This window comes from Candidatus Thermodiscus eudorianus (assembly GCA_015521085.1).
GTDB classification, from domain to species: Archaea; Thermoproteota; Thermoprotei_A; order Sulfolobales; family Acidilobaceae; genus Thermodiscus; species Thermodiscus eudorianus.
This window is the reverse complement of sequence record WAOW01000004.1, coordinates 173,015-272,099: the sequence shown is the minus strand read 5'-3', so window position 1 is coordinate 272,099 and position 99,085 is coordinate 173,015. Positions and strand designations below refer to the sequence as shown.

Sequence of the window (99,085 nt, the reverse complement as noted above, 5' to 3'; positions counted from 1 at the left end):
GGGAGATACACTGAGATGCTCCACGAATTCGACATAACGGTCTTGAGAGATCATGCAGAACCCAAGGAGCTACTAGAAGCCATGAGAATATACAGGCTAACCCCAAGCGACGCTATTATAGCCTTAACCTGCAAGCATAGAGGCATAGATACCATCCTTACTTTTGATGAGGATTTTAAAAGAATACCTTGGCTGAAGGTTATACCCTAGGAGCCCTTTCTGGGTCAAGTAGACTCGATACCATAAGCATCCTATAATACATCGTGATTATCGGGGCTGAGCGAGTCTTGATTGATTTTGTGGTTCTAGTTGCCGTTGATATTCCACACCAGTTTTATAACTACTAGGAGGTGTTTGTAGCGGGCCCGACGCGAGTTTGAACCCGGGACCCCTCCGGCTCCGAATGACGGATGCCCCGCACGCGCTCCTAGGGACCAGAAACAACGGCCCTATGAGATCCTCCCCACGTCTATGACTCTAGTATTCTTTGTAGGATTAGTGTGGGTTGGTTTTGTGTATTCTTTGCATTGTGTTTGTGGGCTTGTTTACAGTTGGTGTTTTACTGGCCGTGATTTAAGCTCTGCTGGCGGCATGGTTCTCTACTCGGTGTCTGGGGTTTGGGGTTGGCTCTTGAGGCTGTTGGGTTGACTAAGGTTTATGGTGGTGTGAGGGCTCTGGACGGTATTGATTCTAGTGTCCCGCTGGGTAGCTTGTATTGTCTTGCTGGACCTAATGGCGCTGGTAAGACTACTTTCGTGAGGATTTCGTCTACAGTGTCTAGGCCTACGTCTGGTAGGGTGTATGTGCTTGGCATGGATGTTGTCGGGGAGGCGTGGAGGGTTAGGGGGCGCATCGCCGTTATGCCCCAGGAGGGGAGGCCGTATAACTCTACGTTGACGGTATTCGAGGCCGTATACTACTACCTGGCCTCTAGGGGTTTCTCCCTGGGAGAGGCAAGGGTTGAAGCGCGGAGGGCGTTGGAGGAGCTCGACCTGGTGGAGTATAGAGATAGGCTTGTATTGACGCTCTCCGGGGGTTTGAGGAGGCGCACCCTCCTGGCCATGACCCTTGCATCAAACGCCGATGTCGTGTTCCTAGACGAGCCCACGGTGGGCCTCGACCCAGTCGCGAGGAGGGCGACTTGGGGGTACATAAAGAGGCTCTCTGCAGAGGGGCAGACTATAGTGTTCACAACCCACATGCTCTCGGAGGCCGAGTCGGTCGCCGATAGGATTATGCTGATCAATAGGGGTAGGAGGCTCTTCGAGGGACCCCCGAGAGAGGCCCTCGCGAGGCTGAAGTACAGGTATAAGGTGATAACCAGCCTGGGGCTCGACCCTAGCGTATCCGGTGCCAGGGTTAGGCGTTACGGCGACCTCACCTACATCTGTGTGGAGGACTTGGAGGGGGCCTTGAGGCTGGCCGAGGAGATCCTCTATGAGGGTGGTCAGGCCCAGATAAAGCCGGTTGACCTTGAGGACTTCTTCGCCGAGGTGACCTGGAGTGGGTAGGGAGTTCCTCTACCAGTTCTACGGGCAGGTCGCTTCAATCATCGTCTCGCAACTCCGCTTTAAGGCTGCCCTGATCTCGCTGGCGATGGTAGCGGTACTCCCCGCGTATTTCGCTCTTGTATTTGGACTGTCTGGGGAGGAGCTCGGCGTGGTCCTCACGGGTGCGATCGTGTCGCCTGCTGTATGGATCAACTCTGCTATGGTCCAGGATATCCTGTATGAACGCGAGAATTATAGGTACTTGGAGATGCTCATAGCCTCGCCCCTGAGGCCGGTCATATACGTGCTCTCCAGGATAACGGCAAGCATAATATTATCGGTGTCAACAGTCATACCCTTTACAATAATCTACGTATACGTTACAGGCGCCTACATGGCAGTCCCACTAGCCCTAGCGCTAACGCTCCTAGTCTCGATATTCCTGGCACCAATCTCAATACTATCCGGGCTCAAGCTGAAGAGCATAAAAGAGGCGAGCAGCATGCCCACCCTACTAGGCGCCCTCCTAGTATTCCTACCACCAGTATACTACACCCCATGGCTCCTGCCCGAGTGGCTGAGACTACCGGCAACCGCCATCCCCTCCGCGACCGCGGCAGAGATAGTGAGAGCAACAAGCATAAACGGCTACCACCCGGTAATCGACCCCAGGGCCATGATCACATACCTACTAGCATTGTCCACGGCATCACTACTGCTACTCTACTACAGGTTCAACTGGAGCCTAGAATAGCCCTGAGCCTACCCGCCAGGGAACCATAACCCCTTCCCTCAAGATCCTCCACAATCCCACGAGGCCTATCCAGGGGCACGGGAGGCTTACCCCTATAGGGTATGATAGCCCCCACATCAGAGATCCTAGATTCAACAACCTCAAGGAGGCCTCGGGGAACATACACTGCTATAACCCTCCTCATGGCTTTGACGGTCTTCGAGAACAGGCTCCTGGAAGAGTCAAGAACCACAACCACCCCGACATCCTCGACCTCAAGGCCGCCCCTCTTATACGCCTCCAACAATACATCGTCACCTACAGCGAAGACCGCGACGCCGGAAACCCGTAAACCGCCGCTCCAAATCCCTCCCTGCACACAGGCCAAGACCTTCGCAGCCCGCTGGCCGAGCCCCGTCAACCTGTACAAGCCATCGCTACCCCTCTCGACAAGCCCCCTAAGCTTCTTCAAGTGGAAGCTGAGCATGCTAGACTCGACACCGGTACCGCGTAGGAGATCGCTATAGCTCAAACCCCTGGAACCGGCGAGTAAAGCGATAACCCTCCTACGCAAGCTATGGGAGAGAGCGGAGAAGATCGCGTCTAACTCCTCCTGCAATACAGCCCCCACCAGGAAGATTATGCCTCCAGCCGGTTAATTCGCGTTTTACCTGCAGGTTCTCCCGGAACGGCCTCTCCGGACAATATTTGCCTGGCCGGGTCTAGAGGATTTTTCTTGATGCATAAACCCCTCTTACCCCAGATACTAATAATGTGATGATTCTAGTCTTGACCACGCTTGAGGTCACCCGCATACTCCGCGGAATTGTCTAGCAACGCCTCCGTATGGAGGCTGAGAAAAATGGGCATGGGATTGGAGGAGTATATCGTGGAGCTGGCTATGCAAGACCTCGACCCGCCGGACAGGGCCAGGAGTATATCCTGGCGGCCTAGGTTTCTTTTCTTGGCTGGAATATGTGGTATGTGTTTCCCTCGGGGTCCTTGAATAGTGCTTCCATGCCTGCCCCTATGTCCTGGGGGCTGGTTACCTCTATGCCTTTCTCGTGTAGGAGCCTGACCGTCTCCTCTATGTCTTCGACTCTGAATACTATCCCGGTGTCTCTTGGAGTGGCTTCTGTGCTCTTGTGTAGTGCTAGGATCGTGTTTTCGAGCTGTAGCTCGCTCCACTCGTTGCTACTGTATCTGGCTTGGAGGCCTATGCGGTTCCTCCAGAAGTCGAGCATGGGGTCCATGTCTCGGACAAATATTATTATGTAGTCGATGAGTTTGAACACGATTAACAGCCTCGTGCCGAGTCCTGTATCCTCATAGATATATAAACTAGAGTATTAACATTTATATAAATCGATATAATTGGGTTTAGGTCCCGGGAGCTGGCCAGTGGAGCTCAAAGGGAAACCAGCCGAGAGACACATTGCCGCCGAGCACCACTTATTACCACAGGCTCGCAATCACGGGTATAACGGAGGTTTCTATCGAGGTGTCGGGGGACCTGGTTAGACTGCCTCGGGCGGTTGCTGAGAGGCTGGAGCGGGAGGCTAGGAAGCTGGGGGTCAGCCTCGAAGAGTACGTGTTAGAACTCATCCTACGGGACCTGGATCCACCCGAGAGGGCTAGGGAATACGTGGAGGCCTCGAAGGATCTTTTGGAGCGTGCTCGGGAGGAGCTTGGGAGGGGTGATGTGAGGCAGGCTGCTGAGAAGGCTTGGAGCGCCGCTGCACTTGCAGTGAAGGCCTACGCAGCCTGGAAGGAGGGGAAAAGGCTCACAAGCCATCGAGAGCTATGGGAGTGGAAGAGGAGGCTTGAGGAGGAGTTGGGAGGGTGGGTTAGCGATGCCTGGGCCCAGGCTACCGCCATGCATGTCTGTTTCTATGAGGGTTGGTGTGGCGGGGAGGATGTGGAGGAGGCTCTTGAGAGGGTGGAGAGGCTAGTCCGCGGGGTGGAGGGGGAGGATTCTAGCGTAGAGTGTGCCGTGCGGCCCTGGTATCTCTGGGTTGCAACGGATCCTCATCTCTATTAGTGTCACTGTGTGGCTAGTGCTTCTGCTAGCTCCTCTTCTGTGAGTGGTAGTACTATTACCCTCTCCTTTGGTATTGATAGGTGTATGGTGTGGCCTTGCTCGACCCGCGTGTCGGGTGGTAGGTAGGCTACTAGCCTGTCATCGCCGACGCGCACCCTGACCTCCCTCTTGTCTCCCAGGAACATGGAGGTGTCTACCTTGGCTTGGAAGGTGTTCGGCTTTCCCATGTCGTCCTTGCCTGCTAGCTTGAAGCTCTCGGGCCTCATCACCACCACGACCTCGCCGCTCACGTTGTCTCCGACTGCTAGTATGCTCTCCCTGAGGGATGGTATGTAGACTTCTACGAACCCGTTTCTTGATGCTACAACCTTGCCCCTCACTAGGTTGCTCCTCCCGAGGAAGCCTGCGACGAAGAGGCTCCTGGGCCTCATGTAGAGTTCCTCGGGCGTGCCCACCTGGAGTATCCTCCCCTTGTTCATAACCGCTATCCTGTCGCTCATGCTCAGCGCTTCGAGCTGGTCGTGGGTCACGTAGACGGTGGTTATCCCTAGGCGTTTCTGAAGGTTCCTCAGCTCCTCCCTCATCTCAAGCCTCAGCTTGGCGTCTAGGTTGCTTAGGGGCTCGTCTAGGAGGAGCACGCTGGGCTCTACCACTAGGGCTCTCGCCAGGGCGACCCTCTGCTGCTGCCCGCCGCTGAGTTGGAGTGGGTACCTGTTTTCCAGGCCGTGTAGGTCTACTAGGTCTAGGGCCTTCTCCACCCTCTTCCTTATCTCGTCTTCTGGGACCTTCCTCAGCCTCAGCCCGTAGGCTATGTTGTCGTAGACTGTCATGTGGGGCCATAGGGCGTAGTTCTGGAATACCATCGCCGTGTTCCTCTCGTAGGGCTTGACGTACGTGACGTCCCTGTCGTCGAAGTATACCTTGCCCTCCTCGGGCACCTCGAACCCGGCTATTATCCTTAGCGTTGTGGTCTTCCCGCAGCCGCTCGGCCCTATTATCGTGAAGAACTCGCCGTGCTCTATGTCTATATTAGCGTGGTCCACGGCCACGACGCCGCCGTATATCTTGGTGACGTCCTCCAGCCTTATCCTAGTCAAAGGCTGCACCCACAGGCCGGTTCAAAGGTGTTCCCCCATAGGGTTTATAGGGGTTGGGCTAGGCCCCTATGAAGGCGTAGCTCTGCTTCAACCCCACTATGATCACCAGTATAGCCAGTAGCTGGAAGAGTATCAGGAGGACTCCCATGGCGGCGACATACTGTATCCCGGCCAGCTGCCCCCCGATGTAGATGTTCTTCATATAGTAGGTCATGGGCGCCTGGTCCGGCCTGAGGCTGCCTATGGTGACGCTCGTCGACACCTCAGTGCTTATATAGATGAATCCTATGATCGCGCCGCTTATTATATAGGTGAATATCAGGGGGAGCACTATGCCGAAGATGGTCTTCCTCCTGGAGGCGCCCAGGTTGAGCGCCGCCTCCTCCAGGCCCTCGTGGACCTGCTGGAACCCTGCGAACACGCTCCTGACCACGAAGGGCAGCTTCCTTATACTATAGGCTATGATGAGCACTATCCAGGCCTGGAAGAGCGTGGGGCCTATGGTCGGGTCTACGGGCGTGTTCTTGAAGAAGTCAGAGAAGAAGTAGAAGTAGCCGAGGGCCACTACCAGGCCCGGTATCGCTATGGGTATCGTTGCCAGGGAGTCTAGGGTTGGGGTGATGACCCGTATCTTGGCCCTGCTGACCGCGTAGCCGACTATTATCGAGAGGGTCACGGCTATGGCCACCGCCGTCAGGGCGTAGGCTAGGGTGTTGCGTATGTAGATGAATATGTTGGGGTTTGTGAAGAGCTCCAGGAAGTACTTGGCGCTAGCTTCTCCGGGGTTGAGGGAGAACTGGGTGGGGGGCATGACGTTGAAGGCTAGTAGTATGACTCCTATCTGGGGCATCGCAGTCCATATGATTAGGGGTAGGAGTAGGAGGTAGACGGCGGCCAGGCCCTTGGCGCCGAGCCTCCTCTCCCTCCTCTGCCACCTGCCGCCCCTGCTAATCATGGCGTAGCTACGCATGCTGATGTAGTTCCTTATGGCCAGGAAGCTGGCGACGGCTAGGAACAGCATCACGAAGCCGAGGGCCGCTATCTCCGGGGATACAATGCCCGTCTGGCTCGTGAAGCTACTATAGATCTGGTAGCTCATTAGCCTCCTCTCCTGGAACACTATCGGGGCCCCCAGGTCCTCTAGGCTGAAGATGAACACTATGATCGAGCCAGCCGCTATCCCTGGGAGGGCCAGGGGCAGGGTGACGCTGGTGAAGAGCCTGAGCCCCCGCGACCCTAGATTCTCGGCTTGCTCCTCCATGCTGGGGTCAATGCTTAGGAACGCGGAGTAGGCGTTGAGGTAGACGATGGGGTAGAAGGCCATTATCTGGGCTATGGTCACGCCGGCCAGGTCCCTGATCTCTATCGCGAAGCCGAAGAGGTGGAGGGTGGCCCAGGATATGGGGCCTGTTGTTCCGAAGAGTAGTTTTATCACGTAGCTGTTTATGAAGGGTGTGACGAAGAGGGGCACTATTGCTAGGAGCCTTACCAGGGTCCTGCCCGGGAAGCTGTACCTGGCCAGTACGAAGGCTACTATTATGCCGAGTAGGGTGGCGACGCTCGTGACTATGGTGGAGTTTATGAGGCTGTTCAACAGGATCCCATAGTTGACCCCGTCTACCACGAGCACACGGGTCCCTCCCCTAACCTGCCACGACCACACCGTGTCGCCCAGGGACTCCAGCTTGACGTAGGCGCGGCCAGTGAATATCCTCACGAAGTTCTCGTAGAATGGCGTTCCGGGCGGGGTGACGAAGGCGTTCAACAGCATGAGGAGGACCGGTACCACGAGGAAGACCACTAGGATCAGCGAGCCAATGACCAGGAAGGCTATTATGATCGTGTCGAGCTTGAAGAGGGTGCTCCTAACCCTCTTCCTGAAAGGCACCCTAACCCCGGCCCTGGCACCCCTAACCCCACGCAACCCAGCCAAATACGAGGTGGCGTGGGCGACGACCAGGGGGAAGAGGAGCAGGGCCACCGCCCTCGGGATACCGGGTATCCTGAGGAGGAGTACTAGGATAGTGTAGATGTACCCGATCATCAGGAGGAAGCTCAGGCCGAAGCTATGCTTCATCCTGTCAACATTCAAGCCCCTATAGTACATGAGCACCGGCAGTAGTACCGCGAGGAGCCACGCGATATACTCTCCCTCGCCGACACCGGCTACCTCGACGAACAGGTAGTAGAGTACGGCCGCGATTAGACCCGTTAGTAGGAGGTGTCGTGGAGAGTAGCGTGGCCATGACCCGCTGCCGTCGCCAGCCATAACCCTTTGCCTCCCATAGGCCAGCGAGTGGCTCCTTGGGGTTAAATAAAAGGGAGGGGTGTGGATGTAGCCTGGGGGCTACTTCTTCACCACGAGGTATGCTGCTACGACTATTATGAGCAGCCCGACCACGATGGCTGCTATCTTACCGCTGGACAACGCCTTGCCCTGGCCGGTCGTGGTCGTCGCGGCTGGAGCCGTGGTTGTAGCGTGTGTGGTTGTAGCCGCGGTTGTCTGGCCCGGTGTAGTCTGCGCGCTGGTCGTGGTTGCCGCTGTGGTTGTCGTCTGCGTGGTTGGCGGTGGCTGGCTCAAAAACTGCTGCAGCAGCTGGTATGCCTCCTGGTACCTCTGCCTGGCCCCGTCTTCCCACTCAGACATGAGGGCCTGGTATATCGACTGCTCTCCTATCTTCTTGCTTATCTTTATAGCGTAGTCTAGGGTGAAGGTTGTCTCCTGCCCGGTTAACGGGTCTTTGAACTTGAATGGCTTCGTCAGGGCATCTACCAGCTGGTTGAACTGGTCCTTGGTTATCTTGCCGTCTAGGTATGCCTTTGCGATCTCGGCCCAGACTGATTGGAGGTCGTCGTGGGCGTTGACCAGGGTCGCCTTGAAGTAGAACTGCATGGGCCTCTCGGTCAGCCCGGCTATGGTCTCGTTGAACTCTATGCCGGGGGAGCTGGTCGCTATGTTATAGGCCTGGTGTAGGTCCTGCCTCTCCTGGCCTAGCTCGGTGTCGAACACCTTGGGGTTTATGGGTAGCCTGTTTATGTCGGGGTCGAGCCAAACCTGCTGCCCGCCGTACTCGCTGAGCACCCATGCCACGAAGGCGGCTGCCTGTACAGGGTGTTTAGTGCCCTTGATTATCGCTATTGGGTCGGCGTTCACGATCGTGAGGCCCTTGGGGAGCACGTACTCGCAGTCGGGGTTCTGGTGCATCGCTGTATAGCCGTAGAAGTCTATGGTTATCCCAGCTGCTATATCGCCCAGTATGACGGCGTCCCTCACGCCGCTGCTTGAGTCGAAGATCTTCGAGTTAGCCGCCATCAGCGTGAGGATCCTCCAGCCTTCGTCCCACCCGTATCCCTGGAGTATGATCTCGTACATCCTAGTGTTGCTGGTGCTCATGGTCGGGTCAGCGACGCCCACGAGCGGAGTAGATGGGAGCTCCTTGGCGAACTCTGGTTTGGTCAGGTCGTCCCACTTCTCCGGGACCGGTAGGTTGTATTGGTTGAGGACTGCGTGGTTCACTGTTATCCCGAAGCTGCTTATGGCTGCTCCGACCCAGTGTATGAGGCCGTCGCTCCCCTCAAGATATGTTGGCACGCCGGCAATCTCCTGGGGTATCTTGGTCATCTCGTATAGGATCGCCTGGTACTCGGGGTGCGCGTTAACATCTAGGGGTTCCAGGTAGCCCTTGCTGTCTATGTAGTTGAAGAGGGTTGGCCCGCCGCCCCATGCAACGTCTATCGGGTGTCCCTTCTCGATGCTTCTCTTGATATAGGTCTCCCAGAGCTCTGGGCCGGCCGGGACGAATATGATGTTCTTTATCCCGAGCTCCTTCGCGACCGGCGATTTGAGGAACACTTCACGCGTCTTCTCCTGGATCGTCTGCTCGTGCCTCGTAATCACAATCAGGGTGACGCCGTCCTCGTGGGGCAGGCTCTTGAGGTAGCTGAGCCAGGGGTAGGGCTCGCTCGAACTACCCCAGGGCCAGTTGGAGTTGGATTGCGCGTGGAGCACTAGTGCTAGGGGCAGGGTCGATACCGCCACGAGGAAGGCTAGGAGCAGGGAGGCTGATACCCTGTACTTGTCCACGGCCATCATCCTCCACGTAGTCAGTTGCGGGTATAGTGTGGAAATAAGGCTTACCAGGCCTCTTCAGAGACGGCTGGGGGGCTATACAGTAATACCCTATACCTGGGGTATACGCTCCGCTAATACCCGGGGTATTCCTAAGCCCGTCTAGGAGGTCGCCGGGGGCCCGGGGCTAAACCCTTTATAGCTTCTGTGGGAGACCCTCCAGAACCGAAGAATACTAGCTGGGTGGAAGGTCTATGAATTGGAAGCTAGCCTCAAGCCTGGTCCTGCTGGCAGTACTCTTCGCCGCCCCTCTGGCCTTCAACAACATGTCCCCTGCCGCCGCGCAGTCCAATACTATCACGGTAGCGGTCGACCTATCGCACGGTGAGAGCGACAAGTACCTCGGCTACATCCAGGGTAACATAACGTTCGTCAACTGGGTGAACATAACGGAGGGACCCATAACCACGGACATGCTGCAGGGCGTCGACGTCTTGATCCTAGGCCAGCCCACGATAGCCTTCTCGCCCGACGAGATGGACGCTATAGCCCAGTGGCTCGCGAGCGGGAAGAAGGTACTGTGGGTCGCGGGCGACAGCGACTATGGGAGTGGGAATGCCACGCAGGTGTATGTGAACGACCTCCTAGAGTATATTGGCGCGAAGCTGAGGGTCGAGTACGCCAGCTTCTACGATGACATACACAACGCCCAGAGGTTCTACAGAGTTCTAGTCCACGTACAGGTAGACAACAACCCAGACCTGGAGACCAGCATGATAGCTGAGGGTATAACCAAGCCCATACTAGCCCACGGCCCGGCCCCCCTGATCTGGGTCGACGACGAGGGCAACCCACACGACCCCGTGACAGAAACCTTCGACGGCCTGATAAGGATACTATGGAGCTATGACACCGCCTACATAGGCGACAACAACCCGCCGCTACCACTAGTCTACGACCCGATACTCTACGGCCACGGAGCCGGGAACTTCACATTCGTCTTCCTAGCAGCAGAGTACCATCCCGACACCAACGACGTTATAGTTGTAAGCGGAGAGTCCCCCTACGGAGACTACGAGCCGACGTGGAGCTGGGAATACTATGGCGTAGCCCTCGACGGCCCCAAGTTCGTGACCAACATGATCAGCTGGTTCAAGACCCTGATAACAGAGGTATTCGCCGCTACCGCCCCCTCACAGACTGTGACTGTGACTAAGACGGTCACCAAGACGAGCACTGTAACCGTGACTGAGACCACGACTAAGACAGAGACTAGCGTCAAGACCACCACCGCTACAGTCACCGAGACCACGACGGCGACCGAGACTGTGACTGAGACCACAACGTCGCCTACCACTGTCACCGTGGAGAAGACTAATACTGGCTTGGTGATCGGCGCCGTTATACTGGTGTTGATAATAGTGGCGGCGGCCGTTTACTTCCTAAGGAAATAATATTTTTTCCTTTAATTATTAATTCCTGTATAAACCCTTATATCCTAGCCGGGCAAACCCACTAGGCCCCGGGGAACAAGAAAATGACCAAGAGACCCCGCGTAAAACCCCTACTCCTAGCAGCCCTACTCCTCATCCCAATAATAATACAAGCACCAATAACACACACCCAACAAGGAAACGCCACACTACCAAACATAAACAAGGAAGCATACCCCAACCCACTCTACAACATAGGGCCAGGAGCACCAGCCATCGCAGGACCAGGAGAGACCGTAACCATAACCCTGAAACCAGAATACTCCCAAAGGCAAGTAACAGGCATAACACTCATCCAGGTAAAACTCGGCGAAACAGGGCTAGCCCTAGTAAAGGTGCAACCACAAGTCCAACAGATAAACGAGACATCCTACAAGATAACGCTGCCGAGCGACATAGAACCGGGACTCTACGACATGCTTATCAGCCTAGACGATGGATCCACCCTGGTATCGGCTAGGAGCCTCTGGGTCCTCACACCAGACAGTATCGGGGACGTCATAAGATTCGTGCACATGTCAGACCTACACTACGGCGCCGGCACCCCCAGCCCCGAGATAGGGCAGATGAGGAGGTTCACAGGCCTGCTACTAAGCCAGCTAGTGGGTGCGAACGCCATACTCGATACGGGCGACGAGGCCGACACGCAGGCGCCGCAGCAGTACATGAACTCTCTGGCATTCAGGTATGACTTCGCCTACCCGGTGCCCTTCATACTCAACCCCGGCAACCACGACTACCCCAACGGCAACTTCTTCAAGTACTATGAGAAGACGATGGCGTACTTCACGATAGGAGGCAAGATACTGATAGTGTACATAAACACCGACGGCGAGAACGGGTACGCCGACTGGAGGAACCTGCAATTCCTCAAGCACGTACTCGAAGAGTACAAGGACCTGCCCTACAAGTTCGTCATGATGCACCACCCAGTCTTCTACTACCAGGGACAACTCTACACGAGGAGCGATACCAACTCCACCATACTGGCGAACCCGAGGGAGGCGAGCAACAGCGCCATAAGCTACTACTGGGGGAGCAACGTTACTGCAGCGAGATACTTCCTGAGGCTCTGCGAGGACTACAATATAACGCTCGTGCTGGCAGGCCACATACACAGGGACCAGTACGTCGAGTTCCACTCGACCAGGACCGGCACTGTAACTCGGTTCCAGACAACCACCACGCTAGCCCACGGAACAGGCATATACCAGGGCCTACAGGTGTTCGACTTCAACACGACCTCCGGCGAGATCACCTACCCCCTAGCCCCGCCGTGGTTCATAGGGTACAAGAACTATTCGAGGACCAAGGTGTACAACTCGATACCCATAACTAGGCCCGAGTACTCTGAGAACTGGAAGCCCGACAAGTTCGGCGACACCTTCTTCTACGGGACTATAAGCCAGGGCAGCAAGGCCCTGGTGATAACTCTGGAGAACATGCTACCATACCTCGACGTCGACAAGACCGTGCTAATATCACTGCCGTGGCCTGCCGACTACCCGGTAAACCTGGAAGTCCTAAACACGACTGGCGGGTCCGCAGAGATAGTGGACCAGCTAAGGGTTGACGAGCTGAACAGGACCTTCATCGCACTACACGTCAAGCTACCGCCGAAGACGACTGTGAAGTTCGCCCTTTACACGGTAGAAGACAGCGAGCCGCCAACCATAGAGTTGAAGACGACCATACCGAAGACGCCCAAGGTCAACAAGACCATAAAAGCCTACATCAAGATAAGCGACGAGGGCTGGGGAGTAAGCAACGCCGAGGCAACGATAAACACGTCCACTGGCAAGGTAAAGGTGTTCAAGTTCGAGAAATACTCTGGGACAACCTACCTGGCCAAGTTCATAGTAGAGTCAAAGTACAAGGCCACGGTAACCATAACAGTCGAGGCAGAAGACTACGCCGGGCACAAGACGGCGAAGACACTAACAATAAACCTAGCGGGGCCAGAACCCCCGCCACCACCGACGACGACAACCACCCCACCGACAACAACCACAACTACAACCCCGCCACCGACAACCACGACGACCCAAACAACCACGACAACATCACTCACATGCACCACTACAAGCCAGCCACCTCAAGAAACCACATCCACAACGCCACCAGCCACGACGACATCCACAACAGCCCAGCCACCAACCCCAACCACAACAACCAAAACCGAGGAGAAGAGCACCGCCGGGCTCGCAGCAGTAGCCGTAATAATACTAATAGTGATAGCAGCAATAGCACTATACATGCGTAGATAGAGAGGGGGACCCTCCAGGCAACCACCCCTTCTTTTTAAATCCCCGAGCCAATCAACTCTAAACAACGGATGGGGCCGTCGTCTAGCCTGGCTAGGATGCGGGGCTTGGGCCCCCGTGGTCCGGGGTTCAAATCCCCGCGGCCCCACCACCAAAATACGGACCTCTCTAACTGTATTCTTTCCGAATAGGTGCCGAGACCCACCACGCTACCATTTTCGGACCAGCGTATTGGCGTGTCTGCTATGGAGTTAGTCCAGCATTATGCTGTCCCTATCCTCTCAGCACATTCTAGCACATCTACAAGGATGGAGACATCTATGCTCTATGAACTTTACAGGGATTGATGACTATCTCTACAGGGCTAGAGCATCCCTTGGTGTGAAAACTTTTATTTTCAACCTTTCAAGGTTCTCTCTTTCGTAGTCGTTTATGTTCCATGTAAGGATTATTACGTCCTCGTACATTCTCTGAAGGTAGAGGGCTAGTGCTACGAAGGGCGCATCGTCCGGGTCTTGAACATACTTTAGTGCTACTTTTATAAGGGGTTTAATGGTATTGCTCTCTATTGTCCGGACGCTCGATAGAAGTAAGGTGAGCAGATGCCTCTGCTTTGCGGGGGAAATTCCTTTTTCCGGGCCAGGTACTCGGTTTTCTTGGTTAACTCTTCGAGAAGCACCTTAGGGGCGTAGAGATCTGCCTGGTCTTCCAGAAGCATTATAACCCTCCTAGTGAAGCCGCCTGGCCTTATTAGCGATGATATTATAACGTTGGTATCCAGCACTATTGCTGGTTTTCTAGTAGTTCTTTCCTTAGCTTCTTCTTCACCTCCTCTTCTAGCCATTTAGCTTCTTCCTCCGTAATTCCCAGCCTAGCTGCTAGTATCTCGATGAGGGCTAGTCTGATAGCCTTGGATAGGGTTTTCTTATCCACTTCCAGCTCACTCGGTAGCTCTACCTCCACTAGGATCCTCCTACTCTCAGCCATTACTCCACCCACGTTACTGGTTCTGTTGCCAGCCTTATATTCACCATATTCATAAACACGACGGGAAGGATCAGCTCTAGCATCGAGCATGAAACTATCCGTGATACATCATCTATGGTGTTATACGCGTGTTAGATTGTTAGGTCTAGTATCTGTTTCGCCTTGTTTATGTCCTCCTTGCTTGGCTTCTTTACCTTGGGGTCTACTAGCTTGATTATCCTTCCGAGTAGGAGTAGCATTGTAGCTGTTAGGTCTTGGAGGTTTTCCCTCACGGTGTCGCCGATGACTAGACCGGCTATCTTCGCCTCTAGGTAGTCTATTATGGGTTTGAGGTCGAGGCGTGGGTCGTTTAGCCTCTCCCTCTCCCTTCTATACCAGTTTATAGTCTCCTTGAGGGCCAGCGTTAATGGCAGGTCTATCCATTCTACTATGTCGCTTCCCCGGGCGTATGCCCTCTCCAGGCCTGCCCTGAAGAGGTCCACTAGTTTGCTTGAGGCGACGTCGATTATCTCCTCCGATCTCCCCTTGTCGAGGTCCATGCCTAGGAAGACCCTGTATAGGGCTTCTAGCCTCGTGTATCCTACTATCCTTGTCACCGCGTGCTTCCCTCTAACGGGCTATGTGTTATACATGGGAATTTAATGATTTGGTTCTGTATCTCCTATCCATTATTAAACCAATAGGTTATAAGAACCATAGTATACCAGGAACCCGGTGCGGGACAATGGTCATGAGGGTATCACAACGCCTACTCAAGGCACTGGAGGCCTCCATAGACAAGGGCTACTTCAACTACAAGGAATACGAGGAACTCCTCGGCGGCAGGGAGGAGGCACTCTACACCCTCCTAGAAGGCTACGCCCTGGGACTATACAGGATAAGGGGAGAGGAGGAGTTCGAGATACGAGCCGAAGGCCTAGAACTACTAGAGGCATGGACAACCGCGGGGAAGCCCCAGGTAGACCCATGGATAGACTCCAGGATATACACCATGCTATACACGATACACTACAGCGGCACGACGCCAGACGAGTGGAAGCCCATACTAGAAGACAGGGGTCTGATAGGGGGAGACGGGCTCACGCCGGCAGGCGAGAAAGTATACCAGCTAGCCCCCAGGCTAGACAGGGGCCTAGTCATAACAAAGTCAATGGCGAGGGCACTGGCAAAGGCTCCCGACGGCCCAGCGCCAGGAAAAGACTACGGCAGATACCTGCCAGTATACGAGGCAATGGGCCTCGTAGTGGGGACCGTCCCCCTAAACCCCTACTACAGCCTCACACTACCAGGCAGGCTCCTATCCAGGGCCATGCGGAGGCTAAACCTCGACGCCCCACTACCCAGCATCCTCAACCCAGCAGTCCTAAAGGCACTGCAAAGGCTGGAAGATGGAGGAGAACTCACGCCGGAAGAGAAGACCCTGCTAGGCACGCTAGGCTACCTGAAGCCCACGGGCACACTCGACTATCCCGGGAAACTAGTGCTAGAAGCCTACAAGAGCCTGAGAAAGACGCGCCTCAGGCCCCCAATGGCACTCGCCTCCCAGGAGGAGAAGCTAGTAAAGGCGGTAAGGGATGCCGTGAGGGAGGCGCAGGAGAAGCCAAACCTGGTGCCAGACAAGGACTTGATAGCAAAGAAGTACCGGGAGCTCACGGGCGAGGACCCGGGAGCCAGCCTAGGACTAGACCTGATGCACCTAGAAAGTATGGGCCTTATAGAAGAGTATAGTATAGACGAGAAGCCGGCCTACAGGCTAACACGACAAGGCGAGAGGCTAGCCGAGGCCCCCGGGCTCGGCAACGGCAGCCCCGCTCCGGCGGTGAAGGCGATAACATACCCCTACGCCCTCCTAAGCCCCCACCTCTCATGGGTCGAATCAGCTAGAGAGGCCGGCTTGGTAGGAGCCGGAGGACCTACCCGCAAGGGAGAGGAGCTGGCAAGGCTAAGCAACACGCCGAGAATACCCCTCCTGACGAGGCCAGAGGCAAGGGCGCTGCAGAGCATACCGGATGAGAAGAGCGTGAGGAGGCAGACGCTATCCTCGCTACTTGAAAGCATGGGTACAGACCCGGAGAGGAGCCTGGAGAGGCTTGAGGCGCGGGGCCTAATAGAGACGCTGCCCGACAATACGGTAAGGCTAACGGGGCCTGGCCGCCTGGTTAAGCTTGCACTACTGGGGGTCCCCGATGGGATAGCCACGCCGATATACCCGGCCCTCATAAGGGTACTCATGGCGGTAAACCAGCTAGGCACAGAAGACCTGGCTAGGATCGTCAACTACACGGGCCTCACCCTGGGGACCGTGAAGGACGCGCTAGTGATTGCGAGGACCGCCAAATACCTGGGCAAGAAAGGAGGATTGACTAGCGCGGGCCAGGCGCTGCTGGAGGCGGTAAGGCAGTTAGCCATGGAGGAGGCGACCCTCTAGCAGGGAAGAACGGGTACCCCCAGTCATTATTTTCCTTCCCGGCTTTAACCTGGGGTTTAGATAGGGTTGGAAAGAGGGAGGGGGTTCTAGTTGATCCTGGCTCTATCTCTGTCCGGGCCATGTGTTGAGCGTGGTTATCCGTGCTACTATCGAGTCCCCGATCCTGAATACAACGGTATCATGCTCTGGGTGGGTGAACTTCATGGAGCCGCTGGCGACGAGCATTACCTCCCCGCGCTTCTGGCCGAATAGTCTTGAGAGGGTCCTAACTCTCTCGCGAGTGCATTCTGCACTGGATCCGTTCTCGGCGATGTATCCGAGCACCTCCACGGCGTCGGTCAGTTCCCTGATATAGATGCTCGCCGGGTAGAGTGTCTCCGTCAACAAGTACGCGCTCCCAGTGAAGCTCACCTTGTGCCTCTCCACGCTCAGCCTGCTCACCCTTGACCCTCTAGCGTATCTTCTAGCCATGTTATAGACTAGTTTATAGAGTAGCGAGCTGTAAGGAGATCCAAAATGAGTTACTAGAGAGTTCTGGGGGAGGGGCTCTCCGCAGAGTATATGCGATACGAGGTCCTCGACCCTCTCTACGCTAATGGAGGTAAATAGCATCTTGATAATCTTCACTAGACCTGACACGTCTATTCTCAGCATCAGGCCCAGCTTCTCCAGGGACACGACTATTTCATCTAGCCTCAACTTCCCGCCTGCCAGTTTCCAATGGGAGCCTATAACGACTGGTTCGAGATCGTAGTTCCGGGAGGGGATAACCCACTGCCTGGTATTGGGCTCACCGTATCCCCTGTTTAGGAATCGCTGGAAATTCCGGTAATCTGACCATACTATGAAGAAGATTCTATACTCGTTTGGGTCTAATATGCGTAGACCTGCTGTGTATGATTTGATTACCTTCGAGCTCTCATACTGTTCCTCGTTTAAGGCGATATCAAACATTTCCCGGCCTGACATATACACCCCGAGGTCTTCTAAAGTCGAGTAGAATGCCCTCCGCAACGCATCCGAGACCGCCTCGTTGATAGACGAGATTACCCCTGCTGGGGTGTTTGACAGAATAGACCTGGTGTGGTATTCGAGTAGACCCTTCACTAGCTGGGCAGTATTCCTCTCTAGGATGCTCTTTATCTCGTTGGCTACTAGCTTGCTATAGACTCTACAGGAGCCCACTAGTGGAGCGGCCAGTATGTCCACCACAATATCGCCCTGAACCCTGACAGATCCAGTGTCTCCGGGGTATTCCCAGTAGTGGTAGTCGAACCCCATGAGACTGCGGATTACCTCTGAGTCGAGGCTGTCCCTGCACCAGTGAATGAGGGCTTCATGGGTTGGCGGTAGCTGGTGTACGAACATCTTCCCAAGCCCCCAGTCTTCGCCTATTATGGAGGCGCTCGGCTGGTCGAGGTCGACCCTAGAGGCCTGGCGGATTATCGGTTCTATCCCGTTGATCGCCGTCTCGCTTGAGATGCTGGCTTTGCTTTGGGCGAGGGCTTTCAGCTTGTCGGTGTAGCCGCTTAAGACTTCTAGGAGCCTGGACCAATGGCCCTCGACCCGGCTGGGGTGGTATACTAGTATGTATTCGCCTAGGTCGACTATTCTCAGCGAGCCAGGCTTGTAGCTCTCGGCGAGTTGCTTAAGCCTATCGGCGTGTCCCTCTAGAAACATCTCCCTTATAGAGGGGGAGACGTCTGGGTCCCTCGCTAGCTCGCCTAGTATACCAGCTATATCCTGGGCTTCTAGCATCGAGGGGCACCTCCAGGGTGCGGGTTCTTGATAAATGGGGTGTTAGGGTGTGGGCTAGTCGAGGTCGCTTCTCCTTTCGAGGAACTTGTATTCTATACGGGTCTCGATCTCCTTGTGCTTGCGTTCTTCCTCGACTTCCCGGGTGGTCTTGGCTTCTGATAGTAGGGGGTTAGGGTGTGTCAAGGGTGGTCGACCCGGTTTACACTGGGGTAGCGCTGTATATATAGGTTCGGCCGTCACAGTATTTGTTATAAATATGAGGATATATTTGGATTAATAGTGTATTCTGTTTGGACCCTATACAATAATTACAGCTGGCGTCCCCCGGGATCCCTACACTGGCGCCTTCTCGTGGAGGAGCCTCTCCAGCCTCTCAGCCAGCTCCTCTATCCTCCTCCTAGCCGATAGGATCTCCTCCCTCAACTCGTCGCTCGCCGCGATCCTACCCGCCTCCTTAAGCCTCACAATAGCGTAAGTGAGCACCTCGTTGGCGTCCATCAACGCCATGACGTCGCGCTCGGCGTTAGAGGCCTTTACACGCTCATAGTAGCACTCTATATGGACATACCCTTTGCCCGGCACGAAGAGGAACCTCTGGCCCTCGATTATATCCTGCCCACAGAGGTGGCATTTCCACTTCCTCAAACCCTTCAACTAAAACCACCACGCCTATATCAATGCAGGCCCCCAGCTTAATATCTCGGTATATGCCTCCAGGCCCCCAGAGAGAAGCGTCATCCCCTGGGTTGCATGATGGAGAGGAACTCAGCCAGGCTAAGGCTAGTAGCGCTCTACACGGGGCTCGTCGTTGCGAGTGTAGCCGTGGGTATCGCGAGGCCCTCTATAGCCTTCTACCTCCGATACAACCTGGGCGCGTCGATGCTGGCCGCGGCTGGGCTGACGAGCGGGTTCATGACGGGTAGATCGCTTGCAAGCCTCCTGGCGGGCCTGATAGGAGAGTACATCCCGGGCTACAGGTGGCTCATTGTCCTGGTGGGCCTACTCGCCTCCGGGTCGATACTGGCAGTACTCATCCCCGGGTCCAGCGATCCGGGTAGTGTCGTGGCCCTGATGGTCGTGTGGGGTCTTGTCTCGGGCCTCATATGGCCCTCGCTGCAGGTCGTGACTAGCGAGCTCGCCGGGCCCAGGAGCGGCTTGGCTATGAGCGTATACTTCGCGGCTGGGACCCTGGGTATAAGCCTGGGCAACTGGCTCTTCGGCGTCCTGGACAGGCCAGTGGTGGAGCTGGTAAGGGCCGGTGGCTTAGCCCTGGCCTCCTCCGGCGTGCTGCTGGCCTTCTCGTCATATGGAGTAGGGTATAGGAAGGGGTATGGTCTTGGCAGGGCTATAGGAAGGGTCCTGGACCCTGTTATACTATGGGTCATACTCTCTGCATTCACGCTCGGCTTCCTCGGGGGCATCCTCAAGGAATACTTCTACCTCTACACCCACGAGGTCTACGGGATATCCAGGAGGGCTCTGGGAGGCCTGCTCTTGCTAGGCGGGGTTTCCGCCGTCATAGCCGGGCTTGCAGCCGGCTTCCTATCGGACCGGTTCGGCGTCGCCAGGGTGCTCTCGGCCATAGTCCTGGCCGCCGGTGCCTCAGCCATAGTACTGGGGCTATCGCCCGGCACAACCATACTGGCCCTGGCCTATGTAGGGGCAGTGGTAGGGGCTAGGGCTAGCATGCCATTGACTAGGAACGCCGCTATAGCCGGGGGAGTCGGTGGTTCCATGGTCGTGGGCGTGTCTAACATGGTGTCGGGGCTTGGAATGGTTGCCGGCCCTCTCCTAGCGGGGTACCTGTATGAGGTGTCCAGGGGCTACTCTGGGCTACCCTTCATAGTCTCGGGCGTACTCTTGTTTATGGTGCTGGGCCTGTATATTGGCGTGGTTAGGAAAGGGTATGCGGGCTCCTAGCCCTGGGACTTCCTAGTGGAGACCTCAGTTATGACCCTGCATATAGCCACATAGTACGCTATTATTAGCAATCGCACTATGTCGTGGAGCTTCCCAGCCAGCACGGCCGCCTCCCTGGAGTCGGCGTTTACCATGAGATCCTCGGCGAGCTTCCTGGTCTCGGCTACGATGGATTGCAGGTCTACTAGCCTCTTCACGCTCGGGTTGGCTAGGACCCGGAAGAGGAGGTCCCCGGAATTCTCTATCCCCTCGATTATCTTCATCAGTTTATCCATGTCCTCCCCGCTTAGGCCCTCCTTGACTAGCTTGGGGGCTATCTGAATGAGTTCCTGTAGCAGGTCTAGCGCGAAGCCGGCGTAGCTTGTTGAGAGGGCCGTTTGGTAGGTCTTAACACCGCCCTTCTCGGAGTAGGTCGCGGCCAGGTACCTCAGTATGATGTAGTGTGTCCTAAGGAAGTTGGTCCGCGCTATGTTGAGCTTCTCCGCCACATCCCCGCGGTCTCCTGTGAGGGCTTTCCTGAGCAGCTCTGACGTCTCCCTCACGTTGACTGAGAGGGTTCTGAGCAGCTTGGGTATGTCTATCTTGGAGGGGTCCAGTAGTACCTCGATGCGGACGTTATTAGAGTCGACGCTGTCATATATCTGGAGCCCCATGAGGTTCAACACGAGGTACTTCGCCTCGTTTATCGCTTCGCGGGAGGGGAAGACTACCTCCGCCTCGGATATAGAGGATAGGTATATGCATAGCGGCGTCGAGGCCGCCAAGTTATCGGGTATCCGAGAGAGGTCCAGGCGTACCGCCCTCGTACCCTTCCTATCGACGGGCTTGATCTTGATCCCATCATCCTCGTCTATAAGCATGACCTGGGCTCCGGGCTCCAGCCCGAGCTTCCTAGCCCACTCCTTAGGTAGGGTCACGACCAGGCTACTGGTCCCGACGCGCTGTATACGCCTTATCTCTATCTCCACATTCTTTCACCGGCACGCTATAGGGGCCCGGTTAAAGCGTATCCCGCCAATAACACCCCCACTAGAGGGTTTTGTTAAAAAGCTTTTAATATTTCGTCCGTAGTAACGTGTAGCCTCGCCATACTTAAGATGAGAGGCGGGACGTCCAGGGGAGAGGGGTATTATCCGGGGAGCATCCCCCCACTCCGTCTAGCATCCACGTGCATAGAGTAACGATTATAACCCGGGTCCACGGGATAAACCGGTTATTATAGAGTAGAGTCCCAACGGTGGGACCTATGACGGAGAGGGTCATCGAGGAGATAGAATACAGGCTCTTCTCCAAGCCAAGCCAGGTGGCGGCACTAGTGTTCTACCTAATAGCGTCGATCCTAATGTACCTAGTCTACCTAGACCCCATAAACAAGCCCGACCCCTCGATAGGTGGGCTGAGCACGGCGTTCGCCTACAGCATACTGGTATGGGTCCTTCTGATGGCCAGCGTCTTCTACGCGGCGCTAGTCGCATGGGCGGACTAGCCTGGGGGTGGCTAGTGGATGGAGGCGTGGCAGTGGGTTACGACGATAATCATACTCTACTCGCTCATAGTAGTCGGCCTGGGCTACGTCGCCTGGCGGAGGTTCAAGAGGACTGTAGAGGACTTCTTCCTGCTCAGCAGGAGGGTCGGCTTCCTAGTCCTATTCCTCACGCTAGCCGCAACCTACCACTCCGCCTTCGCGTTCCTAACCAGCGTGGCAGTATTCTCGTCCTCGGGTATAAGCTTCTGGGTGGCGGCCAGCCTCTGGACCACTCTAGCAGCGGTAGCCGGGTACGTGCTGGGCGTTAGGTTCCACAAGATAGGCAAGGCCAGGGGCCACATAACCCCGGCCGACCTGCTCTCCGACTACTATGAGAGCGAGGCCGTCAGGCTGATAACGGCGATAACCCAGGCCACCTTCGTGATCGCCTACATGGTGGTGCAGGCTATCGGGCTCGGCATCATACTGAGCGTGGGTAGCGCCGGTAAGATACCATTCGAGTGGGCCAGCCTCTTCTTCATGGGCGTGACCATCTTCTACCTGGTCGTCGGCGGCAACAGGGCCGCCTTCTGGACCGACGCCCTACAGGGCGTTTGGATGTACATCGGAGTCTGGGGCGCAGGCCTATACATACTCTACAAGTTCTTCCCAGGGCTAGGCGGGCTAATGGACCAGGTCAGGCAGGTCAACCCCAAGCTCCTAACCATGAACTGGCCGGTGGACCTGGCTACAAGCTTCATCATAGTATTCAGCGTGGGAGTCATACTCCTACCCCACATGTGGCTCAGGTACTACTCGGCGAGGGACAAGACTACACTTAGGCTGAGCAGCGCTGGTATGGCGCTATACGTCTCAAGCTACTACATACCAGCCGCCCTAGTAGGCCTAGCCGCCGCCGTGTTCAACGCGACCGGCCTAGTGATAGCCGGCAAGACGGTGCTTGAGCCGGGATTCATACAGGCACTCGTCAAGACCTACGGCAGTAGGGACGCCGTGATGGCCTACATGGTATACACCCTAACACCACCAGTCTTCGCGGGCTTCCTACTGGCCGGGGCCGCCAGCGCCGCTATGAGCACGCTAGACAGCCTCCTGGGCGCGACGAGCATGGTGTTGACGAGGGACCTATACCAGAGGTACTTTAGGCCGAAGGCAAGCGAGCAAGAGCTGGTGCTGGTGGGCAGGCTCTGGATAATAATCTGGGGCCTGATAGCCTGGTACTTCACAATAAAGAAGCCGGGACTCATATTCGATATCGTAGCCCTGAGCGCCAGCGGCGCCCTCCAGTTCCTGCCGGCAGTCATAGGAGCGGTGTTCCCCTCCAAGAGGGCGTGGTTCACGAAGGCTGGAGTCATAGCGGGCACCCTTGTAGGGCTGGCCGTCAACATAGCCCTCTGCAACAGGTTCCCCATCGCGGGCGCGCTGGGCATAACCGGGTACCACCCGGCGGTGGCAGGAACCTACGGGCTCATAGTGAACTTCATAGTAGCCCTACTAGTATCCGCTGTTACGAAGCCGGTGAGTAGGGAGAAGAGGCTGGAGTACTACAGGATACTATCGAGCTAGGGGGCCCTGTAACAGTATTTTTGGAGGGCCCTATCCAGGCTGACTTTTTCTCCCCTCACATCCCTCTCGACCAGGCTCCTATCCCTGGAGCAGGGGTCTCCGTAGCCGCCGCCGCCCGGGGTGTTTATGTAGACCGTGTCGCCCTCCCCGAGTGTCACGGAGGCCTTGCACCCCAGCTCCACTATCCCGCCGTCGCTCCTCACGACATAGTGGTTGGCTGGCTCACCACTACTCCCGCCCGCTAGGCCCCAGGGCCTGTGCCTGCACCTCTCCGCCATCACGGTTAGCGTCGCCCTTCCACGGGTCAGCTTGAATGCCCTGGTCACCCCGAGGCCTCCCCTATAGCGGCCTGGACCCTCGCTGTCGCCCCTCAGCTCGTATCTAACGAAGAGTACCGGGTACTCTTTTTCGAGCCTCTCGATCGGCGTGTTCAGCGTGTTAGTCATGTTGGTCTGCACGCCGTCAACCCCGTCCTTCACCGGCCTGGCGCCCTGGCCGCAAGCTATGGTCTCGTAGAAGGCCCACGCCCTGCCACCGACGCGGCCCCCAATCATCACGTTAGTCATAGTGCCGCAGCTAGCGGCGGGAACCCTGCCTGGGAGGGCCATGGACAACGCCCTGAAGACCACGTCGGCGATCCTCTGGCTCGTCTCCGTGTTCCCACCACTCACGGGAGCGCCGGGGTAGGGGTTCACCAGGCTGCCCTTAGGGGCGTTGATCGACGCGACCCTGAAGAAGCCGTGGTTAACAGGCATCTCCGGGTCGATGGTGGATTTGAGGGCGAATATCGTCGCGGCCACGGTGACGCCGTATACAGCGTTTATGGGTTCCTCCACCTGGGGGCTCGTGCCCGTGAAGTCCACTCCTATCCTGTCGCCCTTGATGGATAGGGTTGCCTTGATCACCGCGTCCCCGTCTCGCAGCTCCATGTAGTCCTCGGCGCTCCACTCGCCCTCCACGCCCAGGCCCTCCACCTTGCTCCTGGTATACCTCTCGGTGTAGGATAGTATCTCCTCCCAAGCCTCCAGCAGGGCGTCGACCCCGTACCTCTCGGCCAGCTCGACTATACGCCTCTCGCCGACGTTCAACGCGGCGATCTGCGCCTTCAAGTCGCCCTCGAAGTATGCCGGGGTCCTGACGTTGGCCTTCACGAGCTCTATTATATCATCCCGTAGCCTACCCCCCTCGACGATCTTAACCGGGGGTATCACGATGCCCTCCTGCAGGAGCTCCCTGGCACCACCCCCAATGCTCCCCGGTATCATACCGCCTACATCCACGTGGTGGGCCTTATCGGCGACGATCGCCACCATGGTTCCTTTGATGTATACTGGCTTCATGAGGGTCACGTCGTTCAAGTGGGTGCCGGCTAGAAAGGGGTCGTTAGCCATCACAATGTCGCCCTCGCCCAGCTCGACGCCCTTCTCCGATAGCCACCTCATAATGTTCTCGACCCCCACAGCCATGCTACCGATATGCACTGGTATGTGCTCGGCCTGGGCCACCAGCTCCCCCCTAGGCGAGAGTATAGCGCACGTGTGGTCCAGCCTATCCTTTATATTCGGACTGTAAGCGGTGTTCCGGAGGACAACACCCATCTCCTCGCTGGCATAGATCGCGGCGTTCTTTATGACCTCAACCGTCAACCGATCCACCACGAATCACCCCACTATGACTAGATCCCCCAGCTCATCCACGACCCCGCGATACCCGGGCGGGACCACGATAGTGGTATCACTAGCCTCGACGATAGAAGGTCCCTCCACCACAGATCCAACGCCTAGCCCCTCCCTACGATAAACCGGGGCCCTATACCATCCCCCCTCAAAGAACACGTCCCTCTCACCAACAGCCCCGCCGCGGCCCTCGGAGACGGCCTTGATAACGGGCTTCTCGGTTACACCGATGGCATCTACCCTGGCTACGACCAGCTCAACCTCCTCCCCGGGGCTGCTGAAACCGTACCTAGCCTCGTGGAGCCTCTCGAAATCCTCCACTAGCCGGCGGATGCTGTCCCTGTAGGGGACCCTCAGCGTATAGGCTTGTCCCCAGTACTTCACGTCTACATACCTGAGCATCTTACGCCTCTCCACCGGGACGCCCTCCGCCTCCAGTATCCTGTTGGCCTCGGCCTCAAGCCCCCTGAACACCTCCTCCAACACGTCCTCTGTGACCTCGCCTGCCTTCTTGACGATGGCCCTGTGGAGGCTGTGCTTGTAATCGGCCACGAGGAGGCCTAGGGCGCTGAAGACGCCGGCGTAGGGTGGAATGATTATCTTAGAGACGCCGATGTCCCTCCCTATCTCGACCGCGTGGAGCGGGCCGGCGCCGCCGAAGGCGAATAGAGCGAACTCCCTCGGATCGTGGCCCCTCTCAACGCTAACCAGTCTAAGGGCCCTCGCCATGACCGTGTTGGCCAAGCCTATGATCGACCAGGCCGCCTCTACCAGGTCGATTCCGAGAGGCCTAGCTATCTTCTCCCGGATAGCCCTCTCCGCGAGGTCGACCCTAAGCCTCAGGCCCCCGGCCAGCTGTGTGGGCAGCCTGCCTAGGACTAGGTTTGCATCCGTTATAGTCGGCTCCATGCTCCCCTTACCGTAGCAGGCCGGGCCGGGATCGGCTCCCGCGCTTATGGGTCCTACCCTCAGGCCCCCGCCAGGGTCTATCCACGCTATCGTCCCCCCGCCGGCGCTCACCTCGGCCAGGTCTATGTGGGGGAATCGCACCGGGTAGCCGCTCCCCCTGACTAGCCGGCCCATGTGCACCTTACCGCCGACCTCGTATTCCTCGACGACCTCTGGCTCGCCGCCTATGATGCTTGACGCCTTGGCGGTGGTCCCGCCCATGTCGAAGCCCAGGGCCTTGTCGATTCCCAGGATCCTTGAGAGGTGTGCCACGGCGACGGCCCCGGCGCTTGGGCCGCTCTCTATGAATGCCGCTGGCCTCTCCAGGGCCTCTCTTATGCTTGAGACGCCGCCGCTGCTCTGCATTATCAGTAGTAGGCCTTTGAAGCCCCTCCTCCTTAGCTCCTCGTCGAGCTCCTCCAGGTACTTGGAGAGCACTGGCTTTAGCAGCCCGTTTACTACTGCTGTGCTTGTCCTCTCGAACTCCATGGGTTCTGGGTCTATCTCGGACCCGGTTACTACTATTGAGCCGGGGCATTCCCTGGCTATCACCTCCTTGGCGGTGGATTCGTGGGTGTTGTTGGCGTAGCTGTGTAGGAAGGATACTATGAAGACCTTGACTCCTTCCTCCCTGCAGAAGCGCCTGGCCCTCTCGGCTAGGTCTTTGACGTCTAGCTCCTCTATGATGTTCCCCTCAGCGTCTATCCTACCCGCGACCCCCACCCTGTATTCCCGTGGTATGAGGGGCTTGGGCTTCTCGTAGTTCAGGTCGTATAGGCTGGGCCTGTTCTGCCTCCCGATCTCTATGATGTCTCGGAAGCCCTTGTTGGTGAATAACACGGCCTTGGGCGGCTCTATGCCCATCTGGCCCAGGAACATGTTCGTGCCTATGGTAGTCGCGTGGATAAGGGTGTCTATGGTGTTGAACTCGTCTATGTTGGATGAGAGCCCCGATATGATCCCCACGACCGGTCTCCGGGGGGTGGTGGACTCCTTGTGAGTCCACAGCCTACCGCTCTCCTCGTCGAAGAAGACGAAGTCCGTGAAGGTGCCTCCCACGTCGACCCCTACCCTAACCAACCCGGGGAACACCAGGTGTGCATCTAGCTCCACGTCCCACCATGATGGGCTGGAGGCACTAAATAACGGTTAGCCCTTACACGGTTCCCTCTACCGCCGTAGGACCCAGGCAGACCTCCCGAGAGGGTCCCTCTCCAGGGAGGCCTCCTCATAGTAATACCGTCTCCTGCACGTGGAGCCCTGCTCCTAACCGGTAGCCGGCTATGTGGAGGTAATTACCTGCGTGTGTATAAGCCTTGCGTGTCTTTGCGAATCGTTTAGCAATTCTTAAAACCTATACAGCGGGGATCCTTAACATTGACGGTAGTCAACCCTCCTGGGGGCCGTGGATAAGGGTGTCGGCGCCGTGGCTAGAGAGGCGAGGAGCGAGGAGTCATGGATAAGGATAGCCGTGTACTCCGCGGTGTTCGCGGCCCTAGTATTCGCCGCCACATTGATAGCTGTTTCAACGCCGGTGACAGAGGGCTACTTCAACCTGGGCGAGAGCATGGTCTATACAGCAGCAATACTGGGCGGGCCGGTCATAGGCGGTATCGCGGGCGGAGTCGGGAGCGCCATGGCCGACCTCTACCTGGGCTACAGCCATTACGCCCCGGGGACCCTGGTGATCAAGGGCGTCGAGGGCTTCCTGGTCGGCTGGATATACTATAGGCTTTCGAGGCTCGACAAGAGGGTGCTCAGGAGGCTGGCCCTGCCCCTGGCCCTGCTGGTGGGCGGCGCGATAATAGTGGCGGGGGCAGTACTCTACGGGGCAATCTACGGCGGGGACACGGTGCTTGAGTTCTGGGGGAGGAGTATAGAGTTCTCCATACCCCTCTGGGCCTGGGCACTCGCGGGGCTAGCGGTAGGGCTACTGATACTCTACATCGTACTGGCCAGGGACCCCGCCTACTCCTCGGCGATAATAGCAATGCTACTAGGAGGGACCTGGATGGTCACCGGGTACTTCCTATACGAGGCCATAGTATTGGGCTTCGGCATAACGGCGGCGGCAGAGCTACCGGTCAACTTCGGGCAGGCGCTCGTAGGGTCTAGCATAGCGATAGCGATAGTCTCGGCGGTGGCGAGGGCAGGCTATGATAAAGGTGGATGACCTCACCGTAGAGTACGAGGGCGGCGTAGTAGCCCTCCGAAACGTCTCCCTGGAGGCGGGGCCCGGAGAGATAACAGTGCTATCGGGCCCCAACGGCGGGGGTAAATCCACACTCCTCAGGGTCATCTCGGGCGTGATACCCCACTACATAAAGGCCAGGGTAGAGGGCCGGGTAAGGGTAGACTCTGTAGACCCCCTGAGGGACCCCCACGGTCTGAAGAGGATCCTCCAAGCAACACAACAAGACCCCACAGCCCAGGTCGTCGGCCCCACAGTCTACTCCGAGGCCGCCCTAACCCCCAGCCTATGGGGGCTCCCCCCGGGAGAGGTCAGGGAAAGGGCGTTAGAGGCCCTGGAGACGCACGGGATACTACACCTCCGGGAGAGGCCCGTCCACAGGCTATCGAGCGGGGAGCTCATGAGGACGGCGCTAGCCGGAGTAACGAGCGTGAAGCCCAGGTACCTGCTCCTAGACGAGCCGACCAGCCACCTAGACGAGAAGGGCGTGGACTCCTTCCTGGAATCCATAACCAGGCTAAGGGAAGAGGGCATGGGCATAGTGATAGCGAGCCACAACCCCCGGATCCACAGGATAGCCGACAAGTGCTACACTATCAAGGTGGAGCTGAGGGAGGGGTGCATCGAGGGACCCCCGCTCCCGGAGAGGAAGAGGGTCCCCCAAGGCGTTACACGGGGAGAACCGGTAATCACGCTGGAGAGTGTCTCGGCCTCATACCCCGGAGCCGAGGAGCCAGCTCTAAGGGATGCGAGCCTGAGGATCCACAGGGGCGAGATGGTAAGCCTGGTAGGCCCCAACGGCTCTGGTAAGACGACGCTCCTCTACACCATAGCCGGGATCCTGAAGCCCAGCCGGGGAACGGTTAGGGTGGCGGAGAAGCCGGCCCTCCTACCCCCAGACCCCCTCCTAGTATTCTCCCGGGGGACCCTGCGGGACGAGCTGAAAGCCCTAAACACCGAGTGGGTCCCGGACTGGGCTTCAGGCCTGGTCGATAAGCCCCTGCTACGTATGAGTGGGGGCGAGTTGAAGCTGGCCAGTCTAGCCCTGGTAGCGGCGTCGGGCAGGAGGCTGTTATTGCTTGATGAGCCGACTGAGGGGTTGGATCCATGGAATAGGGCTAGGCTGGCCGAGGCTCTAATGGACTTGGCCGAGAAGGGCTACACAGTGGTCTACGCGACCCATGACCGAGGGCTAGCGGGGCTCGCCGATAGGGTATTCAGGGTGTCGGGCGGGGTGGTCTATGCTTGATACCATGGCTCCTCCAGAGGATTGAGGCCGCCTTGAACTACGAGGCTGGGAGGGGCCTCGTGTATAGGGCGCACGCTGGGCTCAAGCTTGTGGGGCTCGCCTTCTCCTGGGCCTCGGTCCTAGTAGCCCAGGGGCTGCCCATGCACCTGGCCAGCCTCTCGTATCCATTACTGCTCCACGCCCTGGCTGGCAGGGTTAAGGCTAGGTACGCCTTCATATCCAGCGCTGTGCCAGCGTTGTTGATCGGCGCGGCGGCCCTAGTCTTGAGCCCTTATAGGCCCTTGACCTTGGAGTGGCTTGAGAGGAGTATCGTGCTCACCCTGAGGGTCTACGCGCTCGCCTCGGCCGGCCTATTGACCTTCTCCACGACACCGCCCACCAGGCTGGCGGGCCTCGTCTCCAGGAGGTTCCCGCTCCTCCATGATACCCTTATACTGGCCTATAGGCTGGCCCCCCTCGCCACTATAGACCTTGCTAGGGCCTACGTGTCCCAGAGACTCCTGGGCAAGGGCGTGAGGGACCCTCTAGTCGGCGCGGTCCTTGAGGAGCTGTATAGGGCTAGGATGATCGAGGTCTCACTATACACTCGGGGCGTCGAGCCCGGGAAGCCTAGGTCGCCGTTGGATGACCCGGGCGATCCCGTGCTCGGCATGCTACTGGCTGGGGCTGGCCTCCTGGCCCTAGCAGTAGTCATCGCCTGGAGGCTGCTTGCCTAGAGTATTTTACGCTGGCCAGCCCCTCATTCCCGTGTGGTGCGTGTGTATTGTCTAGCGACGAGTGTAGGAGGGGTTTGGAGGAGGCGAAGAGGACTCTTGAGGCGGCCGGCTTCCCGGTCATGGTTGAGGATGAGACGCTGACCAGTTTCTTCGCTATTGACAAGGAGGGCGCCGCCTTCGCCTACACGGTGGAGTGCTCGGAGGATGGGAGGCCCGAGGCCTACGCCGGCGTGCGGGGGCTTGTCGAGAGGCTTAAAGGATTGGATTGTAGCGCTAGGGAGAGGTTCTGGCTCAAGCTCCTGGAGCTGCCCTCTAGGTATAGGGTTAGCGTTGGCCTGGACAAGGACCTGCTACTCATATACTTCCCGCCGGGGGACCCGGCTACCGTCTACACCTACGTAGGCTCGACCTATGCCCTCGGAGCCTCTATAGCTGGCTGGATAATGGATGCGTTGGAGGCCTTGGGGAAGGGAGGGGAGATACCGGAGTTTAGGCCCGAGGAGGCTGAGGGCTAGAGGGGGATTACCTCGTATATCCTCCCCTCGCTCTCGGCGTCTAGCCTCGGCCCCTCCCTCTTGTGGGCCGCTTTGAACTCTTGGCTGTCAAGCCAGGCCTTGAGGCTCTCCATGGAGTCCCACTTAGTCACGACTAGGACCTCTAGGCCCTCCCTGTCCACGAGTAGTTCTATGCCCTGGAACCCCTTCATCCCGTCTACAAGCCTGCTCCTGTTCATGAACCTCTCTATTATGGAGTCGAAGGTTGCCTTGTCCCGGGCTCTTATCCTGTTCACGATCGCGACACTCAACACGTCACACCAGGCTAGATATATATCTAAAGTAATAGTTATACACTAATATATACCGTCTACCCCGAGGCCACGGGATACCCGTCGCCCCTATAGTCGGTGGCCACAGCAAGACCCCCAGGCCAAGAGTAGAGCCCGTTGGCCACGCCAGTCCTCCCAGCCACGACCTCATAGCCAGGAGGGACCCCCCAGGCCCCGACCCCGGGGTCCACGGTGAGCCTACAGGTCCAGGGGGTCCAGAGTAGCCTGGGGAGTGCTATAGCCTCTCCTATACTATACCCGTGGTCGACCACGCTAGTAACTAGGAACGCGTGTTGCTGGGGCCGGAAGTGGCCTCCCGAGACTCCTAGGGACAACACTTTGTCTCCAGCCACGGCTATCACTGCCGAGAGGGTGTGGAGGGGCTTCTTGCCGGGCTCCAGCGTGTTGGGCAGGCCCGGCTGGAGCGTGAACCCGCTGGCCCTCCCGTGGAGCGTCACCTGGTATATGGGCTCGGTTACCATGGATCCGAAGGGCTGGAAGAGGCTCTGTATGCCGGAGACTATCATCCCGTCCTCATCCATGACTGTGTAGTGGGTCGTGTCCCCGTCCCCGCCAGAGGCTCCGGCCAGCCTCGCACACTCCAGGGGGCCTCTGGCGGCTATGCTCCTCATCATGCCTATGTAGTCCTCCGACAATAGCTCTTCGACGCTCATCTTCATGTAGCGTGGATCACCCAGCTCCCTATCCCTGGCCTCGTAAACCACCCCGGCAGCCGAGAGTATGTAGTAGAGCCTAGACCGGGGGTCCCTCGGCAGGCGCCACTGCTCCAGCACCTTCAACATGTGGAGCGTCGTTATGCCCTGCGTGTTGGGGGGCATCTCCCACACGGTCCAGCCGCGGTACGAGGCGCTCACCGGGTCTTCGAAGACGGCCTCGTAGACCCTCATATCGTCTAGTGCCAGCACCCCGCCCCTCTCGGCCAGGTACTCCTCTATCCTCTCCGCTGGGCTTCCCTCATAGAAGCTCCTCGGATCCCCTGCTATCTCCTCTAGCAGGCGTGCGAGCCCCTCGAACTTGACCATGGTGCCGGGCTCTATGGGCGTGTCTTCTAGGTAGGTTCTACGGGAGCCCGGGTCCTTGGCTAGCTCGACCGCGTGGGCTTTGAGGGCTTTGGCTAGTGATGGAGGGGCCGGGAAGCCTTCCCTGGCTAGCCTTATAGCGGGCTCCACCAGGTCCCTCCACTCCATGCTCCCATGCCTCCTCCACATCCTGTACAACGCGTCTATCATGCCTGGCACCGTGGGCGAGAGCGGGCCTCGCGGCGGCACGCTCCTCAACCCCCTATCGAGGAACAGCTCCCTCTTCAGCCTGCGGGGCGCGTGTCCAGACCCGTTCACATAGTCTACCCTGCCGTCGGGGGCCCTGATCAGGGCGAAGTAGTCGCCTCCAAGCCCTCCCAGGTGGGGCGCCACGACGCCTAGGACTAGGCTAGCCGCTACCGAGGCGTCGACCGCGTTCCCGCCTAGGAAGAGCACCCTGGCGGCGGCCGCCGACGCGAGGGGCTCCTCTGTTGCCACTCCAAGCTTCCTGCCGTAAGCCTGCCTGACCCTGTGGTTTAGCTCGTCCACGCCAGACCACGTCCCGGGGCCTGTACGGGGAATATACTTACCTATTAATATCCAAGACCGCGACCTATAGGCTGGACCAGTGCGGGGTGTATTCCTGGTTGTCCGAGCCTAGACCCATGACCAAGGACGCGTTAATGTCCTCCTTCGGCGGGGAATCCATGGCCCACATGAGATACCTCATATTCGCCGAGATAGCTGAGAGGGAGGGCTTCCCCAACGTAGCCAGGCTCTTCAAGGCAGTCGCCTTCGCCGAACAAGTCCACGCTAGGAACCACTACAAGAGGCTGGGCGCCCTGAAGGAGGACGCGAAGGTCGTGGCGGGCGCCCCATTCGGCCCCGGCAACACTTCGAAGAACCTGGAGCTAGCCATAATGGGGGAGGAGTTCGAGGTAGAGGAGATGTACCCCGTCTACATAGAGATAGCCAGGGCCCAGGGCAACAAGGCCGCCGAGATAAGCTTCAGGTACGCCCTTGAGGCCGAGAAGATACACGCCCAGCTATTCAGGGAGGCCAAGAAGTACGTGGACCAGGGCAAGGACTGGCCCCTAGACGGCTACATATGGGTCTGCCCGGTATGCGGCCACACATACGTGGGCAAGGAGCCGCCGCCTAAGTGCCCTGTCTGCGGGGTCCTGGGCAAGGACTACGTCAGGTTCTAGGGCTCCCAGGCCTCAAAGCATAAAACACTCAAAAACCAGGGGAAGGGTCCTTCGACCTAGCATGGCCTATGGAGGCTGGGTGGAGATGTATAGGAGGGTCCTCGAAGGCGTCTACATGAAGCTAGTCCAGTGCAGTAGCGAGATACTGGTTGTCGAGACGCTCCTTGAACCCGGAGCCCAGGTGCCAGAGCACTCCCACGAGTCGAGCCAGGCGAGTATCGTGTTGAAGGGGAGCCTCGTATTCGGCGTGGAGGGACAGGGGGAGAAGGTGTTGAGGGCAGGCGACTATACTATAGTGCCTAGTGGAGTCAAGCACTGGGCCAGGGCCCTAGAATACTCGGTGGTCCTCGATGTTAACTGGCCGTTGACGAGGGACAGGATGCTTCTCGTGGAGAGGCTTGGCGGCTGTAGAGGCATATCCGGTTAAAAACAAGGGCTATAGCACCGGGAGGGGCCAGGGGACGAATGACTGGTACACTTCATGGACCCGCGGTAGTCGCTGCTATGGCCGTGGTGGGCGGGCTGATAGGGTACGTGACTAACGTTGTCGCCGTCAAGATGCTCTTCAGGCCCAGGAAGCCCATATGCCTACTACACGGTAAGGTATGCATACAGGGAGTCATACCGGCTAGGAAAGACGAGATCGCCTCCAGGCTAGCCGATATAGCCTCAAACCACCTCCTATCTGAAGACGCGAAGAAGCGATTCTCGGGGCTCTTCAGGGAGAGGCTGAGGGAGGCCATAACCGGTATTGTGCTAGACAACCTACTACGCCACGCCCCGAGGAATCCCTTCACCGGGAAGCTCGCATCCATAATAGCCGAGGCAATCGTGGATGCCGTGACCCCGAGGATCTTCAGGCTCTACGAGGAGGCTATGTCACGGATTGATCTCCGGGAGGTGGTTGAGGGGGAGTTGCGTAGGCTGTCAACGGAGGATATAGAGGAGGTGTTCTACAAGCTGGCCGGGAGAGAGCTCAAGTTCATAGAACTGGCCGGGCTAGCACTGGGCTCAATAATAGGCCTGGTAGAGGGGGTACTGGTACTAGCGCTGGCCTAGGAGGCCTCCGCCACGCGCCTCTTATAGAACACATACACCAGGAGTAGCACAATCAGCATGAACACGCCCACGTAATAGGGCTCCGGCACCGGCGGAGGCGGATCAGGCGTGAAATACATCAGGTCACTCTTCTCGGACTCGCTACCAACAACAAGGTAGTCACCCGTGGGGTTTAGGGCCAGGGACGTGATGCCAGCGCCATCGACAGTGTCATACTCCCATAAATCCTTGCCATTATTGTCGAAGAGGAATATCCTGCCATTCGATAGGCCCACTACAATATACCTGTCGTCATCGGACACGTCGAGAGCCCTAATAAAGGCGTCTTTAAATGGGATGGCCCACATAGTGTTTCCCGTCGAGTCGGTTGCTCTAAGCTCGCTTTGACCACTATAGTAATCGTTGCCGCCGGCATACGTTATCTCAGTGCCCAGCGCGACAGACTCGACAAGGCCGTGGACCCCGTTATCCCAGATCACGGCTCCATGCACTGGATCCAACAAATACACTCCTTCCGGTACGCCAGCTGCTAAGAACTTGCCGTCAGAGTTGAAGTCTATGCTGAAGACTGGTCTGCCTAGGTCAGTCTTCCAGACTACATCTCTACGTGTCACATCTACCAGGGCAACTGTACCGTCTCTTGAGCATGTAGCCAGCATTGCTACACGCGGCTCGAATTCTACGTCAAGCACCGCGTCGTTATGGATACGTTCATACCATAAGATGTCTGTAGTGTCTGTTATAACCACCGATCCATCAAGTAGACCAACTCCAATGAAATACGCTTCTCCCTCCACTAGTGTTACATCGACAGCCGTGCCCGGAGAGTCGAGGATCCACGTCGCAATCTCTCCCCCGTCAGAGCTATATAGGGATAGACGGCCTCTGTTCTCGGTTTCATTCATTAATGCTGCTATGATCCTCCCGTCGGGGCTAATGGCTACATCCACGACTGGGATGTCTAGCTCTTTTCTCCATATCTCTTTTCCCTCGCTATCGAATAGGAAGAGGAAGCCGTGCCTGGTCCCGACTATAACGAATTTGCCGTCGTCGCTCATATCAACGCTGGTCACATAGTCTCCGAGGTCATGGATCCAGGTTGGGGGTGGTTCTGGCGGGGCCGCTGTCGCCACAGGGAGTATCGTGCCTGCTAGTATTAACAGGAGGATTAGGAGTGGAGCTGTAGGCCGCTCCACTGGTGCCCCACTATTAAATTTTATGATTGGTTTAGTATTAACGGTTTATGGGTTGTCTTCTCATATCACGCCTTAAAATAGGACTATTTTATCGCCGCCGATATCGATATTTTTAGGAGTGGTTCCTCCCTGTCTTCGGGCTGGCTCCATTGGACTATTAGTAGCGTGTAGAGGCCTGGCTGGTTTGGAGACCATTCTAGTGTTGGGTTGTGGGTTCCCATTACTGGTAGCTGTGGGTTCCTGGCTATGATCTGGTGTTTCTCCCACCACTTGGTCATCTCGTCTATGCCTATCAGGCCCTGGAATACCTCTACGCTTATGTTCATGTTTGACTCCGCCTCCACTATTATCTTGTCGCCCATGGTGAGGGGTGGGAGGTACACTACTATCGCCGGCGGGCTCATGCCGTAGTTGAACCTGTTCGACACGTTGTATAGACAGTAGCGGTCCCACTCGGTGACTGGCTCGGCCGTTATATTGGATATGTATATGTAGCTGTAGGCGTGGAGTCCGAGCACCACGTATCCAGCCGGGTCTGGCGGCGTTATGAAGGATATGGTCTTCCACTCGCTCGTGTTGCGGGTGAATATGTTGGCTAGGCCCAGGTACCATCTATCCTTGCTAGGGGAGTAGAGGTTGATGTCCAAAGCCCCCTCTCCCCTGTCGAGGTAGGTGACGTTCACGACGTATGCACAGTCGGCCGAGACGTATATCCTGGGGGCCAGGGTCTCTATGGGGCCAACGTACATGGCCCTTCTACCGGCTATATCGACTGGGCCGAGCCACTGGTCGGTGTTTATGTATACCTCCTCCTGGCTGGTTATAGGGGTCCTCACCGGGCCCACATGATACACCCTCGACCCCGGATTCGAGGCCCAGTGCACCACGGGGAAGAGGGGTGAGCCGAGCATCTTGACTAATGGTATCTCCTGTAGGTGGGCTGGCAGGGGGTAGCCTGAGAGGAATATGTATTCCACGTTCCTCTCCCGGAGCCAGTCTAGGACCGCCTTGGGGTCGTTCATTGTTATGAGGGGGATTGCCTCGTCCGAGTCCAGGAATATGAATGCTAGGGGGTCCCCGCCGGCCACATAGTATATCCTGTGGTCCATTGTCAGTATCTTCTGACCCGGCTTGAGGTGCTCGTTAAGCCATATCCACGCATAGGCGTCTTCACCGTACTCGTGCTTCATAAGCTCCGTCCAGTCCATGCCCGGGTGTGCTATGTAGTATGTGAAGTCGCCTCCCGGCTTTATCTGGGGACTGTGATATATGAAGCTACGCCCTCCTATGAGGACTGGGAGGCCCGGGAAGAGGAGGCCAGGCAACACGATCACGAGCAGTACCGTGGCAACAGCAATCTTAGCTCGTAGACCATCCCCGCCTCCACGTGGAAACGCGTCTTTCACGAGGTATAGGGTGTATGCGGCTGCGACCGGCATTACCGGGAGCAGGTATCTTAGGAAGAATCCGTTGACCGCGAACACCGTTATGACCGCTAGGACTGCTAGGATTAGACCCGTGTCCCGGCTCCTCCTCTTTGAGGCTAGGAGGAGCGTTATGCTGGCCCAGAGTGCTAGGGCTATCGAGGGGTATAGGCCCCTGTGGCTCGTCAGTAGGTAGAGGTAGTCCAGCGGGCCTGGGTTGGGCTTGCCGAAGGCCACCCACATGCTGACGCTCTTTATACCCTCCATTGTCCTGCGGAGCAGGTAGAGGGTTGTCGTGTGTAGTCCTATCATGTTCGTTAGGAATGGATAGAGGGGGTCCCCCACCCTGACTATATTCCGGACATACCATGGCACGGCTACCGCGGCTAGCAGGAGTGAGGGGTAGAGGAGGCGCCTCCACTCGCCCCTGCCAGGCTTCATCCAGTACAGTGTTAGGGCTAGGGCTATCGCGGCTAGGAGTATTCCCTCGTAGTTGGTCGACGCCATGAACCCCATTGTGAGCCCGAGGAGCATCAGGATCCTATAGTCCCTGGAGCCCCTGTACCGTAGCGTGTGGTATAGCGTCATCGTGAAGAACGCTGTTAGCAGCATGTAGTTGTTGGATTGGAACGCGTGGTTGACGAACTCTGGAGTTATCGCTAGTATGAATGGGGCTAGCAGGGGGTACTTCATCCATTCCATATGCGACGCGATCCTATAGGTGTAGTATAGTGTTATGGCCGCCGCCAGGGGGGATACGAGTCTCAGGTAGAAGTCGTCGACCATGCCCGTGGTTATGTAGAAGTAGCCCGCTATAGACGGGTAGAGTGCTGGGTAGTTGGAGCTCATCTCTATACCTACAGAGGGACCCACCAGGGTTGGAAACCCGTGGTATAGGTAGAGTACCTTGGCCATCGTGGCGTGGTAGATTAGCTCGTCCCACCCGTCAACCGGGTATAACAGGGAGTGCCAGAAGTACATCGCCACCGCAAGCAGTATTACGGGGAGGATTAACCGCTCCGCCAGCGAAAACCTCCTCCCCATACTGGAGCCATCCCCACTACTACCCCTGCACTTGAACTTTGTGAATAGGACTAGGGCGGCCGCCAGTTCCAGGGCCATGGCCGCGTCAATCACCATCCTGTCGGCGTGTCCCAGTATCCCGAGGACCATTGTGGTCCAGCCGGTTATCCCCATGAATACTAGCGTGGCGGATGCCAGGAACTCGGTTAACGGCCTAGCGCCTACCAACATACATGCGACGAGTAGGGCTATGGCTACTGGTATCGCTGCATCGACTGGGACCGGGGGAGGGTGTAGGCTTCCGCCGTAGGTTATGTGGGGGGATTCGAGCCATTCTATGGTTGCTGTGAGCGTGGGTAGCCATGCGCGATTATTGTTAACGTACCATAGCCAGGAGGTTATGTAGATGAAGAGTCCCAGAGTTGCCAGCTCTATCCTCCGCGTCGTTGGCTCATCGTTTATACCCATAGGTGGGTCCACCTAGCTGGTTGTAGGCTGGAGAAAGATGAGGGGTTTATTTTCTTCCCTTCAAGTAGACTGCTACCACTAGGATAACTATTATCGCTACGGCGACGGCCGCCGTTATCTTGAGCGCGTTGCTGGGCTTCGCGGGCTTCCCGGTTGTCGTGGTGGTAGTGGTCGCTGCTGCGGTGGTAGTGGTTGCAGTTCCGGTGGTTGTAGTTGTCGTGGTGGTTACTGGAGCTGTCTTCACGCCGACTACTAGGTAGTTGGCTATGCCCGGCACCCCGACCTCCACTATAGTCTTGCCGGCCTCGGCCCTGACGACGTCTGGCCTGACTTCAACCCACTCGTGGCCGTTCCACACGTATACGACTAGCGACTGGGGCGATAGCTTCTGTTTGACCTCTATGACTAGCTTTGACTGTGTGGCTAGGTTGATTACCTCCTCCTTGGCCACTATAGCTACTATGGATACGGGCTTGACTCCTTCTATGGTTGGTAGTGCTGGTGGTAGGCTTTTGAGCACGTAGAGGTCGAGTTGCACGGTCTTGACCGGCTTCTTGAACCCCATCTCTATCTTCTTGACCGGCTGCTCTGGGTCGAACTTCGAGACGTTTATCTCCACCTTCTCCTCGGCTTCAGCGCTGGAGTATGATACGGTTGTGTGGTGTTCTACTATTGACTCCGGCGGTATTGGCGGGGCGTATTGTGATGTGGCTGTTAGGGCGTGTTGGATCGAGAGGATTGCGAGTAGGATTATCACCGTCGTCTTTAGTGTTTTCGTGTTCATCTCGTGCACCCGGGTAGTGTGATGCCCATGTATCATTATTAAAACCTGAATTATAGGTTTAACTGTTCCCTAAGTATGTAAAAAAGAATAGGTGTTGTGTTAAATAAAGTTATATTGGGTTTGGCGCTTGTGGAGGCGAGGCCAGCCACGGGGTGAAGTCCACGTTCCCGGTCACCAGGTCACCGCTTCCCGGGTTGACTCCAGGCGCGTTCGGGCCTGACGGGTCTCCCCACCAGCTCTCGGTAGCGTTTATGTAAGAGGACTCCTCGGCGTGTGCACCTATGTAGACGTTACCGTAGATGGAGTCGTAGTGGGCAACTACCGTAGCGTTGCCATAAGCTGATATGCCGTAGGCGTTCCATACTATGGTGCTGTTGGTTATGGTTACACTGGCTCGCTCGAAGACGGCTAGCCCGTCCCACGTGTTGTTCTCTATGAGCGTGTAGTGTATCGTGGCGGTGCTCGTGCCCCAGACCATTATGCCCCAGGAGTTGCCTGCCAGGGTGGAGTTGGTTATCGTGGCACTGGCATTGTCTAGCAGGATTATACCGTTCGCCAGGCTACTGAGTACTGCAACGTTCTGTATGGTGCCCTGTGAGTTGTGGAATAGTCCTATGCCAGCCCATCCTGGGTTGGCTATAGTCACGTTCCTGGCCGTCACGGTGCTCGTGTCGAATGAGAGTATGCCTAGCGTGCCAGACCCGTCTATCAGGGAGTCGTAGATCACCAGCCTGCCGTTACCAGATGTTATTATGCCCTCGTAGAGTGTGTTCATTATCTTAGTAGCCTCTACCGAGAGCAGCGCGTTGCCGAGGACTCCGCCTCCTCTCCCGGTGTTGTGGATCTCCGAGCTGCTGACTTCTACAGCCGAGTTGTCGAAGGCTAGTAGCGCCTCCCACGCGGTCCCTGTTATATACGAGTCCTCCACTATTATGGAGGCGTTCCCGTAGGCTGCCGCGCCGGCCCAGTCGCTACCGTTTATCACGCTGTTGGCTGCTAGCACGCTTGAGGATTCTATTGCTAGTATCGCTAGCGTCGTGGAGTTCTGTATGGTGACGTTGTCGAGCATTGCCTGCGACTGCCTGGTTGTGACTACGCCGAAGATGCAGTTGGATATTGTCGAGTTGTGTAGGAGTAGTGAGAACGATGTGGAGCTTGGCCCGTTGTAGAGTATGGCTCCATTCAGAGTGTCGGACACGAATACTTCTACTCCGTTTAGCGTTGCTTCCTCGCTTGTAGCTATCCCGGCGAAGGCGTTTCCGGTGATGCTGGTATCCTCTACCAGCATGTTGGACTGGTCTCTCGCGAACACGCCTATGTTGTTGCCCGTGGCCGTGGAGTCGTAGACCTCTACCTGGGAGTCCTCCAGGGCCACTAGTCCCTCATTGGTGTTGCCAGCCAGTAGTACGCCTTTGAGCATCGCATTCGATGCCTGGAGCATTACACCCCACATTCCGCTGGTGAAGCTTGAGTCCATGACGTCTACGGTGCTCTTGTATGCGTATAGCCCTGCTCCACCTGCACCCGTGACTAGGGCGTTCTTGATGGTTGCATTAGACTGGTATAGGCCTATCGCGTCGCTCGCGGTCCCTGTTATGCCGAGGTTGTTGGCTTCTATGCTTGACTTGGAGGCTAATAGGCCGACTGATCCCGAGTTTATGGTGACGTTCTCTAGGTCTACCATGCCCTCGTAGGATAGTACTCCTATAGAGTTGGCGTTGATTATCATGTTGTAGAGGCCTACCTTGCCGGTCTTAGATACTAGGAATGGCACCACGCCGTTCACTACCGGTGGGTTGCTCGGGTCCATGGCCTTGATGGTCAAGGGCTTGGTTATGCCTATCACTGGCTCATAATATGTTCCAGGGTAGACCATTATTATGGATCCTGGAGGCACCGCCTCGACTGCGTCTGCTATACTGGTGAAGTCTGCCCCGCTACCCTCCGGCCCGACAGTATATATGGGGATTCCTTTTACGGCGAAGGCGTCTAGTGTGCCGAACCATCTGGTCTCTGTGAAGTTGGCCGTGGTCACGTTTAGATAGATGCTTACCGGGCCGAGGATGAAGCCGGACGGTATAGCTACGGTGAACCTGTATACTCCAGGCTCTACTTCGGTTAGGTTCGCGTTTGCTGTGTTGAGGTCGGAGTCAGCTATGCTCATGGATAATCCTGTTATGTTACTGTATGTGCCAGGCACGTATAGCCTGCCAGTTACCTGGTTGTACTCGTCAGCCTCTATGGTGCCATTTAGCATGTATCGGTCAAATAGTATGTGGAACCCGTTGAATCCTTCGAGCGAGGAGCCGGTTGCCGTGTATCGCGCCAGGCCGTAGGTATAGTATGACAGGTATGGGTATATGAAGGCGTCTTCGACGTAGATTGTTAATGTCCCGGGCGTCGCTGGGATGGCCATGTAGATGAAGTCGCCAGCTGCTCCCATGTAGAGTGGCGTCATGTTGAAGTAGATCTCTACGTATCCATAGTCGAACCAGATCTGGTTTCCTAGAGAGTCCATGCCAAGCTCGGTATAGATGTAGTCGAAGCCGGCATAGCCTGGAATCAACTTGACGTGTGGAGCCTGTAGTGGTAGCAGGCCATAGCCCCAGAACGCGTTTTCACCAGCCGCGTAGAACTTCATGTCGTCGTCGACGAACCATAGACCTATATCGTCGATGTCATACATCCCTATATAATATGCGTTTCCTGTCAACACCTCAAGCCTCTCTAACGGAGAGGTGATGGGTAGTAGGAATGCCATTGAGAAGCCCCACATCAGTGTTCCACGCTTGAATCCGTGTTGGCTGGTGTAGGTTTCATTGTATGCTCCACCGTCTGTTCCATAGGCGGTTATTCTTGAGGCGGTCGTGTTATAGTCTGGCTGTATTGTTATTGGGGTGAGGGTCTGGTCTAGCGGCGTTATTATATCGTAGAACGTGCTCGCAGACGCAGCATCTTCGTTGCCGGGTACGTACTTGACCCTCCACACGCTCTCAAGCTGGGTTGGCGTCACGTAGACTACGGGCGGGCTGGTCGTCTCGTCTAGATAGCCTAGGTGGCCTATGCTGATGGAGCCCGTATAGTTTCCGATAGTTATGTCGCTCTTCCCTATGAGGTAGAAGTCCTCCAGGTACTTGGCCGTGAAGCCGGCGTCGAAGGTTAACGGCATCGTGGAGTTCTCATACATGTCCACTACAGTATCGTTGCTCACGCTAACATCAGCCACGACGTATGTTGGCTCGTATGTATCCCAGGGTATCCATATGAGGTGGAACAAGCCGTCTGGCAGGTATAGCACTAGGGTGCCGTTCTCGTTTGAGAGCCTTAGCCCGAGGAATAGCGACGCTTCAACCGGGCTGGTATAGCTGTCTTTGAAGAGGATTACCTCCTCGTAGCTGCCAGGAGACCCGTCATCGTAGTACAGGTTGACTACCACCTTGTTCAATAGCGCTATGGAGGCTAGAGCCCGGTACGTCTTGTTTTCTGTATCATCGTGTACAGTTAGGTATAGGATGTAGAGGCCCTTGCTGAATCCAGTAGTGTTCAATAACACGTTGTACGGGGTCGAGTTCAGCGGACCGAGCATTAACTGGCTGCTGGTTGAAGCCACTACTGTAGAGGCCAAGAAGTCCTCTACGAGCACTGTTACGGTGAGGTTCTTGCTGGCCGATGCCAGGTTTGTTATCGTGAAGGTCATGTTGACAAGGTCTCCGGGCGTTCCAATGTAGTTGCTCGTCACGGGGTCTACTATGAGTGACGCGTTTATAGCGTCTGGGACCTGCACGAGCCCCAGGCCCTGGTGGAATACATCATATCCTAGATCCATGGCAGTCAATGCTAGTAGGTCTTTGACTTGTTGTGGCGTTGGCGTCATGTTGTATTTCTGTTTGTAGGCTTGTATTAGTAGTGCCGCGCTCCCTGAGACGTGCGGAGTAGCCATACTAGTACCGGATAGTGCAGCGCAGCTGTTACCGGGTAGTGCAGCGAGTATATTGACGCCAGGGGCTACCACGGTGGGCTTAATCCTCATATCGAGGGTCGGGCCCTGGCTACTGAACCAGGCTAGCGTTAGGCTTTTGTCTACCGCTCCCACAGTTATGGCTGATCTGGCAGATGCTGGTATTCCGACTGTCCCGTATCCTGGCCCGGCGTTGCCAGCGGCTACTACAACGGTTACTCCTAGGCTTGATGCGTAGTCTACTGCTAAGCTTAGCGGGTCTGTGCCGTCGCTTGGTATATCGGCGCCGAGGCTCATGCTGATTATATCGGCCTCGTCGCCGGTGTTTGGAGTGCCGTCTGGTCCTAGGGCGGCGAATTCTATGCCGTTTATGATCCATGAGGTATAGCCCCAGCCGTATTTGTTGAGGACCTTTACGGCCCATATGTATGCCCCTGGGGCCACGCCTGGGCCGAGGTGATCATAGCCCACTAGGACGTCGTTCTTGCCTGTGTTCGTGTTAAACCCTGTTAGCAGTGCCGCTAGCGTGTCGTCATCGCTTGAGAACGCCCATATGTAGATGTGCTTGAAGAGGTCTGTCTGGTTGTCTCCGTCGGCATCGTATGCGAAGGTGCTGTTTAGGGCGGATCCGATCACGTGGTTTGACTCTCCAGTGTAGTTGTATAGTCGCCCGTCGCTGCTTCCAACGACTACGAACTCATAAACATAGTATATCTCGTCGTTCTCCTCTAGATCCTCTAAGTATAGTGTTAGATTTGAGTATACAGGGGTGTCGTAGGTTGCGTTGATCAGAGTCCTTATCCCGCCAGAGTCGGGTACCGTCGCGTTCCATATAGTGCCAGCCGCTGTCGACGCCACGTGGGTTCCGTGGCCGATGTAGTCCATTGGGTCGTTGGCCTCGGAGCTTGGGTACTCGACGAAGCTCTTCTTGACTATGACCTTCGTGTCATTCGTCGTGGGGTCGTTGTCGAAGTCGTCTAGCATAGGGTGGGTCCAGTCGACCCCGGTGTCTAGTATCGCTATGTTTACCCCGGAGCCATTGAAGCCTAGGTTCCACGCCTCTGGGGCTCCGATTAGTGGCACGCTATCGTTGAGGTTTACCTTTACCTTGGCGTCTAGGTAGATTTTCTCTACGCTGGGATTACTCTCGGCCCATTTTAGGAAGTCTGCTGCGTTGTCCTTGTTTAGGGTTAGGCTTATTGCTGGGATGAGCTTGTAGACGTGTCTCACCTCTATTCCCATCGATCTTAGGGTGTTGGCTATCGCGTCGCCCATCGCCTTTATAGTGTCTGGGTCGTTGCCTGGGGCCTTGTACTTTAGTATCACTGGGATCTCTTGGCCGTAGTCGTTCTCGGCTAGGTACTTTATGTCGAATAAGTTAATGTCGAGTTTCTTCATGTCGATCCCGGCTGGGATCAGGTATACGTGGTTTGGCAGCGAGGCTAGGTAGTATTCCCTGGCTATCCTGTGGTCTCCCTTGATGTTGACGGTAAACCCGTCCTTCTCGTTGTAGTTTACAATTGCAGTGTCTCCTGTCGGCAGGAGTATTTTCGCCCTATAGGTCTCTGGAGCCCTAGCGGTTAGATCAGGCGTGCGGATTGGCTGTAGCTCTTTGTCCTGTCCTATGTAGTGCCTGTTAAGGTATACTCCTCTATTGTTGATTTTCACGCTGTCGCCTCCCGATAGGACCTTTACAGCCTCGTCGGGTAGGTTGATTCCGTATTTTGATAGAATGCCTTTTAGGTCTTCTGGCAGGCTTGCTGTGGCTTTGACTTGTCCTCCTGTGCTTGTGTTGGCTAATGCGGATCCTGCTGGTATTATGAACATGCCTATTAGTAGGAGTGCGAGGATTGCCTTGAGGGGTTTTTTATTCAAGATTTACACCCATAACTTATGATTTGTATTCGGTTATATCACAGAGTGCTATCGACATATATAAGTTTATAGAGGCGTTAACCGTATATGCTGAATATATATCCCTTAAATATAGTCTAATAATTAATATTATAAATATAACAGGCAGCCGATTAAAACAAATAACCCGAAGGCGATAGAAAGGCTCGCCACGCTCGTGTCACTCCATCCCCTCGGGGGGAAGGCCCTCCCGGGGTCGAGGGGGCTGGTCCGCTCATCGCCACCCAGCCAGGACGAGCCGCAGCAGGTTATATCGCTACCCGGATCCCACCAGGTCCCGGACCACTTCTATCAGGGTTAGGGGGTCCCTCGACACGATATATATGACGGGCTCGACCCCTTCGCCCAGCTCGACCTCGAAGGCCACGTCCCCCCGGGCCTCAGCGATCCTGGCCGCCCTAGGCGTGTACCTAAGCACAGTGGCCCACGCGTCGCTCCCCCAATACCTGGAGTACTTCAACGCGACCCTACCCGTATGCTTGGAGCCTCCCTTGATCGGCGAGCCGGCTACTATGACTCCCGTGGCTGCCTTTACTATCCTCCCATCCAGCCCAACCACATCTTCTACCGACTCGGAGCCTCTGGGTGCGTAGGCCAGGTTAGACCCGACCTCGGGGATCGAGTCCCTAATGGGGAGGTCTAGGAGCCTCTCAAGGACCTCGTAGTAGAGGCGTATCTCCGGTGGCTCGCCCGTCTTGAGGGTCGCCTCGCACAGCCTATTCCCCCTGCAGTAGTTCGACTGCAGGGCCAGCATGTTGGCGGTTAACGCGATCTCCCCGCTATCGCCCCTTGTAACCCTGTTGCATAGTATGTCTAGGTGTAGCTTGAGGGTCCCCCTCGCGATCCCCTCGCCAGCGAGCATGTCGAGGTAACGGTCGAGCCCGTGCTTCAGGTACTTGTGGATCATGGGCTGGCTCACGCCCAGGAGCCTCGATATCCTATGCTGGCTCACGCCCCTAGCGTAGAGGCATGATGCAACGGCTCCCCTTAACAGGGGCAGTATCCTCCTAGCCACATACTCCTGGGGCAGTAGCGGGCCCCTCATTCAATCCCCCTAGACAGGCTCCCACGCCGGCCCCCTTATTCTTTAACAACTACAAGCCCACAGGCTACCCCTGGAGGGAGGAGGTCGACGTCAATGGCGGGCAAGAAGGACCTCTACCGTGACAGGGACGTGGTAAAGAAGATGGCCCAGCTGATGATGCAGGGCGCCGTCATGCTATCGGAGACCTGCCCCATATGCGGCCTCCCATTGTTCAGGCTGCGTAGCGGGGAGGTAGTATGCCCTGTCCACGGGCGCATTATCATGGTTCGGAGCGACGAGGAGGCCAGGGAGGTCGAGGTAGACAGTATAGTTAGAGAGGTCGAGCACTACGCCGCCCGGAAGGTGCAGACGCTCATGGAGGATGGGAGCCCAGGCGAGATACTGGAGTGGATGAGGATAATCGAGGCCGGGGAGAGGATCAGGGAGATAAGGGATAGGAGGAGGCTCATGCAAGCGCAAACAGAGCAGGGCAGAGCCAAGGGGGAGAAGGAGAAGGGCGGTTCCAGAGGTTAATTAGGTACTACCCTGCACATAGCATATACTAGCCAGACCCCTCAGGAGGGCCACATAACTTGATAGACCGCTACACCGCCGGCAGGATACGCATGGCCAGGAACCTCATAGCCGGTATACTCGACGAGAAGCGGGAGTACGCTAGCCTAAAGGACCTCTGCCCGAAGGGCCAGGAGCTACGCCCCCTACCCCCTCCAAAGCCCGTCGAGGGGCACGCGGCCGTCGATGGGGGGAACTATGTGGGGGTCCACAACGACTACACCTTCTACGTTGTCAAAGCCTGGGCCTACATACACGAGGCCGGCTACGGGCAGGGGGACGCGTGGATGGGGATCCTCATACCACCCCACCACCCCGACTACAGGGTCACCATATACCGAGAGGTGCTGGAGGCGGCCAGCCTCGTGGGAGACGGCATACCGGGGGGACGGGACCTCGCCCGGGAGGCGGGCATAGTATACTTCGACGGCAGTATTAGGAACGCGATCAGGTGGTGGAGCCCGGGCGCCGTCTCCTTCGGGGACGAGGAGAAGCCCGATATAGGGAGGGACCTGCCCCTGGCCAGGGACATCCTCTGGAACTACTATAACAGTGGCTACGGGCTCGACTCCCTATCCCACCTGCAGTGTAATGGGAGAGACGACTGCGTGCGCGAGTTCATAGCCAGGGCTCCCGCTAGGCCCATGGTCCCGGGGCTGGTGATGGAGCTCGCCGCCAAGAGGCTCGCCGAGGGTGACTTGAGGAGGAGTAAGTGGATAACCACGCTTGAGGTCGTCGAGAAGCTATACCTCTACATGAGGGCCATAGAATCGGCCTGGGCCGGGGGCGGGATGCCGCTATTCCTCTCGAAGACCAGCACCAGCACCAGGCTCTGCGGCGAGAAGCACAGCGACCTATACTACCTGAGGATCCTGCACCGGGGCAACCCGGATCCAGGATACATAGCCTGGGAGGGCGGCGTGTTATGCGGGGCCTATGAGATAACCAGGCTCAAGAGGGGGGGCCGGCTTGAGGGGGCGAGGCCCATATGCCCCGTGGAGGCCGGCGACGGTGAGCCCAGGTTCTATCCCAGGGAGCTGGGCCTCTACGACTTCTACGTCAAGAGGCTTGGGGCCGTGGAGTTCTATGTCAGGCTGGCCCGGGGGAGGCCCTTCATGCTGGCCAACCTGCTCTTCGACATGAGGGACCCCCCAGAGACGATGGACGACGTTTACAGGCTCGTGGAGGAGGCCCTGGCTAGGGCCGTCTCGACGCCCCTAGTAGACGGCTACCCCCTATCCCTCATAATGGCCCATTACCACGCGCGCATACTCCCGGAGGAGGCCCTGGCCGTGGCCCGGGGGGTCGGCTTGGAGCTTGAACCGATGGCTCGGAGCAAGCTTAGATACTAGGAGGGTATGGGTTATGGCTGGAGAGTGCCTCGGCGAGAGTATTGGTTGGATCGTGGGCGAGTCGTCGCCTGTCAAGAGCCTGGTCATATTCGATAGGGCGGGAGGCCTCGTTAGGGCTGGAGAGTATGTCGTGGGGCGCGGGCCCGAGGGCTGTGTGCTCGGCATAGTCGAGAACGTCTGGAGCGGACACAGGATGCTTCCTCCAACCGTCACGGACCCCGTGGCTGTACACCACATATCGGAGTGGACTGTGAACGCCAACTGGGAGGACGTCTATAGTAGGGGTAGTATCAGGTGGCTCGCCCTCCTGGAGCCCCTGGTGGCGAGGAAGAGGGTTGTATCGCCAAAGACCCCTATAGCTCCGGGCTCCCTGGTGGCTAGGGCCGACCCGGGGGACCTGTCGGAGATATTCTCTCCCAGTGGGGAGGGCTGGATTAGGCTGGGGCACCTGGTCAATAATAGCGGGGTCGCGTACCATATCGACGCCAACGCCCTGAGCAGGCACCTGGCTATACTGGCCGTGACGGGGGGCGGTAAGAGCAACACTGTGTGTATACTGGCTAAGAGGATTGTCGGCGGGCTCTGCGGCTCCATGGTGGTCTTCGACATGCACGGGGAGTATACCGACTTGAACCTGAGGGATGCGCGGGTCGTGGTCCACAAGCCCAGGCTCAACCCGACCATGATAAGCATAGAGGAGCTCTACAAGCTCGCCGACGTGGCCGAGTCGGCCACGAACCAGAGGAGGTACCTGAAGTGGGCTTGGAAGCTCGCCATAGCCACTTACTATAAGGTGATGGCTAAGACCACCCAGCCCTATGACAGGATAACGGAGCTCGCCAGGATGCTCTTGGAGGCCCTACGCGACAAGGGCATGAGGGAGAGGGCCCTGAAGTCTATGGGCCAGCAGGGGCTGGTATCCTCTGAGCACAACTTGAAGACCCAATATACCGGCTGGTTCTCCAGGTACATGCCCCAGACCCTGGCCTCGATTGCCGCGGAGGTGGTTGTGGAGAAGCAGCTCCACCCGCCGCGCCACGTCAAGGAGGACGGGCTGGAGGGGGCTATAGCGAGGCTGGAGGACCTGGAGGACAGGTATTCTGAGGTGCTTGACGCCACGATGTACACTAGCCTGGCCCGCGTGATGCCTCCCTGCGCGTTGACCGTGTTCGACTTGTCTAGCCTCGACGAGGAGGCTGCTGACGCGGTCGTGAGCCACTACCTCAGGAGGATACTCTCGGAGAGGAAGCTCGGGGGCTCCGGGGAGGGGCTCCCCTACCCTGTCATAACGGTGATCGAGGAGGCCCACATACTCGTGCCCAGGGACGACTCGACCCTCTCAAAGTACTGGGCGGCTAGGATAGCCAGGGAGGGCAGGAAGTTCGGGGTCGGCCTGGTGCTCGTCAGTCAGAGGCCCAAGAACGTTGACCCCAACGTGCTGAGCCAGACCAATAACAAGATAGTCCTGAGGATGGTCGAGCCCGAGGACATAAGGTACGTGCAGAGGGCCAGCGAGGAGATGAGCGACGACATAGCAAGCCTACTGCCAACACTCAACCCCGGAGAGGCGGTAGTCCTAGGGAAGATGGCCAAGCTACCGGCGATAGTCAAGGTAGACCTCTGCCCGCCCGACGAGAAGCCGCGTGGAAGCGACTACCCGCTAGTAGACAAGTGGAGGGAGCACATGGAGAAGGCCGACGAGGCCAGCGACCTGCTAGAGGCGTTCTAGCTTGAAGCCCCTCCCAGTCATAATAGGCCTAGACGCCTACATGGGAGACACGGGGAAAGCCGCCAGGCTAGCGGAAGAAGCCTGCAGCCTAGTGAGCGGCTTCAAGATAGGGCTCCCCAACCTGCTGGCAAACCCAAACGGCTGGAGGAAGCTCCGGGAGGCGTGCAAGCCCGCGCTCCTAGTGGCGGACCTAAAACTAGCCGATATAGGGTACACTATGAAGCTCGTCTCCAGCCACGTAGTAGAGTGGGCTGACGCGGTAATAGCCCACGCCTTCCCTGGGATCAAGGGCGCGCTCGACGAACTCAAGGAATACCTAGACGGGCTAGGCAAGAAGCTCGTACTAGTCGTTGCAATGAGTAACCCCGGGGCCCAGGAGACGATGGACCCCCTGCTAGACAAGCTAATCGAGATAGCCTCAAGGATCGAGGCATGGGGCATCGTAGCCCCAGCCACAAGACCCCACCTAATAACAAGAGCCCGACAACTATACCATGGAGCCATACTAGCCCCTGGAATAGGAGCTCAAGGCGCAAAGCCAGGAACCGCCATAAAGGCAGGAGCAGACTACGAAATCATAGGCAGGACAATAACCTCCACAGGCAACCCACTCGAAACCCTAACAAAACTCGCAACCCACTACAAACAACTATAGCCCAGCGCCTAGGTTAGTGTCTCACCTATGCGGGGTCTTCGTCTTCGATGGCTATACTTAGTAATTCGTATGGAGTGAATGCTGTTATACCAATGCTACGGGCTTTCCTAACCAGCTTGTAGTCCTCGGTTATTAGTGTGACAGGTGTTTTCTTAGCCAGTTCGAGGAGCGTGGTATCTGCTAGGTCGAAATCCTTTGTGAGTTTGTCTAGGACTTTGTGAAATTCTACATTGAGTTCCTCGACGGATTTAAATATTCTTTTAATATCTTCTAATTTTAAATTGAAATCTCTTCTCTTTTTAAGGTCGCGATAAATGAAGTAGAGCGTCTCAGTGAACACTGGCCACGTGGATGCGAGCGGCATCCTCATCTTCTCTAAGTATTTTGAAAGTTCTCCTCCATATTCGAGGTTTCCCTTCACGCCTACTCGTGTTTTGGCGACTATGATTCTGTATAAGGGTTTTGTATCGATTAGTACTCTTGAATTTAATTAGATTCCTTTTCCCTGTGCTCAATGCTGTACATCCCTTATTTCGATTATCTGATCATTCTCTAGGTCATAAACTATCTTTTTCTGAACATATTTGAGGCCCTTCTGCGGATCTATATCGGGCATCCATACTATAACGTTCGCCCTGCCGTCCTCGATCCATAACTGGGAGATAATCATCAATTCCGACGCTATATCCATGAGATATCCTCCCTGCTTCAAGGACTCCTTGATCCTCGAAATAATCTCACCTAGACCAACCGCCTGAGACACAATATAATCACCAGCTACAATCACTATCGCTTCATCACCTATATAGATAGGCTTAAAAAGTAATATAATGACTATAGTATATTAAGTTGTTGTGGGCTTCCAGGTATAGAGGAAACTCTATTGGAAAACTAATACATCTACAGCCATGACTCCCCTCAAAAACCCGACTCGGGGAAACACCAGGTAAGGTAATCCCTTTGGTGGAGGTCGCGAGACCCGGGGCGAGGGGAAGGGCTAATTTCCGCCCAGCCACGATATAAACTGGGAGACACGCCCCTCGGGGGTGTATCTGGAGGGTCGCATGATTGAATGGAGCGAGGGAGGACTGAAGGACCCCAGAGGACCCGGCGGGCTCGTGAGTGAGAGTGGAGGTTTGGAGGGCTATGGGGAGTGCCGTTGTAAGGGGGTATGAGGGGAGGGTTGAAACGCCCTATTGGCTGGCCCGGAGGATGGTCGCCGAGCTGTTCCATGGTAAGCCGCCTGGCCGTGGGTCTAGGGTGTTGGATGCTGGCTCGGGCCGTGGGGTCTTCATCAGGGCGGTTATAGAGTATTGCAGGTCTAGAGGGTATGGGTTGCCCGAGGTTGTTGGTGTCGAGGTTGATCCCGGGCTCGCCGGGCTTACATCAAGAGCATTCAGCGGATACGGTAGTGTGAGGATCGTCAACGCGGACTTCCTGCTACTCGACACGGAGACACTGGGGCGCTTTGACTACGTTATCGGTAACCCTCCATACATCTCCTACGAGAAAATGGATGCCGGTAAGAGGAGGATCTATAGGCGCATGTTTAGGAGCGCCCGGGGGCGCTTCGACCTCTACATGCTCTTCTTCGAGAAAGCACTTGAGCTACTCAAGCCCGGGGGCAGGCTGGTCTTCGTAACCCCCGAGAAATACCTCTACACCCTCTCAGCCAGGGAGCTCCGCAGGCTACTGGCAAGGCAATGCGTATGCAAGATAGAGTTCATCGACGAGGACGCCTTCGGCGGCATCCTAGCCTACCCAGTCATCACGGTCATAGAAAAATCAAAAACCCAGGGGAAGACGAGGATAATCCTCAGGGACGGGAGCAGGCTCGCGCTAAACCTACCCGTTGACGGGAGCTCCTGGCTCGAAACGATAGCACTCCACAAGCTAGAAAACAGGGAGATAATGAAGTATAGGCACAGGCTAGAAGAGGTCGCGGTAAGGATAAGCCCGGGGATCGCGACTGGCAGAGACAAAGTCTTCATAATCCCCCGGGAGAAGCTACCCAGCAACCTGGAGAGATACGCGTACCCCTCAGTCAGCGGCAGAGAGCTCGCCATGTTCAAGCCCTTCAACCCGATAGACCCGGAAAAGCTACCCAATATTATCCTAGTGCCGTATGACGATGACGGAAGGCTCCTCGACGAGGCCCAGGCAAAACCCCTACTAGACTACCTAGCCAACCAAAGGAAAACACTAATGGAGAGGAGGGCCGTCCAGGAGAAGGGTAAGAAGTGGTACGCGTTCCACGAAGACCCGCCCATGAACACCCTGCTCAAGCCAAAAATCCTATGGCCCGACCTAGCCAAGGAACCCGTATTCTACGCAGACCTCACCGGAACCATAATCCCACGACACAACACCTACTACCTAGTCCCCAAGAACCCAGGGGCAATCCCCAAGCTACTCGAATACCTAAAACGCAACGACGTAAAGGAATGGATACAAAGCCACTCTCAGAAAGCCGCTAACGGCTACATAAGAATGCAATCCCACACCATAAGGAAACTACCCATACCAGATAATCTCTACGAAGAATCAACAGCCAGCAGAAAACTCTACAGGTACGTGGAGGGAAGAAGCCCTTGAAGAACGAGCACGAAGACCTGGTTAAATCGATACTAGCCAAGATCCCACGCCCAAACTACGCCGAGCTACCAATACTCTACAACGAGCTCGACGAGATGACACTCAGAATAGGAAAAATACTAGCAACCTCCAACTTATTCGACAAAGACACTCTACTAGTAAGATTCGATAAAGCAACGAAGACAGACATAGAAACAATGATAAAGAGGAACCCCCACGTAATGATTCCCTTCTTCATGATGATATGCGGATTCAGCGTCAGAGAACTCGACAGGCTCTACGGGCTGAAGAACGTCTACAGCCTGAGAAGAGAAATCGACCAAGACAAACTAGACAAGTTCATAGAAGCCGTCATGGAAAACCTAAAACACCCGTTACACATGGAGACAGTCCTCTACAAGTTCTATAAAAACTGGGAGGAACACCAGAAAAGACACTACAGGGGAAAGAAAATCGAAAAAGAAATAATAAACATCCTAAACAAATGCGGCATACCAGCCGGGAAAATCAAGATCACATGCAACAACAAAACCCGGGAGATCGACTGCGCAATCCCACCAGACCCTGACAATCTAAAAGTTGCTATCCAGATCAGGACTGGTGTCCGCATGGATTTGATAAAGAGGGCCAAGGAATTCAGCTCTGAACTCGACGAAATAATAGAATGCCGCCCAGACACAAAATTTGTGGTAGTATACTACACTCCACGACACGAAGCAGAACGCGGAGACGAGATCAAGGAAAGGATAGAGGAGGAGAGGAGAGGAAAACGCCCATACGACCTAGTAATCGTAGCATCCAACACCAAGAAAATAATAGAAGAACTAATAGAATACCTAGCCAAAACAAAAATACACAAGGCAGACACAACCCGAGAATGCAACATACCATAACCCCGCCCACACAAGCCCCACTATACAAGAAACCTAACCTGACGAGAGACGCGCCCTAGATAAACGCGTAAAACATTCGATATTGCCAAGGCTCAGCCACCCCAACATTATCAGGGTGCCGGGCCATGGAGTCGAGCCAATGCCCTATATAGTCTTCGAGTTCTGCGAGTATGGCGACCTCGGAGTCTCCTGTAAGTCGAGCCCTCGGGTCTTATGGCTGAGGAAAGGAGTATATTTGCATCAACTATGACCGCAACCTTTTCCATAGGGTTTCCTCTATTGTATTTGCTAGTTCTTTTGCGTCTTCCTCGTCTAGTAGTTTGGCTAGTTTCTTTGAGGCTAGAATGAATAGGAAGGTCTTGTAGACCTTCTGGATTGTTTCCTCGTCCACCTCAATCGTAGCCCTCCTCACGCCAAACCTCTCATGCCTAGAAAAGCTCACGACAGTTATACCTAGACCTATATCAATTAAAGGCCGGACCATTCAGGCTATCTATGCTCGTATGTTTGTCCTCCCCAGCTATTGTAGTTGTATCTTTTCCTTTATGATCTCTCTTAGTAGTATTATTTGTTGTTTTATCTCCTCCTTATGGGATTGCACTGACCAGTGCATTAGCATTCTGAGGCTTTCGTAGGTGGTTTTGGCTTGTTCTCCTAGGTTTTCTATGAGTTCTCCGTATTCTTTTATCTTCTCTAGCCTTTGGAATTGGATTTGTGCTTGTCCCGGGTCCCTGTCTAGGGTCATGTATATGTCTGATAGTATCATGTCTATCCTCTGGAGCCCCTGTTTCTGTTTTTCCCTTTGTTTCTCCTTGGATGGTTGTTGGGCTATTTTCTCCATTGATGTCTTTACTATCCTTAGGGTGCCTAGTAGTTCTGATAGTAGCTCTATTAGGAGGCTGTCCCCGGCTTCGGGTTTTATCACTATCTCCATGGTGTCTCCCAGGTCTACCGCCTCCTTCACCAGTCCCCTCTTCACCAACTGTTCCGCCAGCGTCTTTGGCAGGGTTATCGGTGTCCCCGTTTCGAGCCTCATCTTGGTTCTTTCTTGTTCCCGTACTGCTATTGTGAATGTTGGGCCCTGGCTTGTTAGTTCTAGGCTTATGTTGCCCGTGTCGTCTAGTGTTATCTCTTTTTCTTCTCCTGGGGCTAGTATTTGGTTGTTTATGATTGTAGGGTTTTTGGCTCCCGTGCCCTTGGGGCCGTGGTTTTTTATCTTAATCTTGTCACCTTCCCTGGTTATTGCTATCCGCGTGTCTAGGCGGGAGACTAGTGTTGTGTCGTATCCCGTGTAGTGTGGTTTCTCGTCTGGGTCTTCTGGTATTATGTAGACTCCGAATGGGGATAGGTCTGGGTGTCGTTGTAGTGTTTCCATTGTGGGTCTTCCTATGTAGTAGGTTTTGCCTGGCTTTAGCTTGTATTGGTGTAGCTTGTCTTTGGCTTGCCATAGGAGTATTATCTCCTTCATCCCCATCGGGGCCGCCCCCGTTATTGGCTAGTGTTGCCGGGCCCATTCCCTGTATTTCTCTAGCTCCTCCGGGGTTATCGGTGGTTTCACTTTTTCTAGTGCTTGTAGTATTTCCTCCCTCTTTATCGGTAGTATCTTGTATCGTACGTCTTTGAGCTTGGACGGGTCTTTTATCATTGTGAGTTGCTTGTATATGTCGGGGTTGGCCCTCCTCAGCATCATCATTATCGCCTCCCTACAGGCGTTTGCTATGTCCCTCCCGCTGTAGCCTTCGGTCCTGTCGGCTAGTTCCTCGTAGGTTATCCCTTCCAGCTTGAACCCCTTCTTCTCCAGGTTTAGCCTGAATATTGCTTCTCTCGCCTTCTTGTCGGGTGGGGGCACGTATATCCTCTTCTCAAACCTTGATAGTATCGCCTCGTCTAGTAGCCAGGGCTTGTTGGTCGCAGCGATGACTATGACCGGCTTGTCTAGCTTCTTGGTTTTGAAGCCGTCCAGCTCTGTTAGTAGGGTTTGGACTAGGCCTGTGGCAGCCTCCTTGCCCGTGTCCCTCTTCATCATGAGGGTCTCGACCTCGTCGAAGAACACTATGCTGGGAGCCCTCCTCACGGCGAGCCTGAAGACGGCGCTAATCATCCTGGGGGCGTCGCCTACATACCTTGAAAGCACCTTGTCAACGCTGACGTTTATGAAGGTGGCGCCTAGCATGTTGCTCGCAGCCATGGCCAGCATGGTCTTCCCTGTGCCGGGGGGCCCGTAGAGTAGGAACCTCCTGGGGGGCTCCACCCTAACACCGGGGTCCTCGGGCCTGGCTATGCTGTAGAATATCGCTTCTACGAGGCTCCTCTTGACCTCCTCAAGCCCGGCTATGTCGTCCCATGTGATGTCGGCTCTAGCTATTAGGGCCTCGGCCTGCTTGTCGAACTCTGAGTCCAGGGCCTCGATCTCCCCCGTGGCCTGGGGCTTGGGGCTCGGTGTTTGGGTTGGCTTCGTGGGCTGCTGGCTTGCTGGTATCCTTGGTATGGGCTTGGCTGGGGGTTCTCCCTGGGATAGCCTCTTGGCTAGCTGGCTGTATTCTTCTGCTAGTCTCAGTAGGTCTTTTTGACCCCATTTCCTGGCCTTGGCTAGCTCTCGTAGTAGTTCTGATACTCGTTTGGCCTGTATTGACGCGGTGTAGTAGTCTCCCTTGGCTAGCGCTGCCTCCATCCGCTTCTTGGCCTTTTTTATCTCCTGGTTTAGGAATCCCGTCGTGTCTATGTGTGATAAGGTCCCCCACCCCTTATCCACGCTAGTCATATATTAAATAAAATTCATGTTATTTAGCGTCTATAGTCTCTCGGCGGCTGGCTCCGTGCTAGAGGGTTTCTTTCTCCTTCTCCTTCTTCTCTTCCTCCGGCTCCAGCTTCACCGACAGCTCTTCCTCGACGACCTCTGGTGACAGCTCGCTCTTCTCCACCTTCTCCCACAGCTCCAGTATCTCCTTGGTGCCCTCGTCTACCTCTATCTGGGTCGCCTCCCTACCTAGTATCTCGTTTATCTTGTCTATGTTGGTCTCGAACATCTGGTCCTCGAACTGCACGTTGGAGAGGGCTTCCATTAGTTTCTCGGGCTCCACGTTCTTGATCTTCTCCCATATACCGGTCTCCTTGAGCCTAGCCTCCCACTTCTTCAGCCTGATCAGGTTTGACAGGGCCCTCCTCTGCTTCATTAACCTATTGTACTCGCGGAGCTTCATCTTGATCTCGGCGTCTAGATCCTTTATCTTCTCGGCCAGGAGCAGCTTCTCCACGTCACTCTTACCGACGCCCTCCTGGAAGAGCTCCTTCTTCGCCTTCTCAAGCTTCTGGATCTCCTTGCTCGCCAAGCTAATCTGGTTGTCCAGCTTGATCAGCTCCCTCTCAAGCTCCTCGACCTTCACCTTGTCAATCCAGTCCCCACGGCGGATGAAGCCCCTAATCTTACCCCCGATATCCATAGCTCACATACACCTCCCATACTCCTACACGTCGAGGGACCCTCCAGGCATTGGAGGGACCCCCTTCCACCCCAGCAGGGCATCCCTCCCCGCCGGGTGTGGGGGGTCCTCCCGGCTAGCCCTCCTCTATTATCCTCTCCAGCACGTTCCGGGTTAGCTCCCTCTTCCTCCACCTCTCTTCTAGGGCGCGTAGCACGTCGTAGAGGGCCTTGTCGGCCTTGCCCTCTTCTATCTCGTCGAGCACGTCCTTGATCTTCTTGATGACTCCCTCCTCCTTGAGCCTCACCAGCTTCTCCACAGCCGCTATCCTCAGCTCCAGGAGGTCGTACTCCTCGTATAGCCCATCCAGCTCGGCCTCAACCAGCTTTAGCTGTCTCTCAATCCTCTGCCTGTCCCTCTCGCCCTCGACCTTCTCCAGGAGCCTCTGGAGGAGCCTCCTCCTCTCCTCCAGCTCCCTTATCCTGGCCTGTAGCTTCACGAGCCTCTCATAGTCCCTGTCGAGCTCTACGGCTGCCCTCTTCTTGTCGGAGGCGCTCCTCCTGTAGACCCATGTGGCGAATACTATCACGCTGGCTGCGAAGCCGGCTGGACTGCTGTGGAGGTAGCCTAGCGCTGGTAGTAGCCTCTCATAGGCCTTCTCCAGGAGGTCCCTCGTGTCCAGGTCCCCGAGCCTCGACACCATACCCACCCCCGCTAGTGCTTGTAGAAGAGGGCCTTCAGCCCGTCGCTAGTCACCATCACCCGGCCCAGCCCCTCCTCCTCGGCCCTGGCCATGGCCCTGGCCACTATCTCCAGGTCCTCGCCGGTGGCCTTGGCTATATCCTCTGCCAGTAGGAATGGCGAGCCGCCCCCGATCAGCACGGCCTTCTCCTTGGCCTCCTCCGACCTCAGGTATTCCAGCACCCTCTTCACCCTCTCCTCGGGCAGCCTGGGGTCTGCTAGGTGCTTGTTGGCCTCGGCCGCCTCGTCCCTGGAATTGTAGTAGAGCTGGCCCTTGACGGGGTCTACTAGGTAGACTGTCACGTGCCTGGAGGCTAGGTTTACCAGGTAGTCGTTGCTCTCAACGAACATCCTGGCCTTCTCAGTGAAGCCGGTGGGGCTACTCAACACCAGTATATGGTAGTAGCCGCCCCGGCCGGCCTCCTCCAGCCTGGACTCGACCACCTCCATGACCTCTCCTAGCCCGACGGGCTCCTGGTCCCACCCCTTCTCGTCGAAGGAGTCCCTATGGACTAGCGTCACCGCGTCTACCACCAGCTCCTTCCTCTTCTTGAAGACGCCCCTGAGGGACTGGAGTTGTACTCCCCTGCCCTGGGGCTTGCCGTCGCCGTGGAGGCTGTAGTAGACCCTCCTGTTCCATTTCACCTCGCGGGACTCGCCCCTCACGGGGTCATAGACCACTGCTCCCTCGGCCAGCTTCCTTACTATCCGCTCCACCAGCGCGTTCTCCAGCGCCCATGCCTCCTCCCTGCTGACCAGGTTGCCCCCGCCCCTGCCTTCGAGGCCCGCCTTCAACTCCTCCAGCCTCTCGGCTAGGGCCTCCTTCTCGGCCTTGAGCGTGGCGACGGCGGCCTTGTACTCTTCTAGTAGGGCTTCGAGCTCGCGTACCCGGCCTTTCAGGGCTTCGAGTTCTGCCTCGACTATCTCCCTGGCGCTGGATGACTCGGTGTATTGGCTTGCTAGCCTCTCCAGCTCGGCCTCCTTCTCCCTCAGCTTGCCCCTGGTCTCGTCTAGCTCCTTGAGGAGCTTCTCGATCATTGTGAGGGCTTTCTCCCTGGATTCTATGGCCTCCTCTATGCCCCCGCTACCCGCGATTACCGGCTCTATCTTGTCTATCTCGCCCGCTATCTTCTCGATGGTCTGGGAGGCCTCTCTCCTCGCCTCCCCCGCTTCGAGGGCCTTCTTCACGGCCTCCTCTATCTCGCTTATGAATATGGTGAGGGGCTTCTTCCTGATGTACTTAACCACCGCCTCCTCTATCTTGAGCCTCCTCTCCTTGTAGCGCTCAGCCATAGCAAGGGCCAGGGCCCCCATGATGTTGGTCCACTTCGTGTCGAGCATGTGATAGCCCCTCTCATAGTACTTCTTGACCATCTCATACACCTTCCCCTCCCTCCTCTCGATGAACTCGACCAGGTCGTCAACGCTGAGGAAGTCGAGCTCCTTCAATTCCTCAAGATCGAACAAAACCTGGTACTCCTCGTCGGAGAACCTACCAGTAACCTCCGGGAGCTCCTCGCCATTAACCTTGAAGCTGGCCGCGATCATCAACTGCGCGAGCCTAAACTTGCCACGTATAAGCCTGTCAATCTCCCTGCTAAACCGCGCCGCGCACCCCCTAATGTACTGGTTGTACTGGGCCTTCAAGTCGTTCCAAAACTCCAGCCTCTCATCAAAACTATACCCGCGGGCCAGGCCCTCCAGATCCTCCCGTAGGATCACATCCACCAAGCCAAGGATAGACTCCCGATCACAGCCACCACTACTCGACACGCCTCACAACCCCCAGCAAGCCCAACTCATCTACAAGGCCAGAAACCACCCGGTCAAACCCACTCCCATAACCCTCAACGACTACACGGACGAGGCTACCGCCCCCGCTAACAGGAGAAACGTGTATCTTGACGCGCGCATAGCCGCCGCGGGGCCTGACAACGTACTCGCGGCTACCGCGGACCTCGCTGACCAGGCTCCCCTTGAGCCTGGCCATGATCAAGCTGATAGCCCCCCAGACCTCCTCCACCGGGCTCCGGGTCTCGACCTCTAGGACCCGGCGCCTCTCCTCGACCTCTACGTCGGGCTCGCTCAGCTTGTACAAGGCCACGTTCTCCCTGGGTAGCCTGGAAAACAATTCCTCTAATAAAAATTTAACATCCTCACGATCACCGTCGATTAGGACCACGGACCCGCCGGGCTTGACTGTCTTAACCCTATCCTTGAAGCGTTCGAGCACGTACTCCAGGCGCTTCCTCTCAGCCTCCCCGCCGTACCGGACGATCAACAAGTACAAACCCACCCAAACCCCAACTAGATAGGATAACGGAGGAGATTAATAAATCTTCCGGAAACGGAGAAACAACACTTAGATCCTAGACCGCCAGACGAACAATGATACGCCGTGCGAGGAGCCACGCAGGCCTCCGGGGCTCGCAGGAGAACAAGAGCCAAAAACAGGGCGATGAACGCGCCTATCCGAGGCCCTCATACACCTCATAGAGCTTGACCACTACATACTCCATGTTAGGCCTCTCCTCTGGCTCCAGCGAGAGCATCCTCCTAAGCAACTCCCTGAGCACGGGATGCTCCACGCCACGCAACACCTCCTCCACCCTGCTAGCGTCAGCCGCCTCCTCCCCGTCAATAGTCTCCCCCGAAATCATGTAGAGCAGGAGATTCCCGAGCTGGTAGACGTCTATCCTGTTCTCAAGCCCAGCCCTGACAGCGCGGAGCTTCAAGTCGCTGAACACCTGCTCGGGAGCCCGGAAGCCGGGGGTGTAGCTGAGGGCGTGTCGGCTGGTCATAGTGACGAGCCTCACCAGGCTACTGAAGTCCCCAAGCTTGACGACACCATCCCTAACGAATATGTTCCCGGGCTTGATGTCCCCATGCACCAGCCCCCGAGAGTGGATATAGCGGAGAGCATCGCCAAGCTGCAACGCGGCGAGCACCGAGTCCCTGAGGCTGGGGCTCCAGCCGAGGGCGAACTGCTGGTCCAAACTACCCATGTCGGCGTACTCGTAGACCAGGAGCGGGAGCTTCTCGCCATAAGCCAGGAGGCGCAGTACATGGGGATGCTTGAGCCTTGAGACGACGCTCGCCTCGTTGACAACGCGCCTCAACAACCTCTCATCTATAGTTAGGAAGCTGCCCTCCTCGATCAAAGCCTCCAAGCCGCGGGGCACCTTGAACACAACATACTCCCCGCTAGAGTCACCGCTCCTCCTACAGCGATAGGCACAACCCCAACCACCACAACCAAGCTTGCAACAATCCCAGCTGCCGCCGAATCCCTGGGGCGCCAGCGACTCGGGTAGCACCACACTATAACTCCCCCTACAGGATTCCACGCTCTTAAAGCCCTGGAGTTCTCGGCCAAGCAAGCTGGCCACGGACTTCAAGCCCCCCACAGGGGTGGACGCTGGCGTCTTTACTGGCGTGGAGGGTCCCTCAACGGTATCAACTGTATGAGACACTCTACCCGTCTCGACAGACTGGCTGCTGCTAGCGGACTCTGGCGTTGGCGGAGGCGGCGGTGGTGGGGCTTGCGGAGGCGCCTCTCCAGGCAGCGTCTCTCCACCGCTCTTCCTCCTCAACAGGATTACAGCGGCCATGACTCCTCCCAGCCCCAGTAGTCCTAGGAGGAGCGTGTAGCCTCCTAGGCCGCCTCTAGCCACCATCGTGGTTGTAGGCCCGACCGTGACGGCCGTCTCTACGGGTGTCGCCGTCGAGAGTGTGTGTGACGTGGTCGTGGCTATTGGTGGGATTGTGGCTCCAGATGCCTGGGATTGCGTGCTGGTTGTGGGCTTGCTTGTCGTAGTGGTTATGGGGGCGGCAAAGTCCTGCTCCCCGAACTTAAGGGTTATCGACTGGCCCTTCGAAACCTTCAAATCCCTCGACACAGTTGCCCCCTTGTAGGTTACCGTCAGCTTATAGGCCCCGGGATCCAGCCACAGCAACAGCTTCCCATCTCCTCCAGCGGAGAACGTCTTCTTAACCGCCCCAGACTCCAACGTCACACTACTGTACGGTGGAACGGCCAACTCAAGCCGTGCAAGCAGGTCACCATAGCTAGGCAGATTGATTACATGCCTCTTACCGGGCTTGACATCAGTCTTTAACGATCCGCTAAATGGCGATCTTGTACCTATGTAGTTGTTTGGTTGTGGTAGTTTGTAGTTTATCGTGTAGTTTCCTGGTGTTGCGTATAGTGTTAGTGTCTGGTTTCCTGGTATCTTGTATTCCCCGCTTCCACCCGGTCCCGATACGCTCACAACACTACCGGGGACCCCGGAGACCTGGATGACGCCGAAAGAGGCATAGAGAACAACAACCCTGTTATCAACTCCGACGACTAACTTACTGCCCTCCGGGCTCCAGGAGATACTTTCCGCCAACCCGCCTAGATTTCTACTCTTCCACAGCAGGTTACCGCTACTGTCGAAGACTATGGCGTAGTTTCCAGCGGTGACGGCTAGCATATCTCCGCCAGGACTCCAAGAAACACTACGAATGCTGCTACCCAGACTCTGCTCCCACAAGACTCCACCTTCGGCGTTGAAAACGATAATCCTGTTACCAATACTAGCCGCTATCTCGCTATTACTAGGGCTCCAGGAAACGCTTGAGACCCTGCCTCCTGTGCCCTTCTCCCACAGAAGATTACCTTTGACATCGAAGACAGCAATTTTTCTGAAGTCGCCGCCAACGACGAGTTTATCCCCGCTAGGGCTCCAGGAAACGCTTGAGACGTTGCTGCCCAGGCTCTTCTCCCATAAGACGCCACCACTGCTGTTGAAGACTATTATTCTAGAACCGGCTCCAACAGCTAGCCTGTCGTCTTTAGGGCTCCAGGAAACGCTATAGACATAGCCGTATAAATCCATGGACTGCCATACCTTTTTGCTAGTGTTGCTGAACACGATAATGCGGCCATGAGTGCTATTAGTGATAGAGCTATTGCCTAACCAGCTAAACCAGCCTACTCCAACAACCAGTCTGTCTCCATTATGACTCCAAGAGACACTTAATACGTCCTCGGCTAACTTCCCCTCCCACAAGACACTACCATTACCGTTAAGTACAATCACAGCATGACTAGCTCCAACAGCCAAGCCGACACCAGGACCCCAGGAAACACTGGAAACTAGGCCCCCTAGACTCCTCTCCCACAGTTCCGTTAACGTCGGCGGCGTTATCGACAGATATGCAAGTACATGCACAGAGCCGGGTAACAGCATACTAGCCGTGAGTAGCGTTAGTAGCAAGATCGTGGCTGGCTTGCCTGGCCTAGCCAAACTATACCCCCGGGTAAAAACACAATACCTAAATCAATATATAAGCACAGTTAGAGAAGCCGAGTCCCAGGAAGGCTATGATAGAGACGTTCAGGAGCGAGTAATAATGATATAGAAGTTATCGTGGCAGTCGGGAGGGATCCTGGGTTGAGGTTTTGGAGGGTTTGAATGGGGTTCCTTGAAAGACTGATCGAAAGGGAGAACGTGGAAATGCTAGCGAGGAGAGCATACCGGGGAGAGCCGGGGAGGGATGGAATATGAATACGCTTTAGAGATAAAAAGATCGGGAGGATGGATTATTGGTTTGGGAGTGGTCTTGGCGGAAAATAGTGATGGAGGTAGAGGACGAGAGGCGCCTCCAGGAGATTGTTGTAGAAAGGCTAGAGAAGATGGGCTTCAGAGTCAAGGTTGAGCCAGATCCAGAGGCTATAAGGGCCTGGATCCTGGATAGGTGGAGGAGGCCTGGGAGAAGAGCCAGACCAGGAGAGCTCGCCAAGGCCGGCTTAGAGGAGGAGTTCTCTTGTTAGGGTATCGGGTTGCTCTGGCTGGTTAGTTTATATTATCTTGGGTTGTGTTGTTTGTTTTGTGGGCCCGATGAAGTGCCGTTGGGCGTCGCCCGCATCGTCGGACGGGGGTGAAGAGTCCCCTGGCTGTGAGGGTCCCTCCCCCTTCCCGTGGCAAGGGATAGGATAGTGCGTCGATTGGGAGTTGTGGCGTGTTTTACTTGTCTAGGTGTAGCATTATCCTTGAGAGGTCTTCTAGCGCTTCTAGGAGGTCTAGGGCGTGGTATATGGTTTTGTCCGAGTAGACTAGGGCTCCGTGGCGGTCGAGTATAAGCGCGTTGCACCCGGTGCTCCTTATTGTCTCGCCTACCTTGTCGGCTAGTTCCTGGGTTCCCGGCGTGGCGTAGGGGACCCGAGCTATGCACCTCGCGTTTAGCTTGACCTCGGTTAGGTAGTCGGGGTCCGGCGTCTTGCCCCGGTAGTTGAGGGCTAGGAGCGACGGCGGGTGCGCATGTACCACTGCCACCGCGTCGCTGCTGGCCTCGTATACTGCTAGGTGCATCCTCCACTCACTCGTGGGTTTCCCCCGGAGGAGGGACCCTCCTATACTCATCACCGCGACGTCCCTCGTGGTCATTAGGGTTCGGGGGACTCCAGAGGGGGACATGTAGACCATCCCGGAGCCTCTGTCGTAGATGCTGGCGTTGCCTCCCCGGACCTGGACGAGCCCCCTCTCGTACATGAGCCTCATTACATCGACTATGTCGCGCTTCGGGTCCCCGGTCCACGACACGCCTCACAGCACCCTCCCCGGGGTAGGGGGCTTATACCCTCTTTATGTATAGGTAGAGGGTCTTCTGCCAGCCAGGCTCCCCTACTATCTTGTAGGGCTTCCAGCCCGGTATCTGGAAGTCTAGGGTCACGACCCTGGCCCCCGGCTTGAGCTCCCTCTCAAGCTTGGGCCTCATCAGCTCGTTGATGCTCGTCAGGAGGTACATGTACACTGCGTCGGCGTCGCTTAGATCCACATGCCTCATGTCCTCGTTCAACACGAGGACCCTGTCGGCGACCCCCTCCAGCCTAGCCCTCTCCAGGGCCCCCATGGCGAGGCTCGGGTTCACCTCCACGCACACAGCCCTCTTCACAGGATACCTCTTGGCGGCCTCTATGGCGACCCTGCCGTCGCCGCACCCCAGGTCGTAGAATACGTCGCCCTCCCGGAGCCCGAGCAGCTCCAGTATGGCTGGGATCAGCTCCCTCCTCGTCGCGACGTATGGCACCAGCTGGTTTCCGCCGAACGCCAGTGCTATCGCGTCTACCCACGTCGTCTTGGGCAATCCCCCGAGCCCCCGCTATATATACTGTCGCCGAGACGCCCTAATTACTGCTCCCCGGCTAGTACAGTTTAGAGTGTGGATGGAGTGATGACGGTCGAAGCGTGTGTTGTCGGTTGCGGCGCCGTGGGGTGTCTCCTCGCCGGGTTCCTACACGAGGCGCTCGGCAAGCCGCCTGTGGTTGTAGTGCGTAGAGGCGATCACAGGGATTTGTTGAATAGGGAGGGCGCCGCTATAACCGGGATGATGGACAAGTCCTTCCCGGTGGAAGCCCATACCCCGGGGGACTTGCCGGGCGACTACTGCAGGTATTCCATAGTCGCTACGAAGGCCTACCATGCTAGGGAGGCTGTCCTTGAGGCTATGAGGATCTCCGAGTACACGGCCGTCGCCTCAAACGGCTTCGGGGCGCTGGAGGAGGTTGAGAGGAGGGGCGGACGCGGTATAGGCGTTGTAGTCGAGTATGGGGTTGTGCGCGAGTCCGATAACAGGGTTTCACTCCGGGGTGTGGGGAGGCTTATCGTGGGCCCCTACAAGTCTCCCCCAAGCCCTGCCCGTGGGCTGGGTGGTTTGCTCGCCCGGGGAGGGGCTAGGGTCGAGATAGTGGATGATATCGAGCCTTACCGGTGGGCTAAGGCGGCTGTCAGCGTTGGGTTGAATGGCGTCGCCTCGGTGCTGGGCGTTGAGAATGGAGTTGTCTTGGTCGATGCCCATGCTAGGGACTTGGCCTTGAGGGCTGCCGAGGAGGTGGCCGAGGTCGCTAGGGCCCTCGGAGTCGAGCTCCCCTTCGACGCTTCGAGGTATCTCTTGGAGGTGGCTGAGAGGACGCAGTTGAACAGGAATAGTATGCTGCAGGATATCGAGAGGGGGCGTAAGACTGAGGTGGAGGAGATCCATGGGTACGTGTTGAGGAGGGCTAGGGAGCTCGGGGTTAGGACCGATACTATCGAGCATCTATATATGCTCTTGAAGGCCCTTGAGGGTCTCGGGGGCAGGGTTTGCCTGAGGAGAGAAAGAAGATAACTATTAGGAAAATAATTAAAAAGAAGAACAAGGAGAAGATCGTAATGGTCACAGCCTACGACTACCCAACCGCCCTGATAGCAGACAGGGCCGGGGTAGACGCGATACTAGTAGGCGACAGCCTAGCCATGGTAGTGCTGGGCATGGACTCGACCCACGGCGTGACCCTAAACGAGATGCTACACCACATCCGAGCCGTGGCTAGGGCAAAGCCCAAGGCCTTGGTGGTGGGCGACATGCCCTTCGGAAGCTACGAACCCAGTACCAGCGTGGCGGTTGAATCGGCCATAGAAATGGTGAGGGCTGGAGCCGAGGCCGTCAAGCTTGAGGGGGGCTCCGAGTATGTCGACAGGATTAAGGGGATTGTACGGGCTGGGATACCGGTCATGGGCCACGTCGGCATGACTCCCCAGAGGTACCTGTCATTCGGGGGCTACAAGCTGCGGGGCAAGACGCCGGGCGAGGAGAAGGCTATACTGGATGATGCCCTGGCCTTGGAGGGGGCTGGCGCCTTCTCGGTTGTCATAGAGTATACGAGGCCGGAGCTGGCTAAGAAGATAACCGAGAAACTGTCGATCCCCACCATATGCATTGGTGCCGGGAGGCACTGCGACGGGCAGGTTCTGGTCTTCCACGATATAGTCGGGCTGTATCCCCACTCGCCGCCCTTCGCCAAGAAGTACGCTGACGCCTTCCAATACCTCCTAGACGCCCTGAAGAGGTACGCCCGCGAGGTCAGGGAGGGGCTCTTCCCCGGGGAGGAGTACACGCCCTAGCCTAGGATTCTGACCATAAGCTTTGAGGCAGCTGATAATACCTCGACCGCCACATCCCTCCTAACCCCCCTCAACCCACGCAGTATAATGTAGGGGTAGCTGGCCTCGACGTCCTCAACCGACCCGCCCAGGTAGTTGATGGCCTCGATAACGTCATCCCTATCCGGCACCGGGGGCCTGGAATAGCAGGGCCCCATCCTACAGGCGTGGCACGGCATGCCGTGGCTTACCATGTTATGGCTGCAGGCTGATGGATGGACCCTCAGCCCGAGGCTACGGGCGTAGCTGGCTAGCTCGCGTTTTATACTGGAAGTGTCGATGGGTACCTGGTCCTTGGCGGACCTAGGCTTCCTAACCAGAAGCCTCCGTATCTTGCCCGTGTCGAATCCCGCCGCTTCAAGCCTAGCCAGTATGCCTGTGGTCGCCCTTAGACTACCCAATACAATGTCCCTGACACCAATCCTAGCGGCGGCCTCCAGTATATCGAACAAGTCCTCCTCGTTTACGCCCGGCATGATGGGCCTGAGGAACAACGCGACGTGGAGGCCTTCCCGTAGGGCGGTCCTGGCGCCCTCAAGCCTCTCCTCGGCCGGCGGGGCCCGGGGCTCTAGCCGCTTAGCCTTGTCTCCGAGCGCGACCACCGTGATTAGCAGGCTCAGGCCCGGGTCGGAGGCTTTCAGGCTCCTGGCCAGCTCCCTGTCTATGACCGCCTTCGTGGACACCTGGCTCGGCAGTCCAAGCCACCGGTGTACCTCGCGTATATACGCTAGAGCCCGCTCGCGGGTTTCGGGCTGGAAAGGCTCAGTTACACTGCCATAGGCGGCCATTGTGGCCTCTGGAACCACGTAGGGGTTTACTGCCAGGGCGTATGCTAGCTCCATGGGTTCGAGGGGGTAGGCTTTGGGTCTCCCGGGGAACCCCATATCCCAGATGTAGCAGTATATGCAGGCGAAGCTGCATCCTATGCCTGTGTGTATGGTCATCCCACAGTGCCTGGGCCTGCGCCTTGCATGGTGGTCTCTCCTGGCCCTCCTTGCCCGTGGCCTGCCTAGCTCCTCTTCTAGCCTCTCCTTGATCCTGTCTTTCTTCTTGAGTAGCTCTGTTATCCTGGGCTTCACCTTGTACCCGCCCTCGTGGAGGGTCCCTCTTCTCCCCTTGGGATCTATCATGTGATGTATTGACCGGTATAACATGGTATGTTTAAGAACTGGTTGAGGGGAGCCTCCTTCGACCTGGGCTAGAGGGTGGATCTAGGACAGCAAGAGATACTAGTCATGCTGGGGCTTATGGCCGCGTTCTACATGGCCTGGAACCTTGGCGCCAACGACGCGGCGAACCCCACGGACACCGCTGTCGGCTCGGGGGCTATCTCGCTTAGGAAGGCCCTCCTCCTCTTCAGCCTCTTCGCTATACTCGGCGCCATACTCCAGGGATACCGGGTCATAAAGACGATAGGCAAGGGGGTCGTCAAGGACCTAGACCCTACAATGGCCCTCTCAGCGAGCCTCGCCGCAGGGCTATGGGTGACTATAGCCACGAGGAAGGGCCTGCCCGTGTCCACGACTCACTCCACGGTCGGCGCCGTATTGGGGGTGGGCCTTGCACGAGGCCTCCTGGGGAGCTCCTCCAAGATCGATTGGGGTGTCGTGGTGAAGGTTGTCCTCAGCTGGATCACAAGCCCCCTGGGCGCTATAGTGGTTGCTATAGTGCTCTACTACGTCTTCCAGAGGCTCTACGTTACCCTAGTCTCAAGGGGTTGGAACGTTGACAGGGTCTTCCAGGCCATCCTAATCTTCAACCTAGCCTTCAGCGCTTACGCCTTCGGGGCGAACGACGTGGGTAATGCTACGGGGGTCTATGTGACTGTGGTTAGCAAGACCCTCGGGTTCCCGGACCAGCGGACGCTCCAGTTCCTAGCCCTCCTCGGCGGTATAGGCATAATGGCCGGTGCCCTGACCTGGGGGTATAGGGTTGTCATGAGGGTCGGCTTCAACATAACCAAGCTCGACTATGTCAGCGGCGGGGCGGCGGAGCTATCCAACGCCCTCGTGGTCTACGCCTTCACGCTCATGGGGATGCCAGTCTCCACGACTCATGCGAGCGTCTCCTCCATAATAGGGGTTGGGATAGCCAAGGGCAAGGGGCTCTCGGGCATCGATAAGTGGACAGTCCTAGTCATAATACTTGGATGGCTCGCGACCGTCCCCGCGGCCGCCGGGCTAGCGGCCTCGATATATACCTTGATATCATTTATATTATAGGCGGATGGGGTGTATGGCAGAGTGTCTGGTACATGGACTTGGATCAGCAGGAGGAGGGAGCAGGAGATCCTCGGCATGGAGCTCAACCACCTGACAAACATACTGCGCGTCGCCGAGAACACCCTGATGATGATTGAGACCGTCAAGTCCGGCGACGTGTCGAGGGTTGCAGAGGCCTATGGGAGTGTGAAAGAGGCTGAGAGGGCGGCCGATAAGGTGAAGGACGATATAATAGCCGACTTGTCCAAGAGCCTCTTCCACCCCATAGACAGGGAGGAGCTGCTGCGCCTCGTACTGGTCGCCGACGACATAGCCGACCACCTGAACGCCGCCACCAGAAGGCTACTACTCTACGTCAAGGTTGAGGGCAGCTCCCCGCCCCCGGAGATCGTGGATTCCATGTACAAGATAGCTGTCATAGCCAAGACACAGGTCGAGAAGATCATAGCGGCCGTGAAGGAGCTCAAGAAGGATCCAGCCAAGGCAGTCGAGCTGGCCAGGGAAGTCGAGAGGCTGGAGGAGGAGGCCGACGAGATAAGGAGCAGCACCGAGGAGCACGTCATAGCCTGGTGCAATAAAGCCGGGAAGCCTGGGAGCTGCGTCACACTCTATAAGGCGCTCCAGAGCCTTGAGACGAGCACCGACAAGTGCGAGGACACGGCGGACGTCCTGAGGAGTATAGCCATACTCTCCTAGACTCCCCCATACACCGGATTTATAGAGCGTAGATTAATCCAGCCGCCTCCCTCCTTGAATTGCCACAGGTGGAGTACGTTGCCCAGCTCAGACGGGGCGGTTGGAGTCAGGGAGACGGTTGCATACATACTCTCTAGGTCGGGATGCCTGCACCCGTTTAGGCTGTCTAGACTCCTCGCGCTGGCCGAGTCCCGCTATATTAAGCTCTACGGGGCGAGGCTAACTGACGCGGTCTACGTGATGGGCCCCGGGGTCTTCTATATTGAGGGGTTGAAGGAGGTGTTCGAATCCGACGAGTGCTTCGTCAAACACGAGGGAGACCCTAGTAGGGGCGTCAGAGGATGTATAGAGTATAAGTGCCAGGCGCCTCGGCTCCCCGAGAATGCTAGGCAGGTTATAGACGCGGTCATCGAGGAGTATGGGCCGCTTGATGATATGGAGTTGAACAGGCTGGTCATCGAGGATGAGGCGCTGAAGGGCGTCATGAAGGGATGACCCTCCATGTACGTGGTATCGATTACTGGCGGGAAGGGTGGGACCGGCAAGAGCTTCGTCGCCACGAACCTTGCCTACTACCTGGCCAGCAGGCTGGGAGGCCTTAGGATCGTGTTGGCAGACCTCGACGTGGAGGCCCCGAACGACCACATACTCCTGGGAGTCAACAGGCTGGAGAACATGGAGGACATAGACATATTCTTCCCCAAGATAATATATGAGAAGTGCACGGCCTGCGGCGCCTGCGTGAAGGTATGCGACACCGGCGCAGTGATAATGGCTCCCGGCAAACCCCCATTCGTCTTCCCCCGACTATGCAGCGGCTGCAAGGCCTGCTACTATGCATGCCCCTACGACGCCATAAGGAGGGACGGGAGGAGAACCCTCGCCCACTCCTACGAGACACGCGTCTCGATAGACAACGCGTCCTTCACCCTGGTAACCGGGGTGTTGAAGGAGGGAGAGGAGCACACGCCTCCAGCGATAATCGCCGCGAAGAAGAGGGCCCTAGGGCTCAAGCCAGACGTCCTGCTAGTGGACACTGGGGCCGGGACCGGGAGCGGGGTCTCCACGGCCATACATGGGAGCGACCTCGTCATAGCCGTGACCGAGCCTACGCCCTTGGGAGTTCACGACCTCAAGTCTATACTGGAGGTGGTGGAGGGTATGGGGTATGAGGTGTTGGTCGTAGTCAACAGGCACGGCATCGGCCCCTCAGAAGCGATACTAGAAGTAGTCCAAAACTACAGTAACGTGAAGGGGCTCTACATGATCCCCTATTCCAGGAGGGCTGCGGAGGCCTACGCTAGGGGCGTGCCGGTTATACACTACTACCCGGACGACCCGGCCTCCCAGGCGCTGGCCAGGCTAGGGGGAGATGTACTGGCTAGGTTGAGGGATGCAGGGGTGGTGGATGGTGGAGGGTAGGCTCGGGGGCCAAGTAGAGCTCGTCGTCGCCAGCGGCAAGGGAGGTGTGGGCAAATCCACTCTTACAGCGGTGCTCGCGGTCGAGCTGTACAGGCACGGCTATAATCTGGTCGCGGTCGACGCCGACGCCGAGGCGCCCAACCTGCACATAGTCCTCGGAGTCGAGTCCTGGGACGAGGAGAGTCCCTATACCGAGGGGAGGATCGCCTACATAAAGGAGGAGCTATGCACCCAGTGCGGGGTGTGTGCAGAGGTCTGCCCCTACGACGCGGTGGAGGTCGTCGAGGGGAGGCATGTAATTAACAAGTGGCTGTGCGAGGGGTGCCTCACCTGCGCGCTTGCCTGCCCCGAGAAGGCGATCAGGTTCATTTTCAAGGTCAAGGCCGGGGTCATAAGGGTCGCCAGGGAGACGCCCTACGGCTTCCCCCTGGTATCGGGGGAGATCGTCCCTGGGAGGCCTAACTCTGGGAAGCTCGTGACCGAGGCCAAGAACAGGGCCAAGTCCATCCTCGGCGGCGACGGGCTCGTGCTTGTGGATGCCGCCGCTGGCATAGGGTGCCAGGTTATATCCAGCCTGACCGGGGCCAAGATAGCTGTGCTGGTGGCTGAGCCTACCCCTGCGAGCTTCAGTGATTTGAAGAGGATACACAAGCTGACGAGGCACTTCATGATAGCGCCTGGCTTAGTCATAAACAAGTACGATATAAACCCCGACTACGTTGACATCATAAGAGAGTACGCCAGGGAGAACAATATACCCATACTAGGCGAGATCCCCTACGACGACGCGGTGCCAAAGTCCATAGTAGAAGGCAAGCCACTGCACGAAGCATACCCGGACTCGCCGGCGGCGAAGGCAATGACCAGGATATCGCAAACCATAGCAGTCGATGTACTGGGATCCTGGAGGGACTGGTGGAGGAAGTATAAACCAGCAAGGCCAGAACCCTACATACCCGGCATAAAATAGGCAAATAGACGTCCCCCGGGCAGAACAACCTATAGACGGGGTTGATCCGGATGGCCGTTAGGATAGGGATCCCCACAGAGGACGACAAGGGCCTCGACTCAAGGGTAGCCGAGAGGTTCGGGAGGGCGCCGAAGTTCACGGTAGTCGATGTAGACGAGGCCACAGGAGAAGTGCTCAACGTAGAAGTACACGACAACCCAGGATACACGGCGGGGAGCGGGGCCGGCGTGAAAGCCGCCCAGAAGCTGGGCGACCTCGGGGTGCGCGTCTACGCGGGCCCGACTCCGGGGCCAAACGCCTACGCCGCGCTCTCATACCTCGGGATCAAGGTCGTCAGCGTAACGGGGGTTAGCGCGAGGGAAGCCCTGAAGATCGCCCTGGAGGAGTTGAAGGGCTAGCGGGGCCTCCAGGTCATCCCTACACCCTCTTCCCACCCATGTATCCAGGCGATCCTTTTTAAAGGCTCCCCGGGGATAGCTGGGGCCTCGAAGAGTAGACGGTGCCAGAGGCCATGGTGGATATAGGCCTGGTAATAGCATACTATGGCTCGATAGTAGCCATAATGAACCCATTCACAGCCCTCAACAACTACATAACGCTTACACAGGCCATGAGGAGGAGGGAGGCCGAGCGCGTCATAAGGCAGGCCATGATAGTCGTCGTATTCCTCGGCCTCCTATTCATACTGGCGGGGAAGCTGATCCTGGAATTCTACCATCTAAGCCTGGCGAGCCTGAAGTTCGGGGGAGGCCTACTCCTCCTCTACATCGCGATCGACATGCTATCGGGGCAGCCCAAGACGAGGAGCATAGACAACGGTGAGGTGGCGGTGGTGCCCCTGGCAACCCCCATGACCATAGGCCCGGGCACCATGACCCTGCTCATAAACCTAGGCACGACCGGCCACCTGCCGGAGGTCATAGCCAGCTTCCTCCTCTCAACCCTGACGGTCGCGGCGACAATGAAGAGCTCCTACTACCTGCGGAGGGTCCTGGGCAGGAACGGGATAAAGGCGATGGCAAGGTTCATGTCCCTCATAATAGCCAGTGTCGCGGCCCAGATGCTCTGGTCTGCGGTGAAGGAGTGGAGCGAGGATCTCGGGGTAACGGGGAGCGGTATGTCGGTATACTAGGGTTTAACCTTCTTGAACAGTATGGGGGCCTCTGACACGGTGTAAACCTCTATCCCCTCCCCCACGCTCCCATAGTCTATCTTGAACCCGAAGCCCTCCGCCACCTTTAGCGTGGCCCTGGGGGTCACCGGGTGCAGTAGTATCGTGGAGGCCCGTATGGCCTCTAACACAGTGTAGAGCTCCCTCCTTGGCTCGGCCTTCTCCCACGGCTTGGACTCGTTCATGTAGGCGTTGGCCCTCCTGAGTAGCTCCATCACCGCCTCTACCGCCTGGGAGACCTCGTAGCCCTCCATGGCCGCCTCGTACTTCTCCAGGGTCGATTCTATGGCCTCGCTGATCTTCCCGTCAACCCTGGACTCCTCCACCCTCCCGCCTAGCTTTCTAATGGCTAGTGTACCGGCCCGCCTCACGAGGTTGCCGTAGTTGTCTGCCAGGTCGGAGTTGTATATTGAGTCGAAGAGGCTTGTAGAGACGTCGATGTCCTTGTGGAGGTTGAAGAGCCTGGATATTATGTAGCGCACCCCGTCGCTGCCATTGTACCTCTCCAGCAGGTCTTCTATGGCGACCACGTTGCCGGCGCTCTTGCCCATCTTGAGCCCGCGGTTGACTAGGAAGGCGTGGACGAGCACCTTCTTCGGGGGGTCTATTTCTAGGGCTTTCAGGGTCGAGAACCATATGGCGGTGTGGAACCATAGTATGTCCTTGCCTATAACGTGGTGCACGTTCGGCCAGAGCCTGTTGAACCGGTCCCTGTCTTCGAGGTAGCCGGCCCCCGTCACGTAGTTTAGGAGCGCGTCGAACCACACGTACGTCGTGTAGTCCTCGTCCCAGGGGAGTGGTATGCCCCACCACACCCTCTCCTTAGGCCTGGCTATGCTCACGTCCCTGAGGCCCTCCTTCTCGATCTTCCCGAGCACCTCCTGGGCGTACTGCCTCGGGTAAACTATGTCGCTCTTGGAGAGGACGCCTACCAGGTACTCCTCGAAGAGGCTCAGCTTGAAGTAGTAGGTCTCCTCCTCAAGCCACTCCAGGGGCTTCTTGTGTATCGGGCAGTGGGGCCTCCCCTCGACTACCTCATACTCTCCCTCGCTGTAGAACTTCTCGCAATCCACACAGTACCATCCAGCATAGCTGGCCTTGTAGATGAGGCCGTCCCTCCAGAGCTTCTCCAGGGCCCACCGGACCAGCCTCTCATGGTCGGGGTCAGTGGTCCTGATGAACCTGTCATAGCTTATATCAAGCATCCTCCAGTAACGCTTGTACAACTCTGCCATCTCATCCACGAACTCCTTCGGGTGTACACCCCGCCTCTCAGCAGTCCTCTGGAGCTTCAGCCCGTGCTCGTCGGTGCCCGTTAGGAAGAAGGTCTCATCCCCCTTCAGCCTATGATACCTGGCTAGTACGTCGGCGTACACCGTGGTGTATGCGTGGCCTAGGTGCGGCGCCGCGTTGGGATAGTATATCGGCGTGGTTATGTAGAAGTAGCCCACTCCACCAGCACCCCCGATCCTTATGCCCTATTGACTAGCACCTACTACTTTAAAACTTGATAATTAACCCCCTCTAGAGTCGAACGCGAGCGGAGGGTTACCGGGCCTTGTACAAAGAGGCGTTCATCGAAGACCTCTACGCGAGGAGGGACGAGCTGCTCGGCCGGGAGGTCACCGTGTGCGGGTGGGTGCACAGGATACGCGACCTAGGCAAGCTGAAGTTCATACTAGTCCGGGACAGGACCGGTCTGCTCCAGGTCGTGGTGAAGAAGGGCGAGACCCCCGAGGAGGTAGTCGAAGCTGCTAGGGGCCTCAAGCTGGAGGCGGTAGTATGTGCCCGTGGTGTGCTGGTCGAGTCCAAGTCAAAGCTGGGGATAGAGCTGAAGGCGCGGGAGCTGAAGATACTGTCAAGCCCCGTAGAGCCCCTCCCCCTAGAGCCCGATACAAGTACAGAGGCGGGCCTCGCCACCAGGCTGAACTACAGGTGGCTCGACGCGAGGAACCCGAGGGTATCCATGATATTCCAGTACGAGGCCCTCGTGGCCAGGGCCTTCAGGGAGTACTACACTAGCCAGTCATTCGTCGAGATATTCACGCCCAAGATAGTGGCGGCGGGGACCGAGAGCGGGGCCGAGGTATTCCCCGTCGTGTACTTCGGGCGCGAGGCCTTCCTAGCCCAGAGCCCGCAGTTCTACAAGCAGATGGCTGTGATAGGCGGGCTTGAGAGGGTCTTCGAGATCGGGCCCGTGTTCAGGGCGGAGCCCCACCATACCACGAGGCACCTCACAGAGTACCACAGCATGGATATAGAGCTCGGCTTCATAGAGGGGCCCGAGGACGTGATGGACTTCGTCGAGGGCTTCTTCAAGCACCTGGTGGACACGGTGAAGAGGGACCCCAAGGCCAGGGCCATACTCGAAGAGTTCAACGCCGACATAGCCATGCCGAGGGAGATACCGAGGATCACAATGAGGGAAGCCTACAGGATACTAGAGGAGGAGTACGGGAAAAAGCTGCCCTACGGGGAGGACCTAGACCCGGAGGGAGAGAGGCTCCTAGGCAGATACTTCAAGGAGAAGCACGACTCAGACTTCGTATTCGTCACAGAATACCCCTGGGCCTCAAGGCCATTCTACACCATGAGGAAGCCCGACGAGCCCGAATGGACCTACGGCTTCGACCTCCTAATGAAGGGCCTGGAGGTAGTGACCGGGAGCCAGAGGGAGCACAGGTACGACGAGCTCCTAAAGAACCTCTCAGACAAGGGCCTGGACCCGGCAAGCTTCCAGTTCTACCTAGACTTCTTCAAGCACGGAGCCCCACCCCACGGCGGCGCTGGCATGGGGCTGGAGCGCATAGTGATGCAGAGCCTGGAGCTTGAGAACATACGGGAGGCCAGGCTCCTGCCCAGGGACCCCGAGAGGATAACGCCCTAGAGGGGGAGGGACCCCGGGCATGGCTGAGGAGAGGCTGGACCCCTGGGGCACCATAGAGATAAAGGACTACGATAGGCTGCGCAGGGTCTTCGGCATCAGGCCCTTCTCAGAGGTAATCCCAGTAATGAGGGAGATGGGCCTCCCCCTGAGCCTCCACATGAGGAGGAATATCGTATTCGGCCACAGGGACTTCGACAAGGTCATACTAGAGGGTATAAGGAAGGGGGAGAAGATAGCGATACTCACTGGCTTCATGCCGAGCGGGAGGTTCCACTTCGGCCACAAGCTCACGGTAGACCAGCTCATATACTTCCAGAGGGAGCTGAAGGCCAAGGTATTCGTGGCCCTGGCGGACGCCGAGGCCTACGCCGTCAGGAGGCTGCCGCGCAGGGAGGTCATAAGGCTGGGGATAGAGGAGTACGTGGCCAACATGATAGCCCTCGGCCTAGACCCCGACAAGACCGACTTCTACTTCCAGACCAGCAGGGGAACCCCCTACTACAGGCTCATACAACTCTTCTCGGGGAAGGTGACAATGGCCGAGATGGAGGCCATCTACGGCGACCTCAGCCCCGCCAAGATAGTCTCGGCCCTGACACAGGCCGCCGACATACTACACCCACAGCTCGACGAGTACGGCGGGTACAAGCGCGTAGTCGTGCCAGTCGGGGCAGACCAGGACCCCCACCTCAGGCTCGCAAGGGACCTAGCCGACAGGCTCCGGGGCCTGGTGAGCCTGGAGAGGCCAGCCTCGACGTACCACAAGCTCATCAGGGGCCTGGATGGGGGTAAGATGAGTAGTAGCAGGCCCGACTACACCATATTCCTAACCGACGACCCGGGAGAGGCGGTTAGGAAGCTGAGGAACGCGCTAACCGGGGGTAGGGCTACGGCCGAGGAGCAGAGGAGGCTGGGCGGGGTCCCCGAGGCCTGCACGGTATATGATTTATACCTGTATCATTTAATACCGGATGACGGGGAGCTGCTGAAGGTCTACAGGGACTGTAGGAGCGGGTCCATGCTCTGCGGCGAGTGCAAGAGGATGGGGGCCGAGAAGCTCCGCGAGTTCCTTGAGAGGCACCAGGCCAGGCTGGAGGAGGCTAGGGATGCGGCTAGGAGCGTCGTCGAAGCCCCAAGCTTCTAGGGCTAGCGAGGTAGAGGGGTATATCGACGAGGCTAGGTCGATACAGGTGGTGTTTAACTCCAAGAGGCCTCAGATCCTCTACATGGCGTATGCCAAGACCCTGGCCATACACATAGCCAGCTCCTACACGAGCCCCTACTTCAAACAGGATATCCAGAGGGCCCTCCAGTGCGTTAGGGTGATGGGGAAGGGGGCGTCGCTCGCGGCCAACACCGTGGGCTTCCTCATACTATCACTGTTATCCGCGTTTCTCGGCTCGCTTGGATCCTCTCTATCCGCGACTCTCCTGCTAGTCGTTATCGTGGTTGGGTTACTGGCTGGATTCTATGTCTCGTGGTATAGGGGTAGGTGTAGGGGCGAGTCTATGATTGTCTACGTTGACGTGCCGACGGTCGAGGAGATAGTGGGTAGAGCCGCCTCCATACTACAGGCCTGTAGGCATACTGGGAGGTGTAGTGGTTACATCGAGGTGGATGGGGTCAAGATCTTCTACAAGGCTAGGATCGGCAGGTTCACGTCTCCAAGAGTGACCTTCATGAGGAGCCCTGCTAGGGTGAAGAGGGCCGGGTTCAGGCTGGGCGGGCGCTCGCTGGGGAATAGTTAAATCCCACTAGGCCTACATAGTATAGGGTGTCCAGGATGGCCGCAAGTGGAGCTACGCCAGCAGACTACATAAACAGTACAATCTGGATGCTCTTCTGGCTCCTCTTCCTGTTCTCCCTGGTCAGCCCGCTCCTAAGCATGAGGAGGCTACAAGCGGCCAGGCTGGCAGTCATAAGGAACATGGAGAGGAAGTACGGCTGGCGAGTCATAACAATGATACACAGGGAGGAGAGGATCTCGTTCCTGGGCGTCCCGATAAGGAGGTTCATAGACATAGACGACTCCGAGGCGGTACTCAGGGCTATAAGGACGACGCCGCCCGACAGGACCATCGCTCTAGTACTCCACACGCCCGGCGGGCTGGTGCTGGCGGCCAGCCAGATAGCCAGGGCCCTGAAGAGGCACAAGGGCAAGAAGATAGTTATCGTGCCCCACTACGCCATGAGCGGAGGGACCCTCATAGCCCTAGCCGCCGACGAGATACTCATGGATCCAAACGCCGTCCTAGGCCCCCTAGACCCGCAGCTGGCAGCGGGTCCCTCCGGGCCGGTGGCCCCGGCGCCGAGTATAGTCAAGGTGGCGGAGCTCAAGGGGAAGGAGGCCAGTGATAACACGCTGATAATGGCCGATGTGGCCAGGAAGGCTATAGACGAGATGCAGGAGGTCATTGTAGAGCTCCTCGAAGACAGGATGGGCAGCGAGAAGGCTAGGGAGCTCGCAGAGCTACTCACGAGCGGCAAGTGGACCCACGACTATCCGATAACCTATGAGAAGGCCAAGGAACTCGGCCTCCCGGTGAAGGACGAGGTGCCCATAGAGGTGTACCAGCTCATGGAGCTATACCCCCAGGCGCCCCACAACAGGCCCGGGGTAGAATACATACCGCAGCCCCTGCCCGCGCCCGTAACGCCACGCCACGGAAACCATGGGATGGGAGGCCGCTAACGGCAGGAGGCCAGGCCCTCTACATACCTCAGGGCCTCCAACAGGAGGGTCCCTGGAGAAACCTTGACAACTGTGAATCCGCTTTTTTCCATGAACTCCTCCCCGCCGGGGCCGAAGCTTGAAGCCACGATGTAGTTGCACTCCTTGTTGAGCTCCCTTATCCTAGGCCTCTTCCCGTGCTCCTCCCCGTGCTCGTGCTCGCCCGCGAAGGGGTTCTCCACGACCCGGTTGAGGATCCACCTCCTACCATTGTAGGTGTAGTGGAAGTAGTACCTGCCATCGCCGAAGTGGCCAGCCTTCACCTTCAACCCGTCGTCCGTCGGGATCGACACGCATATCCTCTCCGCCACTAGAGGGTCCCTCCAGGAGCGTCTATGGCGGCACGGCATTTAATCGTGTAGTCTAAACTCTGATACGTAGCGCTAGGGCTAGGAGGGACCCTCGCCACCCTAGAAGGCCAGGATGGAGTCAGGGTCCCTATGGCCGTGCAGCTCTTTTCCCCAGCGCTATCGCCAGGAGTATCCAGGCTATCATGATGGCCGGGATCATGGGGTTCTCGGGGACTGGCTGGGGCTCGGTATTGTCCACGGCCGTGTGTATCACGGGCGAGATAGGGCTGAATGAATAGTCGGTTACGCTATCCTGGCTGGGCGTGAGGCTAGTCACTGTGAGGGTGATGCCGTTGAACCCACTATCTTCCAACGCTATGCTACTTATGGTTGGTGAGCAGTCGCTCGCCGTCAGGCTCTCCCATCCCTCACCGCCGGTCCACGAGAGCTCGCCTAGCGAGGGGGAGTACATTAGGATAGTGGGGTCATAGAAGTATGGGGATCTGAGGTTGGAGTTGCCTCCGATGTAGATCAGGGAGTTGTATAGCGTCGCCGAGTACATCTTCTCGTCGGCGCTTGAACCCATGGTTCTCGCTGATATGAGGTTTCCATCCTTGTCCAGCTCATACACTGTATAGTTGTATTTCCCGTTCTCGTTGAAGCTCTTGGTATGGCCGGTCACGAAGAGCTTGTTGCCGACTACGATCGTCTGGTTAGTGAAGTCGTAGCCGCCCTCACCCATGGTGATGAACCATATGAAGTTACCGTTTTCGTCTACCTTGAATAGGAAGCCGTCGCTGTAGCCCTGCCCGTAGCTGTAGGTGTATCCTGTTATGAAGAGGTAGGTGTCGTTACCCGTTACACCATATGCAACATCGTCCCCGCTGAGCCCTCCGAACTTCTTCGACCAGACTACCGAGCCATCTTGGGGGTCGAGCTTCATTATGAAGCCCTCATAGTACCCGCCGAACGAGCTAGTCTTCCCCACCACGTAGAGGTAGCCGTTAAGGTACTCGATACCGTAGCCGAAATCCGAGGAGCCTCCGCCGTATGCCTTCGCCCATATAATGCTTCCATCACTCCCCAGCTTCATCACCAGTATGTCATCGTTGTTTACTCCGATTTTCCCGGCCACGTATATCCCGTTGGCCGTGGCCTCCACTGAGTATGCGCAGTCGTTTGTAGTCTGGCTTATCCTGACTAGCCAGTCCATTGCTCCTATCGTGTTTATCCTGGCGATTATGATCTCGGTTGACCTGTCGCCGCTGAAGCTGTCCGAGCAGCCCACTATGTACAGGTAGCCGTCTAGATAGTCTATGTCGTGGATGTATTCGTTGTAGATTGGGGATGGGTTGAGGGATCTTATCCACTGGAATTGCCCGCTGAGCGGGTCTATCTTGGCGACGAATAGGTCTCTGTAGGAGCCTGATGCCAGGGATCCGGCGGCGTATAGGTATTGGTCGTCGTGGGTTATCCCGTAGGTTCCGCCGGACAGCGACTCTATGTCCTTGTACCAGTGGTATGATTGAGCGTGAACCGGTTGTATTGGCGTGGCGAGGGCAAGTAATAGTATGGCTGGTATAAGTATATACTTATACATATGTATTACCCGTATGCATTTATCTCTGCCTATACGTATTAAGCATACTGTAATAGGCCGTAATGAATATCTTGATTATCAAATATTTATATACCCTGTATCAATGGAAACCAGCACTAGAACCACCGCGAGGAGAAAGGCGCGCCACGACCCCACCCCAGGAAACCAGTAAACACCATAGACTACTCAGATATTATATTTATAATAAACCATATAAACCATATTATACACGCCTAGGCCCGGGATGGACTGCGGGGACTGTAAAAGACATGCCAGTCGCTCGAATACTCTCCAGGGACAGGCTCAGGGCATCGTGGATAATACTACTCCTACTCCTAGTAGCGTCCTCCGGCGGCGGCATACTGGCGTTCTCAAACCTCGGCTACCAGGAATCAATAGACGCCCTAACCCAATACTACAAGCCACACCTGAGAGTAGACATCGCCTACGGCATGGGACAAGCAAACACGCCGACCCCCAGCTACGCGAGCGGGCTAGAGGCGCTCGCCAACGAGCTGGAAACCAGCAAGCCCAGGCTAGAGCACCTGGAATACCATGGCAGCTACCTAGTGCTAGACCTCGCCATAGCCTACAAATACGTGGTCCAGGGCAGCGAGGGCGAGCCCATGGGCCTCATCGGTAGGGAGTGGTGGAACCAGGGCCAGATCGCGTCGATACCCTACCATGGCCCAAACGGTGTCCTACGCCATTGCAACGTCTTCGGAAGCCACCTACTAGCCGCTGTGTTCAAGAACCCGCGCAGCGCCTCGGAGGCAGGGTTCCAGGTCATAGAGGGGTCCTATCCAGGCGGAGACGGGCCTGGAGTGGAAGCCGCTGTCTCCAAGGCTATAGCAGTGGCGCTCGGGGTAGGGCCTGGTGACACGCTAGAGCTTTTCCCTGGCTTGGAGCTGATGGTTACCGGCGTGTTCAGCGGGACCAGTAACGGGGCGTCCTACTACGACCTTGAGGGGATGGTGCATTTCATAATAGCCGAGGACGACCTGGGCGAGCTAGCCAATGCCTCCCTCAAAAGCCTAGCCGAGGCCGTCAAGACTGGGGGTCCCTCCGGCCTACTAACACTGTATAACGCTGTAGGCCCTGGCGTGCTCCCCGACGATGTCGTAAACGCCATCCTAGCCAGGGGGTCCTGTAGGGATAACGGTGTCGAGTACATACCCGGGTCAGCGGCGCTGGCACTAGAGCCGCTAGAGGAGGGTGTTGAGGTCCTCGGCGGGGCCATACGGGACGCCTATGGAGTAGAGGTGCCGGTGGATGTCCTCAGGGACAGTATAGCTGGTAAACTACCGCTCAACGGGAACCTGCTGACCGCGATAGCGAACCTCGACAAGGAATTCTACACAAGCCTACCCAGGAACACGAGCAAGGCAAACGCCATAATAACCGGGGTCATGGACGCGTTCAGGGACTGGCTCTCCTCCATGGGCGTCAGTGTGAACGGTGGAAAATGGACGGTGCCAGCTGGCGGTCCGCCTCCACCTCCACCGGGCGAGGGCCAGGTCGTCCTCCCCCTCACCGGGTATTACGTCGTGTCCGAGTCGGAGGAGGGCTTGTGGGGCATCTACGAGTCGAGCATCAGCCAGTGGAATAACCCGATGGCCGTGCTCTCGCTGGTGCTGGTAACTATAGCGACCTTCCTCCTGGGGCTGAGGGCCTCTAGCGAGGTGTTGAGCGTGGTTTCATCGGACCTCCGAAGGTATATCTCGTTGCTCGCCGCCAGGGGCGCGCCCCCCAGGAGTATGGCTCGGAGCTTCCTCGCCTTCATCGTAGCGGTATCGCTGGTGGCCGGGTTCGCCGGTAGCGTCGCCACCGTGTACCTGGTTGATAGGATAGGCATCGCTGGGACCAGCTTGGCTCGGAGTGTCGCGTTGGGCCTCGTGATAACGCTCCTCGTGGGCCTCTTCTCCTATAGGAGGGCCTCTAGGCTTGTCAGGGACGTAGCTCCCATAGAGGCGGTTAGGCCCGTTGCAACGGTATCGGTGGGTGAGAGGGTTAGGCATAGGGTTAGCGCCTTCATAGTGGCCCTCGGGGTTACAAGCATAGTCGTGGGCCTCTACGGAGACATCGAGACCCTAGCCGAGAAAGCCAGCGACATGGGAGGAGCCATAGGGTCGCTGGCCGTTATAGCGATCGTTATAGCATACATGTTCTCGCCCTTCGCCCCGGCAGCCCTAGCCGACGTAGCCTCGAACCTCCTAGGCTCCTACGAGGCCATATTCTCAAGGGCCTCCAGGTGGGCTAGCCTGGCGGCCGGACACCTAGCATGGGCCGCCTCCTCCTCGGCTGGCAGGCTTAGGAGGCGGCTGGTATCCGGGCTCACCGCGCCTACCCTAGCCTTTGGCCTCGCCCTGGGCTTAGCGTTCAGCCTACCGGTCTTGGGGAGCGTTGGCTTGATAGACTACTATGAGTCGCTGTTGGAGGGCAAGGCACTCTTCTACACCCCGGGCCTTATAGCCGGGTACCGGGCAGCCGAGTCCATACTTGCAGTAGTAGCACTATACGCCCTGGTGGTGGGGGGCCTCTCGCTGTACGTGTTGCTGCATTCCGCCCTTAGGATCGTGGTGGCGGAGATGGTCGTCGCCAGGGCCAGGGGAGCTGGCAGGGGCGAGGCACTCCGCCTGGCCTACTCGATGCTACTACCCATATCACTCCACTCCCTGATAGCGGGATTGCTGGTGGGCGGCGTCGTCTACCTGGCTGTAGTGTCTAGCGCTAGGCTGGCGTCGCTGGGAGGGTTCAGCGTCCCACTGACGCCCTCCCAGCCCATGGTTCCTCTAGTCTTCCTCTTGGCTCTCCTCTTGCTAGTCCTGGGCCTGCCCCTAGTCCTCTCCTATAGGAGTGTTTCCTCGGGTGACCTGGCTTCTAGGCTTAGGAGGCTTGGTATGTGATGAAGGCGGTTGTTGTTGAGCGCGTGATAAAGGTCTACGAGTCCCGTGGCGAGAGCGTGACTGCCCTCAGGGAGGTTAGCTTCGACGTCGAGCGCGGGGAGGTCGTTGCGATAATGGGGCCTAGTGGCTCGGGAAAGACGACTCTGCTGAACCTGATCGGGGGTATCGATAAGCCCACGGCTGGCAGAGTGGTCGTCGACGGGGTGGAGGTTCATAGGCTTGGTGAGGGCGAGCTGAGGGCCTATAGGCTCTCCAAGGTGGGGTACGTGTTCCAGCAGTACAATTTGATCCCAACCCTAACCGCCCTGGAGAACGTGCTACTACCGATGCAGCTGGCTAGGAGGAGTGATAAAGCTAGGGCGCTGGAGTTGTTGAAGAGGGTTGACCTGGAGGGCAAGGAGTCTAGGCTCCCCGAGGAGTTGAGCGGTGGGGAGCAGCAGAGGCTTGCTATAGCGGTGGCTCTCGCCAATGACCCTCCACTGCTCATAGCTGATGAGCCGACGGGCGAGCTAGACCTGGCTACCGGGCAGAGGGTCGTGGAGCTTATACTCTCACAGGCCAGGGATCACGGTAAGACTGTTATAATGACTACCCACGATCCCAGGGTTGCGAGGCAGGCTGACAGGGTCATCCTTCTTGAGGATGGCAGGGTTAAGGGCGTCTACGAGCCCCAGAGGCTCGCCACCGAGTACTCTAGCGAGGCCGAGGTCCACGTGGAGAGGATGATCGTGGACTACCTCAAGTCCCTGCTCGACAGGGCCCGGAGGGAGCTGGGCGAGCTGGAGGCCCGGGTCGCCAGGGGCGAGATAGGGCTCGGCGAGGCCCTCGTCGAGTACCAGAGGCTATCGGCCCTCATAGCCGCGTTGGAGGCTGAGTTGGCTAGGCTGGGGGCTGGGGTCGAGGCCTAGGGAGGGTCCCTCCCGGGGGTTAGGTAGCCTGGTAGATATATCTTTAAGCGATATAAGCCCCGGTGGCCTGGAATAGGTTACCGTGAGGGGTGGACTTGGCCAGCGACTACAGCGCGTGGCGCGTGCTAGCAAGGCTAATGAAGCACCTGGTGGCGAGGCGGGCGCCGCTATTCGCAGCAGCCGTATCCCTCGTAGTCCTAATGTCGTACGCCAACGGTGTAGTCCCCTTCCTCATCAGGGAGGCCGTGGATAAGGGCCTGGTGGCCGGGAGCCGTGAGGCCGCAGTCTACTACGGGCTCTTGATAATAGGGGCCACGGTCCTGGCAGGGCTTCTCAGCTTCACGAGCAGGTACATGCTAGCGAAGCTGGCCCAGGAGACCGTCTACGATCTCAGGGTTAGGGCCTTCGACTCCATACAGAGGCAGTCGATGGAGTACTTCGATAACGTGCTCGTGGGCCAGCTCATATCACGGGTCACCAACGACACGGAGAGGATAACCAGGTTCATATCGTTCCGGCTACGCATGCTGATCTACAGCACGTTCCTGATCGCCGTCTCCCTCTACTACATGGCGGGTATGAGCCGCGAGCTGACACTGATAGCGCTCGCCGCTATAGTAGTGGTCGTCGCGTTAAACGCCAGGTTCGCCGTCAGGGTCAGGCCCCTCTACGACGATATAAGGCACCAGACGGGCGTGCTAGCCGGTATAGCGACGGCCGCCCTAGCCGGGATAAAGACCGTCAAGTCCCTTGCTATAGAACCCATACTCTACAGGAGATTCCAGAGCGAGAACAAGAAGTTCTACGAGTACAGCCTGAGGGCCACGAGGCTCACAGCCCTGTACGGTAACAGCCCCTTCCTAGTCACCGGGCTAGCCATGAGCGGCATGCTATACTACGGGGGCCACGCCATAATCTCGGGTGCCCTAACCGTCGGCTCCCTGATTGCGTTCCTAACCTACATGGTTACACTTTCATGGCCCCTCGTAGCCCTCGGATTCGCTGTCGGCGACATACAGAGGGTGGCGGCTGCCTCGAAGAGGATATTCGAGGTCATAGACAAGGAGCCCCGGGTCAAGGACAAGCCAGGTGCCATCGAGCTAGAGGATGTGAGGGGCGACATACTCTACGAGGGGGTCTCGTTCAGCTACAGGCCTGGCAAGCCCGTGCTGAGGGGGGTGACGCTGCACGTCAGGCCCGGGGAGAAGATTGTGATAGTGGGGCCTCCGGGCTCCGGCAAGTCCACCCTGCTCAAGCTACTCCTCAGGCTCTACGAGCTAGATTCCGGGAGGATCCTGGTCGACGGCGTGGATATACGTGACGTGAAGCTCTCAAGCCTCCGGAGGCATATAGGGTACGTGGCGCAGGAGCCATTCATATTCAACAGGAGCGTGTGGGAGAACATAGCCTTTGGGAACCCAAACGCCTCTATGGAAGACATAGTCAGGGCGGCCAAGGCGGCCAAGATCCACGACTTCATAGAGAGCCTCCCCAAGGGATACCATACCATAGTCGGCGAGCGGGGTGTCACGCTCTCCGGGGGGCAGAGGCAGAGGCTAGCGCTCGCGAGGGCGCTGGTCGGCGATCCCAAGATACTCCTGCTAGACGATCCCGTGTCCAACCTGGACGCCGAGACCGAGAAGGCGATCGTAGAGGACCTAGAAGAGATACTCAGGGATAAGACAGCGTTGATAGTGACCCAGAGGCCCTCCCTGGTGAGACTGGCCGACAGGATAGTCGTGCTCAGCGATGGAAGGATAGTGGAGGAGGGGAGCCACGAGGAGTTGATGGCGAGGAGAGGACTCTACTACAGGATCTACACGGCTATGATGGGTGGAGGGAAATGACAGCGGGCGGAGACAAGCCATCGTCCACGCGACTGCTGAGGCGCTTCCTCGGGGAGACCCTGAAGTACAAGAGACTCATAGCGGTCGTGACAGCCTCCATCATCGGAGCCTCCATAGCGGGCCTAGCCTCGCCATACCTACTCGGCATAGCGATAGACCGCTACATAATACCGGGCAGGTACAGCGAGCTGCCCTTCATAGCGGCCCTCTACCTCCTAGCACTGCTCGCCCAGTGGCTCTTCTCGACCATGAGGACCTGGTATGTGCAGGTCTTCGGCCAGAAGATCCTCTATGACCTGAGGAATAAGGCCATGGAGAGACTGCTGAGGGCCAGGATAAGCGAGTATGGTGGTAGGAGGACTGGGGATCTGGTGTCGAGGGTCATAAACGATACCAGTGTTGTGAACGAGGTTTTCATATCCGGGATACTGGGTAGCCTGGGCGCACTCGTATCGCTGGTTGGCATAGTGGTGGCCATGCTATTCCTCAACGTCAGGCTCACCCTCGTGGCCCTCGCCACGGTACCCCTAATGGTCGTGGCGGCGAAGTACTTCGGGGGGAAGATGAGGAGTGCCTACCGCGAGACCAGGGAGAAGATAGCCCGGGTCTCAAGCATAGTGGAGGAGAGCATCTCCGGGATAGAGACTATCAAGTCGATGGGGAGGGAGGAGGCCGTCGGGCGGGAGTTCAAAGAGGCCAGCAGGGAGACGGTCAAGGCTTACCTGAGGGTCGCGGTCTACATGGGCCTCTTCTGGCCCCTCATGAACCTGGCTACCATCCTCTCGGTCGTGGTAGTCCTAGTCTACGGCACCTACCTGGCCCTGGCCGGAGCCACTACCATAGGAGTGGTCGCGGCCTTCGTCCAGTACGTGCAGAGGTTTAGGGGGCCCATCAACAACGTCGTCAGCCTATACGACTCCCTCCAGTCGGCCCTCGCATCGCTGGAGAGAATATACGAGGTCATAGACGGGGTCGAGGCCGAGGAGGATGAGGGCCTGGAGATCGAGAGGATCAAGGGCTTGATAGAGTTCGACGGCGTATGGTTCGAGTACCAGCCTGGGAGGCCGGTGCTGAGGGGGGTCACATTCAAGGTGGATCCGGGCGAGACCGTCGCCATAGTTGGCCGCACGGGCGCCGGGAAGACGACTCTCATAAACCTGCTCCTCCGCTTCTACGATCCCTCCAAGGGCAGGATACTGGTGGATGGAATTGATACGAGGCTCGTGAAGAGGAGTAGTCTAAGGAGTAGGATGGCGTACGTCCCCCAGGAGACCTACCTGTTCCCAGGGACGATACTGGACAACATAAGGATTGTGAAGCCCGACGCCACCAGGGAGGAGGTCGAGAGGGTGTGCAGGGAGCTGGGCATACACGAGTTCATAACCAGGCTACCAGAGGGATACGACACTGATGCGGGGGAGGCGGGCAAGAGGCTCTCCACCGGGGAGAAGCAGTTGATCGCCATAGCGAGGGCAATGCTGAGGGACCCGGACGTGGTCATACTAGACGAGGCCCTCTCCAGCGTAGACCCGGCCACCGAGGAAGTCGTTAGGAGGGCGATCGGGAGGCTCATGGAGGGGAGGACCGGGATACTAGTGGCCCATAGGCTGACCATGGCCCTCGACGCCGACAAAGTCATAGTACTAGACGACGGCGCCATCGTCGAGGCAGGGAGGCCCGAGGAGCTACTCGGTAAGAGGGGGCACTTCTACAGGCTCTACACTGCCCAGCTGCGGGAGGCCGAGGCGAGGATCGCCCCCAAGACCTCTCCATAAAGGATTATTCGACCCCGGTATATCCTGGGATATGCATGGGTGCCCGGATATACCTGTTGACTGGGGCAAGCTGAGGGCCGAGCAGAGGCTAGTAGTGTATTATGGAGAGGAGGAGCTGTTAGACGAGGCCACGGCGACGCTACTATACTATGTCGGGGAGCTGGGGTCCCTCCTGAAGGCTTCGAGGAAGGCCGGGATCCCCTACTCCAGGGCCTGGGAGAGGATAGCGAGGATAGAACGCGTACTAGGAGCCAGGCTACTGGCGAGGAGGCGCGGAGGATCCAGGGGCGGGGGAGCAGAGCTGACCTCCGAGGGGGAGAGGCTCCTAGAGTACTATGAATCCATGTATAGGAGGATCCATGGAAGGCCCTTCACCCCGGCATCAGCCAGCCGCGTCTACACGGGGCAAGAGGTCGTAGTCTCGGGGAGCCACGACTTCATCGTGTCCAGGGCTATCGGCTCGCTTAGGGAGTCCGGCCATGGGATCGAGCTCCACTGGACCGGGTCAACCCATGGACTGGCCGCGCTAGTCCTGGGAGAGGCTGACGTCGTGGGGATACACCTGCTCGACCCCCAGACGAGGACCTACAACACCCACGTCTATGAGAGGCTTGGGCTCTCGGGGGGAGCCGTGCTCCTGAGGGGCTATGACAGGGCTCAGGGGTTCATAACCCGTAAGCCCATGGGGTTTGAGGAGGTCATGGAGGGCCTCACCTCTGGGAGGCTCGTCCTGGCCAATAGGCAGCCGGGCTCCGGTACCAGGCTCCTCCTAGACTCTGTGCTGGGGGAGTGGGCTTCCCAGAGGGGCGTGCCGCTGGGGGAGTTGAGGGCGAGGATACGGGGTTATGGTTCCAGTTATACTACCCACCTGGAGGTCGCCGAGGCCGTGGCACGTGGAGACGCCGATGTGGGTGTCGGCCTCTTGTACGCCGCTCGGGTCTATGGGTTGGAGTTTGTATTGTTGGCGTGGGAGAGGTATGATTTCCTCGTTGGGAGGGGGTTCCACGAGTCGGAGCGGGGTGAGGAGTTCCTCCGAGGGTTCTTCGAGGCTGTCGTCTCCGTTGGGGAGGGTATTGAGGGCTATAGGATTCCCCCGGGGATCGGGGGTGTGCTACGGGCTTAGGCTTTTATCCAGCCTGCTATCCGTTATCTGTTAACGGATAACGAGGGGTCGCGTTGGACTCTAAGGCTAAGCTAGCCGTAGCCCTAATAGTAGCGCTCCTCGCCCTAGCCCTAGCACTACAGGCAACCCACGGCGAGACGGTGAGGGTGAGGGCCACGACAACCACGAGCCTATACGCCACAGGCCTCCTAGAACACCTGGCGAGAGAGTTTCAATCCACCCACAAGGACGTCACGATACAGTACATCCCCGTGGGTAGCGGGGAGGCGCTCAAGAGGGCTGAGAGGGGGGATGCATGCCTGGTACTAGTCCACGCTCCAAGCCTTGAGAAACACTACATCGACGAGGGAGTCATAGGCTACCATAGGATCTTCGCCTACAACTACTTCGTGATAGTAGGGCCCGAGAGCGATCCAGCGGGGGTGAAGGGCTCCAAGAGCATAGTCGAGGCGATGCATAGGATATACAGTGCCGGCGAGGCCGGGCGCATAGTCTTCGTGAGCCGGGGAGACCACTCGGGGACAAACGTCAGAGAACTCCAGCTCTGGAGAGAGGCGGGCCTAGATCCAACCGGGAAGCCATGGTATATCGAGACGGGGCAGGGCATGGGCGAGACCCTAGTCATAGCGGGCAACAAGGAGGCCTACACCCTGAGCGATATAGGGACCTACCTGAAGTTCAAGGCGGAGGGCAGGATACCGGGGCTGGAGATACTCTACAGCGGCGATCCAAGCCTGATCAACATATACAGCGCATACCTCGCGACAGGATGCAGTGGTAGGGAGCGGGACGCGGCCAAGGCCTTCATAGACTTCCTAGCAAGCAGCCAGGGGCAGAAGCTCATAGCATCCTACGGCGTGGAGGAGTATGGGCAACCCCTATTCCACCCCGTGGCAGGCCGCCTGAGCCAGGTAGAGGCGGTGTGGAAGAGTATGGCTGAGGGGGGCTAGGCGTGGAGCCCATCTACGCGGTCCTGTCGAGGTCCCTCGCGATATCCGGGGCGGCGACACTACTGGCCTCGGCCTGGAGCATTCCACTAGCCTACTACCTCTCACGAAGCCCCCGGGTGAACCCCCTGGTCTATGCTATGGAGGCCTTGATAGGGGTTCCAACAGTACTCGTAGGGCTCCTATTGTACCTATTGCTGAGCAGGGAGGGACCCCTAGGCTTCCTCAACCTGCTATACACGCCCCAGGCCATCACGGTTGGAGAGGCCCTGCTCATAACCCCCCTAGTCACAGCCCTCACCTACAGGTCCCTCAAGCAGGTCGGAGCACCCCTCAGGGAGCTGGCGTTGACCCTAGGGGCCAGTGAGGCCAGGGCGACGCTCCTAGTCCTCCGGGAGTCGGCGCCCTCCATAGTCTCCTCGATAGTGATGGGGTTCTCCCGGGCCATCGGCGAGCTGGGCGTCGCGCTCGTGGTTGGAGGGAACATAATGGGTTACACCAGGACGCTCACCACTTCGATAGCCCTCGCGACATCCATGGGGGAGTACGAGCTGGCCCTAGAGCTCGGGGCTATACTGACACTGCTAACCATCGGTGTGTCACTGGTGCTACGCTTGGTGAACAGGGGATGGAGGCTAGAATAGCGCTGGAGGACGTGTGGTTCGGCTACGACAAGGAGCCAGTGCTCAGGGGGGTGAGCCTGGGCCTAGAGGGGGGAAGAGTCTATGGCCTAGCGGGGCCAAACGCCTCGGGCAAGACCACCCTCCTCAAGCTAGTCTCACTGCTCCTAAGGCCGGCCAAGGGCAGGGTGCTGGTGGACGGGGTGGATCCTTGGGTTGAGGGCGTCGAGGGGTTTAGGGGCCGGATAGTCTACGTCCACGAGAGGCCCATAGTACTCAGGGGGCTCGTGTACGATAACATAGCTGTTGGACCGGAGCTGCAGGGCCTCGGGGAGGAGGCTATCAGGGAGAGGGTGCTAAGGATAGCGGAGAAGCTTATGCTAAGGGGCATCCTATGGGAGAAGATAGGCAGGCTCTCGACGGGCCAGGTCCAGCTGGTGGCTATAGCGAGGGCCCTCGCCGTCGACCCGGTAGTACTGGCGCTGGACGAGTCCTTCTCCAACCTAGATAGCGGTAAGAGGAGGGTAGTTGCCCGGGCGATCAAGGAACTGGCCAATAAGGGAGGCATAGCGATAGTATCATCCCACGATCCCATCCTGCTATCCAGGATCTCGGACCAGGTAGTCTACCTAGAGGACGGGGTTGTCAAGTTCCACGTTGACGCGGGATCCTTCCTAGACAAGCTATCACGGGTAGTCTAGCGGGGGTTAGAGGCTTTTCGCTGCATGTCTAACCATAGGGTCTGGTATTACGTATTCGTTATCTTGCTTCTCTAGATAGCTGTACCTCACCAGGTTCCTGAGGAGCTGTGAGAACCGGTTGTCGGGGATCCAGGTGTTTGTTCTAGTCTCTACATAGGTCTTTATCTCTCGCCACCTGGTGATGCCTTGGGCTACAGCCTTGAGGATCGCCACGTATCTGGCTGGAGAGCCCTCTATGACCTTTGAGAGTTCTGCTAGGACCATTAGACTCCCCTCCTCAAAGACCCTCCGGAGAGCCTCCCTATGCGGAGAACCCTCCACCCCCCGTTTGTAGCCGTACAGGGTCAGCCACCCCACTATGCCGTCAAGCTTCTCCACGGCCTCCTCCAGCTCCGATCTCTTAACCCTGACGCCGAGCTCCCTGAAGCCCGTCTCTAGGAAGCCGAGCGATTGCTGGGTTGTGAACCTTTCTAATGGTATCTCCCTCCGATGTCTCCCGTAGAGTGGTGCTCTGGGGTCTTCTAAGCGGAGGAACTCCCTTAGCACCCCGACCTCGCTCCCAGTGACTATGAAGGTGAGGTTGGGGAGATTATCGATAGCCCAAGCTATTACTCCGTCGTACCTGGTGTTGGAGAACCGGAGGTACTGGGCCTCGTCAAATACTAGGGCGAATCTCCAGCCATGCTCGCCGCACCATTCGTCTAGGGCCTTTAGTACTTCTGTCAGCCTGGGCTTGGCTGGAGGTCTCAGCTCTAAGCTGAATCCAGCCGCGTGGATCCCCTTGACTTTGCCGAGGGCATCGCCTAGTCTAAACTCTAACCTCTCGTACCACTTGGACCGTCTCCTCATTGCATCCACTATCCGGGCTACGAGGCTGGCTAGCCTGACAGAGCCCTCCTCAAAGTACAACTCTCTAACGTCTACCAGCGCATAGGGGATCCCAGCTTCCCTTACACCTACTCTGACTAGGCTTGACTTGCCGATTCTCCGGACGCCTCTGACAATGACAAGCCTCTCTCCAAGTCTGAGGGCTTCCATTAGGCTTCTCAGTTCATTCTCTCTATCGTAGAGATCCTCTCGCCTTTCCTTGGGCGCAATATCAAACAGCAACTTATGCCCCCCGTAAGTAACTTACACCCCCCGTAAGTAATAAGCCTACCGCTAGAGAAACCATGAGGTTCCCCGTCGAAGACAACAATACTCCCGTAACCAACGAGTCCTAAAAATAATCGAGTCATACGAAAGAAGCCCCCTGGGGGATGGAGGGACGGCTAGGATCGTCTATGCGTGGAGGGCTCTGTACTGGCTGGCGCTCGACCTATCCCCATTCATCCTAGGACGATACTATTACCGGGGATGCAGGGACCTGGGCTCTCCCGTGATCGTCTACGCTGCAATGGTCCTCGGACTCGTCTTGATAATATACGGTGTTGTATTGAATATTGTTGCTGGTAGAACCCTCAGGCTCTATGGGCACAGGGGGAGGGTCCCTCGCTTCACCCCGCCCGACAGGCTGGTGGACAGAGGCATATACTCGTGCATGCGCCACCCGGCACAGCTGGGCCTCATGATGGTTGGGGTGGGACTCGGCCTCGCCTCAGGGACCCTCCCAGGCATACTCGCGAGCGCCATACCAGTGGCCGGCGGCCTCCTCTTCATATTGCAGGTGGAGGAGCCGGAGGCCCGGAGGCTCCTCGGGCCCAGCTACCATGAGTATGAGGAGAGGGTTCCAGCCCTCCGGTTGACGGTTGGATGCCTTGTGAAGGGCTGGAGGGATTGAGGATTTCTTCACGATGCTAGAGTCAATACCCTTAGCATGCTAAGAACTCTAGCCTCGATCTCTGATAGCCCCCATGATGTATAGGTAGCACGCTAACCCGCTACCCTCACACTACCCTCCGCTCCCGGAGTTCAATTATCCCGGTATCGAACCATGGAGGGCGAGAATAGGTATCTGCTCGTGGCGGAAGACCCTCCTCTGCCCTTTCTAGTGCTTCCGTGTGGCAAGCCGTTGGGATAACGTTTTTATTTCAGGCCAGCGTCTCTGGCTCTAGTGATGGGGTGGGTGTGATGCAGCGCCAATATTGAGTTGCTCCTCGTGCTCCCATCCCCCCGAGGATAGCGTGTCCCTCGCCTTCGACGGCTTGAAGCTCCTCGCCGACAAGGTCGAGGTCGCCAGGAGGAGGCTCTACGAATTCCTGGCTAGCATAGGCGGATGGCATGCCGGGACCTCGATCTCATCCCTCAACATCATAGCGGCCCTCTACGGGTCCTGGGTGCCCCGGGGACGCGAGATCGGGGTTGATAGGACTGTGGTCATCAGCAAGGGCCACCTCTCCCCAGCCCTCTACGTCTGGCTCGGAGTCGAGGGATTGCTCGATTGGAGCGAGCTCGACTCGTTCGCAGACCCCACCTCTAGGCTCCAGTCCCACCCGGACGCCGGGAGGCTTAGGGGGCTCGTAGTGAATTCTAGCGGGTCCCTCGGCCAGGGCCTCTCCATAGCCAATGGCATAGCCCTGGCTTCACGGCTAGACGGGCTGCGCAGGGAGGTAGCCGTTATACTAGGCGATGGGGAGCTCGACGAGGGGCAGGTGTGGGAGGCCGTTGCGACAGCCTCCTCCCTAGGGCTCTCCAACGTCATAGCGGTGATCGACAGGAACATGGTCCAGCACAGCGGGCCCACGGAGGAGATAAAGCCCAAGGAGCCCCTGGCCCTCCGGTGGGAGGCCTTCGGCTGGCACGCCATCGAGGTCCCCAACGACGCGATCGCCATAGCGACGGCCCTAGAAGCGCTCTCAAGGATGAACTCTAGACCGAAAGCGTTGATCGTTAGGAGCATCGAGGGGGGCTGGTAGTTATTGTATCGCGCGGGAGCTTCAGGAGGGCCCTCGGGGAGGCACTCGTCGCCGCCGGAGAGGCTAGTAAAGACATAGTGGTGCTTGACGCCGACACGCCCAGCTCCACGGGCACTCTGGCGTTCGCCAGGAGGTTCCCCGACAGGTTCTTCAACGTAGGTATAAGCGAGCAGGACCTGGTCTCGACGGCGGCCGGCCTGGCTATAGCTGGGAAGACACCGGTCGCGGCCGCCTTCTCTATGTTCCTGATGAGGGCGTGGGAGCAGATCAGGAATACCATAGCCAGGGACGGGTTGAACGTTAAGCTGGTCGGCACTCACTCCGGCCTCTCGGACTACATGGACGGGACCTCCCACCAGTCCTTCGAGGATATAGCATTGACCCGTGTACTCCCGGGCTTCACAGTACTCGCGCCCTCGGACCCCGTGGCGACACGCGACCTCGTGGCCAGGGCCCTGCTAGAGCATAAGGGGCCCGTGTACATTAGGCTGGGGCGCGACAACGCCCCAGAGATCTACGAGGAAGGCGAGGAGTTCCCCATTGGCGGCGCCAAGGTGTTGGAGGACGCCGGGGACATAGCGATATTCTCGACCGGCGCCATGACGGGGGTAGCGGTCAAGGTGGCCGAGAGGCTCAGGGAGGAGGGCTATAGGGCTGGCGTGGTTGACGTGTACAGTATCAAGCCCGTGGACAGGGACACGATAGTCAGGCAAGCCGTGAGGGCCGGGCTAGCGGTCACCATAGAGGATCACAGCATACACGGCGGCCTCGGATCCCTGGTGGCCGAGGTAGTCTCGGAGACCAGGCCGGTGAGGGTTGTTAGGATTGGAATAGATGACTCCTTCGGGGCGAGTGCCAGGAGCTACGAGAGGCTCCTCGACTACATGGGGCTCACCCCAGAGAAGATATCGTCCATTATAGAGAGGGGTGTACTGGCTTGAAGCTCAAGCTCGTGACCAGGGACTACCGGGACAAGACGATCGTCAAGGTCAGAGGCGTGGAGATAGGGGGTAGTAAGCCCGTCTTGATAGCAGGTCCCTGCTCGGTCGAATCGAGGGAGCAGCTAGCCGAGACCGCCAGCGTCGCCAAGAGAGTCGGGGTGGACATGCTCAGAGGCGGCGCCTTCAAGCCCAGAACCTCGCCCTACAGCTTCCAGGGGCTCGGCGTGGAGGGGTTGAAGATACTGCGCGAGGTGGCAGACGAGCACGGGATCCCCTTTGTCACCGAGGTGCTGGACCCACGCCTCGTACCCCTCGTCTCGGAGTATGCTGACGCCCTCCAGATCGGGGCTAGGAACATGCAGAACTTCCCCCTGCTCCGGGAGGCAGGCAGGTCTGGGAAGCCAGTCTTCCTGAAGCGAGGGTTCGGGTCGAGGATCGACGAGCTGCTCGCGGCGGCCGAGTATATCATGGTTGAGGGGAACGACCAGGTCGTCCTCGTCGAGAGGGGTATTAGGACGTTCGAGACCTCTACCAGGTTCACCCTCGACATCGCAGCCGTGCCAGTACTACACGAGCTGACCCACCTGCCCGTCGTAGTCGATCCAAGCCACGCGGCGGGTAGGAGGGAGCTAGTGCCCCCGCTCGCCAAGGCCGCCCTAGCAGCCGGCGCCGACGGGTTAATGATAGAGGTGCATCCCGACCCCGGTAGGGCGTTGTCGGATGCAAGGCAGCAGCTCACCCTTGAAATGCTTGAACGCCTCGTGGGGGAGCTGAAGTGGATGAGGCTGCTATAGAGGTCCGCGAGGCCAGGAGGGTCAGGGTGCTCACCGGGCTCGGGATACTGGGGAGGCTGGGCGAGATCCTCGAAGGCTACAACCCCTACAAGGTACTCCTGGTCATGGACTCCAGGCTCCCAGCGGGGGCGGCCTCGCTGATCTCCTCCAGTCTAGGGGGGAGGTTTAGGCTCTCCATCTACAGGGTGGAGGGTGGGGAGCACGTTAAGAGCATCAGGTTCGTCGAGTCTCTCTGGAGGTTCATGGCCGGGGAGGGATTCACTAGAGGGTCCCTCGTGGTAGTGGCTGGGGGAGGGACCCTCCTGGACGCCGCCGGGTTCGCCGCCGCGACCTTCATGCGGGGAATCCCCACCGTGTATATACCGACTACCACCCTCGCCCAGGTGGATGCTTCTATAGGCGGCAAGACTGGTATCGACTTCGACGGGGGCAAGAATATAGTCGGGGTTTTCCACCATCCGGAGGTCACAGTCATAGACCCCGAGCTCCTAGTAGGCCTCCCCAGAGACATATACCTGGAGGGGTTCTCGGAGGTCGTCAAGCACGCCGTGATAGCCGGGGGTGGCTGGCTGGAGTGGCTTGAGAGGCACGTGGAAAGCATAGTGGCGAGGGACCCCCAGGTACTCTACGAGGCCGTCGCCTTCAGCGTGTCAACCAAACTCGACATAGTCTCCAGGGACTACGTCGAGAGGGGTGTCAGGGCCATGCTCAACTACGGCCACACGTATGGCCACGCTGTGGAGGCGTCCACCGGCTACATGGTCCCCCACGGCCACGCGGTATCACTGGGCCTCATGGCAGAGTCGATGCTGGCAATGGAGATCGCGGGCTTCCCCGAGGATGACGCAGATAGGATCCACCGGGTCCTGGAAGCCCTAAGCCTACCCACGAGGATGAAGCTGGACCCCGAGAGGCTTGTCAGGGCGATGAGGAGCGACAAGAAGTTCCTAGATGGGATACCGCGCATCCCACTGCCCAGGAGGCCGGGCGACTTCACGATAGAGGAGATACCGTGGAGGGTGGTGGAGGATTGGGTGAGGAGGGCGTCCTCCATAGGATAGCGGCCGTCGTAGCGGGGCCAAGCATAGACTCGATCGTCGAGGCCGCCTTGGAGACCCCCGCCGGGATAGTGGAGCTCAGGCTGGACACGGTAGAGGACGATCTCGAAGCCGTGATAGAGAGGGTGGGCCGCGCCATACTCCGCCTGAGAGGGACGGGTAAGAGGGTGATCGTGACGATAAGAGACTCGGTGGAGGGCGGGGGATTCGAGGGGCCCCCATGGGTGAAGGAGGGGATCCTCAGAGGCCTCGCAGTGTACAGGCCGGACTACATAGACGTGGAGCTACGCAACCCCCTGGCCGGGAGGATAACGGGGTCCCTCCTAGAGCAGGGGATCGGCGTCATCGCCTCGTTCCACGAGCTGGAAGGCCCCATGGGGCTTGGGGAGATCGAGAGGGTGCTCGGATCGGTGAGGCGCCTAGCCCGGTCGGAGAGGGTCCCTCGCGGAGGCTTGATAGCGAAGGTAGTCTACAGGTGTAGGGACCCCCTGGACGGCATCCCCTCCATGCTGGCCGTAGCCAGGGAGGGAGGCGGTCTGGTCTCGTTTGGGCTCGGTGGCGAGTGCGGCTATACGAGGCTCCTAGCCCCGCTCCTCGGGGCGCCATTCACATACGCCCACGCCTCGGGGAAGCCCCTGGCCCCAGGCCAGTATAGTGTCTCGGAGGTGTTGGAGCTGTGGAGGCGGCTGGGCGTGGCATGGGCTACTACCTCATAGGCCACCCGGTGGGCCACAGCCTCAGCCCAGCCATCTACAACGGGTACTTCAGGCTAGCCAGGATCCCGGGCTCCTACGATGTGATGGATGTGCCCCACAGGGGGCTCTTGCCCAGGGCCGTGGAGTTGCTGAGGAAGACGAGCGGCGGGTTCAACGTCACCATACCATACAAGACCGATATAATCGGCCTCCTAGACCGGGTCGAGGGGGAGGCCCTGGAGATAGGGGCCGCCAACACTGTCGTGGTAGAAGGGGCCAGGCTCAGGGGATATAATACGGATTTGACCGGCTTCATGAAGGCCCTCCTGGCCGGTGGAGGCTCTAAGGACTACTCTCGGGCCTTCCTGATTGGTGCTGGCGGGGCCGCCAGGGCAGTCGCCTACGGGCTCACCGGCATGGTGGACCACCTGGTGATCGTCAGCCGAAGTGGACGGTCGGCTAGGAGGCTAGCCTACAAGGCGAGAGAGTGGGGAGTCCCCGATGCAACGGGCGGCAGGCTAGACGACCTAGTCAGATACGCCGAGGGCTCCGACCTGGTGGTCAACGCGTCCCCCGTCGGGTTGAGGGACCCCGAGGCATCCCCCCTCCCCCCACGCTACGTCCCAAGCGGCGCGACTGTCATGGACCTAGTCTACAACCCCCTCCGGACGAGGCTCCTCAGGATAGCCGAGGAGAAGGGCTGTAGGGTTATCGACGGGCTCTGGATGCTGGTCTACCAGGCCAGCGAGAACCTCAGACTATGGCTCGGGGAAAGCGTTGATCCACGGCTCCTCAGGAGCCTGGCACTGGAGGCGATGGGTTGATGGAAGCTGGCGTGGGCAGGGCCCATGGAGCTGTGAGCGTGCTGAACGCCATAGCCACCGGTATAGGGGGCGCCGTCGGGATCGACGTGCCCGTTGAGGCCAGGGTTAGGCTCTCCGGGGATGCGGGGAGGGTCGTGATA

General features: G+C 57.5%; 90 protein-coding genes and 1 tRNA gene (1 of these 91 only partly in view). 54 read left to right on the top strand and 37 right to left on the bottom strand.

Going from position 1 to position 99,085, the window contains the following annotated elements; all coding sequences use genetic code 11:
* The 3 genes from F7C38_03015 to F7C38_03005 all read left to right on the top strand — a co-directional run.
* The coding region (locus F7C38_03015) for a PIN domain-containing protein (protein MCE4600521.1) at nt 1-210 on the top strand (210 nt) is incomplete at its 5' end.
* A gap of 413 nt (nt 211-623) precedes the next feature.
* Nucleotides 624-1,511 carry an ABC transporter ATP-binding protein gene (locus F7C38_03010; protein ID MCE4600520.1) on the top strand — a complete coding sequence of 296 codons (888 nt, stop codon included), beginning with the start codon at nt 624-626 and terminating at the stop codon, nt 1,509-1,511.
* Entirely contained in the window at nt 1,504-2,244 is a 741-nt protein-coding gene (locus F7C38_03005) for an ABC transporter permease (GenBank protein MCE4600519.1), read from the top strand. The genes F7C38_03010 and F7C38_03005 overlap by 8 nt, the downstream gene beginning before the upstream one ends.
* Here F7C38_03005 and F7C38_03000 read toward each other — a convergent pair.
* Together F7C38_03000 and F7C38_02995 are read right to left on the bottom strand one after the other, a co-directional pair.
* A complete protein-coding gene (locus F7C38_03000; GenBank protein ID MCE4600518.1) occupies nt 2,225-2,842 on the bottom strand; it encodes a helix-turn-helix domain-containing protein in 618 nt (205 codons plus the stop codon). The two genes, F7C38_03005 and F7C38_03000, sit on opposite strands and share 20 nt — an antisense overlap.
* Before the next feature lie 331 nt (nt 2,843-3,173).
* Nucleotides 3,174-3,518: a VOC family protein gene (locus F7C38_02995; protein MCE4600517.1), complete on the bottom strand. Its 345-nt coding sequence runs from the start codon at nt 3,516-3,518 to the stop codon at nt 3,174-3,176.
* 206 nt (nt 3,519-3,724) lie between these two features.
* Between F7C38_02995 and F7C38_02990 the strand changes: the two genes are divergently transcribed.
* Nucleotides 3,725-4,264: a PaREP1 family protein gene (locus F7C38_02990; protein MCE4600516.1), complete on the top strand. Its 540-nt coding sequence runs from the start codon at nt 3,725-3,727 to the stop codon at nt 4,262-4,264.
* A 2-nt stretch (nt 4,265-4,266) separates the two neighbouring features.
* On the opposite strand, the gene F7C38_02985 is transcribed toward F7C38_02990, so the two are convergent.
* The 3 genes from F7C38_02985 to F7C38_02975 all read right to left on the bottom strand — a co-directional run bounded on the left by F7C38_02985 (nt 4,267) and on the right by F7C38_02975 (nt 9,445).
* Complete coding sequence (locus tag F7C38_02985) at nt 4,267-5,361, bottom strand: ABC transporter ATP-binding protein (protein MCE4600515.1); 1,095 nt, start codon at nt 5,359-5,361, stop codon at nt 4,267-4,269.
* A 58-nt stretch (nt 5,362-5,419) separates the two neighbouring features.
* Nucleotides 5,420-7,630, bottom strand: a complete 2,211-nt coding sequence (locus tag F7C38_02980; protein ID MCE4600514.1) for an iron ABC transporter permease — start codon at nt 7,628-7,630, stop codon at nt 5,420-5,422.
* Between the two features lie 78 nt (nt 7,631-7,708).
* Nucleotides 7,709-9,445, bottom strand: a complete 1,737-nt coding sequence (locus F7C38_02975; GenBank protein MCE4600513.1) for an ABC transporter substrate-binding protein — start codon at nt 9,443-9,445, stop codon at nt 7,709-7,711.
* A gap of 239 nt (nt 9,446-9,684) precedes the next feature.
* On the opposite strand from F7C38_02975, the gene F7C38_02970 reads away from it, so the two are divergent.
* The 3 genes from F7C38_02970 to F7C38_02960 all read left to right on the top strand — a co-directional run bounded on the left by F7C38_02970 (nt 9,685) and on the right by F7C38_02960 (nt 13,338).
* The gene (locus F7C38_02970) at nt 9,685-10,884 is read left to right on the top strand and encodes a GldG family protein (GenBank protein MCE4600512.1); all 1,200 of its coding nucleotides are present in this window, start codon (nt 9,685-9,687) and stop codon (nt 10,882-10,884) included.
* 83 nt (nt 10,885-10,967) lie between these two features.
* Nucleotides 10,968-13,190, top strand: a complete 2,223-nt coding sequence (locus F7C38_02965) for a metallophosphoesterase (GenBank protein ID MCE4600511.1) — start codon at nt 10,968-10,970, stop codon at nt 13,188-13,190.
* A gap of 70 nt (nt 13,191-13,260) precedes the next feature.
* Nucleotides 13,261-13,338 (top strand) — tRNA-Pro (locus tag F7C38_02960).
* A 414-nt stretch (nt 13,339-13,752) separates the two neighbouring features.
* Here F7C38_02960 and F7C38_02955 read toward each other — a convergent pair.
* The 3 genes from F7C38_02955 to F7C38_02945 form a co-directional block, all read right to left on the bottom strand.
* On the bottom strand, nt 13,753-14,031 hold the full coding sequence (locus F7C38_02955; GenBank protein ID MCE4600510.1) for a PIN domain-containing protein: 279 nt from the start codon (nt 14,029-14,031) through the stop codon (nt 13,753-13,755).
* Nucleotides 13,971-14,174 (bottom strand): hypothetical protein, encoded by a 204-nt coding sequence (locus F7C38_02950; protein ID MCE4600509.1) that lies wholly within the window; start codon nt 14,172-14,174, stop codon nt 13,971-13,973. The genes F7C38_02955 and F7C38_02950 overlap by 61 nt, the downstream gene beginning before the upstream one ends.
* Before the next feature lie 131 nt (nt 14,175-14,305).
* Nucleotides 14,306-14,770, bottom strand: coding sequence for a DUF1931 family protein (locus tag F7C38_02945; GenBank protein ID MCE4600508.1), 465 nt, complete (start codon nt 14,768-14,770; stop codon nt 14,306-14,308).
* A gap of 128 nt (nt 14,771-14,898) precedes the next feature.
* Here F7C38_02945 and F7C38_02940 point away from each other — a divergent pair, with 128 nt between their 5' ends.
* On the top strand, nt 14,899-16,602 hold the full coding sequence (locus F7C38_02940; protein MCE4600507.1) for a DUF505 domain-containing protein: 1,704 nt from the start codon (nt 14,899-14,901) through the stop codon (nt 16,600-16,602).
* A 102-nt stretch (nt 16,603-16,704) separates the two neighbouring features.
* Here F7C38_02940 and F7C38_02935 read toward each other — a convergent pair whose 3' ends face one another.
* Together F7C38_02935 and F7C38_02930 are read right to left on the bottom strand one after the other, a co-directional pair.
* Complete coding sequence (locus F7C38_02935) at nt 16,705-18,360, bottom strand: hypothetical protein (GenBank protein ID MCE4600506.1); 1,656 nt, start codon at nt 18,358-18,360, stop codon at nt 16,705-16,707.
* A gap of 333 nt (nt 18,361-18,693) precedes the next feature.
* Entirely contained in the window at nt 18,694-19,014 is a 321-nt protein-coding gene (locus F7C38_02930) for a DUF2175 domain-containing protein (protein MCE4600505.1), read from the bottom strand.
* Nucleotides 19,015-19,113: 99 nt separating this feature from the next.
* Between F7C38_02930 and F7C38_02925 the strand changes: the two genes are divergently transcribed.
* On the top strand, nt 19,114-20,280 hold the full coding sequence (locus F7C38_02925; protein ID MCE4600504.1) for an MFS transporter: 1,167 nt from the start codon (nt 19,114-19,116) through the stop codon (nt 20,278-20,280).
* Here F7C38_02925 and F7C38_02920 read toward each other — a convergent pair.
* On the bottom strand, nt 20,277-21,248 hold the full coding sequence (locus tag F7C38_02920; GenBank protein ID MCE4600503.1) for an AbrB/MazE/SpoVT family DNA-binding domain-containing protein: 972 nt from the start codon (nt 21,246-21,248) through the stop codon (nt 20,277-20,279). The two genes, F7C38_02925 and F7C38_02920, sit on opposite strands and share 4 nt — an antisense overlap.
* 278 nt (nt 21,249-21,526) lie before the next feature.
* Between F7C38_02920 and F7C38_02915 the strand changes: the two genes are divergently transcribed.
* Together F7C38_02915 and F7C38_02910 are read left to right on the top strand one after the other, a co-directional pair.
* Nucleotides 21,527-21,766, top strand: a complete 240-nt coding sequence (locus F7C38_02915) for a hypothetical protein (protein MCE4600502.1) — start codon at nt 21,527-21,529, stop codon at nt 21,764-21,766.
* An 18-nt stretch (nt 21,767-21,784) separates the two neighbouring features.
* Nucleotides 21,785-23,332 carry a sodium:solute symporter family protein gene (locus tag F7C38_02910; protein MCE4600501.1) on the top strand — a complete coding sequence of 516 codons (1,548 nt, stop codon included), beginning with the start codon at nt 21,785-21,787 and terminating at the stop codon, nt 23,330-23,332.
* Here F7C38_02910 and F7C38_02905 read toward each other — a convergent pair.
* A complete protein-coding gene (locus F7C38_02905) occupies nt 23,329-24,987 on the bottom strand; it encodes a hydantoinase B/oxoprolinase family protein (GenBank protein MCE4600500.1) in 1,659 nt (552 codons plus the stop codon). The genes F7C38_02910 and F7C38_02905 overlap by 4 nt on opposite strands.
* Nucleotides 24,988-24,993: 6 nt before the next feature.
* Nucleotides 24,994-27,036 (bottom strand): hydantoinase/oxoprolinase family protein, encoded by a 2,043-nt coding sequence (locus tag F7C38_02900; GenBank protein ID MCE4600499.1) that lies wholly within the window; start codon nt 27,034-27,036, stop codon nt 24,994-24,996.
* 346 nt (nt 27,037-27,382) lie between these two features.
* Here F7C38_02900 and F7C38_02895 point away from each other — a divergent pair, with 346 nt between their 5' ends.
* Genes F7C38_02895 through F7C38_02880 form a run of 4 tightly spaced genes read left to right on the top strand, consistent with a single transcriptional unit; the run spans nt 27,383 to nt 30,627 of the window.
* On the top strand, nt 27,383-28,129 hold the full coding sequence (locus F7C38_02895) for an ECF transporter S component (protein ID MCE4600498.1): 747 nt from the start codon (nt 27,383-27,385) through the stop codon (nt 28,127-28,129).
* Nucleotides 28,113-29,396: an ATP-binding cassette domain-containing protein gene (locus tag F7C38_02890; GenBank protein MCE4600497.1), complete on the top strand. Its 1,284-nt coding sequence runs from the start codon at nt 28,113-28,115 to the stop codon at nt 29,394-29,396. The genes F7C38_02895 and F7C38_02890 overlap by 17 nt, the downstream gene beginning before the upstream one ends.
* Complete coding sequence (locus F7C38_02885) at nt 29,393-30,112, top strand: energy-coupling factor transporter transmembrane protein EcfT (GenBank protein ID MCE4600496.1); 720 nt, start codon at nt 29,393-29,395, stop codon at nt 30,110-30,112. Before F7C38_02890 ends, F7C38_02885 begins: the two co-directional genes overlap by 4 nt.
* A gap of 47 nt (nt 30,113-30,159) precedes the next feature.
* A complete protein-coding gene (locus F7C38_02880) occupies nt 30,160-30,627 on the top strand; it encodes a hypothetical protein (protein MCE4600495.1) in 468 nt (155 codons plus the stop codon).
* On the opposite strand, the gene F7C38_02875 is transcribed toward F7C38_02880, so the two are convergent.
* Both F7C38_02875 and F7C38_02870 read right to left on the bottom strand, forming a co-directional pair.
* On the bottom strand, nt 30,624-30,917 hold the full coding sequence (locus F7C38_02875) for an antibiotic biosynthesis monooxygenase (protein ID MCE4600494.1): 294 nt from the start codon (nt 30,915-30,917) through the stop codon (nt 30,624-30,626). The two genes, F7C38_02880 and F7C38_02875, sit on opposite strands and share 4 nt — an antisense overlap.
* Nucleotides 30,918-30,976: 59 nt before the next feature.
* Nucleotides 30,977-32,527 carry a gamma-glutamyltransferase family protein gene (locus F7C38_02870; GenBank protein ID MCE4600493.1) on the bottom strand — a complete coding sequence of 517 codons (1,551 nt, stop codon included), beginning with the start codon at nt 32,525-32,527 and terminating at the stop codon, nt 30,977-30,979.
* A 98-nt stretch (nt 32,528-32,625) separates the two neighbouring features.
* Here F7C38_02870 and F7C38_02865 point away from each other — a divergent pair, with 98 nt between their 5' ends.
* The 3 genes from F7C38_02865 to F7C38_02855 all read left to right on the top strand — a co-directional run bounded on the left by F7C38_02865 (nt 32,626) and on the right by F7C38_02855 (nt 34,245).
* Nucleotides 32,626-33,186 (top strand): rubrerythrin family protein, encoded by a 561-nt coding sequence (locus F7C38_02865; GenBank protein ID MCE4600492.1) that lies wholly within the window; start codon nt 32,626-32,628, stop codon nt 33,184-33,186.
* An 85-nt stretch (nt 33,187-33,271) separates the two neighbouring features.
* On the top strand, nt 33,272-33,613 hold the full coding sequence (locus F7C38_02860) for a cupin domain-containing protein (GenBank protein MCE4600491.1): 342 nt from the start codon (nt 33,272-33,274) through the stop codon (nt 33,611-33,613).
* 38 nt (nt 33,614-33,651) lie between these two features.
* Entirely contained in the window at nt 33,652-34,245 is a 594-nt protein-coding gene (locus tag F7C38_02855; protein ID MCE4600490.1) for a DUF445 family protein, read from the top strand.
* Here F7C38_02855 and F7C38_02850 read toward each other — a convergent pair.
* The 5 genes from F7C38_02850 to F7C38_02830 form a co-directional block, all read right to left on the bottom strand.
* Nucleotides 34,242-35,441, bottom strand: a complete 1,200-nt coding sequence (locus F7C38_02850) for a WD40 repeat domain-containing protein (protein MCE4600489.1) — start codon at nt 35,439-35,441, stop codon at nt 34,242-34,244. The two genes, F7C38_02855 and F7C38_02850, sit on opposite strands and share 4 nt — an antisense overlap.
* Nucleotides 35,442-35,524: 83 nt before the next feature.
* Nucleotides 35,525-38,356: a glycosyltransferase family 39 protein gene (locus F7C38_02845; protein MCE4600488.1), complete on the bottom strand. Its 2,832-nt coding sequence runs from the start codon at nt 38,354-38,356 to the stop codon at nt 35,525-35,527.
* Between the two features lie 46 nt (nt 38,357-38,402).
* The gene (locus F7C38_02840; protein ID MCE4600487.1) at nt 38,403-39,140 is read right to left on the bottom strand and encodes a hypothetical protein; all 738 of its coding nucleotides are present in this window, start codon (nt 39,138-39,140) and stop codon (nt 38,403-38,405) included.
* 109 nt (nt 39,141-39,249) lie between these two features.
* Nucleotides 39,250-44,973, bottom strand: coding sequence for a S8 family serine peptidase (locus F7C38_02835; GenBank protein MCE4600486.1), 5,724 nt, complete (start codon nt 44,971-44,973; stop codon nt 39,250-39,252).
* Between the two features lie 295 nt (nt 44,974-45,268).
* Nucleotides 45,269-46,057, bottom strand: coding sequence for a hypothetical protein (locus F7C38_02830; protein ID MCE4600485.1), 789 nt, complete (start codon nt 46,055-46,057; stop codon nt 45,269-45,271).
* A 93-nt stretch (nt 46,058-46,150) separates the two neighbouring features.
* Between F7C38_02830 and F7C38_02825 the strand changes: the two genes are divergently transcribed.
* From F7C38_02825 to pyrF, 4 genes are read left to right on the top strand one after another with little or no spacing between them, the layout of a single operon-like run.
* The gene (locus F7C38_02825; protein ID MCE4600484.1) at nt 46,151-46,570 is read left to right on the top strand and encodes a hypothetical protein; all 420 of its coding nucleotides are present in this window, start codon (nt 46,151-46,153) and stop codon (nt 46,568-46,570) included.
* 59 nt (nt 46,571-46,629) lie between these two features.
* The gene (locus F7C38_02820) at nt 46,630-47,961 is read left to right on the top strand and encodes a DNA double-strand break repair nuclease NurA (GenBank protein MCE4600483.1); all 1,332 of its coding nucleotides are present in this window, start codon (nt 46,630-46,632) and stop codon (nt 47,959-47,961) included.
* A gap of 13 nt (nt 47,962-47,974) precedes the next feature.
* Nucleotides 47,975-49,690, top strand: coding sequence for an ATP-binding protein (locus F7C38_02815; GenBank protein ID MCE4600482.1), 1,716 nt, complete (start codon nt 47,975-47,977; stop codon nt 49,688-49,690).
* Between the two features lies 1 nt (nt 49,691).
* A complete protein-coding gene (gene pyrF, locus F7C38_02810; protein MCE4600481.1) occupies nt 49,692-50,345 on the top strand; it encodes an orotidine-5'-phosphate decarboxylase in 654 nt (217 codons plus the stop codon).
* A gap of 25 nt (nt 50,346-50,370) precedes the next feature.
* Here pyrF and F7C38_02805 read toward each other — a convergent pair whose 3' ends face one another.
* Nucleotides 50,371-50,766, bottom strand: coding sequence for a hypothetical protein (locus F7C38_02805; GenBank protein MCE4600480.1), 396 nt, complete (start codon nt 50,764-50,766; stop codon nt 50,371-50,373).
* Nucleotides 50,767-50,856: 90 nt separating this feature from the next.
* Nucleotides 50,857-51,108 (bottom strand): hypothetical protein, encoded by a 252-nt coding sequence (locus F7C38_02800; GenBank protein ID MCE4600479.1) that lies wholly within the window; start codon nt 51,106-51,108, stop codon nt 50,857-50,859.
* Nucleotides 51,109-51,467: 359 nt separating this feature from the next.
* On the opposite strand from F7C38_02800, the gene F7C38_02795 reads away from it, so the two are divergent.
* Nucleotides 51,468-52,940 (top strand): class I SAM-dependent methyltransferase, encoded by a 1,473-nt coding sequence (locus tag F7C38_02795; GenBank protein ID MCE4600478.1) that lies wholly within the window; start codon nt 51,468-51,470, stop codon nt 52,938-52,940.
* On the top strand, nt 52,937-53,833 hold the full coding sequence (locus F7C38_02790; protein MCE4600477.1) for a hypothetical protein: 897 nt from the start codon (nt 52,937-52,939) through the stop codon (nt 53,831-53,833). Before F7C38_02795 ends, F7C38_02790 begins: the two co-directional genes overlap by 4 nt.
* Before the next feature lie 244 nt (nt 53,834-54,077).
* Here the strand turns inward: F7C38_02790 and F7C38_02785 are convergent, their stop codons facing one another.
* From F7C38_02785 to F7C38_02750, 8 genes are all read right to left on the bottom strand, one after another.
* Nucleotides 54,078-54,275, bottom strand: a complete 198-nt coding sequence (locus tag F7C38_02785) for a hypothetical protein (GenBank protein ID MCE4600476.1) — start codon at nt 54,273-54,275, stop codon at nt 54,078-54,080.
* A 78-nt stretch (nt 54,276-54,353) separates the two neighbouring features.
* Nucleotides 54,354-55,307: a hypothetical protein gene (locus F7C38_02780; protein MCE4600475.1), complete on the bottom strand. Its 954-nt coding sequence runs from the start codon at nt 55,305-55,307 to the stop codon at nt 54,354-54,356.
* Nucleotides 55,308-55,328: 21 nt separating this feature from the next.
* Nucleotides 55,329-56,585: an ATP-binding protein gene (locus tag F7C38_02775; protein MCE4600474.1), complete on the bottom strand. Its 1,257-nt coding sequence runs from the start codon at nt 56,583-56,585 to the stop codon at nt 55,329-55,331.
* 67 nt (nt 56,586-56,652) lie between these two features.
* Nucleotides 56,653-57,273 carry a hypothetical protein gene (locus F7C38_02770; protein ID MCE4600473.1) on the bottom strand — a complete coding sequence of 207 codons (621 nt, stop codon included), beginning with the start codon at nt 57,271-57,273 and terminating at the stop codon, nt 56,653-56,655.
* A 115-nt stretch (nt 57,274-57,388) separates the two neighbouring features.
* Nucleotides 57,389-57,952, bottom strand: a complete 564-nt coding sequence (locus F7C38_02765) for a hypothetical protein (protein MCE4600472.1) — start codon at nt 57,950-57,952, stop codon at nt 57,389-57,391.
* 14 nt (nt 57,953-57,966) lie between these two features.
* The gene (locus F7C38_02760; GenBank protein MCE4600471.1) at nt 57,967-59,766 is read right to left on the bottom strand and encodes a hypothetical protein; all 1,800 of its coding nucleotides are present in this window, start codon (nt 59,764-59,766) and stop codon (nt 57,967-57,969) included.
* The gene (locus F7C38_02755; GenBank protein ID MCE4600470.1) at nt 59,756-60,277 is read right to left on the bottom strand and encodes a hypothetical protein; all 522 of its coding nucleotides are present in this window, start codon (nt 60,275-60,277) and stop codon (nt 59,756-59,758) included. Before F7C38_02755 ends, F7C38_02760 begins: the two co-directional genes overlap by 11 nt.
* 184 nt (nt 60,278-60,461) lie before the next feature.
* Nucleotides 60,462-63,287: a protein kinase gene (locus F7C38_02750; protein ID MCE4600469.1), complete on the bottom strand. Its 2,826-nt coding sequence runs from the start codon at nt 63,285-63,287 to the stop codon at nt 60,462-60,464.
* 299 nt (nt 63,288-63,586) lie between these two features.
* On the opposite strand from F7C38_02750, the gene F7C38_02745 reads away from it, so the two are divergent.
* Nucleotides 63,587-63,814: a hypothetical protein gene (locus F7C38_02745; GenBank protein MCE4600468.1), complete on the top strand. Its 228-nt coding sequence runs from the start codon at nt 63,587-63,589 to the stop codon at nt 63,812-63,814.
* Between the two features lie 193 nt (nt 63,815-64,007).
* On the opposite strand, the gene F7C38_02740 is transcribed toward F7C38_02745, so the two are convergent.
* Together F7C38_02740 and F7C38_02735 are read right to left on the bottom strand one after the other, a co-directional pair.
* Complete coding sequence (locus F7C38_02740; GenBank protein MCE4600467.1) at nt 64,008-64,583, bottom strand: class II aldolase/adducin family protein; 576 nt, start codon at nt 64,581-64,583, stop codon at nt 64,008-64,010.
* 31 nt (nt 64,584-64,614) lie between these two features.
* Nucleotides 64,615-65,127, bottom strand: coding sequence for a methyltransferase domain-containing protein (locus F7C38_02735; GenBank protein ID MCE4600466.1), 513 nt, complete (start codon nt 65,125-65,127; stop codon nt 64,615-64,617).
* An 87-nt stretch (nt 65,128-65,214) separates the two neighbouring features.
* Between F7C38_02735 and F7C38_02730 the strand changes: the two genes are divergently transcribed.
* Both F7C38_02730 and panB read left to right on the top strand, forming a co-directional pair.
* Nucleotides 65,215-66,147 carry a ketopantoate reductase family protein gene (locus tag F7C38_02730; GenBank protein MCE4600465.1) on the top strand — a complete coding sequence of 311 codons (933 nt, stop codon included), beginning with the start codon at nt 65,215-65,217 and terminating at the stop codon, nt 66,145-66,147.
* Nucleotides 66,123-66,923 carry a 3-methyl-2-oxobutanoate hydroxymethyltransferase gene (gene panB, locus F7C38_02725; GenBank protein ID MCE4600464.1) on the top strand — a complete coding sequence of 267 codons (801 nt, stop codon included), beginning with the start codon at nt 66,123-66,125 and terminating at the stop codon, nt 66,921-66,923. Before F7C38_02730 ends, panB begins: the two co-directional genes overlap by 25 nt.
* Here the strand turns inward: panB and F7C38_02720 are convergent.
* Nucleotides 66,920-68,092 (bottom strand): radical SAM protein, encoded by a 1,173-nt coding sequence (locus F7C38_02720; protein ID MCE4600463.1) that lies wholly within the window; start codon nt 68,090-68,092, stop codon nt 66,920-66,922. The genes panB and F7C38_02720 overlap by 4 nt on opposite strands.
* Nucleotides 68,093-68,167: 75 nt before the next feature.
* On the opposite strand from F7C38_02720, the gene F7C38_02715 reads away from it, so the two are divergent.
* From F7C38_02715 to F7C38_02685, 7 genes are all read left to right on the top strand, one after another.
* Nucleotides 68,168-69,184, top strand: a complete 1,017-nt coding sequence (locus F7C38_02715) for an inorganic phosphate transporter family protein (GenBank protein ID MCE4600462.1) — start codon at nt 68,168-68,170, stop codon at nt 69,182-69,184.
* A 21-nt stretch (nt 69,185-69,205) separates the two neighbouring features.
* On the top strand, nt 69,206-69,880 hold the full coding sequence (locus F7C38_02710; GenBank protein MCE4600461.1) for a DUF47 family protein: 675 nt from the start codon (nt 69,206-69,208) through the stop codon (nt 69,878-69,880).
* Between the two features lie 78 nt (nt 69,881-69,958).
* Nucleotides 69,959-70,375 (top strand): SocA family protein, encoded by a 417-nt coding sequence (locus F7C38_02705; GenBank protein ID MCE4600460.1) that lies wholly within the window; start codon nt 69,959-69,961, stop codon nt 70,373-70,375.
* Between the two features lie 6 nt (nt 70,376-70,381).
* Nucleotides 70,382-71,302, top strand: a complete 921-nt coding sequence (locus F7C38_02700) for an ATP-binding protein (GenBank protein MCE4600459.1) — start codon at nt 70,382-70,384, stop codon at nt 71,300-71,302.
* Nucleotides 71,292-72,272 (top strand): ATP-binding protein, encoded by a 981-nt coding sequence (locus tag F7C38_02695; GenBank protein ID MCE4600458.1) that lies wholly within the window; start codon nt 71,292-71,294, stop codon nt 72,270-72,272. Before F7C38_02700 ends, F7C38_02695 begins: the two co-directional genes overlap by 11 nt.
* A gap of 50 nt (nt 72,273-72,322) precedes the next feature.
* Nucleotides 72,323-72,670: a NifB/NifX family molybdenum-iron cluster-binding protein gene (locus F7C38_02690; protein ID MCE4600457.1), complete on the top strand. Its 348-nt coding sequence runs from the start codon at nt 72,323-72,325 to the stop codon at nt 72,668-72,670.
* Nucleotides 72,671-72,783: 113 nt separating this feature from the next.
* Nucleotides 72,784-73,404, top strand: a complete 621-nt coding sequence (locus F7C38_02685) for a MarC family protein (protein ID MCE4600456.1) — start codon at nt 72,784-72,786, stop codon at nt 73,402-73,404.
* On the opposite strand, the gene metG is transcribed toward F7C38_02685, so the two are convergent.
* A complete protein-coding gene (gene metG, locus F7C38_02680) occupies nt 73,401-74,894 on the bottom strand; it encodes a methionine--tRNA ligase (GenBank protein ID MCE4600455.1) in 1,494 nt (497 codons plus the stop codon). The genes F7C38_02685 and metG overlap by 4 nt on opposite strands.
* Before the next feature lie 107 nt (nt 74,895-75,001).
* Here metG and aspS point away from each other — a divergent pair, with 107 nt between their 5' ends.
* The 4 genes from aspS to F7C38_02660 are packed head-to-tail and all read left to right on the top strand — an operon-like array spanning nt 75,002 to nt 79,022.
* Nucleotides 75,002-76,330 (top strand): aspartate--tRNA(Asn) ligase, encoded by a 1,329-nt coding sequence (gene aspS / locus F7C38_02675; protein ID MCE4600454.1) that lies wholly within the window; start codon nt 75,002-75,004, stop codon nt 76,328-76,330.
* 19 nt (nt 76,331-76,349) lie between these two features.
* Nucleotides 76,350-77,474, top strand: a complete 1,125-nt coding sequence (locus F7C38_02670; protein MCE4600453.1) for a tryptophan--tRNA ligase — start codon at nt 76,350-76,352, stop codon at nt 77,472-77,474.
* On the top strand, nt 77,437-78,078 hold the full coding sequence (locus tag F7C38_02665) for a hypothetical protein (protein ID MCE4600452.1): 642 nt from the start codon (nt 77,437-77,439) through the stop codon (nt 78,076-78,078). The genes F7C38_02670 and F7C38_02665 overlap by 38 nt, the downstream gene beginning before the upstream one ends.
* A 35-nt stretch (nt 78,079-78,113) precedes the next feature.
* Entirely contained in the window at nt 78,114-79,022 is a 909-nt protein-coding gene (locus F7C38_02660) for an ATP-dependent Clp protease proteolytic subunit (protein ID MCE4600451.1), read from the top strand.
* On the opposite strand, the gene F7C38_02655 is transcribed toward F7C38_02660, so the two are convergent.
* Complete coding sequence (locus tag F7C38_02655) at nt 79,019-79,372, bottom strand: hypothetical protein (GenBank protein MCE4600450.1); 354 nt, start codon at nt 79,370-79,372, stop codon at nt 79,019-79,021. The genes F7C38_02660 and F7C38_02655 overlap by 4 nt on opposite strands.
* Before the next feature lie 127 nt (nt 79,373-79,499).
* Complete coding sequence (locus tag F7C38_02650; protein MCE4600449.1) at nt 79,500-80,951, bottom strand: hypothetical protein; 1,452 nt, start codon at nt 80,949-80,951, stop codon at nt 79,500-79,502.
* Between the two features lie 269 nt (nt 80,952-81,220).
* Here F7C38_02650 and F7C38_02645 point away from each other — a divergent pair, with 269 nt between their 5' ends.
* From F7C38_02645 to F7C38_02610, 8 genes are all read left to right on the top strand, one after another.
* Nucleotides 81,221-83,857 (top strand): hypothetical protein, encoded by a 2,637-nt coding sequence (locus F7C38_02645; protein MCE4600448.1) that lies wholly within the window; start codon nt 81,221-81,223, stop codon nt 83,855-83,857.
* Nucleotides 83,857-84,765 (top strand): ABC transporter ATP-binding protein, encoded by a 909-nt coding sequence (locus F7C38_02640; GenBank protein MCE4600447.1) that lies wholly within the window; start codon nt 83,857-83,859, stop codon nt 84,763-84,765. Before F7C38_02645 ends, F7C38_02640 begins: the two co-directional genes overlap by 1 nt.
* 95 nt (nt 84,766-84,860) lie before the next feature.
* Nucleotides 84,861-86,612 (top strand): ABC transporter ATP-binding protein/permease, encoded by a 1,752-nt coding sequence (locus F7C38_02635; GenBank protein MCE4600446.1) that lies wholly within the window; start codon nt 84,861-84,863, stop codon nt 86,610-86,612.
* Nucleotides 86,609-88,387 (top strand): ABC transporter ATP-binding protein/permease, encoded by a 1,779-nt coding sequence (locus tag F7C38_02630; protein ID MCE4600445.1) that lies wholly within the window; start codon nt 86,609-86,611, stop codon nt 88,385-88,387. Before F7C38_02635 ends, F7C38_02630 begins: the two co-directional genes overlap by 4 nt.
* 31 nt (nt 88,388-88,418) lie before the next feature.
* Nucleotides 88,419-89,510 carry a LysR family transcriptional regulator gene (locus F7C38_02625; protein ID MCE4600444.1) on the top strand — a complete coding sequence of 364 codons (1,092 nt, stop codon included), beginning with the start codon at nt 88,419-88,421 and terminating at the stop codon, nt 89,508-89,510.
* 53 nt (nt 89,511-89,563) lie between these two features.
* A complete protein-coding gene (locus F7C38_02620; protein MCE4600443.1) occupies nt 89,564-90,460 on the top strand; it encodes an extracellular solute-binding protein in 897 nt (298 codons plus the stop codon).
* Between the two features lie 2 nt (nt 90,461-90,462).
* Nucleotides 90,463-91,101, top strand: a complete 639-nt coding sequence (locus tag F7C38_02615) for an ABC transporter permease (protein ID MCE4600442.1) — start codon at nt 90,463-90,465, stop codon at nt 91,099-91,101.
* Complete coding sequence (locus F7C38_02610; protein ID MCE4600441.1) at nt 91,086-91,778, top strand: energy-coupling factor ABC transporter ATP-binding protein; 693 nt, start codon at nt 91,086-91,088, stop codon at nt 91,776-91,778. Before F7C38_02615 ends, F7C38_02610 begins: the two co-directional genes overlap by 16 nt.
* A 6-nt stretch (nt 91,779-91,784) precedes the next feature.
* On the opposite strand, the gene F7C38_02605 is transcribed toward F7C38_02610, so the two are convergent.
* Nucleotides 91,785-92,888, bottom strand: coding sequence for an ATP-binding protein (locus tag F7C38_02605; protein MCE4600440.1), 1,104 nt, complete (start codon nt 92,886-92,888; stop codon nt 91,785-91,787).
* A 268-nt stretch (nt 92,889-93,156) separates the two neighbouring features.
* On the opposite strand from F7C38_02605, the gene F7C38_02600 reads away from it, so the two are divergent.
* The 8 genes from F7C38_02600 to F7C38_02565 form a co-directional block, all read left to right on the top strand.
* Nucleotides 93,157-93,558 (top strand): phosphatidylethanolamine N-methyltransferase family protein, encoded by a 402-nt coding sequence (locus F7C38_02600; protein ID MCE4600439.1) that lies wholly within the window; start codon nt 93,157-93,159, stop codon nt 93,556-93,558.
* A gap of 304 nt (nt 93,559-93,862) precedes the next feature.
* Entirely contained in the window at nt 93,863-94,633 is a 771-nt protein-coding gene (locus F7C38_02595) for a transketolase (protein ID MCE4600438.1), read from the top strand.
* Between the two features lie 77 nt (nt 94,634-94,710).
* Nucleotides 94,711-95,574, top strand: a complete 864-nt coding sequence (locus tag F7C38_02590; GenBank protein ID MCE4600437.1) for a transketolase family protein — start codon at nt 94,711-94,713, stop codon at nt 95,572-95,574.
* Nucleotides 95,571-96,368 (top strand): 3-deoxy-7-phosphoheptulonate synthase, encoded by a 798-nt coding sequence (gene aroF / locus F7C38_02585; protein MCE4600436.1) that lies wholly within the window; start codon nt 95,571-95,573, stop codon nt 96,366-96,368. The genes F7C38_02590 and aroF overlap by 4 nt, the downstream gene beginning before the upstream one ends.
* The gene (gene aroB, locus F7C38_02580) at nt 96,350-97,429 is read left to right on the top strand and encodes a 3-dehydroquinate synthase (protein MCE4600435.1); all 1,080 of its coding nucleotides are present in this window, start codon (nt 96,350-96,352) and stop codon (nt 97,427-97,429) included. Before aroF ends, aroB begins: the two co-directional genes overlap by 19 nt.
* Nucleotides 97,399-98,142, top strand: coding sequence for a type I 3-dehydroquinate dehydratase (locus tag F7C38_02575; GenBank protein ID MCE4600434.1), 744 nt, complete (start codon nt 97,399-97,401; stop codon nt 98,140-98,142). The genes aroB and F7C38_02575 overlap by 31 nt, the downstream gene beginning before the upstream one ends.
* The gene (locus F7C38_02570) at nt 98,103-98,945 is read left to right on the top strand and encodes a shikimate dehydrogenase (GenBank protein MCE4600433.1); all 843 of its coding nucleotides are present in this window, start codon (nt 98,103-98,105) and stop codon (nt 98,943-98,945) included. The genes F7C38_02575 and F7C38_02570 overlap by 40 nt, the downstream gene beginning before the upstream one ends.
* A protein-coding gene (locus tag F7C38_02565) for a shikimate kinase (GenBank protein MCE4600432.1) crosses the window boundary here: on the top strand, nt 98,945-99,085 show its 5' portion. Its footprint extends 723 nt past the window's final position; only the first 141 of its 864 coding nucleotides appear in the window; its start codon is at nt 98,945-98,947; the stop codon falls past the right edge of the window. The genes F7C38_02570 and F7C38_02565 overlap by 1 nt, the downstream gene beginning before the upstream one ends.

Coding starts and splice junctions, on each gene's coding strand:
- F7C38_02980 (MCE4600514.1), bottom strand. CDS start 7,630: ATGGCTGGCGACGGCAGCGGGTCATGGCCACGCTACTCTCCACGACAC.
- F7C38_02970 (MCE4600512.1), top strand. CDS start 9,685: ATGAATTGGAAGCTAGCCTCAAGCCTGGTCCTGCTGGCAGTACTCTTC.
- F7C38_02965 (MCE4600511.1), top strand. CDS start 10,968: ATGACCAAGAGACCCCGCGTAAAACCCCTACTCCTAGCAGCCCTACTC.
- F7C38_02955 (MCE4600510.1), bottom strand. CDS start 14,031: ATGGCTAGAAGAGGAGGTGAAGAAGAAGCTAAGGAAAGAACTACTAGA.
- F7C38_02950 (MCE4600509.1), bottom strand. CDS start 14,174: ATGGCTGAGAGTAGGAGGATCCTAGTGGAGGTAGAGCTACCGAGTGAG.
- F7C38_02940 (MCE4600507.1), top strand. CDS start 14,899: ATGGTCATGAGGGTATCACAACGCCTACTCAAGGCACTGGAGGCCTCC.
- F7C38_02935 (MCE4600506.1), bottom strand. CDS start 18,360: ATGCTAGAAGCCCAGGATATAGCTGGTATACTAGGCGAGCTAGCGAGG.
- F7C38_02925 (MCE4600504.1), top strand. CDS start 19,114: ATGGAGAGGAACTCAGCCAGGCTAAGGCTAGTAGCGCTCTACACGGGG.
- F7C38_02915 (MCE4600502.1), top strand. CDS start 21,527: ATGACGGAGAGGGTCATCGAGGAGATAGAATACAGGCTCTTCTCCAAG.
- F7C38_02910 (MCE4600501.1), top strand. CDS start 21,785: ATGGAGGCGTGGCAGTGGGTTACGACGATAATCATACTCTACTCGCTC.
- F7C38_02890 (MCE4600497.1), top strand. CDS start 28,113: ATGATAAAGGTGGATGACCTCACCGTAGAGTACGAGGGCGGCGTAGTA.
- F7C38_02860 (MCE4600491.1), top strand. CDS start 33,272: ATGTATAGGAGGGTCCTCGAAGGCGTCTACATGAAGCTAGTCCAGTGC.
- F7C38_02855 (MCE4600490.1), top strand. CDS start 33,652: ATGACTGGTACACTTCATGGACCCGCGGTAGTCGCTGCTATGGCCGTG.
- F7C38_02845 (MCE4600488.1), bottom strand. CDS start 38,356: ATGGGTATAAACGATGAGCCAACGACGCGGAGGATAGAGCTGGCAACT.
- F7C38_02840 (MCE4600487.1), bottom strand. CDS start 39,140: ATGAACACGAAAACACTAAAGACGACGGTGATAATCCTACTCGCAATC.
- F7C38_02830 (MCE4600485.1), bottom strand. CDS start 46,057: ATGAGGGGCCCGCTACTGCCCCAGGAGTATGTGGCTAGGAGGATACTG.
- F7C38_02825 (MCE4600484.1), top strand. CDS start 46,151: ATGGCGGGCAAGAAGGACCTCTACCGTGACAGGGACGTGGTAAAGAAG.
- F7C38_02815 (MCE4600482.1), top strand. CDS start 47,975: ATGGCTGGAGAGTGCCTCGGCGAGAGTATTGGTTGGATCGTGGGCGAG.
- F7C38_02780 (MCE4600475.1), bottom strand. CDS start 55,307: ATGGGGATGAAGGAGATAATACTCCTATGGCAAGCCAAAGACAAGCTA.
- F7C38_02770 (MCE4600473.1), bottom strand. CDS start 57,273: ATGGATATCGGGGGTAAGATTAGGGGCTTCATCCGCCGTGGGGACTGG.
- F7C38_02730 (MCE4600465.1), top strand. CDS start 65,215: ATGACGGTCGAAGCGTGTGTTGTCGGTTGCGGCGCCGTGGGGTGTCTC.
- F7C38_02720 (MCE4600463.1), bottom strand. CDS start 68,092: ATGATAGATCCCAAGGGGAGAAGAGGGACCCTCCACGAGGGCGGGTAC.
- F7C38_02700 (MCE4600459.1), top strand. CDS start 70,382: ATGTACGTGGTATCGATTACTGGCGGGAAGGGTGGGACCGGCAAGAGC.
- F7C38_02690 (MCE4600457.1), top strand. CDS start 72,323: ATGGCCGTTAGGATAGGGATCCCCACAGAGGACGACAAGGGCCTCGAC.
- F7C38_02685 (MCE4600456.1), top strand. CDS start 72,784: ATGGTGGATATAGGCCTGGTAATAGCATACTATGGCTCGATAGTAGCC.
- F7C38_02670 (MCE4600453.1), top strand. CDS start 76,350: ATGGCTGAGGAGAGGCTGGACCCCTGGGGCACCATAGAGATAAAGGAC.
- F7C38_02665 (MCE4600452.1), top strand. CDS start 77,437: ATGCGGCTAGGAGCGTCGTCGAAGCCCCAAGCTTCTAGGGCTAGCGAG.
- F7C38_02660 (MCE4600451.1), top strand. CDS start 78,114: ATGGCCGCAAGTGGAGCTACGCCAGCAGACTACATAAACAGTACAATC.
- F7C38_02650 (MCE4600449.1), bottom strand. CDS start 80,951: ATGTATAAGTATATACTTATACCAGCCATACTATTACTTGCCCTCGCC.
- F7C38_02645 (MCE4600448.1), top strand. CDS start 81,221: ATGCCAGTCGCTCGAATACTCTCCAGGGACAGGCTCAGGGCATCGTGG.
- F7C38_02640 (MCE4600447.1), top strand. CDS start 83,857: ATGAAGGCGGTTGTTGTTGAGCGCGTGATAAAGGTCTACGAGTCCCGT.
- F7C38_02630 (MCE4600445.1), top strand. CDS start 86,609: ATGACAGCGGGCGGAGACAAGCCATCGTCCACGCGACTGCTGAGGCGC.
- F7C38_02625 (MCE4600444.1), top strand. CDS start 88,419: ATGCATGGGTGCCCGGATATACCTGTTGACTGGGGCAAGCTGAGGGCC.
- F7C38_02610 (MCE4600441.1), top strand. CDS start 91,086: ATGGAGGCTAGAATAGCGCTGGAGGACGTGTGGTTCGGCTACGACAAG.